The 103,986-nt window shown below is 69.0% G+C and carries 94 protein-coding genes, 2 tRNA genes, 1 pseudogene and 1 riboswitch (1 of these 98 running past the window's edge); of the genes and pseudogenes, 66 read left to right on the top strand and 31 right to left on the bottom strand.

What is annotated here, in order from left to right:
• Positions 1 to 169: 169 nt before the first annotated feature.
• From atzF to urtA, 8 genes are read right to left on the bottom strand one after another with little or no spacing between them, the layout of a single operon-like run.
• Positions 170 to 1,912 (bottom strand): allophanate hydrolase, encoded by a 1,743-nt coding sequence (gene atzF, locus AB0H42_RS07735; RefSeq protein WP_357051382.1) that lies wholly within the window; start codon positions 1,910 to 1,912, stop codon positions 170 to 172.
• Positions 1,909 to 5,565, bottom strand: a complete 3,657-nt coding sequence (uca, locus tag AB0H42_RS07730; protein WP_357051379.1) for an urea carboxylase — start codon at positions 5,563 to 5,565, stop codon at positions 1,909 to 1,911. Before uca ends, atzF begins: the two co-directional genes overlap by 4 nt.
• A 50-nt stretch (positions 5,566 to 5,615) precedes the next feature.
• On the bottom strand, positions 5,616 to 6,317 hold the full coding sequence (locus AB0H42_RS07725) for a GntR family transcriptional regulator (protein WP_357051376.1): 702 nt from the start codon (positions 6,315 to 6,317) through the stop codon (positions 5,616 to 5,618).
• A gap of 10 nt (positions 6,318 to 6,327) precedes the next feature.
• Positions 6,328 to 7,020: an urea ABC transporter ATP-binding subunit UrtE gene (gene urtE, locus AB0H42_RS07720; RefSeq protein WP_357051683.1), complete on the bottom strand. Its 693-nt coding sequence runs from the start codon at positions 7,018 to 7,020 to the stop codon at positions 6,328 to 6,330.
• A gap of 5 nt (positions 7,021 to 7,025) precedes the next feature.
• Positions 7,026 to 7,967, bottom strand: a complete 942-nt coding sequence (gene urtD, locus AB0H42_RS07715) for an urea ABC transporter ATP-binding protein UrtD (protein WP_357051373.1) — start codon at positions 7,965 to 7,967, stop codon at positions 7,026 to 7,028.
• Positions 7,964 to 9,079, bottom strand: coding sequence for an urea ABC transporter permease subunit UrtC (urtC, locus tag AB0H42_RS07710; protein ID WP_357051370.1), 1,116 nt, complete (start codon positions 9,077 to 9,079; stop codon positions 7,964 to 7,966). The genes urtD and urtC overlap by 4 nt, the downstream gene beginning before the upstream one ends.
• The gene (gene urtB / locus AB0H42_RS07705) at positions 9,076 to 9,963 is read right to left on the bottom strand and encodes an urea ABC transporter permease subunit UrtB (RefSeq protein ID WP_357051367.1); all 888 of its coding nucleotides are present in this window, start codon (positions 9,961 to 9,963) and stop codon (positions 9,076 to 9,078) included. The genes urtC and urtB overlap by 4 nt, the downstream gene beginning before the upstream one ends.
• Before the next feature lie 4 nt (positions 9,964 to 9,967).
• On the bottom strand, positions 9,968 to 11,293 hold the full coding sequence (urtA, locus tag AB0H42_RS07700; protein ID WP_357051364.1) for an urea ABC transporter substrate-binding protein: 1,326 nt from the start codon (positions 11,291 to 11,293) through the stop codon (positions 9,968 to 9,970).
• Positions 11,294 to 11,526: 233 nt separating this feature from the next.
• Here urtA and AB0H42_RS07695 point away from each other — a divergent pair, with 233 nt between their 5' ends.
• On the top strand, positions 11,527 to 12,132 hold the full coding sequence (locus AB0H42_RS07695; protein WP_357051361.1) for an ATP-dependent Clp protease proteolytic subunit: 606 nt from the start codon (positions 11,527 to 11,529) through the stop codon (positions 12,130 to 12,132).
• Positions 12,133 to 12,334: 202 nt separating this feature from the next.
• Entirely contained in the window at positions 12,335 to 12,940 is a 606-nt protein-coding gene (locus AB0H42_RS07690; protein ID WP_357051359.1) for an ATP-dependent Clp protease proteolytic subunit, read from the top strand.
• Positions 12,941 to 12,967: 27 nt separating this feature from the next.
• Here AB0H42_RS07690 and AB0H42_RS07685 read toward each other — a convergent pair whose 3' ends face one another.
• Complete coding sequence (locus AB0H42_RS07685; RefSeq protein WP_357051356.1) at positions 12,968 to 13,339, bottom strand: helix-turn-helix transcriptional regulator; 372 nt, start codon at positions 13,337 to 13,339, stop codon at positions 12,968 to 12,970.
• A 234-nt stretch (positions 13,340 to 13,573) separates the two neighbouring features.
• The gene (locus tag AB0H42_RS07680) at positions 13,574 to 13,903 is read right to left on the bottom strand and encodes a hypothetical protein (protein WP_357051353.1); all 330 of its coding nucleotides are present in this window, start codon (positions 13,901 to 13,903) and stop codon (positions 13,574 to 13,576) included.
• Between the two features lie 365 nt (positions 13,904 to 14,268).
• Between AB0H42_RS07680 and AB0H42_RS07675 the strand changes: the two genes are divergently transcribed.
• The 4 genes from AB0H42_RS07675 to AB0H42_RS07660 all read left to right on the top strand — a co-directional run bounded on the left by AB0H42_RS07675 (position 14,269) and on the right by AB0H42_RS07660 (position 18,558).
• Positions 14,269 to 14,472, top strand: a complete 204-nt coding sequence (locus AB0H42_RS07675) for a cold-shock protein (RefSeq protein WP_040693519.1) — start codon at positions 14,269 to 14,271, stop codon at positions 14,470 to 14,472.
• A gap of 588 nt (positions 14,473 to 15,060) precedes the next feature.
• The gene (serA, locus tag AB0H42_RS07670; protein WP_357051350.1) at positions 15,061 to 16,659 is read left to right on the top strand and encodes a phosphoglycerate dehydrogenase; all 1,599 of its coding nucleotides are present in this window, start codon (positions 15,061 to 15,063) and stop codon (positions 16,657 to 16,659) included.
• 182 nt (positions 16,660 to 16,841) lie between these two features.
• Positions 16,842 to 17,849, top strand: coding sequence for a 3-isopropylmalate dehydrogenase (locus AB0H42_RS07665; protein ID WP_357051347.1), 1,008 nt, complete (start codon positions 16,842 to 16,844; stop codon positions 17,847 to 17,849).
• Between the two features lie 106 nt (positions 17,850 to 17,955).
• Entirely contained in the window at positions 17,956 to 18,558 is a 603-nt protein-coding gene (locus AB0H42_RS07660; RefSeq protein WP_357051344.1) for a Uma2 family endonuclease, read from the top strand.
• 166 nt (positions 18,559 to 18,724) lie between these two features.
• On the opposite strand, the gene AB0H42_RS07655 is transcribed toward AB0H42_RS07660, so the two are convergent.
• The gene (locus AB0H42_RS07655; protein WP_357051341.1) at positions 18,725 to 19,942 is read right to left on the bottom strand and encodes an MFS transporter; all 1,218 of its coding nucleotides are present in this window, start codon (positions 19,940 to 19,942) and stop codon (positions 18,725 to 18,727) included.
• A gap of 185 nt (positions 19,943 to 20,127) precedes the next feature.
• Between AB0H42_RS07655 and AB0H42_RS07650 the strand changes: the two genes are divergently transcribed.
• From AB0H42_RS07650 to AB0H42_RS07635, 4 genes are all read left to right on the top strand, one after another.
• Positions 20,128 to 20,889 carry a fumarylacetoacetate hydrolase family protein gene (locus AB0H42_RS07650; protein WP_357051338.1) on the top strand — a complete coding sequence of 254 codons (762 nt, stop codon included), beginning with the start codon at positions 20,128 to 20,130 and terminating at the stop codon, positions 20,887 to 20,889.
• A 13-nt stretch (positions 20,890 to 20,902) separates the two neighbouring features.
• Positions 20,903 to 22,378, top strand: coding sequence for a glutamate--tRNA ligase (gene gltX, locus AB0H42_RS07645; protein ID WP_357051335.1), 1,476 nt, complete (start codon positions 20,903 to 20,905; stop codon positions 22,376 to 22,378).
• A gap of 216 nt (positions 22,379 to 22,594) precedes the next feature.
• Positions 22,595 to 22,666: transfer RNA gene (locus tag AB0H42_RS07640), tRNA-Gln, on the top strand.
• A 149-nt stretch (positions 22,667 to 22,815) separates the two neighbouring features.
• Positions 22,816 to 22,888 (top strand) — tRNA-Glu (locus AB0H42_RS07635).
• A gap of 99 nt (positions 22,889 to 22,987) precedes the next feature.
• On the opposite strand, the gene AB0H42_RS07630 is transcribed toward AB0H42_RS07635, so the two are convergent.
• Both AB0H42_RS07630 and AB0H42_RS07625 read right to left on the bottom strand, forming a co-directional pair.
• Positions 22,988 to 23,515: a PPOX class F420-dependent oxidoreductase gene (locus AB0H42_RS07630; protein ID WP_357051332.1), complete on the bottom strand. Its 528-nt coding sequence runs from the start codon at positions 23,513 to 23,515 to the stop codon at positions 22,988 to 22,990.
• A 34-nt stretch (positions 23,516 to 23,549) separates the two neighbouring features.
• Positions 23,550 to 24,251 (bottom strand): IclR family transcriptional regulator, encoded by a 702-nt coding sequence (locus AB0H42_RS07625; RefSeq protein ID WP_357051329.1) that lies wholly within the window; start codon positions 24,249 to 24,251, stop codon positions 23,550 to 23,552.
• A gap of 146 nt (positions 24,252 to 24,397) precedes the next feature.
• Here AB0H42_RS07625 and leuC point away from each other — a divergent pair, with 146 nt between their 5' ends.
• The 3 genes from leuC (at position 24,398) to AB0H42_RS07610 (ending at position 27,278) form a co-directional block, all read left to right on the top strand.
• The gene (gene leuC / locus AB0H42_RS07620; protein ID WP_357051326.1) at positions 24,398 to 25,813 is read left to right on the top strand and encodes a 3-isopropylmalate dehydratase large subunit; all 1,416 of its coding nucleotides are present in this window, start codon (positions 24,398 to 24,400) and stop codon (positions 25,811 to 25,813) included.
• Between the two features lie 49 nt (positions 25,814 to 25,862).
• Entirely contained in the window at positions 25,863 to 26,471 is a 609-nt protein-coding gene (gene leuD / locus AB0H42_RS07615) for a 3-isopropylmalate dehydratase small subunit (RefSeq protein ID WP_357051323.1), read from the top strand.
• Between the two features lie 156 nt (positions 26,472 to 26,627).
• A complete protein-coding gene (locus AB0H42_RS07610) occupies positions 26,628 to 27,278 on the top strand; it encodes an HU family DNA-binding protein (RefSeq protein ID WP_357051320.1) in 651 nt (216 codons plus the stop codon).
• A gap of 283 nt (positions 27,279 to 27,561) precedes the next feature.
• Here AB0H42_RS07610 and AB0H42_RS07605 read toward each other — a convergent pair whose 3' ends face one another.
• The 3 genes from AB0H42_RS07605 to cofC all read right to left on the bottom strand — a co-directional run bounded on the left by AB0H42_RS07605 (position 27,562) and on the right by cofC (position 31,527).
• Positions 27,562 to 28,527, bottom strand: coding sequence for a bifunctional NUDIX hydrolase/histidine phosphatase family protein (locus AB0H42_RS07605; protein ID WP_357051317.1), 966 nt, complete (start codon positions 28,525 to 28,527; stop codon positions 27,562 to 27,564).
• Positions 28,524 to 30,707, bottom strand: a complete 2,184-nt coding sequence (locus AB0H42_RS07600) for an RNA degradosome polyphosphate kinase (RefSeq protein ID WP_357051314.1) — start codon at positions 30,705 to 30,707, stop codon at positions 28,524 to 28,526. The genes AB0H42_RS07605 and AB0H42_RS07600 overlap by 4 nt, the downstream gene beginning before the upstream one ends.
• Positions 30,708 to 30,837: 130 nt before the next feature.
• Positions 30,838 to 31,527 carry a 2-phospho-L-lactate guanylyltransferase gene (cofC, locus tag AB0H42_RS07595; protein ID WP_357051312.1) on the bottom strand — a complete coding sequence of 230 codons (690 nt, stop codon included), beginning with the start codon at positions 31,525 to 31,527 and terminating at the stop codon, positions 30,838 to 30,840.
• Positions 31,528 to 31,557: 30 nt separating this feature from the next.
• Between cofC and AB0H42_RS07590 the strand changes: the two genes are divergently transcribed.
• Positions 31,558 to 32,553 (top strand): NAD(P)H-dependent glycerol-3-phosphate dehydrogenase, encoded by a 996-nt coding sequence (locus AB0H42_RS07590; RefSeq protein ID WP_357051309.1) that lies wholly within the window; start codon positions 31,558 to 31,560, stop codon positions 32,551 to 32,553.
• Between the two features lie 55 nt (positions 32,554 to 32,608).
• Positions 32,609 to 33,724 carry a D-alanine--D-alanine ligase family protein gene (locus tag AB0H42_RS07585; protein WP_357051306.1) on the top strand — a complete coding sequence of 372 codons (1,116 nt, stop codon included), beginning with the start codon at positions 32,609 to 32,611 and terminating at the stop codon, positions 33,722 to 33,724.
• 6 nt (positions 33,725 to 33,730) lie between these two features.
• Here AB0H42_RS07585 and AB0H42_RS07580 read toward each other — a convergent pair whose 3' ends face one another.
• Entirely contained in the window at positions 33,731 to 34,321 is a 591-nt protein-coding gene (locus AB0H42_RS07580; protein WP_357051303.1) for a DUF3515 domain-containing protein, read from the bottom strand.
• Positions 34,322 to 34,551: 230 nt separating this feature from the next.
• On the opposite strand from AB0H42_RS07580, the gene AB0H42_RS07575 reads away from it, so the two are divergent.
• From AB0H42_RS07575 to AB0H42_RS07560, 4 genes are read left to right on the top strand one after another with little or no spacing between them, the layout of a single operon-like run.
• Positions 34,552 to 35,583 carry a thiamine-phosphate kinase gene (locus tag AB0H42_RS07575; RefSeq protein ID WP_357051300.1) on the top strand — a complete coding sequence of 344 codons (1,032 nt, stop codon included), beginning with the start codon at positions 34,552 to 34,554 and terminating at the stop codon, positions 35,581 to 35,583.
• 11 nt (positions 35,584 to 35,594) lie between these two features.
• Positions 35,595 to 36,278, top strand: coding sequence for a uracil-DNA glycosylase (locus AB0H42_RS07570; protein WP_357051297.1), 684 nt, complete (start codon positions 35,595 to 35,597; stop codon positions 36,276 to 36,278).
• A 38-nt stretch (positions 36,279 to 36,316) separates the two neighbouring features.
• Positions 36,317 to 36,556, top strand: a complete 240-nt coding sequence (locus AB0H42_RS07565; protein WP_030521824.1) for a hypothetical protein — start codon at positions 36,317 to 36,319, stop codon at positions 36,554 to 36,556.
• A 50-nt stretch (positions 36,557 to 36,606) separates the two neighbouring features.
• Positions 36,607 to 37,470, top strand: coding sequence for an alpha/beta hydrolase (locus AB0H42_RS07560; protein ID WP_357051294.1), 864 nt, complete (start codon positions 36,607 to 36,609; stop codon positions 37,468 to 37,470).
• Between the two features lie 55 nt (positions 37,471 to 37,525).
• Here AB0H42_RS07560 and AB0H42_RS07555 read toward each other — a convergent pair whose 3' ends face one another.
• The 3 genes from AB0H42_RS07555 to rpmB all read right to left on the bottom strand — a co-directional run bounded on the left by AB0H42_RS07555 (position 37,526) and on the right by rpmB (position 39,179).
• A complete protein-coding gene (locus AB0H42_RS07555; RefSeq protein WP_357051291.1) occupies positions 37,526 to 38,311 on the bottom strand; it encodes an enoyl-CoA hydratase-related protein in 786 nt (261 codons plus the stop codon).
• A gap of 39 nt (positions 38,312 to 38,350) precedes the next feature.
• Complete coding sequence (locus AB0H42_RS07550) at positions 38,351 to 38,818, bottom strand: GNAT family N-acetyltransferase (RefSeq protein WP_357051288.1); 468 nt, start codon at positions 38,816 to 38,818, stop codon at positions 38,351 to 38,353.
• 169 nt (positions 38,819 to 38,987) lie between these two features.
• Positions 38,988 to 39,179, bottom strand: coding sequence for a 50S ribosomal protein L28 (rpmB, locus tag AB0H42_RS07545; RefSeq protein ID WP_011210730.1), 192 nt, complete (start codon positions 39,177 to 39,179; stop codon positions 38,988 to 38,990).
• A 317-nt stretch (positions 39,180 to 39,496) separates the two neighbouring features.
• On the opposite strand from rpmB, the gene AB0H42_RS07540 reads away from it, so the two are divergent.
• Positions 39,497 to 41,272 carry a DAK2 domain-containing protein gene (locus tag AB0H42_RS07540; RefSeq protein ID WP_357051285.1) on the top strand — a complete coding sequence of 592 codons (1,776 nt, stop codon included), beginning with the start codon at positions 39,497 to 39,499 and terminating at the stop codon, positions 41,270 to 41,272.
• 48 nt (positions 41,273 to 41,320) lie between these two features.
• The gene (gene recG / locus AB0H42_RS07535) at positions 41,321 to 43,579 is read left to right on the top strand and encodes an ATP-dependent DNA helicase RecG (RefSeq protein WP_357051283.1); all 2,259 of its coding nucleotides are present in this window, start codon (positions 41,321 to 41,323) and stop codon (positions 43,577 to 43,579) included.
• 270 nt (positions 43,580 to 43,849) lie between these two features.
• Here the strand turns inward: recG and metE are convergent, their stop codons facing one another.
• Complete coding sequence (metE, locus tag AB0H42_RS07530) at positions 43,850 to 46,117, bottom strand: 5-methyltetrahydropteroyltriglutamate--homocysteine S-methyltransferase (RefSeq protein WP_357051280.1); 2,268 nt, start codon at positions 46,115 to 46,117, stop codon at positions 43,850 to 43,852.
• A 147-nt stretch (positions 46,118 to 46,264) separates the two neighbouring features.
• A riboswitch (cobalamin riboswitch) is annotated at positions 46,265 to 46,470 on the bottom strand.
• Positions 46,471 to 46,765: 295 nt separating this feature from the next.
• On the opposite strand from metE, the gene AB0H42_RS07525 reads away from it, so the two are divergent.
• The 3 genes from AB0H42_RS07525 to coaD are packed head-to-tail and all read left to right on the top strand — an operon-like array spanning position 46,766 to position 51,243.
• Complete coding sequence (locus tag AB0H42_RS07525; protein WP_357051277.1) at positions 46,766 to 50,164, top strand: pyruvate carboxylase; 3,399 nt, start codon at positions 46,766 to 46,768, stop codon at positions 50,162 to 50,164.
• Positions 50,161 to 50,754 (top strand): 16S rRNA (guanine(966)-N(2))-methyltransferase RsmD, encoded by a 594-nt coding sequence (gene rsmD, locus AB0H42_RS07520; protein WP_357051274.1) that lies wholly within the window; start codon positions 50,161 to 50,163, stop codon positions 50,752 to 50,754. Before AB0H42_RS07525 ends, rsmD begins: the two co-directional genes overlap by 4 nt.
• 3 nt (positions 50,755 to 50,757) lie before the next feature.
• Positions 50,758 to 51,243, top strand: a complete 486-nt coding sequence (gene coaD / locus AB0H42_RS07515; RefSeq protein WP_357051271.1) for a pantetheine-phosphate adenylyltransferase — start codon at positions 50,758 to 50,760, stop codon at positions 51,241 to 51,243.
• Here the strand turns inward: coaD and AB0H42_RS07510 are convergent.
• Positions 51,211 to 51,786, bottom strand: a complete 576-nt coding sequence (locus AB0H42_RS07510) for a GtrA family protein (RefSeq protein WP_357051268.1) — start codon at positions 51,784 to 51,786, stop codon at positions 51,211 to 51,213. The two genes, coaD and AB0H42_RS07510, sit on opposite strands and share 33 nt — an antisense overlap.
• 224 nt (positions 51,787 to 52,010) lie before the next feature.
• Here AB0H42_RS07510 and AB0H42_RS07505 point away from each other — a divergent pair, with 224 nt between their 5' ends.
• The 12 genes from AB0H42_RS07505 to smc all read left to right on the top strand — a co-directional run bounded on the left by AB0H42_RS07505 (position 52,011) and on the right by smc (position 64,208).
• A complete protein-coding gene (locus AB0H42_RS07505; RefSeq protein WP_357051680.1) occupies positions 52,011 to 52,757 on the top strand; it encodes a DivIVA domain-containing protein in 747 nt (248 codons plus the stop codon).
• A 391-nt stretch (positions 52,758 to 53,148) separates the two neighbouring features.
• Positions 53,149 to 53,808 (top strand): DUF177 domain-containing protein, encoded by a 660-nt coding sequence (locus tag AB0H42_RS07500; protein ID WP_357051265.1) that lies wholly within the window; start codon positions 53,149 to 53,151, stop codon positions 53,806 to 53,808.
• A 2-nt stretch (positions 53,809 to 53,810) separates the two neighbouring features.
• A complete protein-coding gene (gene rpmF / locus AB0H42_RS07495) occupies positions 53,811 to 53,993 on the top strand; it encodes a 50S ribosomal protein L32 (RefSeq protein WP_357051262.1) in 183 nt (60 codons plus the stop codon).
• A gap of 14 nt (positions 53,994 to 54,007) precedes the next feature.
• On the top strand, positions 54,008 to 54,730 hold the full coding sequence (gene rnc / locus AB0H42_RS07490) for a ribonuclease III (protein WP_357051259.1): 723 nt from the start codon (positions 54,008 to 54,010) through the stop codon (positions 54,728 to 54,730).
• Entirely contained in the window at positions 54,731 to 55,618 is an 888-nt protein-coding gene (gene mutM, locus AB0H42_RS07485) for a bifunctional DNA-formamidopyrimidine glycosylase/DNA-(apurinic or apyrimidinic site) lyase (RefSeq protein WP_357051257.1), read from the top strand.
• An 82-nt stretch (positions 55,619 to 55,700) separates the two neighbouring features.
• Positions 55,701 to 56,282 carry a dihydrofolate reductase family protein gene (locus tag AB0H42_RS07480; RefSeq protein ID WP_357051254.1) on the top strand — a complete coding sequence of 194 codons (582 nt, stop codon included), beginning with the start codon at positions 55,701 to 55,703 and terminating at the stop codon, positions 56,280 to 56,282.
• A 3-nt stretch (positions 56,283 to 56,285) separates the two neighbouring features.
• Positions 56,286 to 57,350 (top strand): PHP domain-containing protein, encoded by a 1,065-nt coding sequence (locus AB0H42_RS07475; protein ID WP_357051251.1) that lies wholly within the window; start codon positions 56,286 to 56,288, stop codon positions 57,348 to 57,350.
• A 167-nt stretch (positions 57,351 to 57,517) separates the two neighbouring features.
• Positions 57,518 to 59,038, top strand: coding sequence for a substrate-binding domain-containing protein (locus AB0H42_RS07470; protein WP_357051248.1), 1,521 nt, complete (start codon positions 57,518 to 57,520; stop codon positions 59,036 to 59,038).
• A 66-nt stretch (positions 59,039 to 59,104) separates the two neighbouring features.
• Positions 59,105 to 59,590, top strand: a complete 486-nt coding sequence (locus tag AB0H42_RS07465) for an OsmC family protein (RefSeq protein WP_357051245.1) — start codon at positions 59,105 to 59,107, stop codon at positions 59,588 to 59,590.
• Positions 59,591 to 59,592: 2 nt separating this feature from the next.
• The gene (locus AB0H42_RS07460) at positions 59,593 to 59,889 is read left to right on the top strand and encodes an acylphosphatase (RefSeq protein ID WP_357051242.1); all 297 of its coding nucleotides are present in this window, start codon (positions 59,593 to 59,595) and stop codon (positions 59,887 to 59,889) included.
• A gap of 95 nt (positions 59,890 to 59,984) precedes the next feature.
• Positions 59,985 to 60,404 (top strand): DUF1707 domain-containing protein, encoded by a 420-nt coding sequence (locus tag AB0H42_RS07455; RefSeq protein ID WP_357051239.1) that lies wholly within the window; start codon positions 59,985 to 59,987, stop codon positions 60,402 to 60,404.
• A gap of 180 nt (positions 60,405 to 60,584) precedes the next feature.
• Positions 60,585 to 64,208, top strand: coding sequence for a chromosome segregation protein SMC (gene smc, locus AB0H42_RS07450; RefSeq protein ID WP_357051236.1), 3,624 nt, complete (start codon positions 60,585 to 60,587; stop codon positions 64,206 to 64,208).
• Positions 64,209 to 64,248: 40 nt separating this feature from the next.
• Here the strand turns inward: smc and AB0H42_RS07445 are convergent, their stop codons facing one another.
• Positions 64,249 to 64,638: a DUF2237 domain-containing protein gene (locus AB0H42_RS07445; RefSeq protein WP_357051233.1), complete on the bottom strand. Its 390-nt coding sequence runs from the start codon at positions 64,636 to 64,638 to the stop codon at positions 64,249 to 64,251.
• Positions 64,639 to 64,805: 167 nt separating this feature from the next.
• Here AB0H42_RS07445 and ftsY point away from each other — a divergent pair, with 167 nt between their 5' ends.
• The 6 genes from ftsY to ffh all read left to right on the top strand — a co-directional run bounded on the left by ftsY (position 64,806) and on the right by ffh (position 73,095).
• The gene (gene ftsY, locus AB0H42_RS07440) at positions 64,806 to 66,365 is read left to right on the top strand and encodes a signal recognition particle-docking protein FtsY (RefSeq protein WP_357051230.1); all 1,560 of its coding nucleotides are present in this window, start codon (positions 64,806 to 64,808) and stop codon (positions 66,363 to 66,365) included.
• A 221-nt stretch (positions 66,366 to 66,586) separates the two neighbouring features.
• Positions 66,587 to 67,891, top strand: coding sequence for an ammonium transporter (locus AB0H42_RS07435; RefSeq protein WP_356993003.1), 1,305 nt, complete (start codon positions 66,587 to 66,589; stop codon positions 67,889 to 67,891).
• Between the two features lie 5 nt (positions 67,892 to 67,896).
• Positions 67,897 to 68,235, top strand: coding sequence for a P-II family nitrogen regulator (locus tag AB0H42_RS07430; RefSeq protein ID WP_265806272.1), 339 nt, complete (start codon positions 67,897 to 67,899; stop codon positions 68,233 to 68,235).
• 178 nt (positions 68,236 to 68,413) lie between these two features.
• Positions 68,414 to 70,792: a [protein-PII] uridylyltransferase gene (locus AB0H42_RS07425; protein WP_357051677.1), complete on the top strand. Its 2,379-nt coding sequence runs from the start codon at positions 68,414 to 68,416 to the stop codon at positions 70,790 to 70,792.
• Between the two features lie 126 nt (positions 70,793 to 70,918).
• Positions 70,919 to 71,260 carry a hypothetical protein gene (locus tag AB0H42_RS07420; protein WP_081876871.1) on the top strand — a complete coding sequence of 114 codons (342 nt, stop codon included), beginning with the start codon at positions 70,919 to 70,921 and terminating at the stop codon, positions 71,258 to 71,260.
• A gap of 272 nt (positions 71,261 to 71,532) precedes the next feature.
• The gene (ffh, locus tag AB0H42_RS07415) at positions 71,533 to 73,095 is read left to right on the top strand and encodes a signal recognition particle protein (protein WP_357051226.1); all 1,563 of its coding nucleotides are present in this window, start codon (positions 71,533 to 71,535) and stop codon (positions 73,093 to 73,095) included.
• A 541-nt stretch (positions 73,096 to 73,636) separates the two neighbouring features.
• Here the strand turns inward: ffh and AB0H42_RS07410 are convergent.
• Complete coding sequence (locus AB0H42_RS07410) at positions 73,637 to 75,523, bottom strand: VWA domain-containing protein (protein ID WP_357051223.1); 1,887 nt, start codon at positions 75,521 to 75,523, stop codon at positions 73,637 to 73,639.
• 331 nt (positions 75,524 to 75,854) lie between these two features.
• Between AB0H42_RS07410 and rpsP the strand changes: the two genes are divergently transcribed.
• The 17 genes and pseudogenes from rpsP (at position 75,855) to AB0H42_RS07325 (ending at position 90,801) form a co-directional block, all read left to right on the top strand.
• Positions 75,855 to 76,295 (top strand): 30S ribosomal protein S16, encoded by a 441-nt coding sequence (gene rpsP / locus AB0H42_RS07405; protein ID WP_357051220.1) that lies wholly within the window; start codon positions 75,855 to 75,857, stop codon positions 76,293 to 76,295.
• Positions 76,295 to 76,537 carry an RNA-binding protein gene (locus AB0H42_RS07400; RefSeq protein ID WP_357051217.1) on the top strand — a complete coding sequence of 81 codons (243 nt, stop codon included), beginning with the start codon at positions 76,295 to 76,297 and terminating at the stop codon, positions 76,535 to 76,537. Before rpsP ends, AB0H42_RS07400 begins: the two co-directional genes overlap by 1 nt.
• The gene (gene rimM / locus AB0H42_RS07395; RefSeq protein ID WP_357051214.1) at positions 76,538 to 77,062 is read left to right on the top strand and encodes a ribosome maturation factor RimM; all 525 of its coding nucleotides are present in this window, start codon (positions 76,538 to 76,540) and stop codon (positions 77,060 to 77,062) included.
• A 13-nt stretch (positions 77,063 to 77,075) separates the two neighbouring features.
• Entirely contained in the window at positions 77,076 to 77,762 is a 687-nt protein-coding gene (gene trmD / locus AB0H42_RS07390) for a tRNA (guanosine(37)-N1)-methyltransferase TrmD (RefSeq protein WP_357051211.1), read from the top strand.
• 212 nt (positions 77,763 to 77,974) lie between these two features.
• Positions 77,975 to 78,245: pseudogene (locus tag AB0H42_RS07385) on the top strand (AMP-dependent synthetase); the annotation flags it as partial.
• 156 nt (positions 78,246 to 78,401) lie between these two features.
• Positions 78,402 to 80,855: a Tex family protein gene (locus tag AB0H42_RS07380; RefSeq protein WP_357051674.1), complete on the top strand. Its 2,454-nt coding sequence runs from the start codon at positions 78,402 to 78,404 to the stop codon at positions 80,853 to 80,855.
• A gap of 24 nt (positions 80,856 to 80,879) precedes the next feature.
• Positions 80,880 to 81,812, top strand: a complete 933-nt coding sequence (locus AB0H42_RS07375; RefSeq protein WP_357051208.1) for a hypothetical protein — start codon at positions 80,880 to 80,882, stop codon at positions 81,810 to 81,812.
• A gap of 121 nt (positions 81,813 to 81,933) precedes the next feature.
• Positions 81,934 to 82,275, top strand: a complete 342-nt coding sequence (gene rplS / locus AB0H42_RS07370; RefSeq protein WP_030521783.1) for a 50S ribosomal protein L19 — start codon at positions 81,934 to 81,936, stop codon at positions 82,273 to 82,275.
• A 113-nt stretch (positions 82,276 to 82,388) separates the two neighbouring features.
• A complete protein-coding gene (lepB, locus tag AB0H42_RS07365; RefSeq protein WP_357051205.1) occupies positions 82,389 to 83,171 on the top strand; it encodes a signal peptidase I in 783 nt (260 codons plus the stop codon).
• A 178-nt stretch (positions 83,172 to 83,349) separates the two neighbouring features.
• Positions 83,350 to 84,090: a ribonuclease HII gene (locus AB0H42_RS07360; protein WP_357051202.1), complete on the top strand. Its 741-nt coding sequence runs from the start codon at positions 83,350 to 83,352 to the stop codon at positions 84,088 to 84,090.
• Positions 84,091 to 84,228: 138 nt separating this feature from the next.
• Positions 84,229 to 84,534 carry a DUF2469 domain-containing protein gene (locus tag AB0H42_RS07355; protein ID WP_011210678.1) on the top strand — a complete coding sequence of 102 codons (306 nt, stop codon included), beginning with the start codon at positions 84,229 to 84,231 and terminating at the stop codon, positions 84,532 to 84,534.
• Positions 84,535 to 84,668: 134 nt separating this feature from the next.
• Positions 84,669 to 85,025: a YraN family protein gene (locus AB0H42_RS07350; protein WP_357051199.1), complete on the top strand. Its 357-nt coding sequence runs from the start codon at positions 84,669 to 84,671 to the stop codon at positions 85,023 to 85,025.
• Positions 85,025 to 86,536: a YifB family Mg chelatase-like AAA ATPase gene (locus AB0H42_RS07345; protein WP_357051196.1), complete on the top strand. Its 1,512-nt coding sequence runs from the start codon at positions 85,025 to 85,027 to the stop codon at positions 86,534 to 86,536. Before AB0H42_RS07350 ends, AB0H42_RS07345 begins: the two co-directional genes overlap by 1 nt.
• Complete coding sequence (gene dprA, locus AB0H42_RS07340; RefSeq protein ID WP_357051194.1) at positions 86,533 to 87,717, top strand: DNA-processing protein DprA; 1,185 nt, start codon at positions 86,533 to 86,535, stop codon at positions 87,715 to 87,717. The genes AB0H42_RS07345 and dprA overlap by 4 nt, the downstream gene beginning before the upstream one ends.
• A 795-nt stretch (positions 87,718 to 88,512) precedes the next feature.
• Positions 88,513 to 89,436: a tyrosine recombinase XerC gene (locus AB0H42_RS07335; protein ID WP_357051191.1), complete on the top strand. Its 924-nt coding sequence runs from the start codon at positions 88,513 to 88,515 to the stop codon at positions 89,434 to 89,436.
• 672 nt (positions 89,437 to 90,108) lie between these two features.
• Positions 90,109 to 90,468 (top strand): DUF202 domain-containing protein, encoded by a 360-nt coding sequence (locus tag AB0H42_RS07330; RefSeq protein WP_357051188.1) that lies wholly within the window; start codon positions 90,109 to 90,111, stop codon positions 90,466 to 90,468.
• Positions 90,469 to 90,477: 9 nt separating this feature from the next.
• Positions 90,478 to 90,801 (top strand): DUF202 domain-containing protein, encoded by a 324-nt coding sequence (locus AB0H42_RS07325; protein WP_357051185.1) that lies wholly within the window; start codon positions 90,478 to 90,480, stop codon positions 90,799 to 90,801.
• An 80-nt stretch (positions 90,802 to 90,881) separates the two neighbouring features.
• On the opposite strand, the gene AB0H42_RS07320 is transcribed toward AB0H42_RS07325, so the two are convergent.
• Together AB0H42_RS07320 and AB0H42_RS07315 are read right to left on the bottom strand one after the other, a co-directional pair.
• Positions 90,882 to 91,391: a M23 family metallopeptidase gene (locus tag AB0H42_RS07320; RefSeq protein ID WP_357051182.1), complete on the bottom strand. Its 510-nt coding sequence runs from the start codon at positions 91,389 to 91,391 to the stop codon at positions 90,882 to 90,884.
• 74 nt (positions 91,392 to 91,465) lie between these two features.
• The gene (locus AB0H42_RS07315; protein ID WP_357051179.1) at positions 91,466 to 92,014 is read right to left on the bottom strand and encodes a hypothetical protein; all 549 of its coding nucleotides are present in this window, start codon (positions 92,012 to 92,014) and stop codon (positions 91,466 to 91,468) included.
• Between the two features lie 1,132 nt (positions 92,015 to 93,146).
• On the opposite strand from AB0H42_RS07315, the gene rpsB reads away from it, so the two are divergent.
• The 5 genes from rpsB (at position 93,147) to AB0H42_RS07290 (ending at position 97,775) form a co-directional block, all read left to right on the top strand.
• Positions 93,147 to 93,986 (top strand): 30S ribosomal protein S2, encoded by an 840-nt coding sequence (rpsB, locus tag AB0H42_RS07310; RefSeq protein ID WP_063059661.1) that lies wholly within the window; start codon positions 93,147 to 93,149, stop codon positions 93,984 to 93,986.
• A 147-nt stretch (positions 93,987 to 94,133) separates the two neighbouring features.
• Positions 94,134 to 94,958 (top strand): translation elongation factor Ts, encoded by an 825-nt coding sequence (gene tsf / locus AB0H42_RS07305; RefSeq protein ID WP_357051176.1) that lies wholly within the window; start codon positions 94,134 to 94,136, stop codon positions 94,956 to 94,958.
• A 278-nt stretch (positions 94,959 to 95,236) separates the two neighbouring features.
• The gene (pyrH, locus tag AB0H42_RS07300) at positions 95,237 to 95,965 is read left to right on the top strand and encodes a UMP kinase (protein ID WP_030521770.1); all 729 of its coding nucleotides are present in this window, start codon (positions 95,237 to 95,239) and stop codon (positions 95,963 to 95,965) included.
• A 50-nt stretch (positions 95,966 to 96,015) separates the two neighbouring features.
• Positions 96,016 to 96,573 (top strand): ribosome recycling factor, encoded by a 558-nt coding sequence (gene frr / locus AB0H42_RS07295; protein ID WP_030521769.1) that lies wholly within the window; start codon positions 96,016 to 96,018, stop codon positions 96,571 to 96,573.
• Positions 96,574 to 96,899: 326 nt separating this feature from the next.
• Positions 96,900 to 97,775 carry a phosphatidate cytidylyltransferase gene (locus tag AB0H42_RS07290; RefSeq protein ID WP_357051671.1) on the top strand — a complete coding sequence of 292 codons (876 nt, stop codon included), beginning with the start codon at positions 96,900 to 96,902 and terminating at the stop codon, positions 97,773 to 97,775.
• Between the two features lie 2 nt (positions 97,776 to 97,777).
• Here the strand turns inward: AB0H42_RS07290 and AB0H42_RS07285 are convergent, their stop codons facing one another.
• Positions 97,778 to 98,167: a lipopolysaccharide assembly protein LapA domain-containing protein gene (locus AB0H42_RS07285; protein WP_357051173.1), complete on the bottom strand. Its 390-nt coding sequence runs from the start codon at positions 98,165 to 98,167 to the stop codon at positions 97,778 to 97,780.
• 129 nt (positions 98,168 to 98,296) lie between these two features.
• Here AB0H42_RS07285 and rlmN point away from each other — a divergent pair, with 129 nt between their 5' ends.
• Positions 98,297 to 99,406 (top strand): 23S rRNA (adenine(2503)-C(2))-methyltransferase RlmN, encoded by a 1,110-nt coding sequence (rlmN, locus tag AB0H42_RS07280; protein WP_357051170.1) that lies wholly within the window; start codon positions 98,297 to 98,299, stop codon positions 99,404 to 99,406.
• Between the two features lie 179 nt (positions 99,407 to 99,585).
• Positions 99,586 to 100,797: an L-2-hydroxyglutarate oxidase gene (lhgO, locus tag AB0H42_RS07275; protein WP_357051167.1), complete on the top strand. Its 1,212-nt coding sequence runs from the start codon at positions 99,586 to 99,588 to the stop codon at positions 100,795 to 100,797.
• Positions 100,798 to 100,914: 117 nt separating this feature from the next.
• Here the strand turns inward: lhgO and AB0H42_RS07270 are convergent, their stop codons facing one another.
• The 4 genes from AB0H42_RS07270 to dxr form a co-directional block, all read right to left on the bottom strand.
• A complete protein-coding gene (locus AB0H42_RS07270; protein ID WP_357051164.1) occupies positions 100,915 to 101,370 on the bottom strand; it encodes a hypothetical protein in 456 nt (151 codons plus the stop codon).
• A 9-nt stretch (positions 101,371 to 101,379) separates the two neighbouring features.
• Entirely contained in the window at positions 101,380 to 101,640 is a 261-nt protein-coding gene (locus AB0H42_RS07265; protein WP_357051161.1) for a hypothetical protein, read from the bottom strand.
• A gap of 191 nt (positions 101,641 to 101,831) precedes the next feature.
• Positions 101,832 to 103,034 (bottom strand): M50 family metallopeptidase, encoded by a 1,203-nt coding sequence (locus AB0H42_RS07260; protein ID WP_357051158.1) that lies wholly within the window; start codon positions 103,032 to 103,034, stop codon positions 101,832 to 101,834.
• A gap of 125 nt (positions 103,035 to 103,159) precedes the next feature.
• Positions 103,160 to 103,986: the 3' portion of a 1-deoxy-D-xylulose-5-phosphate reductoisomerase gene (dxr, locus tag AB0H42_RS07255; protein ID WP_357051155.1), read on the bottom strand. 313 nt of this gene lie beyond the right edge of the window; only the last 827 of its 1,140 coding nucleotides appear in the window; its start codon lies off the right edge, out of view — the gene reads right to left on this strand; it ends in the stop codon at positions 103,160 to 103,162.

Raw genomic sequence — 103,986 nt, 5'->3', positions numbered from 1 at the left:
CGCTGGTCATGGGCCCGGGGGGGTGGTGCCCGGCTGTCGTTTCGGAGCGCGTGGGCCCGACGCCCCCCCGGCCGTTCCTGCTTCGCAGGCTGCCCTGCAACCCTCATCGGGAACGGCCGGGTGGCGCCGTGCGGTTGGACGGGCCGCACGGGGTCTCGGGCGGGGAGTGTCAACGACCGGTGTTCAGGTAATTGCGCCACCCTCCGTATTCGGTGATATCGGTTGCGGCGCGGGCGGATTCGTAATCGCAGGCGAAGCCGGTGACCCAGCGTCCGGAATCCAGTTCCACCTTTCCCAGTGTCATCGGCGCCGGCAGATTGCTCAGGAAGGTGCCGAGGGCCGCCGGGGAGAGCCGGTACAGTTCGCCGGGCAGCGCCCGGCCGGCGGTCGCGCCGACCCGGAGCATGCCGGGTTTGGGCGGTTCGGCGGGCAGCGCGACCATGCGGTACGCCGCCGAGGTGACGACCTCGCCGAGGAATCGCGCCTTCGCCTGCTCCAGTTGGTGATGCAGGGGCAGGCCGCGCAGATGGGCGCCGACGACCAGGAGGTCGGTGCCGGTCCCGGTGAGCAGCGGGGCGGGCGTATCCAGCAGCCGGGCGGCCAGCTCGATACCCACCTGATCGGCGAACGCCGGGGTGATCAGCATGACGCCGAACGGGTCGCCCGTCGCGGTCTCCGCGCCCGGGACCGCGACGGCGGCCAGGTCGAGGAGGTTACAGAAGTTGGTGAAGGTGCCCATCCGGCTGTTGATCGCCACCGGTTCGGCGGTGACCGCGGCGATGGTCGGATGCTCGGTGGTGGTCGGCAGGAGCAGGGCGGGGTATTCGGCGAACAGGCGGCGCGCGGTGGCGGCCGCGACGGCGAGACGTCCGAGGTCGGTGACGTATTCGTGGGCGGCGGGCCGCGCCGCGCCCGCGACGATCCGCGCGACCACCGGATCGGCGCCGTCCGGTTCGCCGGCGAGGAATTCGCCCATCGCGGCGTAGCGCTGGGCGACGATCGCGCCGTCGTAGAGGAGTGTCGCGGCGTCGAGCAGTTCGCCGATATCGACCGTGGCGACCTCACCGCCGCCGGCCCGCCAGCGCGCGACGGTGGCGTCGAAGGCGGCACGGTAGGCGGGGGAGAGGGCGGACAGGTTGTGGTCGGCGGGGACCGCGAGGGTGGCCCGGGCGGGGGCGCCCAGGGGAGTGTCGGCGGGCCAGGTGCGGGAGCGGGGGTCGGCGGGGTCGGGGCCGATCATGGCGGCGGTCACCTCGGTGGCGAGGGTCAGATCACGGGCGAAGACGGTGACCGCGTCGTAGTCGGGGCAGGCGGGGGCGACACCGGTGGTGGAGACCAGGCCGAGGGTCGGTTTGACGCCCACGATTCCGTTGAGCGCGGCCGGTACCCGGCCCGACCCAGCGGTATCGGTGCCCAGCGCCGCGTCGACCATGCCGAGTGCGACGGCGACGGCCGAGCCGGAACTGCTGCCGCCGGAGACGCGGTCGGGAAACAGGGCGTTGCGGACCGCGCCGTACGGGCTGCGGGTGCCCACCAGACCGGTCGCGAACTGGTCGAGATTGGTCTTGCCGAGGACGAGCGCGCCCTGATCGATCAGCCGGGCCACAGCGGGGGCAGTGTGCTGCGGCGTCGTGCTGTAACCCGGGCAGGCGCAGGTGGTGGGGGTACCGGTGACGTCGATATTGTCCTTGACCGCGAGCAACACCCCGGCCAGCGGCAACCGCTCACCCTGCGCGAGCCGGATGTCGAGCGCGGCGGCCTCGGCCGCGACCTCCACTTCGGCGCGCAGCGTGATCCAGATTTCGGGGCGATCGTGCTCGCGGATGGTCCGGTAGGCACGGGCGACTTTGTCGGCGACGCTCACCGGCGTATCCGTCGCCGGTTCCGCTAGCGGTAGTTGCTCCATGGTCATGCCGCTCCTTTTTCGATGGCGACCAGAGGTGCGCCGGTGGTGACTTGGTCGCCTGCCGCGACGGTGATCGTGTGCACGGTGCCGGAGACCTCCGCGACCACCGGCAACTCCATCTTCATGGCCTCGAGCACGAGCAGGGTGGTGCCGGCCTCGACGTGCTCGCCCGCGGCCACCTCGACCCGCCAGACATTGGCCATCATGGGCGCCGCGACGATATGGGCGCCCTCGGGCAGGTCGAGATCCTCGGCAGGTTCGGGGTCGACGGCGAAATCGGCCCGGTTGCTCAGTTCGCCACTGGCCTCCCAGCGCCGCCGTTCGGCGGTGAACGCGGCCTGCCGGTGTTCCTCGGTGGCGGCGATATCGGTCGCGTTGTCCCGGAGAAACTCGAGATGATCGGCCATGGCGAATTCGCCGACGCTCGTGCGCATCTCGTAGCGGCCCGCCGCCATATCGGCGCGCAGGTCCAGCAGTTCCCCGGCCGCGACCGGATACCAGCTGATGCGGTCGAAGAACCGGAACAGCCACGGTTTCCCGGCCTCGAAGGGTGCCCGCTGGCGGTAACCGGACCAGATAGGGACGGTGCGGCCGATGAGCTGGTAGCCGCCGGGGGATTCCATCCCGTAGACGCAGAGGTACTTGCCGCCGATACCCACCGCGTCGGACGGGGTCCAGGTGCGGGCGGGGTTGTACTTGGTGGTCACCAGGCGGTGGCGGGGGTCGAGCGGGACGGCCAGTGGCGCGCCGAGATAGACGTCGCCCAGGCCGAGCACCATGTACTGGGCGGCGAAGACGATATCGCGCACCTCGTCGATACTGTCCAGCCCGTTGATCCGGCGGATGAACTCGATATTGGACGGCAACCAGGGAGCCTCGGCGCGGACACCGCGACCGTAGCGTTCGATGGCCTGCCCGATGGTGGGGTCGTCGAAGGACAGCGGGAGTTCGATATGGCGGCTCGGCACCCGCAGATCGGCGGTATCGGGGATATCGTCCTCGAGTTCGCCGAGCAGCCGGACCACGGTGCGCTGATCGATGACGTCGGGATCGAAGTGCAGGTGCAGCGAGCGCACCCCGGGGGTGATATCGATCAGGCCGGGGATGGACGCCTGTTCGAGGCGGTCGCTCAATGCGTGCACGCGCATCCGCAGACCCAGATCGAGCTCCCTCGGGCCGTACTCGATCAGCACGTTGTCGTCGCCGCCACGCAGGTATTTCACCTCGGGTGTGCCGCTCCCGGCGTCACGGCGGCCCAGGACGCCGTTGTCCCGCTCCCGGGACCCGAGGAGTTCGGGGGTGGGCAGGCCACGGCCACGTAGGGCGGGTGCGGAGCGGAAGGGGCCGGTGCGGTCGTCGCCGACCGGGACGAAACGTACCTGGTCACCGGGGCGCATCTGACCCAGTTTCCAGCGATGCGCGGAGATCACGGTGAGCGGGCAGGCGAAACCGCCCAGGCTGGGACCGTCGGGGCCGAGCAGGATCGGGGTGTCGCCGGAGAGATTGAGCGCGCCGACGCTGTACGGGCAGTCGTGCAGGTTCGAGGGGTGCAGGCCGGCGTCGCCGCCGTCGGTCCGCGACCAGGTCGGTTTCGGACCGGCCAGGCGCAGGCCGGTGCGGTTGGCGTGGGCCTGCACCTGCCAGGTGGCGTCGTAGAACTGGTCGATATCGGCGGGGGCGAAGTAATCGGGGGCGGGCTGGGGACCCTCGCCGACACCGACGTACCAGGTGTGGCCGAATTCGGGGCGTTCGCCGGCCGGGATCGGCGTGGGGTCCAACAGGCCGCCCGCGTCCGGTTTGAGGCCGAGGATATCGCCGGTGGCGACGGCGCGGCCGGTGATACCGCCGAACCCGCCGAGGGTGAAGGTCGCGGCGCTGCCGTGATAGTCGGGGGCGAGGATGCCGCCGCGGACCGCGAGATAGGTGCGCAGTCCCGTGTCGTAGGGCGCGCCGATATCGAGGACCGAACCGGCGGGGACGGTGACCGGCTCCCACATGGGGACCGGCTGATCATCCACGGTGACGGGGGCTTCGGCGCCGGTCACACAGACCACGGTGGTGTCGGTGCAGCGGATCCGCGGACCCAGCAGCGTTGCCTCCAGGCCGTTCTCGCCCAGCGAGTTCCCGACGGCGTGGTTGGCGAGCTGGAAGGACAGATCGTCGAAGGCGCCCGACGGCGGGATACCGACGCTCCAGAGTCCCAGGCGGCCGGGGAAGTCCTGGATGGTGGTGGAGACACCGGCGCGCAGGATCTCCAGGCGGGGGCGGATGGTGGCCAGGCTGCCGAGGGTCGCGGTGGTGTGCCGGGCGTCGAGCATGGGGGAACTGGTGGCGGCGGCGCGCAGCTGCGGCAGGTTGGTGGTGATACCGAACATGCGGGTCTCGTCGAGCGCGGCGCGCAGGCGGTGCAGGGCCTCGGGCCGGCTCCCCCCGGAGGTGATGATCTTGGCGATCAGCGGGTCGTAGTAGGGGCTGATCTCGGTACCGGTCTCGACCCAGGTCTCCACCCGGGCCGCCGCGGCGGGGATCTCGACGCCGGTGAGGGTGCCCGCGCCGGGCCGGTAATCGTTACCGGGGTCCTCGGCGTAGACGCGGGCCTCCACCGCGTATCCGGTGATCGGCGGGCCGGAATCGGGGATCTCGTCGAGGAACGCGGAGTCACCACCGGCCAGGCGCAGCATCCACTCGACGATGTCCACGCCGGTGACGGCCTCGGTGACCGGATGCTCCACCTGCAACCGGGTATTCACCTCGAGGAACGAGGCCTCTGCGCGGTCGACGTCGTAGATGAACTCGACCGTCCCGGCGGATCGATAACCGACGTCACCGAGCAGTTTCCGGCTCGATTCGAGGAGTTGTTCGCTCACGGTGTAGGGGAGGCCGGGGGCGGGCGCCTCCTCGATGACCTTCTGGTTGCGCCGCTGCAGACTGCAGTCGCGGGTGCCCAGGGATACGGCGCGACCGCGGCCGTCGCCGAAGATCTGCACCTCCACATGGCGGGCCCGGGCGACGAACCGCTCCAGATACACCGCGGAGGAGCCGAAGTTGTGCTGCGCCAGACGGATCACCCGCTGGTAGGCGTCGGTGAGTTCGCCGGGTCCCGCGCACGCGGCCATCCCGATACCGCCGCCACCCCCGGCCGCCTTGAGCATCACCGGATACCCGATCCGCTCGGCCTCCGCCAGCGCTTCGTCGAGCCCGGTGAGCAGACCGCTCCCCGCGACCAGCGGCACACCCGCCGCGGCGGCGGCCCGGCGGGCACTGTGCTTGTCGCCGAAGAGCCGCAGATGTTCGGCGGCCGGTCCCACGAACGCGATTCCCGCGGCCTCCACCTCCGCCGCGAAATCCGCGTTCTCGGAGAGGAATCCGTAGCCGGGGTGGACGGCGGTGGCGCCGGCGGACAGCGCCGCCTCGATCACCGCGTCCCCGCGCAGATACGACTCGGCGGCCGGGCCGGGGCCGAGCCGGACCGCGCGATCGGCCATCCGCACATGCCGCGAACCCTCGTCGGCATCGGAGAACACCGCGACCGTCTCGATCCCCAGCCGCCGGGCGGTACGCAGGATGCGGCAGGCGATCTCACCGCGGTTGGCGATCAGCAGGCATTCGGGCAGCGGCGTATGCAGCGGTGTATACAACTGCGGGGCGGTCTCGGTCACGGTCGATCCTCTCGGCGTGGACAGTGCGGCTACCGGAGTAGCCGGGAATATCAGGTCTTGGTCGCGCGGGCCATACGGGTCAGCTGGAGCACCTGACCGGCGCGGTCGGCCACCACGCGGCGGGACTGGTCGATATGGGCGAGGAGCTGCTCGCGGGCGCCGGTGAGATCACGGTCGAGGACGGCCTCGCCGATGGCGATGTGTTCCTCGATGGTCGCGAGCATGCGGTCGGGGGTCAGGTAGTCGAACATTCGGACGGGGCGTATCCGGGCGTTCACCGTTTTCAGGGCGTCGGTGAGGGCGTGGTTGCCGGAGGAGTCGAGCAGGACGGTGTGGAACTGTTCGTCGGCGGCCACGAAACCGGCGTCCGGGTCCGGGGGCGCGGTGCGGAAGGCGCGCCAGCGGTCGATCTCGGGTCCGAGTACGGCCCGGTCGTGGCCGAGGTCCGGATCGGCGAGGACGCGGGCGATGCCCTGGACTTCGAGGGTGATCCGCAGCTCGTAGTAGTCGCCCAGGGTGTCCAGGCGCGGCCGGTAGGGGAACAGTCCGGCGTCGTGGCGCTCCACCAGACCGTCGGCCTGCAAGCGGGCCAGCGCCTCGCGGACCGGGGTGCGCGAGACACCGTAGCGTTCGGCCAGCCGTTCTTCGCCGAGCCGCTCCTCCGGCGCCAGCGCACCGGTCATGAGTTCGTCGCGCAGCGACTTGTACACAGTGTCGCTGCGTGATTCGCGTTTGCTTCGTGGTTCGGTCACGACGCGCAGCCTAGAGAGTCATGGCGGCGCGAACGGTTTCCACCGCCCCGGCCCCGCCCTCCCCGGAAGAGGTGACCCGGCCGCTCTCCAGCACGTAGTACCGGCTCGCGGCCCGCAGCGCGAAACCGATGTGCTGTTCCACCAGCAGCACCCCGAGCCCGCCGCGGGTCACCAATTCGGTGATGGTGTTCTCGATCTCGGCGACCACCGACGGCTGGATGCCCTCGGTGGGTTCGTCGAGGATCAGCATGCGCGGTTCGGTGATCAGGGCCCGCGCGATCGCCAGCTGCTGGCGCTGCCCACCGGAGAGCAGCCCGGCCCGGCGGTCGAGCAACTCTTTCAGCGCGGGGAACAGATCCAGCTGTTCGTCGATCAATGCCCGGCCGCGTGTGCGGCCGTCGGCCACCACCCGCAGGTTCTCGGCGGTGGTGAGATGGCCGAAGCACTGCTGCCCCTGCGGGACATAGGCCAATCCGCGCTTGACCCGGGCGCTCGGCCGCAGCGTGGTGATATCGGCGCCGTCGAAACGGATGGTGCCGCGATGGGTACGCACCAAGCCGACCGCCGCGCGCAGCAGGGTGGTCTTCCCGGCGCCGTTGTGGCCCATGATCGCGGCCACACCGTCGGCCGGGACCTCTATCCCGGCCCCGTGCACGACCTCGGTGCGACCGTAACCGGCGTGGACGTCGATGAGTTCCAGCATCGCGGTCACCCTTCGTTCTCGTCGGCGGTACGCGGGGAGCGTGCGCGGTCAGGCGGGGTGACCGACCCGCGGTGACCGTTCGACGCGGGCGACGCCCCGGCGTGGTCACGCCGTGCCGCCCCCGCCGGATCCGGTTCGCCCACGCCGTCCGGCGCGGCGGCCGCCGCGGTCCCCAGATACGCCTCCTGCACGGCCGGATCCGCCTGCACCTCGGCCACCGTTCCCTCGGCGAGTACCGCGCCGCGGGCCAGCACCGTCACGGACGTGGCGAAACTGCGCATGAAGTCCATATCGTGTTCGACCACCACGACCGTGCGTTCACCGCCGATGCGGCGCAACAGATTCCCGGTCTCTTCCCGCTCCTCCTGGCTCATCCCGGCGACCGGTTCGTCCAGCAGCAGCACCGAGGCGTCCTGCACCAGGAGCATGCCGATCTCGAGCCACTGTTTCTGGCCGTGGGCCAGCGTGCCGGCGGGTTTGTCGCGCAGCGCGGTGAGACCGATGGTCTCCAGGGCCTGCTCGATCGACGCGGAAACCGCGGCCGGCCGGCGCCGCAGCATGGTCCACAGCGATCGTCCCGCGCCCGCGGCGATATCGAGGTTCTGCAGTACCGACAGTTCCTCGAACACGCTCGCGGTCTGAAAGGTACGGCCCACGCCCAGGCGGGCGATCTGGTGCACCTTCTTGCCGAGCAGTTCGACCCCGGATTTCTGCACCGAACCGGTCGCCGGGACCAGACCGGTGATGGCATCGATCATGGTGGTCTTGCCGGCGCCGTTGGGGCCGATCAGAAACCGCAGGTCACCCTGGAAGAGCGTCAGGTCCACATTCGACACCGCCTTGAACCCGTCGAATTCGACACTCAGCCCGCGGACCTCGAGGTAATCGCTGTGCATACCGGCATTACCGCCGGTCACCGGAGCTTTCACGGTGGTTGTCTCGGTCATGACACTCCTACCGGGGTAGCGGGCGCGGGGGCCGGTGTCCGAGTGGGTGGCGGATCCCCCTTCTCGTCGGTACGGCGTCTCCGCCGCAGCAGTGTCACCAGGCCCGCCAGACCGGCCGGGAAGAAACCGACCACGACGATGAACAGGACGCCCTGCGCGTACACCCAGCCGGAGGGGAAGTTCTCCGACAGGCCGGTCTGCGCCCAGGCCACCGCGATCGCGCCGAGCACCGGGCCGAGCAGGGTGGTGCGTCCGCCGATGGCGACACCGGTCAGGAACGCGATGGAGGGCACGATCCCGATATCGGCGGGGGAGATGATCCCGACGATCGGCACGAACAGCGCGCCGGCGATCCCGGCGAACAACGCCGCCACCGCGTAGGCCACTACCTTCACATTGGCCGGGTCGTAGCCGAGGAAGCGCACGCGCTCCTCCTGATCACGCACCGCGACCAGCAGTTCGCCGTACCGGCTGTACATCAGCTGCCGGGTCGCCGCGACGATCACCAGCAGGGTGGCGGCCGCGATGAAGAACAGCAGCCGCCGGTTCACCGGGTCGTTGAGTGCCAGTCCGAAAAAACTGCGGAACCGGTTGAGCCCGTTGCTCCCGCCGGTGGACTGCTGACCCACCAGTAGGATGGCGAAGGCCGCGGCCAGCGCCTGCGACAGGATCGCGAAATAGGCGCCCTTGACTCTGCGTTTGAAGACGCCCAGCCCGAGCAGCACCGCCACCAGCGGTGGCACGATCAAGATGCCCAGAATTGTCAGTACCGGCGACGCGAACGGAACCCAATAGCCGGGCAGTTCGCGAATACCGGCGATCTGCATGAAATCCGGGACATCGTCCCCGCGCAGCTGGGCATCGGAGATCTTCAGGTGCATCGCCATGATGTAGGCGCCGAGGCCGAAGAACACGCCCTGGCCGAGGGTGAGCATGCCGCCCCGGCCCCACGCCAATCCGATACCCACCGCGACGATGCCGAAGCACAGGAACTTGCCGAGCAGGTTGAGCCGGAAGTCCGAGAGCACCGCGGGCGCCACCGCGAACAGCAGCACGGCGGCGATCGCGAAGCCCGAATAGACCTTCCAGCGGGTGGTCAGGAATTCCCTCATACCAGACTCCTCGACCGGATCGTGAACAGTCCCTGCGGGCGGACCTGCAGGAAGACCACGATGGCGACGAATACGATCACCTTCGCGACCGAGGCCGTGGTGCTGTATTCGATAAACGAGTTCAACAGTCCGAGCGCCACCGCGGCCAGGACGGCGCCGCGGATCTGCCCGAGCCCGCCGATGACGACCACCAGGAAGGCGTCCACCAGATAGGTGGTGCCGGTATTGGAACTGGTGGAGCCGATCAGCGTCAGCGCCACACCCGCCACCCCGGCGAGCCCGGAGCCGATGAAGAACGTCGTGATATCGGTGCCGCGGCTGGAGATCCCGCTGGTTTCGGCGAGCTCCCGATGCTGCACCACGGCCCGGATGCGCCGGCCCATCGCGGTGTACTTCATCGTCACCGCGACGGCCGTCACGCACAGCACCGCGAGCAGCATGATGAAGATCCGTGTCCTGGGCACCACCGCGCCCAGGACCTCCACCCCGCCACCGAGCCATTCCGGGGTCACCACGCGGACCGCGGGCGCGCCGAAGATGTCCCGGGCCGCCTGCTGCAGGATCAAACCGACGCCGAAGGTCACCAGCAGGGTGTCCAGGGGTCTGTCGTACATCCGTTTGATCAGCGTCACCTCGAGGGCGACACCCATGAGACCGCCGACCAGGAATCCGATGAGCAGTGAGACGATCAGCGATACCTCGGCGTTGGCGACCAGGTACTCCTGCACCGTATAGGCGGTGTAGGAGCCGGCCATGATGAACGCGCCGTGGGCCATATTGATCACGCCCATCTGACCGAAGGTCAGCGACAGCCCCAGGGCCGCCAGCAGCAGGATGGAACCCAGGCTCAAGCCGGTGAACAGCTGCCCGACCAGTGCTTCCACGAGATCAGCCCCCGAGTCCCTCGGCCCACGAGTAGCCCGCCAGGTACGGATCCGGCTCGACGACCGCGCCGGAATCCCACACGCTGTAGATCAGGCCGTCGGGCCGGATCTCGCCGATCCGGGCGGTTTTGGTGATGTGGTTGTTCTCGCCGTCGATGGTCACCAGGCCCTCGGGACCGTCGAAGGTGACGCCGCCCGCGGCCTGCTGCACATCCGGGACCGCGAAGGACTGCGCCTTCTCCACGGTGTTCTTCCACAGGTACACCGAGACGTAGGCGGCCTCCATGGGGTCGGAGGTCGGCTTGTTCGCGCCGTACTTCGCCTTGTACGCCTTGACGAACGCGGTGTTCTGCGGGTTGTCGACGGTCTGGTAGTAGTTCCAGGCGGTCAGCTGGCCGGCGATGTGCTGCACGCCGATACCGCCGACCTCCTCCTCGGCGATCGACACCGAGACCACCGGCATATCCTGCGCGGTCAGGCCGACGTTCTTGTACTCGCGGAAGAACGCGACATTGGAGTCGCCGTTGAGGGTGTTGAACACGGCGTCGGCGTCGGCCGAGCGCACCTTGTTGACGATGGTGGAGAAATCGGTGGAGCCGAGCGGGGTGTAGTCCTCGCCTTTGATCTCGATACCGTTGGCCTCGGCGTAGGCCTTGATGATGCGGTTGGCGGTCTGCGGGAAGACGTAGTCGCTGCCGACCAGGTAGAGCGATTTCACCCCGCGGCCCTTCAGATAGTCCAGGGCGGGCACGATCTGCTGGTTGGTGGTCGCGCCGGTGTAGAAGATGTTCTTCGACGATTCCAGGCCCTCGTACTGGACCGGGTAGTACAGCAGCGCGTTGCGGTCCTCGAACACCGGCAGCATGGCCTTCCGGCTCGACGAGGTCCAGCCGCCGAATACCGCGGCCACGCAGTCGCTGCTGATCAGCTTCTCCGCTTTCTCCGCGAACACCGTGGGCTCGGAGGCGCCGTCCTCGCCGACCAACTGGATCTGCTTGCCCAGCACGCCGCCGGCGGCATTGATCTCGTCGACGGCCAGCTCGAGCGAATCCCGCACGGTGACCTCGGAGATCGCCATGGTCCCCGACAGCGAGTTCAGCGAGCCGACCTTGATACTCGGGCCCGCGGTGTCGACACAGGAGGCCGCGTTCGCGCCGGCCTGATCGGAGGCAGAGCTACCGCAGGCGGTGACCGCCAGCGCGGTCGCGCACACCGCGGCCGGCAGCGCGAGAAGGTGCCGCGCCCGCCGGCGCTGCCAACGGTTGCGGGTGCCGCGGGATACCGCACCTTTCCTGGGTTGTCCGGGTGCTTCGGTTCTGGCTGCATTCATGACCGTTCGGCCTCCACTCAGGAAAGGTCAGCCCGCTGACTAGCTTGTATTCGGCGTTGTATACAGCGACGTATACGAGGAATTACGGTAGGGAGGCTGTGTTTCGCCCACGTATCGCAGCGTGAAGCTCGAGTATCGATCGGCCGAAGGTCCCGGGCAGCGCTGCTGAGAGCAGATCTGCCCACAGCAGCGTGGTCTCCCGCTCGCCCGCCTGCTCCGGCAGCGTGGTGACCATGGCTCACGACGACAAATCCCCGCTGTTCGGCTGGCGTGCCCGCGAGCAGCTCCTGTCCCGCCGCATCCTGGTTCTCGACGGCCCACTCGACGACGACAACGGCACCCTGCTGGCGACCCAGCTGCTCACCCTCGCCGCCGAAGACGGGGACGCCGGTATCTCGCTGTGGATCCATTCGCCCGGCGGGTCGGTCCCGGCGATGCTGGCCATCCGCGACGTCATGCGGTTGATACCGAGCCCGGTATCCACCCTCGCCCTCGGATTGGCCTGCAGCGCGGGCCAGTTCCTGCTCTCCTCGGGGACCCCCGGTAAACGTTTCGCGCTACCGCACGCCCGGGTCCTGATGCACCAGGGGTCGGCCGGTATCGGTGGGTCCGCGGTGGACGTGGAGGTGCAGGCCGACGACCTGCGCTACACGGTGGAAACCGTGCTGGGCCTGATCTCGGCGGATACCGGGCAGCCCTACGAACGGGTCTATGAGGATTCCCTGCACGACCGCTGGTTCAGCGCGACCCAGGCGCAGGAATACGGCTTCATCGACCATATCGTCGGCGATTTCGCGCAGGTCGTCCCGCAGCGCCAACGGGTCGGGATCTCCGCCTGAGCGGCCGTGTCCGGCGCGGGCCACGGGCGTGATCACGGAGACGGAGCGTGCGTGCGACCACCCGACGCAGCACGAGCAGACCGCACCCAGAACGCGTGACGGCGGCGCACCGGACCCGACCGCACCGGACCCGACCGCACCGGACCCGACCGCACCGGGCGCGCAGACCCGACGACAGCCGCACCGAATACAGGGAGACCCGATGAGCACCTACACGATCCCCAATGTGATCGCCCAGCATCCGCGGGGCGAGCGGATCACCGATATCTATTCGCACCTACTCGCCGAACGCATCGTCTACCTCGGCACTCCCATCGATTCCGGGGTCGCCAACGCGCTCATCGCGCAGCTGCTGCACCTGGAATCGGAGAGCCCGGGCCAGGAGATCGACTTCTACATCAACTGCGAAGGCGGCGATCTGTCGTCGATGCTCGCGGTGTACGACACCATCCAGCACATCGGCGCCCCGGTACACACCACCTGCGTCGGTCAGGCCATCGCGGTCGGCGCCGTGCTGCTCGCCGGGGGCGCCCCCGGCCACCGGGCGATGCTCCCGCATGCCCGGGTGGTGCTGCACCAGCCCGCGGCCCGCGGCCAGGGGGCCATCCCCGACCTCATCCTGCAAGCCGACGAACTCGTGCGGATGCGGGCGGAGATCGAAACCATCCTGTCCCGGCACACCGGGCGGACCCCGGAACGGCTGCGGCACGACACCGACCGCGACCGAGTGTTCACCGCGGCGGCCGCGGTCGAATACGGGCTGGTCGATTCGGTGCTGACGCCGCGGGCCCCGGCCCCCGCCCGGTGATCGCGACCGTGCCGCATATTCGCCGGGTCAGGCCGCCCGGAGCAGCACTGTCGGTGCGATTCCCGGGCCCCGGGGCGCCACGGGGTGGCGCCGGGATCGGAGGTCGTCGGCCACCTGTTCGGTGAGCGCGCCGAGGGAGGTGCCGAGAGCACCGGCCAGCGCGGCGATCATCTCGCTGGAGGGTTCCTTGCGGCCGCGTTCCACCTCGGACAGATACTGTGGCGAAATGCCCGCGCGCTCGGCGGTTTCCGCGAGCGTTTCGCGTTTCTCGTTGCGCAGCACGCGGAGTCGCCCGCCGAGGACCTCACGCCACAGCGGCTCGGGCCGGTCCGCGGGCTGCCGGGGCGGCCGCTCGGCGCGTCCACCGGGAATCGCCTGGAGTCTGCGAGGCTCGGTCATGGACAGAGCCTAGAACCCGGGTCCATGAGCACGGGCGGATTACGCTATGGGCGTACATCCGGACCGGCTCGGGGGGGACCCATGCCCGGAGTTGTTCGCGCGGAGAAACGGTTCTCGCGGTGCGCGCCGGCGGGTTCGGTGCGCGGACCGCGCGGCGCGGTGCCGGCATCGTGCGCCGGGACCCGCCGGATTCGGCCGGAGATGCGGGCCCGCGCACGCGGACCCGCATCGAGGTCAGCTGCTGCCGAAGAGGCCGCGCAGCAGATGGCGGGCCCAGCCCGCCGGGTTCTGCCAGCCGCGGTCCCGGTGCCGGTCGTGGTTCCAGTGGTCGTCGCGGTCGCGGTCCCAGTGGCGGTCACGATCGCGGTCGCGGTCCCAGTGGCGGTCGCGGTCGCGATCACCGTGGCGGTCGCGATCCACCTGGGTGTAGCCCGGGGCCGGGGCCGCCGGGTCGGCCACCGCGGGCGCCGCGAGGCCGGCCAGCGGAAGCAGGGTGATGGCACCCGCGACGGCGATCCGGGCGGTGGCCCGGCGGGTCGCGGATACTCGGTTCGTGCGGAACACGTCGAATCCTCTCGTACTGTGTCCTCCGGCGCAGCGGAAGTCACCGGCCGGAGGACGTTGAACCTTCACCCTCGCGCAATGGTCACGAAAGTCACAGACCTTCCGCGGATCCGATCGAGAAATCATCCCCGGGTACTACGGGGAATCCCGGGGCCCCGCGTCGACCGGGCGATGAGCGCGTCATCCGTGCGCGGGATCGCCCCGTCGGAGCGTGACGGCGGTCGCTCTTGGGCACCGCGTTCTTCCTCGCGATGAAAAATTTTCGAGGTGGAGGAACTTTTCCGAACGTGGCATCGTTGTCAGAGAGATCAGGCGGATCGACCGTGGTCCGTCTGGCTCGCAACAGAAAGTATGAAGTAAGTAACATGGCTCAAGGCAGCGTGAAGTGGTTCAACAGCGAAAAGGGCTTCGGCTTTATCGCGCAAGACGGGGGCGGACCTGACGTCTTCGTGCATTACTCGGCAGTGTCGGGAAGCGGTTTCCGATCCCTCGAAGAGGGTCAGCGCGTGGAGTTCGAGATCGGGCAGGGCCAGAAGGGTCCGCAGGCTCAGGACGTCCGCGCCATCTGAGTGGTGTGACGAAGCAGCGAGGCCCCGTACCGCAAGGTACGGGGCCTCGCTCCGTTTCCCGAGGCGTATCGCGGTCTCGACCGACCGCGGGTTATGGAATTTCCCGTTGGCCCGGCTCGGGTCCGCCGGTCATCGTTTCGCCGGTCGGCCGATACACCCCGAACGAAGAATTGACGCGTGATCGCCCGTAGCCGCCCGGTGTGAAAATCTGACAATTCGAATCGGTCCGTCCCGGAACGGAAATTCGGACCGCCCGGACTTTCGGCCGAACGCCACTCCCGGAGGTCTTTCTCGACTCCCGACCTGTGGTCCGAACGATTCCGAAACCTATCCTCGGACCGAGCGGGGTACCCACGGCGGTTTCCGCTTACGTCGCGGCCGCCCGCGCCGGGCGAATGTGCCCGCGCCGGTTCCACCACGACCTCGGCCCGGGCGCGCGGCGACCGTGTGCGTGATTCAGCCCACCCGGCCGGCCGGGTAGGCGCAGGTCGGCCGTTACCGATAGCAGGGGGCGGGACATGGCCGGATCGGTCCGAACTAAGCTTGGCCCCGTCAACTGGCCGTCCCCACATCCAGGAGTACCCCACTGTGAGCCAAGCAGGCCGTCCTGTAGTTCTGATCGCCGACAAGCTCGCCCAGTCGACCGTCGATGCGCTCGGTGACGGTGTCGAGGTCCGCTGGGTCGACGGCCCGGATCGGCCCGCACTGCTGGCCGCGGTGCCCGAGGCCGATGCGCTGCTCGTCCGCTCCGCGACCACCGTCGACGCCGAAGTCCTCGAAGCCGGTAAGAACCTGCAGATCGTCGCCCGGGCCGGAGTCGGCCTGGACAACGTCGATGTTCCCGCCGCCACCGAGCGCGGCGTGATGGTCGTCAACGCGCCCACCTCCAATATCCACACGGCCGCCGAGCACGCCGTCACCCTGTTGTTGAGCGCCGCCCGCCAGATCCCGGCCGCCGACGCCACCCTGCGCGAGCGCACCTGGAAGCGCAGCAGCTTCAACGGCGTGGAGATCTTCGGCAAAACCGTCGGTGTGCTCGGCCTGGGGCGGATCGGGCAGCTGTTCGCGGCGCGCCTCGCCGCCTTCGAAACCAAGATCGTCGCCTACGACCCCTACGTCTCCCCGGCGCGCGCCGCCCAGCTCGGCATCGAACTGCTGAGTCTCGACGAGGTACTCGAACGGGCCGACCTCATCTCGATCCACCTGCCGAAGACCCCGGAGACCAAGGGCCTGCTCGGTAAGGACGCGCTCGCCAAGACCAAGAAGGGCGTCATCATCGTCAACGCCGCGCGCGGCGGCCTGGTGGACGAGGCCGCGCTCGCCGAGGCGATCACCTCCGGACATGTCCGGGCCGCCGGTATCGACGTTTACGAGACCGAGCCCTGCACCGACAGCCCGCTGTTCGCACTGCCCCAGGTTGTGGTGACCCCGCACCTGGGCGCCTCCACCAGCGAGGCGCAGGACCGGGCCGGCACCGATGTTGCCAAGTCGGTGCTGCTGGCCCTGGCCGGCGAGTTCGTGCCGGGCGCGGTCAATGTCACCGGCGGCACCGTGGGCGACGATGTCGCCCCCTGGCTGGACCTGGTGCGCAAGCAGGGTGCCCTGCTCGGTGCGCTCGCCGACGAACTGCCGGTGAGCCTCGAGGTGCAGGTGCGCGGTGAACTGGCCGCCTCCGAGGTGGAGGTGCTGCAGCTCGCGGCGCTGCGCGGGGTGTTCTCCGCCCATGTCGACGATCAGGTCACCTTCGTCAACGCTCCGGCGCTGGCCGAGGCCCGCGGGATCAGCGCCGAGGTGACCACCGCGACCGAAAGCCCCAGCCACCGCAGCCTGGTGGATCTGCGCGCGGTGTTCGGCGACGGCCGCACCATCAATGTCGCGGGTGCGCTGACCGAGCCGCAGCAGGTCGAGAAGATCGTCAACATCAACGGCCGCAACTACGATATGCGCGCCGAGGGCATCAACCTGGCCGTCCTCAACTACGAGGACAAGCCGGGCGCGCTGGGCAAGGTCGGCACCGCGCTGGGCACCGCCGAGATCGATATCCTGGCCGCGCAGCTCACCCAGGACGCCAACAAAGAAGGCGCCACCGTCATGCTGCGGGTCAACAAGGAGGTGCCCGAAGCGGTGCGTTCCGAGATCGCCGCCGCGGTCGGTGCCGCCAAGGTCACCCTGGTCGACCTGTTCTGAGTTGTGCCGTGCACGCTGCCGCCCGGGCCGGTGGGCGGCGTGCGCCGACGGGTACGCACCCGCCCCGGGCCGCGCGGTCCGGGGCGGGCCGCACCCGGCCACCGTCCCGGTGACAGACCTACCCGGCCCGGCAGCCGCGTCCCGCCCTGTTCGCGGCCTCGTTCGTAGAAAGCGTGGTTGTCATGAAACTCGCCGTGATCCCCGGTGACGGTATCGGACCGGAAGTCGTCACCGAGGCACTCAAAGTGCTCGATGTGGTGCTGCCCGGGGTCGAACGGACTCACTACGACCTGGGCGCCAAGCGCTACCACGCCACCGGGGAGATCCTGCCCGAATCGGTGCTGCCGGAACTGAAACAGCACGACGCGATCCTGCTCGGCGCCATCGGTGACCCGTCGGTGCCCAGCGGCATCCTGGAACGCGGTCTGCTGTTGCGCACCCGTTTCGCCCTCGATCACCATGTGAACCTGCGCCCCTCCAAGCTGTACCCGGGCGTCGGCAGCCCGCTGGCGGGCACCCCGGATATCGACTTCGTGGTGGTCCGGGAAGGCACCGAGGGCCCGTACACCGGCACGGGGGGCGCGATCCGGGTGGATACGCCGCACGAGGTCGCCACCGAGGTCAGCACCAACACCCGGTTCGGTGTCGAACGGGTGGTCCGCTACGCCTTCGCCAAGGCGCAGGCCCGGCGCAAGCAGCTCACCCTGGTACACAAGACGAATGTGCTCGCCTTCGCCGGATCGCTGTGGCAGCGCACGGTGGACGAAGTCGGCGCCGAATTCGGCGATGTCGAGGTGGCCTACCAGCACATCGACGCCGCCACCATCCATATGGTGAACGATCCGGGCCGCTTCGACGTGATCGTCACCGACAACCTGTTCGGCGATATCATCACCGACCTCGCCGCCGCCGTCAGCGGCGGTATCGGCCTGGCCGCCAGCGGCAATATCGACGCCACCGGCACCAACCCGAGCATGTTCGAGCCGGTGCACGGCAGCGCCCCCGATATCGCCGGCCAGTCCAAGGCCGACCCGACCGCGGCCATCCTCTCGGTCTCGCTGCTGCTCGAGCACAAGGGCGAGACCGCGGCCGCGGCCCGTATCCAGGACGCGGTGGCCAAGGATCTGTCCGGTCGCACCGGCACCGCGTCGACCACCGAGATCGGCGACCGAATCGCCGCCGCTCTCTGACCTCGCGGGCCCCGGATTTCCGTGCGCGAAATCGGGTTGCGTGTCCGATACCATCGGGGATACCTGGGCGTATCCCCGATGGACGGCCCGAGCACTTGGAGGCAGCATGACCGCGTGGCACGCCACCAGTGATGTCGGCTTCGGCCCGTACACAGTGCTGGATCTCTACGATCTGCCGGAGGACGGCAAGGGTTTCGAACTCGAAGACGGGTGGTTGGTCGAGGTGGCAGCGGGGGCGCGGCACAACTTCATCGGGTGGTCGCTGGCCGGCCGAATCCGGACAGCCGCGGAAAGCGCCGACATATTCGTCTGTGACGGCGGCGAGTGGGAGGTCAGCACGCCGTCGGGCGTCCGTAAGCCCGATGTGTTCGTCGTTCCGAAAGCAGTGGCGCGAGCCGCGATTGTCGACGAATCGCCGAAACTGATCCCGGGTACCGACATCCTGCTGGCCATCGAGGTGGTGTCACCGGGTAGCGGTAGCGAACGCACCGACCGAGTGCGCAAGGTCCGCGAGTACGCGGCGCTGGGAATTGCGGAGTACTGGATCGTCGAACATCAGCCGCATATACGGATTCATCGAGGCGCCCTCGACGGTGCCTCCTATCGGTGGGACCCGCCGGTGGCGGAAGGCACCGAGTTCATCGCCGAGATCGAGGCCGACGCGAGAATTCGCGTGGCGCTCGATCCGGCGGTGCTCATCGATATCTGAAGATAGTCATCCGTTCGTCCGGCCCGGCCGGGCCACCGGATGAACCAGCGGCGCGACTATCCATGTGGTGGTCGGCGCGGCTGTACTCATCGAGACCCGACCGGCTGTCCGTTGAGCAGCCGGTCCGGTCGAGGGAGTTGTCGGCGGTGACGGATTCGGCTCCAGATTACTCGAGGGGCTTTTCCGACGCCACCGGGACCAGTGGGATCGCTACGGCCGCCAGGGCCGCTGCCGCCAGGTAAACCGCCGGGAAACCGGTCGCGGTGATGAGTGCGCCGAAGACCGGGGGCACCGCGGCGACGGTCAGGTTCTGGCCGGTGTTCTGGATGCCCAGCCCGCGCCCGCTCCAGAACGGCCCGGCGCGTTCGGCGATGGCGGTGAAGGCCAAGCCGTTGTCGGATACCGTGACCACCGAGGCGACGACGAGCAGTGGGATGGCGGCCCACCACCAGTGCGTCCAGGAGGTCAGCGCCAGCAGGGCCATGGTGGCGACCGCGGCGATCGCGACCTGGCGCAGCGGCCCCATTCGGCTGCCGACCCGGTCCGACCACGCACCGGCGCCGATCCGGCCCAGCGCGCCCAGGATCTGGGTGCCGGTGACCAGCGCGCCGGCCGCCGCCAGCGACCAGCCGAGGTCGCGGTGCAGCCACAGCAGCGCGAAGGTCCAGACGGTGGCCTGGGGGACGACCAGCAAAATCGATACGCCGTGGATACGCCACAGCGTGCTGCTGCCCCGGTAGGGATTGGCGCCGGTCGTCCGGGCCCGTGGCGGCCGGGGTGGGTCGATGATGCCCAGCAGGCAGCACACGGCGGCCAGTCCGGCCAGTAACGCGGGCACGCCGAGCGCGGGCGCGACACCGAAGCGGTCGGCGACCAGTGGCACGGACATCGCCGCGATCCCGACGCCCAGCGGCTGGCCGGTCTGCCGGATTCCCATGGCCAGGCCGCGGCGGTCGGGCGGGAACCAGCCGACGATCACCCGGCCGCTGGCGCCGTTGGTGCTGGCGGCGCCGATCCCGCCGAGGAACAGCAGCACTCCGAGGGTGGGGTAGCCGGTGGTGAAGGTGGCGGCCGCGCCGGCCGCGCACATGATCACCGGCCCGGCGACCAAGGCGATCCGTTCGCCGACCCGGTCGACCAGATAACCCCAGGCGATGAGGGCGCAGCACAGACCGACGGTGGGCATGGCCACCAGCAGGCCGGCGGTGGGCAGCGGCATGCCCCCGGCGGTCAGCGCGGGGAGCAGGAACGGCACCCCGTGCACGAAGATCGCGCTGGATACCTGGGCGAAGACCCCGAAGGTGAGCATGAGCCAGCGGTGGGCGGGAGAGATCTGCCTACCGGACGCGGCGATCGGGAGGGCCGCCGAAGGACTATGCGCCATGGTTCCCCTTCTCGGAACGAGAATATCTCAATATATGAGAGTGAATTCTCAATCTTTGAACTTACGACGGTCACGGTACACGTCCGGACCCCGGATCCCGCAAGTAGTGCACGGTTCTCGCCGCCGGGCGGACCGACCGGTCGGGTGCATTCGGGCTGGTGAACCCGGCTGGATAGACTTCGGTCATGCGTCTAGGTCGAGTTGCCAGCCCCGACGGGGTCGCGTTCGTCGCCATCGAAGGCGAAACAGCCAAGGAAATCGCCGAACACCCGTTCGGTACCCCGACGTTCACCGGCCGCAGCTGGCCGCTGGCCGATATCCGTCTGCTCGCTCCGATCCTGGCCAGCAAGGTGATCTGCGTCGGCAAGAACTACGCGTCCCATGCTGCCGAGATGGGTGGTGAGGCGCCGGCCGAACCGGTGATCTTCATGAAGCCGAATACGTCCATCATCGGCCCCGGTATCCCGATCATCGTGCCGCCCAGCTCGTCCCGCGTCGACTACGAGGGTGAACTCGCCGTGGTCATCGGCCGACCCTGCAAAGACGTTCCCGCGGCCCGGGCCAAGGACGTCATCCTGGGCTATACCGTCGCCAACGATGTGACCGCCCGTGACCAGCAGGCCCAGGACGGTCAGTGGACCCGGGCCAAGGGCTACGACACCTTCTGCCCGCTGGGGCCGTGGATCGAAACCGAACTCGATCCCGCGGATCTCGAGATCACCACCGAACTCGACGGTGAAGTACGCCAACGTAGTACCACATCGCTACTGTTGCATGATATTCCGGATATCATCGAATGGGTCACCCGGGTGATGACCCTGCTCCCCGGTGACGTCATCCTCACCGGAACTCCCGAAGGTGTCGGCCCGATGAAAGACGGTCAAACGGTGTCGGTCACCGTCTCCGGTATCGGCACGCTGACCAATCCCGTTGCCGCAAAACGCTGAACGAAAGAGGGACATGACAAACGTACGGGTCCGTTTCTGCCCGTCACCCACCGGGACACCGCATGTCGGGCTCATCCGCACGGCGCTGTTCAACTGGGCCTATGCCCGCCATCAGGGCGGCACGTTCGTCTTCCGTATCGAAGACACCGATGCCGCACGGGATTCCGAAGAGTCCTATCAGGCGCTGCTGGACGCGTTGCGCTGGCTCGGACTCGATTGGGACGAAGGTCCGGAAATCGGCGGGCCCTATGCGCCCTACCGGCAGTCGCAGCGGCGCGAAATCCACCGCGATGTGGTGCAAAAACTCCTCGACGCCGGCGAGGCGTACGAATCTTTTTCCACGCCAGAAGAAGTCGAGGCGCGCCACCGGGCGGCCGGGCGTGACCCGAAACTCGGCTACGACAATTTCGACCGCGACCTCACGGCCGAGCGGATCGCCGAATACAAGGCCGCCGGCCGGGGCGCGGTGGTCCGGTTGCGCATGCCCGATACCGACCTCACCTGGCACGATCTGGTACGCGGAGAAACCACCTTCAAAGCGGGTTCGGTGCCGGATTACGCACTCACCCGCGGCACCGGCGATCCACTCTATACGCTGGTCAACCCGGTCGACGACGCCACCATGCGGATAACCCACGTCCTGCGCGGCGAAGACCTGCTCTCCTCCACGCCGCGCCAGCTCGCGCTCTATGCCGCGCTGCAGCGCATCGGGGTCGCCGATTCCACTCCCGAATTCGGTCATCTGCCGTTCGTGATGGGGCAGGGGAACAAGAAACTGTCCAAGCGCGACCCGGAGTCCGACCTCTTCCTCCACCGCGATCGGGGATTCATTCCCGAAGGGCTCCTCAATTACCTCGCGCTCCTCGGCTGGAGCATCGCCGACGACCACGATGTCTTCTCCATGAACGAGATGGTCGCGGCCTTCGATATATCGAAAGTGAATTCGAACCCGGCCCGCTTCGATCAGAAGAAGGCCGATGCGATCAATGCCGAGCACATCCGTTTGCTGGAGCCGGCCGATTTTGCCGGACGGTTGCGCACTTTTTTCACGGACCGCGGATATATCGGTGCCGGAATAGACGAGAAGGTTTTTGCCGCCGCCGCCGATCTGGTGCAGACGCGCATTGTCGTGCTCGATGACGCATGGGGCCTCTTGCGATTCCTTCTCGCGCCTTCCGACGAGTTCGGTATCGACCCCGCCGCGGGCAAGAAGAATTTGGGACCGGACGCCGTTCCGGTATTGGACGCCGCAATTTCCGCACTCGAACCGCTGACCGCCTGGACCGCTTCCGAGATCGAGGACGCGCTGAAAGTCGCGCTGATCGACGGAATGGAATTGAAACCGCGGAAGGCGTTCGCGCCGGTGCGGGTATCGGTCACCGGATCACATATCAGTCCGCCGCTGTACGAATCCATGGAACTGCTGGGCCGCGAGCTCACCATGCAGCGACTGCGCGCGGGCCGCGAATGGACACCGCCCGCCGACTGAGCGCCGGCGCGACGACGCCGTCCCCGGCCCCACCGGGGACGGCGTCCGTCCCGCCCCGGCCCGCGCCCTGTGGGCCGCGCCGCGGCACCGTTACACACCTGATGTGTCGGCGTGACCAGGCGATTTGTAGTTTCCCCGGAGCAGTTTGGTACTCTCTTTCTCGGCCGGAACGACGGTGCCACCGCAGCCAGCGGTGAAGCCGAAAGCCCAGGTCATTGGGGTATGGTGTAATTGGCAACACAGCTGATTCTGGTTCAGCCATTCTAGGTTCGAGTCCTGGTACCCCAGCGGAGATCGCTCTCAGCTTCATCGTCCAGATGCGGTGCGGAACGAATTATCCAGGCGATTTGGTCGCCGCCGCCCGGTCGGTTACGCTGATCGAGCTTCGGATCGAGAGATCCGCGATCCACTCCAGCCGGGAGTTGATCACAAGTCCTGGCCCCGTCGTCTAGCGGCCTAGGACGCCGCCCTCTCAAGGCGGTAGCGCGGGTTCAAATCCCGTCGGGGCTACTCACTGCGAGGCCCATGCTCATGGAGAGCATGGGCCTTTGCTGATTCACGGGCCGGACGAGCGCCGGGTGCTGCCGACCGGACAGCACCCGGGGTCGATCAGTCGTCCAGGGCGTTGGCGGTGGAGCCGGCCAGGGGCATGGCGGGCAGGCCCAGTTTGCGGTGGTCCCAGCTGCGGATGCGGTCGGGGACGATGCGGACCGCGACGCGCTTGTTCAGCATGCCTTCGACGTATTCGCGCATATCGTCGGTGTACGGGCCGGTGTAGCGCTCCCAGACGCTGACCCCGACGGCGAACAGTTTCTCCGGGTCGTCGATGATCTCGGCGTGGCCCTCGACGGAGACGCCGCGCAGGGTGTCGTAGGTTTTCCCGGCCTCGATCATGCAGGTGACCGTGGGGTTGCGGCGCAGGTTGACGGCCTTCTGGGATTTGCCCTTGGTCTCGAACCACAGTTCGGGTATCGCGCCGGGCCGCTCCGGATCGGCGATCAGCGCGTACCACATGGCGGTGAGGTGCGGTTTACCCTCCGCACCCAGGCTTGCCAGGGTGGCGACGCGACTGCGGGTGAGGAAATCGGTGATCTCGGTATCGGTCATCACGATCTGTGACCGTTGGTTCACTCCCATCAGGCCACCATAAGTGACGGCAGCTGCCCGCCGCTCAGAGTCGGCGGTGCAGCGCATCGGCGGCCGCGACCAGGTCCGCCGCCCAGCGAGCCCCCGGTCGGCGGCCCATTCGATCGATCGGGCCCGATACCGAGACCGCGGCGACGACCGCGCCCTGCTGATCGCGCACCGGCGCCGAAACGCTGGCCACCCCGGCCGCGCGCTCGCCGGCGCTCTGGGCCCAGCCGCGTTTGCGTACCTCGGCGAGCGTGCGTTCGGTGAACATGGCGTCACCGAGGACAGTGCGCTGCAGTTCGGGATCGGTCCAGGCGAGGAGTACTTTGGCCGCGGATCCCGCGGTCAGCGGGAGGCGGGAGCCGATCGGCACGGTGTCGCGCAGCCCGGCGGGGGGTTCGAGGGCGGCGACGCAGACCCGTTCGTTGCCCTCCCGGCAGTACAGCTGCACACTTTCGCCGGTGATCTCCCGCAGCCGGGGCAGGATCGAGCCCGCGGCCTCGAGTAGCGGGTCGGCGGCGCCGGCGGCGAGTTCGGCCAGGGCGGGGCCGGGGCGCCAGGAGCCGTTTCCGTCCCGGGCGAGCAGCCGGTGCGTTTCCAGGCCGACCGCGAGCCGGTGCGCGGTCGCGCGGGGCAGGCCGGTGCGCTCGCACAGCTCGTTGAGACCGCAGGGCCGCTCGGCGACCGCATACAACACTGCCACCGCTTTGTCCAGGACGCCGATACCGCTATGCTGTCTCATACAACGATATTAGCGTCCTGCATTCTGAGATGCCATTACGAACAGCCCAGGTGGCGTCCTGGAAGGGGTCGCATGATTCCAGCTAGCGCGTATCCGGTGCCGGGCAGGTCCGGGCCGGATGCCGAGCCCGAAAGGTGATCGCAACAATGCCACGTACGCTGGCCGAGAAGGTATGGGAACAGCACGTCGTCGCCCGCGGTGAGGGAGAGGGTGAGGCGCGCGAACCCGATCTCATCTACATCGATCTGCATCTGGTGCACGAGGTGACCAGCCCGCAGGCCTTCGACGGTCTCCGGGCCGCCGGTCGCCCGGTGCGCCGGCCCGATCTCACCATCGCGACCGAGGACCACAATGTCCCGACCATCGATATCGACAAACCCATCGCCGACCCGGTCTCGCGGACCCAGGTGGACACGCTGCGCCGTAACTGTGCGGAATTCGGCGTCCGGCTGCACTCGATGGGCGACCGGGAACAGGGCATCGTCCACGTCGTCGGACCACAGCTGGGGCTGACCCAGCCCGGCACCACCGTGGTCTGCGGGGACAGCCACACCTCCACCCACGGTGCCTTCGGCGCGCTGGCCATGGGAATCGGCACCAGCGAAGTCGAGCATGTGCTGGCCACGCAGACTCTTTCGCTGCGGCCGTTCAAGACAATGGCGATCACCGTCGACGGCGTACTGCCGCCGGGGGTCACCAGTAAAGACCTGATTCTCGCGGTGATCGCCGAAATCGGTACCGGCGGCGGCCAGGGCTATGTGCTCGAGTATCGCGGTGCGGCCATTCGCAATATGTCGATGGAAGCGCGGATGACCGTCTGCAATATGTCCATCGAAGCCGGTGCCCGGGCCGGAATGATCGCCCCGGACGAAACCACCTACGAGTTCTTGAAAGGCCGTCCGCACGCCCCGCAGGGCGCGGACTGGGATGCCGCGGTGGAGGCATGGGAGGCGCTGAAGACCGACGAGGACGCGGTTTTCGATCGGGAGGTGCACATCGACGCGAGCGCGCTCACCCCGTTCGTCACCTGGGGCACCAACCCGGGGCAGGGGCTGCCGCTGGGCGCGAATGTGCCCGATCCGGCGCAGATCGCCGATGAGACCGCGCGTGAGTCCGCGGAGAAGGCGCTGCGCTATATGGATTTGACCCCGGGTATGCCGCTGCGCGAGGTCTCGGTGGACACCGTGTTCGTCGGATCCTGCACCAACGGCCGGATCGAGGATCTGCGGGCCGTGGCGGAGGTGCTGCAGGGCCGCAAGGTGGCCGAGGGCGTGCGAATGCTGGTGGTACCGGGCTCGATGCGGGTGCGGGAACAGGCCGAGGCGGAGGGGCTGGGCGAGATCTTCACCGCGGCCGGGGCCGAATGGCGGCAGGCCGGATGCTCGATGTGCCTGGGGATGAACCCCGATCAGCTCGCCCCGGGCCAGCGCTGCGCGTCCACCTCGAACCGGAACTTCGAGGGCCGGCAGGGCAAAGGCGGGCGTACCCACCTGGTGTCGCCGCTGGTGGCCGCCGCGACCGCGGTCCGCGGCATGCTGTCGGCGCCCGCGGACCTCAACTGAGCCCGTCTTATATCGAAACCCACTGATAGCCGAAACAGGGAGAAATACGATGGAAGCCTTCACCGTGCACAAGGGGATCGGTGTTCCGCTGCGCCGGTCCAATGTCGACACCGACCAGATCATCCCGGCCGTCTATCTGAAGCGCGTCACTCGTACGGGATTCGAAGACGGCTTGTTCGCCGCCTGGCGCGGTGACGAGGACTTCATTCTGAACACCGAGCCGTACAAGCACGGCAGCGTCCTGGTGGCCGGACCGGATTTCGGGACCGGATCTTCCCGTGAGCACGCTGTCTGGGCGCTCATGGACTATGGCTTTCGGGTAGTTATCTCTTCACGTTTCGCCGACATCTTCCGTGGTAATGCGGGTAAGGGCGGTCTGCTGGCGGCACGAATGTCACAGAATGATGTCGAAATGCTCTGGAAGTTGCTCGAGGAACAGCCCGGACTGGAATTGGTTGTGGACCTCGCGGCGCGCACGGTGGCCGCAGGAACCATCGTGTTGCCGTTCGATATTGACGACTACACCAGGTGGCGCCTGTTGGAGGGTTTGGACGACATCGGCCTGACGCTGCGGCGTAGCGATGTGATCGCCGAGTTCGAAAAGACAAGGCCGGCTTGGAAACCAAAGACCCTGCCCGAACCTATTTCGCAGGCGTAATGTTCTCGGCCTCTTAGCGGCCCCCCAGATGTCGTGGTAGCTGTGCGTGTGCTAGACCACATGAATTTTGGCGTGGCACATAGACTCTTGCCCAATGTGGGTTTACCGTGGTACCTAGTCGGTCCGACGACGGGCCATTAGTCTGCGGAGGATTCAATGAACAAGGCGGAACTGATCGACGTTCTGACCGAAAAGTTGGGTACTGACAGGCGCACGGCCACCGCGGCAGTCGAGCATGTGGTCGACACCATCGTGCGCGCGGTACACAAAGGGCAGAGCGTCACCATCACCGGTTTCGGTGTGTTCGAACAGCGTAAGCGGGCAGCCCGGGTGGCGCGGAATCCGCGTACCGGGGAAACCGTCAAGGTGAAGCCCACTTCGGTGCCGGCGTTCCGGCCCGGCGCCCAGTTCAAGGCGGTTATCGCGGGTAAACAGAAGCTCGCGGCGACCGGTCCCGCGGTGAAACGCGGTGTCAATGCTCCTGTGGCGGCCAAGAAATCCACAGCGAAGAAGACAACGGCGAAGAAAACCACCGCCAAGAAGGCCGCGACGAAGGCGCCCGCCAAAACAACGGCACGGAAGACGGCCACCAAGGCGCCGGCCAAGAGCACCGCCGCCAAGAAGACGGCCACCAAGACCGCGGCCCGCAAGACGGCGGCGAAGAAGACGCCCGCCAAGGCCACGGCCACGGCCACCAAGAAGGCCACCGCCAAGAAGACCACCACGGCCGCCAAGTCCACGGCCAAGAAGTCGGCCACCGCGAAGCGGACCCCGGCCAAGAAGACGACAGCCAAAAGGGCTCGCTGACCCGCAGCCCAGGCGTGCCGGCGCCGCACTGATTCCAGCCGGGGTCCCACCGGATCCCGTATGCCCGGCCCGCCCATGCGGCTCCGCCGCACTGTTCGACTCCGCCGGAGCCCGGGTGCGTGCTCGCACCCGCGGACGGCACGAGACCCCGCGATCGGTTCTCGTCAGCGAGTCACCGGGTGTGATGACTCGGGGACTCGCAGATCCACACAACCGGAACGCCGGACGGACGAGCCCCCGGGCAACCCCCGGGGGCGTAGCCGTCTCTTGTGCCCGGCGCGTCCTATGCGGTGACCGCGGGCGCGGTATCGACCGCCAGCGATCGGTCGAGATGATCGGCGGCCACCAGCCGCTCACCCGAGAACGACAACACCCAGACCGACCCCTTACGGGTCCGCACGGGCGACAACCGCATCCCGTTCTGCGCCGCCCACCAGCGGACCAGGTCCGGAATGGTGTCGCCCTGACTGCACAGCACCCGGACACGCTGCGTCGAGACCAGCGACCGGATCCGGTCCCGGGCCTTGTCCGGATCGGCGGCATAGCCGATATCGCCCAGCAGCGGTTCGATCTCCACCTCGACGCCGAGTTCCTCGGCCAGCGGCGCCACCGTCTGCACACAGCGCAGCGGTTCGGCCGAATAGATGTCCTGCGCGCCGAACGCCAGTAGATTCGGGACCAGCGCCAGCGACTGCCGATAGCCGGCCGATTCCAGCGGGCGCTGTTCGTCGGAACCCTTGTAGCGGTCGCGTCGCCCGGCCTTGGCGTGGCGCACCAGCAGCACGGTATGTGTATCGGCGGGTAACCGGGTGAACGCCCGTACGATCTGGCGGTCCATCGGATACGACAGTTCCGACATCACCGTGTCCAGCGCACACCAGGTCAGTTCGTCGACCTCGCTGTTGGCGCTGAATTCCCCGTCGACGACCTCCGCGGCCCAATAGTCGACCCGTTTCATCTTGCGATGCCCGGTGATCGGATAGGTCACTTTGCCGAGATAGCGGCCCAGCCGGGGCCGCAATCCGGTTTCCTCCTCGGTCTCCCGGAACGCCGCCAGGACCGGCGACTCACCGGGATCGAGTTTGCCCTTGGGCAACGACCAGTCCTGGTATTTGGGGCGCCGGATGACCGCGATCTCGATACCGCCCGCGGAACCGGGTGCGTGCCGCCACAACACGGTGCCCGCCGCATGGATATTGGGTGCTGTCCGGGGATCCGGGTAGGTCGGTGGAGTATGTGTGCCGTTCACTGCTGATCCGGACGGCGTAGCCGCATGAGTGCCACCTGGTGATCGCGGACTTCGATACCGTCACCGTCGGCACCGGCCCGGCCGGGGCTGGATTTCCAGTTGCCGTCGGAGTCCAGGATCCAGCAGCGGGTCATCGGGTGCAGGGCGGATTCGAAGATCCCGTCGAGCCGCTCGCACAGCTTGGGATCCTTCACCTGGGCCATGACCTCCACCCGGCGGTCCAGATTGCGATGCATCATATCGGCGCTGCCGATCCAGAATTCGTTCTGTGCCCGGAAGTTGAGGATCCGGGAATGCTCGAGTACGCGGCCCAGAATGGAGCGCACCTCGATGTTCTCGCTCATTCCTGGGACCCCCGCCCGCAGGCCGCAGATACTGCGCACCACGATGCGTACCGGCACCCCCGCCTGGGAGGCGCGGTAGAGCGCGTCGATGATCTGCTCGTCGACCAGCGCATTGGCCTTCAACCGGATGCCGGCCTCGGCACCGGAGCCGGCAAGTTCTATCTCCCGTTCGATCCGGGCGATGATCCCGGCCCGGATACCGTTCGGGGCCACCAGCAGATTGCGGTAATCGGATTTACGGGAGTAGCCGGTGAGCGAATTGAACAGATCGGTGAGATCGGCACCAATTTCGGGTGCCGCGGTGAGCAATCCGACATCCTCGTACAGGCGGGCGGTCTTGGGGTTGTAGTTCCCGGTACCGATATGGCAGTAGCGGCGGATGGTGGAACCCTCGCGGCGCACCACCAGGCAGGTTTTGCAGTGGGTCTTCAGCCCGACCAGACCGTAGACCACGTGCACGCCCGCCTGTTCCAGCGTGCGCGCCCATTTGATGTTGGCCTGCTCGTCGAACCGGGCCTTGATCTCCACCAGCGCCACCACCTGTTTGCCCGCCTCGGCGGCATCGATGAGGGCGTTCACGATCGGGGAGTCGCCGGAGGTCCGGTACAGGGTCTGTTTGATCGCCAGCACCTGCGGATCGGCGGCGGCCTGTTCGATGAAACGCTGCACACTCGTGGAGAACGAATCGTAGGGGTGGTGCACCAGCACATCGCCCTCGCGCAGCGCCTGGAACACATTGCGCGGTGTTTCCCGTTCGCCGAACGCGGGCGGCGTCGCGGGCACATAGGGGGCGTCCTTGAGGTTCGGGCGGTCCACCCCGTACACCTGCCACAGGCAGGACAGATCCAGCAGTCCGGGGACCTGGATGACATCGGCGGGATCGACCTCGAGCTCGCGCAGCAGCAGATCGAGCATGTGCTCGGTCATATCGTCGGAGACCTCGAGCCGGACCGGGGACCCGAAGCGGCGGCGCGCGAGTTCCCGCTCCAGCGCCTGCAGCAGGTCCTCGTCGCGGTCCTCGTCGACTTCGAAATCGGCGTTGCGGGTGATCCGGAACGAATGGTGCTCCACCACGGTCATACCGGGGAACAATTGATCCAGATGGGCCGCGATGAGCGCTTCCATCGGGAGGAAGGCGGCGATGCCGCCGCCGCTGGGTCCCGGCCGGCGAACCCGGACGAAACGGTCCACATTGTCGGGGACCTTCACCCGGGCGAAATGCTCGCCGCCGGTGCTCTCGTCCTGGACGGTCACCGCGAGATTGAGGCTCAGGCCGCTGATGTAGGGGAAGGGGTGGGCCGGGTCGACGGCCAGCGGGGTCAGTACGGGGAAGACCTGTTCCTGGAAATAGGCCGACAGTCGTACCCGTTCGGCGTCGTCGAGATCGGCCCAGTCGATAATCGCGATGCCCTCTTCGGTGAGCGCGGGCAGTACTTCGGTGAGGAAGACCTCGGCGTGCCGGACCGCGAGATCCTGACTTCGCACGGCGATGAGAGCCAGTTGTTCGTTCGGCGTGCGGCCGTCGGCGGACCGGACCGAAAGCCCCGTTTCGGCGCGGCGTTTGAGACCGGCGACGCGGACCATATAGAACTCGTCGAGGTTCGAGGCGAAGATCGCCAGGAATTTCGCGCGTTCCAGCAACGGCAGCGAACTGTCCTCGGCCAGCGCCAGGACTCGGGCGTTGAAATCCAGCCAGCCCAACTCCCGGTTCAGGTAGCGATCGGCCGGCAAACGGGGTGCGTTCCCGACGGCGGGGATCTGGGTGGCGGCCGGAGGCGGGGTCGGGAGCACCTGTTGCTGCTTGATGGTTTCCGTATCGCTCACACCTACGATCATTCCCTACGAACAGGCGACCATGCATATGGCGTAGATGACTGTTATCTCGAGTTCACGCGGTGGCGGCTGCCCGTTGGTGCGGTCGAGTGGCTCCCGGCCACCGGCCGCGTGGTTCGGAGCGAAGGCGGAGTTACGCCTGACACACCTGGGTGACCGCTTCCCGGACGGGAGCCGGCCAGCCGAGTTCGGCGAGCAGCGCGGCGGTATCGGGGCCCGTCCCCAGTGCCCGCACCGCCGCCAGATCGTCGGCGGTATCGACATCGTGGCGCAGGCCGGGCCAGTCCCCGTGCAGCCGGACCGCGCCGTCGTCCCGGTGGTGGCGCGCCGAATCCCGCCCGAACCTGGGCCGCAGCGCGGTACCGGCCGGAGCCAGCAGCGCCGCGGTACCGGTGCCCGCGTGGTCGGCCACGAATGCGCGGAAGCCGCGGGCGGTCGCCAGGACCGCGGACAATTCCGGCGTGCGCAGGGCCGGCAGGTCGGCCTGCAGGGCCAGCACGGGCACGTCGCCGTGCCGGGCGCGCAGCGCGGCCGCCGCGGTGGACAGGGCGGTGTTGAGAGGATCGGAGTCGGTGGCGGCGCTGCGGGGTTCGGGATGGACGGTCGCACCGAGCGCGCGGGTCGCGCGGGAGACCACGGGATCGGGGGTGACCACGGTGATCGAGGCGATCTCCGGGGCCGCCGCGGCCGCACGCACGGTATCGGTCAGCATGGCCAGGACCAGGCGGGACCGCTGAGCCGGGGCCAGGACCCCGGCCAGCCGGCTCTTGGCGCTGTCCAGGGTTTTCACCGCGATGACGGCGTGCACGGTGTGCGGGCACATGGCCCCATCCTGTCATGGCATATTGGGCTGATGACGAGGGCGGCGGTACTGGGTGCGGGATCGTGGGGCACGGCATTCGGGAAGGTGTTGGCCGAGGCGGGAACCGAGGTGACCATCTGGGCCCGCCGGCCCGAAGTCGCCGAGGCGCTTGCCACCGACCACCGCAACCCCTATTACCTGCCGGGAGTGCAGTTGCCGCCCGTCGCGGCGACCGACGACTACGCGCGGGCACTCGACGACGCCGAAATCGTGGTCCTCGCGGTGCCGTCGCAATCCCTGCGCGCGAATCTGAAGGTCTGGGCACCGGCCATCGGCCCCGACGCCACGCTGCTGAGTCTGGCCAAAGGAATCGAGAACGGCACTCTACTGCGGATGAGCGAGGTGATCGCCGAGGTCAGCGGTGCCGCGCCGGACCGGATCGCGGTGCTGTCCGGGCCCAACCTGGCCAAGGAGATCGCCGCCGGGCAGCCGGCGGCCACGGTGATCGGCTGTGCCGATGCCGAACGAGCGGCCGCGGTGCAGCGCGCCTGCGTGACCGGTTACTTCCGGCCCTACACCAACACCGATGTGATCGGCTGCGAACTCGGCGGTGCCTGCAAGAATGTCATCGCTCTGGCCTGCGGGATCGCCTCGGGCATGGGTTTCGGCGACAACTCCCTCGCCGGGCTGATGACCCGGGGGCTGGCCGAGATCATCCGGCTCGGTGTGGCACTGGGCGCCGAACCGGTAACCCTGGCCGGGCTGGCCGGAGTCGGGGACCTCATCGCGACCTGTACCTCGCCGCTGTCCCGGAACCGCTCGTTCGGGCAGGTTCTCGGCAGCGGCGGGTCCATGCAGGCCGCGCAGGAGGCGACGCACGGCCAGGTCGCCGAAGGGGTGAAATCGTGCACATCGGTGCGCGCACTGGCCGCGGCGAAGAATGTGGAGATGCCACTCACCGAGGCTGTGCACCAGGTGTGCCACGAAGGACTGGCGGTGCAGACGGCATTGGAGAAGCTGCTGGGCAGGCAGATAAAACCCGAATAGCCACACCGGTGGTGCGGCACGGTTGGGGGAGGCCCCGGCAGGGTACGGTTCGGTCATGAACCGGATCAGGGTGGCCGTAGTCTTCGGCGGACGCAGCAACGAGCACACGGTGTCGTGTGTGTCGGCCGGTGCTGTGCTGCGGAACCTCGATCCGGCACGTTTCGACGCGGTGCCGATCGGGATCACCCCGGAGGGCACCTGGGTGCTGGCCGGCGGTGACGCCGCCGAACTCGGCCGGCACGACCGGACCCTGCCCTCGGTCACCGGCGGCGGCCGGGAACTGATGCTGGCCGCGGACCCGAGCCGGGCCGGGACACTGGTCGCGCTGGACGATCCGCACACCGTGCTCGAAGCCATCGATGTGGTGTTCCCGGTACTGCACGGCGCGTTCGGCGAGGACGGCACCGTGCAGGGCATGCTCGAAATGGCCGGTATCCCCTACGTGGGACCCGGGGTGCTGGCGAGTGCGGCCGGTATGGACAAGGAGTTCACCAAGAAACTGCTCGCCGCCGATGGCCTGCCGGTCGGTGTGCAGGTGGTGTTGCGACCGGGCACCGCCACCGTCACCCCCGCGGAGCGGCAGCGGCTGGGATTGCCGGTGTTCGTGAAACCCGCGCGCGGCGGTTCCTCGATCGGGATCACCAAGGTCACCGAGTGGGCCGATCTCGATGCCGCGATCGCCGCCGCGCGCGCCCACGACCCGAAGGTGATCGTGGAAGCGGGCGTCGTGGGCCGCGAGGTCGAATGCGGGGTGCTGGAATTTCCGGACGGCCGGGTGGAAGCCAGTGTGCTCGCCGAGATCAAGATGCCCGAGGATCTTGCCGATGCCGACGCCGGGGAGAAACCCGGTCCCGCCTTCTACGATTTCGACACCAAATATCTGGATGACGTCTGTGAATTCGACGTTCCGGCCAAACTCGACGACGAGGTGTCCGACCAGGTCCGCGAGATCGCGGTGCGCGCCTTCCGTGCGCTGGACTGCCAGGGCTTGGCCCGCGTCGACTTCTTCGTCACCGAGGACGGCCCGGTGATCAACGAGATCAACACCATGCCCGGGTTCACGCCGATCTCGATGTATCCGCGGATGTGGGACGAGACCGGGGTCGGTTACGGAAAATTGCTGACCACACTCGTGGAAACGGCCCTCGCCCGCGGTACCGGGCTGCGCTGACCACGCTCAGTTCGGCAGTTCGCCCGGGTCGATCGGGTGGGCCGGCAGTTGCGCGGTGACGGTATCCGATACCGCCTGCAGGGGTGTCGGGCCGGACCCGTCGGGAACTGTGAGGGCGAGATAGGTTTCGCGGTCCACCGCGAACCAGGTGGCCGTGGCGGCCGCGTCGTCGCGGATTTCGAACCACTGTACGTCGTTGACCACCTGTAACGGGGACGCCCGGTTGAACTCCAGGGGGCGGTCGAGTCCGCAGCGCAGCACGATCGGTTCGCCGCCGTCGGGCAGCTGCCAGGCCGTCGTCGCCGGCGGCACCGGTTCGACGAGGGTGGCGCGGGTGTACTCGCCGAGGTCGGCGGGCAGTGCGGGCAGCAGGGTGGCGCAGGCGGGACCGTCGGCCGCGGGCGCCGGAACCGGACCCAGCGCCAGCGGTTCGCGTTCGACCGGCGTGCGCGCGGCGATGAACGCCGCCACCACCACACCGATCAGCAGGGCGATCGGCAGCGCGACCGCGGTCGCGATGAGCGCGGGCGAATACCCGGTGCGCTCGCCGCCGTTGTCCGGGGTATCGGTGTCCTCGTCCGGCGATGTCCCCGGCATCCTCGGCGATCCTTTCGTCAGCGCGTACGCGGTGGGCGGGGCGCATGCCGGGGGTCCCGGCCGCCGCGCCTGGTCACCGGGCACAGGGTACCGTCGTGCGGGGAGCGCCGGAGTATCGGCCGGGCGCGCGGGATCGGGGATCCGCGGTGTCCGGGGTACGGCAGGCGGTGTTCCGCCGGTGGACACACGGCCCCGTTGTCGGGCCGGCGAGGCGGCGGCCGACGCCGCCGGTGGCAGCAGCGAGTGAGGAAGGGCCCACGATCAGTACAGGACCGACGGTGCGCGAGGTGGGCGAATTCGCCCTCATCGCCCGGATCAACGCGGGCCGGGAACAGGGGCCCGCCGTGCAGCTGGGCCCCGGTGACGACGCGGCGGTGCTGGCGGCGGCGCGCGGGCGCTATGTGGTGAGCACGGATATGTTGATCGAGGACCGGCATTTCCGGCTGGACTGGTCGACGGCCGAGGACATAGGCCGTAAGGCGATCGCCCAGAACGCCGCCGATATCTATGCGATGGGCGCCGAACCCGTCGGCTACGTGGTGGGCCTCGGGGTACCGGAACGGACCCCGGTGGATTTCGTGACCGGACTCGCGGACGGGTTCTGGGCGGAGGCGGCACGGGCGGGGGGCTCGATCGCCGGTGGGGATATCGTGCGCAGCCCGCAGGTGGTGATTTCGGTGACGGCCTTCGGTGACCCGTTGGGCGAAGAACCGGTGACCCGATCCGGTGCGCGGCCCGGCGGGCTCCTCGCGATCGCCGGACGGCCGGGCTGGTCGGCGGCCGGTTACGCCCTACTCGCGGGCGGGCACTCACCGGAGTCCGGTGCGGGCGCGGCCACGGCTGTCGCCGCGCACCGTGCCCCGCGACCCGCCTACGACCTCGTCCGTGCCGCCGTGACCGGCGCACACCCGCCGGTGGCGCTCACCGATATCTCCGACGGGCTGCTCGCCGATATCGGGCACCTGGCCGAATCCTCGGGAGTCGCGATCGATGTGCGTTCGGCGGCATTCCGCGATACCGAGCTCGCGGAATGCGCCGGTTTACTGGAAGCCGATGCGCGGCAATGGATTCTGACCGGAGGCGAGGATCATGTGTTCGCCGGGGTTTGGCCGGCCGGTTCACCGCCGCCCCCCGGATGGACCGTCATCGGCGATATCGAGGCCGGTCACGGGGTGACCGTGGACGGTGCGCGCTACCGCGGCCGGCAGGGCTGGGAAGCGTTCTCCGGGACGGACTCGGCGAATGTCGGCCACTCACGATAGGTTGTGCGGTCATGAGCACGAAACCACTCGTGGAAATCATCGATCCGGGCTGGGCGAAGGCACTGGATCCGGTCGCCGACCGTATTGCGGAGATGGGCGAATTCCTGCGTGCCGAGAACGCCGCGGGCCGCGGGTATCTCCCCGCCGGAGAGAATGTGCTGCGTGCTTTCCAGGAGCCGTTCGAAAATGTCCGGGTGCTGATCGTCGGCCAGGACCCCTACCCGACTCCGGGCCACCCGATGGGACTGAGCTTCTCGGTGGCGCCCGATGTTTCGCCGGTACCCCGCAGCCTGGCCAACATCTTCGCCGAATACACCAAGGACCTGGGCCATCCGACGCCGAGTTGCGGCGACCTGAGCCCCTGGTCACGCCAGGGTGTGCTGATGCTGAACCGGGTTCTGACGGTGACTCCCGGCAAACCGGCCTCTCACCGCGGCAAAGGCTGGGAGAAGGTCACCGAGCAGGCGATCAGCGCGCTGGTGGCGCGCGACGAACCGCTGGTGGCCGTGCTGTGGGGGCGGGACGCTGCCTCGCTGAAGCCGGCGCTGGCCGCCGCGGAAGTGCCCAGTATCGAATCCGCGCACCCGTCACCGCTGTCGGCGTCGCGTGGGTTTTTCGGCTCGCGTCCGTTCTCCCGGGTCAACGAACTGCTGGACGAACTCGGCGCCGAGCCGGTGGACTGGCGCCTGCCCTGAGCGGGCGTCGAACGAGAAACAAGATTGAGGAGCACACCATGAAACTGCGCGGCATCACTGCCTCGCTCGCGTTGGGCGCCGCCCTGACGGGGGCGGCCGGAGCGACGGCCGGAGCGGCCCCGCTGACTCTGGAACCGATGAGTCCGGCGACCGAGCCCGCGGCCCCGATCGCCGAGGATTTCACCTCGACCGGCTCGTCCACGATCTCGGCCTCGGTGAACGCCAAGGGCGCCTGCCTCTTCCAGCGGACCCTGAGCGCCATGGACCTGGACTGCTGATTCGTCCGTTCGTACGGCGTAACGCCCGCTTATTTGCGATGCTGAAAATCGTGAGTAATGCGAACAATCTGCTCGATCCCGTCCGGCTGCGGTTACGCGGCGGGGGCGGGATCGAGCTAGTTGCGGACCAGTACGGCCCGTCGGACGGCCCGGCCGTGCTCTTCCTGCACGGCGGCGGTCAGACCCGGCATTCCTGGAAACAAACCGGGGCGCAGCTCGGCGCGGCGGGGATCCGGGCGGTGACGCTGGACGCGCGCGGCCACGGTGACAGCCAATGGGCACTCGATCGTGACTACCGCTACGAGGCCATGGTCGGGGATGTACTCGCGGTTCTGGAACAACTGGGCGGTGGACCCGTGGCGGTGGTCGGCGCCAGTATGGGCGGGATCACCGGGCTGCTGGCCACGGCGGCCCCGGGCGGCGACGCGATCGGCGCGTTGGTCCTGGTGGATATCGTCACCCGGCCCGAGCCCGAAGGCGTCAATCGCGTGCTCACCTTCCTGAGCAGGAACCCCGACGGATTCGCCACCCTCGACGAGGCCGCAGATGCCGTGGCCGACTATCTTCCACACCGGCCCCGGCCCAAATCCACTGCGGGACTACTGCGTAACCTGCGTAAACGCGACGGCCGCTGGTACTGGCACTGGGATCCGGGCATTCTCGGCGACAAAGCCGCCGACCCCGACGAGATGGCCCGCACACTCGAGGGCGCGGCACGGGCACTCGATATTCCGGTGCTGCTGGTGCGGGGATTGCAATCGGATGTGGTGAGCGCCGCGGGCGCCGCGGAATTCCTGGAGCTGGTGCCACACGCCGAGCTGGTCGAGATCGGCAATGCCGCCCATACCGCCGCCGGCGACGACAACGACGCGTTCACCGAGGCGGTCGCGACATTCGTCACACGGTCTCGCTGACCGGGACCGGCCGCGGGCGGCGCGACGCGGTCCCGCGCCGCCGGGCCGGGGACGGTCAGCTCAGCCCGGAATAGTCCGGGGCGCGCTTGGCGAGGAACGCGTCCACACCTTCGCGGCCGGTCGGACTGCCCGCGGCCGCTCCTATCGCATCGCGTTCGGCGTCCAGCTGCTCGCCGAGGGTCGCGGTGGCCGACCGGCCGAGCAGTGTCCGGATCGAGGCGTAGCTCGCGCGCGGTCCGCGCGCCAGGGTGCGAGCCAGTTCGCGGGCGTCGTCGCGGACCGCCTCGTCGCTGTCGGCGATACGCGCCAGAATCCCGAGGCGCTGGGCCTCCGCAGCGTCGAGTACGGCGTCGGTCAGCAGGATCTCGCGGGCTTTGGCCGCACCTACCAGCCGGGGCAGCGTCCACGACATACCGCCGTCGGGGCTCAATCCGACCCCCGGATACGCGGGACGAATCCGGGTGCCCGGGCCACCGATCGCGATATCGGCCGCACAGACCAGGCTCATTCCGGCGCCCGCCGCCCAGCCGTGCACCGCGGCGACGACCGGAACCGGGGCGCTGTCCAGCGCCCGGACGAAAACGTGCAGGGTGTCGGCGAGCTGGTACAGGTGTGCGGAACGGTCCTGCGCCGCCGCGAAATCGCGCACATCACCACCGGCGCAGAAGTTCGGCCCCGCACCGACGAGTAGCACCGCGCCCACATCGGATCCGGATTCGTTCAGGGCGGTGGTTCCCGCGGTGACTCCGGCGAAATCCAGGGAGGTGCCCTTGGCCGCAGTGGACAGGGTGATCTCCAGGACGCCGTCCTCGATGCGGACGTACTCGGCTTCGGTGCTCATGGCCGCGACACTACCGAGCGGGCGGACCGGACGATATCGCTACCTACGTACCATCCGGATCTCGGTGGCCATGGCGAAGCGTTCGGCCCGGGCGGTGCCGTCCGGCACGAATCCGTATTTGGTGTAGAAAGCGCGGGCCCGCGGATTGCGTTCGAAAACCCACAGCGAACACGATCGGTCCGGTTCGAGCACCGCGCGGATCAACGCGTGCGCGAGCCCGGTGCCATACCACCGGGCGCGGACGTACATGGCCTGCAGTTCGCGTTCGGCGACCGCGGGTTCGTCGCGGGGCGGGCCGTACTGGGTGAATCCGGCGATCTCGGTGCCCGCCTCGGCGACCAGGAGCTGCCCGGAATGGTTCCGGGCGATCCGCTCCAAGTTCGCGGCGCGGCGATCGACATCGAAGGCGTCCAGGACGTGGTCGGGGACAAGACCTCGGTAGGCCTCACGCCAGCAGGCGATATTGCACTCCGCCAAGGCCCGGGCGTGTGCGGGCTCGACGGGCACGAGGTTCCAGGGCCCGGGCGCGGCATCCGGGGCCTTGCCGGTCGGATGCTCGGTCGTCTGGTGCTCCTCGGATCGGATACCGATACGACCTCGCCCCGGTCCTACACGGAGCCGGGACGAGGTCGTCGACAGAACTGAGGGTTGCGGGTGAAACCGGGTTGCCCGGTGCTCAGCCGCGGACCACCTTGCCCGCCTTCAGGCAGGAGGTGCATACGTTCATCCGGCGGGTGTTACCCGGGGCGACCTGCGCCCGCACGGTCTGGATATTCGGGTTCCAGCGACGGTTGGTGCGCCGGTGCGAATGCGAGACCGATTTACCGAAGCCGGGGCCTTTGGCGCAGACGTCGCAGACGGCAGCCATAGTCGCGAACTCCTTCATGTCATCATGGGGGACCTGCCACCGGTACAGCGGTCGATCCTGATCAATGTCGTCATGCCCGCCGACGAGCATCGGCGGATTCGATGACCATCGGACAGCGCCGACCGATAACGGCCGCGCCAGGCAACCCCGCAAGGGTAGCCCGACCCGCTGCGATCCACCAAACCGGGGTTGATCCATCAATCCGGAGCTTACCCGGCGAACCCACGCGCGGCGCCTTATACGCGGCCCGTCCCGGGTCGCGGTGTCGGGAGCGGCCGCTAACCTGGCGTTCGACTTATGCGACGACGAGGAACGAGGTGACGGTGCCCGAAACCCGGCAGGTGCGCGGCGAGGGTTCGCCGGCCACCGGATCCGCGGATGGCGGGCTGGGCGGGGCCGAACTTCTGGCCTGGGGCCATCTCAGTGTGGCCGCGCTCGAACAGCGGCGCGCGGAGATCGATGCGCTCAATGTCTTTCCGGTACCGGATTCCGATACCGGGACCAACCTCCTGGCGACCATGCGCGCCGCCGTCGCGGAAGCGCAGCGCCTGCCGTCGGGCACCGACGGGGAGCGGGGCCGGTCGGCCGCTCATCCGGTGGCCGCGGCACTGGCCCGGGGCGCGACCGCCGGGGCCCGGGGTAACTCCGGCATCATCGTGTCCCAGGTACTGCGGGGTATCGCGGACGCGACGGTGGACACCGGGTTGACCGAACAGACCTATCGGGCCGCATTGGCGCGGGCGGCCGCACTGGTCCGGGGGAGCCTGAGCGATCCGGTGGAGGGCACCATTCTCACGGTTCTCGACCGGGCGGGGGCCGCGGCGCACCGCTGCACCGAGCCCGGGCTGGCGGCGGTGGTGCGGGCCGGCGCCGACGCGGCGGCGCGGGCGCTGGCGGACACCCGCGACCAGTTGGCGGTGCTGCGCGACGCCGGGGTGGTGGACGCCGGTGCGCGCGGGTTGCTGGTACTGCTGGACGGGCTGGTCACCGTGGTGACCGGCGAAACCCCCGTGCGGGCCGAGTATCGGGCCGCCGAGCTCCGCATGCCGTCGGCCCGGCCCGAATCGGCGCAGCGCTACGAGGTGATGTACCGGATCGACGGGGCTCGCGCCGATCTCGCCGCCGAACTGCGTTCCCGGCTCGCCGCCCTGGGGGATTCGGTGGTGGTGGCCGCCGACGGCGCCGGCGGCTGGTCGGCACATGTGCACTGCGCGGACGCGGGTGCGGCGGTGGAGGCCGGGCTCGCCGTGGGCCGCCCGGTCGCAATCCGGATCGAGCACCTGATCGAGGACTCCGAACACGGGGACGGCGGGACCGCCGGGCACGGCGGCCCGCGCGCCGATGGCGCCGTGGTCACAGAGGTGCGCGAAGCTGCGAACAGCAGGCAGGTGCACGACCGGGCCGCCCGGCGGATCAGCGGACGCCTCGGTGAACCCGCCGATCGGGGAGTACTGGCCGTCGCGTCCGGTGCCGGCGCCGCGGCACTCTTCGAGGCGGGGGGTGCGGTGGTGCTGAACGCCGAGCAGACGCTGGAATCGGCGGTACTGCTCGCCGCCATCCGGCAGCTCCCGCATCGGGAAGTGCTGGTACTTCCCAATGGTGCGCTACCGGCCCACGAGCTGGTGGCGGTCGGCGCGGCGGCGCGCGATGCGCACCGGGACGTGCTGCTGCTGCCGAGCGCCAGCCTGGTGCAGGGCCTCGCGGCCCTGGCGGTGCACGATCGTGCCCGGATCGCCGTGGACGATGCCTTCACCATGTCCGAGGCGGCCGCGAGCACCCGCTGGGGTGCGTTGCGCCGCGCCCGCGGACGGGCGCTCACCATGGTCGGGACGTGCGCGCCCGGCGACGGGCTCGGCCTGGTGGGCCACGATGTGGTGGTGATCGACCGGGATACCCGGGCCGCGGGACAGACCCTGCTGGACCGGATGCTCGGGCTGGGCGGCGAACTGGTGACCCTGCTGGTCGGTGCGGACGCGCCGGACGGGCTCGCCGGCGACCTCGCGGGGCATATCGGTGCTGAATTCCCCGGTGTGGAGGTCACGGTGTATGCCGGAGGCCAGCAGGGCGATCTGATACAGATCGGTGTGGAATGAGTATCCGCCGGACCCGCCGCCGCGGGCCGTGGGGACAGGAGTAGCGCGATGGCGACACTGAGCGACCGGCTCGACCATCTGCTCGGCGCGAAGGCCGCCGCAACGCTGGCGGACGCGTTCGATATGGACACCGTGGAAGATCTGCTGCGTCACTACCCACTGCGCTACGCCACCCAGGGGCAGCCGCTCACCGAGGAGGCGCCGGAGGACGGGGCGCACATCACCGTGATCGGCCGGGTCACCAAGGCGGATCTGCGGCCGATGCGGCAGCGGCGCGGGTCGCTGCTGAAGGTGGTGCTCGATACCGGCGGCGGGCGCGGCGTGGATGTCACGTTCTTCAACGGTGACAAGGTGAAATACGCTGTCCGCCCGGGTGTCCGGGCGATGATGTCGGGCACGGTCAACTACTGGCGGCCCGGTCAGTGGAATCTCAGCCATCCGGGATATCTGATCCTGCCGGAGGCCGATGACGAGGCGTCGACCCTGACCACCGTGCGCGGCGGGGGTGACCTGCGCGGGATCGCGCAGAGTGCGAAGGGCGCGGGCGGGGTGGACATGTCCTTCTTCGATCGTGAGTTCATCCCGGTCTATCCGGCGACGGCGAAGGTGCAGAGCTGGGAGATTTTGGCCTGTGTCCGGCAGGTTCTCGACCAGCTCGACCCGCTCGCCGATCCGTTGCCCGCCGAGGTGCGCGACGAACGGGAACTGATGCCGGTGGGCGATGCGCTGCGCCTGATCCACCTGCCCGAAAGCACCTCCGATATCGAACGCGCCCGGGAACGGCTGCGTTTCGACGAGGCACTGGCACTGCAACTGGTCCTCGCCGAACGGCGGCACGAGGTGGCGGGCCGCACCGCCCGGGCCTGTCCGCTGCGCGGGGACGGAATCGTCGCCGCCTTCGAGGAGCGGTTGCCGTTCGAACTCACCGAGGGACAGCGCGGGGTCATCGGCGAGATCTCGGCGGATCTGTCCCGGGAGCAACCAATGCACCGGTTGCTGCAGGGCGAGGTGGGCTCGGGTAAGACCATCGTCGCGCTGCACGCCATGCTGCAGGTGATCGATGCGGGTCAGCAGTGCGCGCTGCTCGCGCCCACCGAGGTGCTCGCGGCCCAGCACTATCGGTCGCTGTGCGCGATGCTGGGCGATCTCGGGCAGGCGGGGGAGCTGGGCGCGGCCGATACCGCCACCCGGGTGACGCTGGTGACCGGTTCCATGCCGGCCGCGACGAAACGAGCCGCCCTCCTCGCCGCGGTGACCGGGGACGCGGGCATCGTGATCGGTACCCACGCCTTGATCCAGGACGCGGTCGAATTCTTCGATCTGGGCCTGGTGGTGGTGGACGAACAGCACCGGTTCGGGGTGGAGCAGCGCGACGCGCTGCGGGCCAAGGCGAAATCGGGTTTCTCCCCGCATCTGCTGGTGATGACCGCGACCCCGATTCCGCGCACCATCGCCATGACCACCCTGGGCGACCTGGAGACCTCCACGCTCACTCAGCTGCCCCGCGGGCGTTCGCCGATCCAGTCGAAGGTGGTACCGCGCCGGATGCATCCCAACTGGGTGGACCGGGCCTGGGAGCGGATCACCGAGGAGGTCGGCGCGGGCCGGCAGGCCTATGTCGTGTGCTCGCGGATCGGTGACGACGAGGACGGTTCCGGGGCGCGGGGCAAGAAAGCCCCGGAGAAGGAGGCCCCGTCCACCCAGGCCGTGGTGGACGTCTTCGACCGCCTGCGCACCGGACCGCTCGCGCGACTGCGGATCGGGCTGCTGCACGGACGGCTGCCGACGGATGAGAAAGACCAGGTGATGCGCGACTTCAATGCCGGCGATATCGACGTGCTGGTCTGTACGACGGTGGTCGAGGTGGGCGTGGACGTGCCGAACGCGACCGTGATGGTGATCGTGGACGCCGACCGGTTCGGCGTGAGCCAGCTGCATCAGCTCCGCGGCCGGATCGGGCGCGGAGCGCATCCCGGGTTGTGCCTGCTGATCACCGATGCCGCGCCCGGAGGTCCGGCGATGGCCAGGCTGGAGGCCGTCGCTGCCACCACCGACGGATTCGAACTCTCGGTCCTCGATCTGCGGCAGCGGCGCGAGGGCGATGTGCTCGGTGCGGCGCAGTCGGGAACCACCCGGTCGTTGCGCCTGCTATCGCTGCTCGACGATCTCGAGGTCATCACCGCCGCCCAGGAATTGGCCCGCGCTGTGGTGGAGCAGGATCCCGGGCTGACCCGGCATCCCGGGCTGGCGGCGATGATGCACGCCGCCGTCGATTCCGAACGCCTGGAGTACCTGGCCAAATCGTGATCGGGATGCACGGGAACCGTGCCGGGACCCTCGGCGTCAAACCTGGCAACGGAATCGCCGAGGGGAGAGGTTGGCGTCATGGAGGAAAGACAGGGGTGCCGGGCGGTACGGCGGGGTCCGTCCGCGCCGTCCCGGATCAGGCCGGTGCTGCGGGTGGCGCAGGCCTGCCCGCACTGTGTGGTCCGGCGGACGAAGCGCCGGGAACCCGGGACAGGGGAGCTGGAGGGCTGAACGGCCCGGGCCGCGCGCGAGGCGGCCCGGGCCGGGAATTCAGCGGACGTCGCGGGCGGCGGCCACCATATTGCGCAGAGATGCCTCCACCTCGGCCGGGCCGCGGGTCTTCAGGCCACAATCGGGATTGACCCAGAGACGTTCGGCCGGAACCGCTGCCAGGGCGGCGCGCAGGGACGCGGTGATCTCCTCGACGCCGGGCACCCGGGGCGAGTGGATATCGTAGACGCCCGGTCCCACCCCGGCGGTGAAGCCCGAGGCGGTCAGATCGTCCAGTACCTCCATTCGCGAGCGGGCGGCCTCGATGGACGTGACATCGGCGTCCAGCCCGGCAATGGCGTCGATCACCTCGCCGAACTCCGAATAGCACAGATGGGTGTGGATCTGGACGGAGTCGGCCACCCCGGAGGTCGCCAGCCGGAACGCGTGCACCGACCAGTCCAGGTACGCCTGTTGATCGGCTTCGCGCAGCGGGAGCAGTTCCCGCAGCGCGGGCTCGTCGACCTGGACGATCCGGATACCGGCGTTCTGCAGATCCACCATCTCGTCCCGGATCGCCAGGGCCACCTGCCGGGCCGAATCCGGCAGCGGCTGGTCGTCACGGACGAAGGACCAGGCCAGGATGGTGACCGGGCCGGTAAGCATGCCCTTGACCGGTTTGTCGGTGAGCGACTGCGCGTAGGTGATCCAGTCCACCGTCATCGCGGCCGGGCGGAAGACGTCACCGAACAGGATGGGCGGGCGCACGCATCGGGTGCCGTAGGACTGCACCCAGCCCAGATCGGTCGCCGCGAATCCGTCCAGCTGTTCGGCGAAGTACTGCACCATATCGTTGCGTTCCGGTTCGCCGTGCACGAGGACATCGAGCCCGAGTTTCTCCTGCAGCGCGATGACCTCGCCGATCTCCGCCCGCATCCGCCGCACGTACTCGGCCCGGTCGATCTCTCCGGACCGCAGCGCCGCCCGGGCCAGCCGGATGGCCGAGGTCTGCGGGTAGGAGCCGATGGTGGTGGTCGGCAGCGACGGCAGGTGCAGGCGCTCCCGCTGGAGGGTCCGGCGCTGTTCGGCCGGAGCCCGCCGCGCGGCGTCCGGGCCCAGGGCGGCCAGTCGCGCCCGCACCTGGGTGTTGCCGATCCGTGGATCGGCGCGGCGGCTCGCCGCGGCGGCACGGGCGGTTTCCAATTCCGCGGTGACCGCCTCGGTGCCGGAGTGCAATCCCGTCGCCAGCACGCGCACCTCGGCGGTTTTCTCGGTGCCGAAGGCGAGCCAGGAGCGCAGCGCGTCGTCGAGCCGCGTCTCCACCGCCAGCGAGTACGGGATGTGCAGCAGCGAGCACGAGATGGAGACGGCCAGGGCCCGCACGCTGCCCAGCAGGGTGGCCAGCGTCGACAGCGCGTCGTCGAGGTCGGTGCGCCAGACATTGCGGCCGTCGACCACACCCGCGACCAGCAGTTTGCGCGACAGCGCGGGGACTGCCGCCACCGCGGCGACATCGGTACCCGCGACCAGATCGAGGGCAATACCTTCGACATCGGTGGCGGCCAGTGCTTCCAGTGCGGCGCCCGGATGCCCGAAATAGGTGGCCACCAGCACCGCCGGCCGCTGCGCCGCCGTGGTGAGTTCGGTATAGACCCGGCGGACCGTCGCCAGTTCCGCCGGGGTGAGATCGGTGACCAGCGCGGGCTCGTCGAGTTGTACCCAGCCCGCGCCCGCGTCGGCGAGCAGCCGCAGCAACTCCCGGTACAGCGGGACTAGTTCGTCGATCCGGTCCAGCGCCGCGCCGCCGGTGGTCTTGGCCAGTTTCAGGAAGGTGACCGGTCCGATGACCACGGGCCGGGCCGGCACTCCGAGCTCGATCGCTTCGGCCACCTGCGCCAGCAGGTCTTCCGGATGGAGACCGAAGGTGGTGTCCGGACCGAGTTCGGGCACCAGGTAGTGGTAGTTGGTGTCGAACCACTTGGTCATCTCCAGCGGTTCCACCGCCTCGGTTCCGCGTGCGGCGGCGAAGTAGCGGTCCAGCCGATCCGTGATCCCGGCCACCCGGGCGGGCAGGGCACCGAGGAGGACGGCGGTGTCGAGCATCTGGTCGTAGTAGGAGAAGGTGCCGACGGGGATCGAATCCAGGCCGGCGGCGGCCAGTTCTGCGTACTGGTCCCGGCGCAGCGCGCGGCCGGTCTCGTGCAGCTGCGCCGCGTCGATCCGGCCCGCCCAGTAGGACTCGGTCGCGCGTTTCAGTTCCCGGCGGGGCCCCACCCGGGGGAGTCCGAGAACCGTTGCGGTGAACGGGTGGTGCGAAATAACAGTCACGGTGTGCTCCAGTGCTGAAGTTCGACGGACGTCGCCCTTCCCGGGCGCACAACACCGATGAGACCCCGAACGACCCGTCCGTGCGGTCGGGTCGGATGTCAGCACTGGTGGCGGCGCCCGCTCCACGAGGCGACGGCCACCGGATACGGCGTATCCGGTACAACCGGCAGGTCTTCGGACTCGCGGGCACCGGCCTGTCGGCCGACCTACTGGCCGTCGCTTCCCAGGCGTGCTGCCCAGTGCTGATGACGGCGGTCGTTCCTGCTCACCGCTGCGGGACAGTTCCGGATTTCCACCGGATTCCCTCTCACCCGCGTGGTGCGGGCTTCGGCGCCGGGGGCGGACGTTCGGGGCTCCTCGTCGTCCGGCCGGCGGACCAGCTGCGGGTCCACCATAACGCGGACGCACCGAGCCCGCCCGCGGCGGCTCGAACAGCGTCCGGCTTCGCACATCTTCGCAAGAGGCCCGGACTGCTCGGATAGCCGGGAAATGGCCGCAGCGGATGATACGCACAGGCCGGGATCGTGGGCGGTGAGATATGACGGTGCGGTGAACAGGACTTCGCAGCGTTGCCATACGTACTTGTGAAGATTTTGCGAAGTGGACTTCGCTGTCGCCCCTGGGTGTGGCGCCGGGTACGTTGGTTCAATGTTCTCGAAAGTCTTGGTTGCCAACCGCGGCGAAATCGCCATCCGAGCCTTCCGCGCGGCGTACGAGCTCGGTGTCGGAACGGTTGCCGTCTTCCCGCACGAGGACCGCAATTCGGTCCACCGCCTGAAGGCGGACGAGGCATACGAGATCGGCGAGGAAGGTCATCCGGTCCGCGCCTACCTCTCGGTCGACGCCATCATCGAGGCAGCGAAGACCGCGGGCGCCGACGCGATCTACCCCGGCTACGGGTTCCTGTCGGAGAATCCCGATCTGGCCGCCGCGTGCGCCCGGGAGGGCATCACCTTCATCGGACCGTCGGCCGAGGTTCTCGAATTGGCGGGCAACAAGGCCCGCGCGATCGCCGCGGCGCGGGAGGCCGGGCTGCCGGTCCTGGATTCGAGCGCGCCCTCGGCCGATGTGGCGGAGTTGCTGGCGGCCGCGGAATCCATGGAATTCCCGGTATTCGTCAAGGCTGTCGCCGGTGGTGGCGGGCGCGGTATGCGCCGGGTGGCCGAGCGGTCCGGGCTGCGGGAAGCGATCGAGGCCGCCTCGCGCGAGGCGGAATCGGCGTTCGGCGATCCGACGGTGTTCCTGGAACAGGCCGTGGTGAACCCACGGCATATCGAGGTACAGATCCTGGCCGACAGCCAGGGCAATGTGATGCACCTGTTCGAGCGGGACTGTTCGCTGCAGCGGCGGCACCAGAAGGTGATCGAGCTGGCCCCCGCCCCGAATCTGGATCCGGCATTGCGGGACCGGATCTGCGCGGACGCGGTGGCCTTCGCCCGGCAGATCGGGTACAGCTGTGCGGGCACGGTGGAGTTCCTGCTCGACGAACGCGGCGAACATGTGTTCATCGAGATGAATCCGCGGATCCAGGTGGAACATACGGTGACCGAGGAGATCACCGATGTGGATCTGGTGCAGTCGCAGTTGCGGATCGCGGCCGGGGAGAGCCTCACCGACCTGGGACTGAGCCAGGACACGGTGACCATCCGCGGTGCGGCGCTGCAGTGCCGGATCACCACCGAGGACCCGGCCAACGGATTCCGTCCCGATACCGGTCGAATCACCGCCTATCGCACCCCCGGCGGCGCCGGTATCCGCCTCGACGGCGGCGCGAACCTGGGCGCGGAGATCGGCGCCTACTTCGATTCCATGCTGGTCAAGCTCACCTGCCGCGGCCGGGACTTCCCGGTGGCGGTGGCGCGGGCCCGGCGGGCGCTGATGGAATTCCGGATCCGCGGTGTCACGACCAATATCCCGTTCCTGCTCGCGGTACTCGGCGACGACGATTTCACCGCGGGCCGTATCACCACCTCGTTCATCGACGAGCGCCCGGAACTGCTGGCCACCCGCGAACCCGCCGACCGCGGCACCAAGATCCTGAACTACCTGGCCGATGTCACGGTGAACAAACCGCACGGCGCCCGGCCGACCGCGGTGTACCCGCACGACAAACTGCCTGCGATCGACCTGTCGGTGCCGCCGCCGGCCGGTTCGCGGCAGAGACTGCTGACGCTGGGCCCGGAAGGATTCGCCCGCGCGCTGCGCGAACAGAAGGCCGTCGGGGTCACCGACACCACCTTCCGCGACGCGCACCAGTCGCTGCTGGCGACCAGGGTACGCACCAACGGCCTGCTCGATGTGGCCGGGCATGTGGCGCGACTGACCCCGGAACTGCTGTCCATCGAGGCATGGGGCGGGGCGACCTACGATGTGGCGCTGCGGTTCCTCTACGAGGACCCGTGGGAGCGGCTGGCCGCGCTGCGCGAGGCGATTCCCAACATCTGCCTGCAGATGCTGCTGCGCGGCCGCAACACCGTCGGCTACACCCCGTATCCGGAGCGGGTGACCCGGGCATTCGTGGCCGAGGCCACCGAGACCGGTATCGATATCTTCCGGATCTTCGACGCCCTGAACAATGTGGACCAGATGCGCCCGGCCATCGACGCGGTGCGGGAAACCGGTACCGCGATCGCGGAGGTCGCGCTGTCCTACACCGGTGATCTCACCGACCCGGACGAGAAGCTCTACACCCTCGATTACTACCTCAAACTGGCCGAGCAGATCGTGGACGCGGGCGCACACGTGCTGGCGATCAAGGATATGGCCGGACTGTTGCGCGCGCCCGCCGCGGCGAAACTGGTGACCGCGCTGCGCAGCAATTTCGATCTGCCGGTCCATGTGCACACCCACGACACCCCGGGTGGGCAGCTGGCCACCTATCTCGCCGCCTGGCAGGCCGGTGCCGACGCCGTCGACGGTGCCTCGGCCGCTATGGCCGGCACCACCAGCCAGCCCGCGCTCTCGGCGATCGTGGCCGCCGCCGCGCACAGCGAATACGACACCGGGCTGAACCTGCGCAATGTCTGCGATCTGGAGCCGTACTGGGAGGCGCTGCGCAAGGTGTACGCGCCGTTCGAATCCGGCCTGCCGGCGCCCACCGGGCGCGTCTACACCCACGAAATCCCCGGCGGGCAGTTGTCGAATCTGCGCCAGCAGGCCATCGCCCTGGGGCTGGGCGATCGGTTCGAGGAGGTCGAGGCGAAGTACGCGGCCGCGGACCGGTTGCTGGGCCGGCTGATCAAGGTCACACCGTCCTCCAAGGTGGTCGGTGACCTGGCGCTGTCGCTGGTCGGCTCCGGTATCGATATCGAGCATTTCGCCGCCGATCCGGGACGTTACGACATCCCCGATTCGGTGATCGGTTTCCTGCGTGGCGAACTCGGCACACCGGCCGGCGGCTGGCCCGAGCCGTTCCGGGAGAAGGCGCTCGCCGGCCGTGGCGCGGCCAAACCCGAATCCGAGCTGTCCGAGGCGGACGAAGCGGGTCTGTCCGGTACCTCCGATGAGCGCCGCGCGACCCTGAACCGGCTGCTGTTCCCCGGCCCGACCGCGGAATTCCTGGCGCACCGGGAGAAATACGGCGATACCACCGGACTGTCGGCCAATCAGTTCTTCTACGGCCTGCGGCACGGCGAGGAACACCGGGTGCAGCTCGAGAAGGGCGTCATCCTGCTCATCGGGCTGGAGGCGATCTCCGAACCCGACGAACGCGGGATGCGCACGGTCATGTGCATCCTCAACGGGCAATTGCGTCCGGTATCCGTGCGGGATCGTTCCATTGCCAGTGAGATCCCGGCCGCGGAGAAGGCCGACAAGAACAATCCGCATCACATCGCGGCGCCCTTCGCCGGTGTCGTGACGCTGACCGTGGCCGAAGGCGAAACGGTCGCCTCGGGCGACACCGTCGGCACCATCGAGGCCATGAAGATGGAGGCCGCCATCACCGCACCGCGCGGCGGTGTGGTGGGCCGGGTGGCGATCGCACAGGTGCAGCAGGTCGAAGGCGGTGATCTGCTGGTCGAGCTGGGCGAGCGCGAATCCGAATGACCCGGATCGTCGCCGGGATCGCGGGTGGGCGACGCCTGAAGGTGCCGCCGGCCGGGACCCGGCCCACCTCGGACCGGGTACGCGAGGCCGTGTTCTCCTCGATCGAGGCGTGGATGGACCTCGCGGGCGCCCGGGTACTGGACCTCTACGCCGGCTCGGGCGCGCTCGGGCTGGAGGCGCTGTCGCGCGGCGCCGCCGCCGCGCTGCTGGTCGAATCCGACCGGCGGGCGGCCGGGGTGCTGCGCGGCAATATCGCCGAGCTGGGCCTGGGCGGTGCGCAGGTGCGGATCGGGACGGTGACGCAGGTGCTCGCCCACGGTGGTGCGGGCGCTTTCGATCTGGTGTTCGCCGATCCGCCCTACGAGCTGCCGACCGCGGCCGTCGAGGGCGATCTCACCGCGCTCGCCGCGCACGGGTGGCTCGCCGAGGACGCATTACTGCTGGTGGAACGCTCCGCTCGGTCGGCCGAGATCGCTTGGCCCGCAGGCTTCGAGGGTCGCGCCGCGCGGCGCTACGGGGAGACCCGGATCGAGGCGGCGGTGTACGTCGGCGCGACCCCGGCGGACCCGGGCGAACCTGCTAGCGTCTGATCCATGGCAGGAGCTTTGTGCCCGGGATCCTTCGATCCGGTGACCAACGGCCACCTCGATGTGTTCCGGCGGGTCGCCGAGCAGTTCGACGAGGTCGTCATCACAGTGATGATCAACAAGAAGAAGCAGGGCATGTTCTCGATCGACGAGCGGATCGAGATGCTGCGGGACGCCACCGCGGACCTGCCGGGCGTGCGGGTCGCCTCCTGGGACGGTCTGCTGGTCGATTTCGCCCGGGAGCAGGGCATCACCGCCATCGTCAAGGGTCTGCGCGACGCCGGTGATTTCGGCTACGAACTCCAGATGGCCCAGATGAACAAGAAGCTCTCCGGCGTCGACACCTTCTTCATCGCGACCAACCCCACCTTCAGCTACCTGTCCAGCTCCCTTGTCAAGGAAGTGGCGGCCTTCGGCGGCGATGTCAGCGATATGCTGCCGCCGCTGGTACACAAACGACTACTCGACCGGCTGGCCGAGCGGGCGGGTTGATCCGGACCGCTGCGCGGTCGTTTCCCGGGCCCGCCGCAGCGGCCGGAACACCAGACCGCGCAACGCCAGGAACCGCAGACCTCCCACCGCGGCGCTGATCGCCAGCACGGCCGCCGCCTGGGTGAGTTCGTTCAGTGTCGGAGCCAGGACCTCCAGCGCGGCGAGGGCCGCGGTGCTGATACCCAGCCCCAGCAGCGCCAGGCCGCCGCCTTCCCATTGTGCGGTGAACCAGCCGACCCGCTCGGCGGCGTGGAAGGTGAGCCTGCGGTGCAGTTCGTTGGCCAGGACGGTGCTCACCACCGAGCCGGCCACATTTGCCGGCAGGGTCCCGGCGCCGGTCAGGGTCAGGAAGAGCAAGACATACGAAATATTGCTCAATCCACCGACCAGTGCGAAACGAATCAACTGAGGGAACGCACGGTCACCGCGCAGATACTGCAAGAGGCGCTGCTGCCAGGCGGCGGGGGCGAACGGTTCCGGCCAATCGATATCCAGATCCCCGGTGGTCAGTGCCGCGGACGTAGGCAACTGCAGGATGGTCATGGGCGGTTCCGATCGGGCAAGGGACAGGCAGCCCCTCCGCGCCGCGGTTGGGCTCCCTAAGAATTTAACACCAAGCGGAGGGTGGGTCTCCAGTTGATTGTGTGACTCTGCAGATATCGGGCAGAACGGCGACACACCGAAAGTAGGTTCGGCGCATCCACCGGCCCGGGGCACACTGGGAACGGCGTGATGTGTCGCCGATCGTCAGCAGGAGGACAGTGAGCATGTACCGGGTATTCGAGGCGCTCGACGAACTGGTCGCCATAGTCGAGGAGGCGCGGGGTATCCCCGCGACGCGCAACTGCATCGTGCCGCGTCCGGAAACGCTCGATCTGCTCGACGATGTGCGGGACGCGTTGCCCACCGAGATCGACGACGCCCAGGATGTGCTCGATCACCGGGACAAGATCATCGACGACGCCCGGGGGCTCGCGGAGGACACCATCCGGTCCGCGGACGAACAGGCCGCCGGCACGGTGGCCGACGCCCGCGCCGAAGCCGACCGGATCCTCGCCGAGGCCAAGGCGCACGCCGATCGGATGGTCGCCGAGGCCACCGCGCACGCCGACCGGATGGTCGATACGGCCACCGCCGAGGCCGAACGCCTGATCACCGATGCCAAGGCCGAATACGAGGCGGTCACCGGCCGGGCGCGCGCCGAGGCCGAACGGACCGTCGAGGCCGGCCAGGCCTCCTATGACCGCTCGGTCGCCGACGGCCAGGCCGAACAGCGCCGGCTCGTGGAGGACACCGAGGTGGTCCGGGCCGCGCACGCCGAATCGGCGCGCATCATCGACACCGCCCATGCCGACGCCGACCGGATGCGCGCCGACTGCGACCACTACGTCGACACCAAACTCGCCGAGTTCGAGGACACCCTCGGCAGTGCGCTGCGCACCGTCGGCCGGGGCCGCCAGCAGTTGCGCAACGGGGCGGGCGTCCCCGACTACGCCGCGGAGTTCCGGCGGTAATCGCGGCCCCGCCTCCGTCGGGGCGGGCCGAGCCCCGGCCACGAAAGCCGAGGAATCCCCGGCCACGAAAGCCGAGGAATGCGGAGTAGACAGATGGCCGAGAGGTTTCCGGATTCGGACGTCCCCGCCGACGCAACCCGTATGCGTCGAGTTCTGCGAGACACCTCCAAGGGGTGAGGCCCGTCTCGCCGTTTCGGCCTCGAAGCGCATGCGACGCAGGCGCGAGTCCCGAGGCCGACCCGGCGAGACATGAGGGGCCTCGACCCCGCACGCGCCGGCGTGCCATGAACACAGTTTTGCGGGGTCGGCCGGTTCGCCGTACTGTGGTGTGGTTGCTCGCCGATTCCGGCGCAAAACCAACAGCCCCGACCCACCCAGTGGAGTGTTTGCGATGCCTGCCGATACCACCGCGCGCTCGCGTTCCGGTGCATCTCGTGCACACGGCGCGGGTTTCGTGCTGGATGTCCGCAGCCTCGGTCGCGCCCCGGGCTCGATGCGCGAACTGCGGCGGACGGTCACCATCACCGAACGACTCGGACTCGATCTCGTCGGCGTACCCGTCGGCGCGGAGGTCGAGCTGGATCTGCGGTTGCAGTCGGTGTCCGAGGGGGTGCTCGTCACCGGGGCCCTCGACGCGCCGGTGACCGGTGAGTGCTCGCGGTGCCTCGAATCGTTCACCGATACGGTGCGGTTGTCGCTGACCGAGCTGTTCGCCTACCCGGATAGTGCCACCGACCAGACCTCTTCCGAGGACGAGGTCTACCGGATGCGCGACGATCTCATCGACCTGGAACCCCTGGTAGTGGACCAGCTGGGCCTGGAGTTGCCGCTGCAGCCGCTGTGCTCGCCGGACTGCGCGGGCCTGTGCCCGGAGTGCGGCGTGCGGATGGCGATTGCGGGATCCGATCACGGGCATGAGATACTTGATCCCCGCTGGGCCGGGCTGGCGAATTTCGCCTCCGGATCGCCCGGCAGCGGCAGCCCCGACGAGGGTGCGGCCACCGGAGATCATTCCACCGAGACAGCACGTCACAGTACAGAGGAGAATTAGTCGTGGCCGTTCCCAAGCGCCGGATGTCCCGTTCCAACACCCGGTCGCGGCGCAGCCAGTGGAAGGCCGCCGCTCCCACTCTGATCACCTGCCCGAACCGGGCGTGTGGTCAGAAGACCCCGCCGCATATCGCGTGCCCCTCCTGCGGTACTTACAAGGGCCGCCAGGTCATTTCCGCCGTCTGACCCCCGGTCGACCGTTGACCGCGGGTAAAGACGAACCCGGTGAACCGGGTGATCATTCGGGCCTGCTCGCCGCCCTGGGCGTCGAGGTGGCTCCGGAGTTGTTGCGACTGGCGCTGACCCATCGCTCGTACGCGTACGAGAACGGCGGCCTGCCGACCAATGAGCGGCTCGAGTTCCTCGGGGACTCCGTGCTCGGTCTGAGCATCACCGAACGGCTCTACCACGAGCATCCGGAGAAATCCGAGGGTGAGCTGGCCAAGCTGCGCGCGAGTGTGGTGAACATGCACGCGCTCGCCGAGGTGGCGCGCAACCTGGGTGAGGGTGGTCTGGGCGCGCATCTGCTGCTCGGCAAAGGTGAGGAACTCACCGGCGGCCGGGACAAGCCCAGCATCCTCGCCGACGGTATGGAATCGCTGCTCGGTGCCGTCCACCTCGAGCACGGCATCGACGTGGCCCGTGAGGTCGTGCTGCGGCTGTTCGCCGACCTGCTGGAACGCGGCCCGCGGATGGGTGCGGGGCTGGACTTCAAGACCAGCCTGCAGGAGTTGACCGCCGAACGCGGTCTCGGTGTACCCGGCTACGAGATCACGTCCACCGGCCCCGACCACGACAAGGAATTCACCGCGACCACCGTGATCGCCGGGGATGCCTACGGTCAGGGAGTCGGCCGGTCGAAGAAAGAAGCCGAGCAGAAGGCGGCGGGCGCGGCCTACCGAGCATTGACCGGCGAATCCTGAATGCCCGAACTTCCCGAGGTGGAGGTCGTACGCCGCGGCCTCACCGAACATCTGTGCGGGCGGACCGTCGAATCGGTCATTGTCACTCACCCGCGGTCGGTGCGCCGGCACGAGCCGGGCGCCGCCGATATGGCGGCCCGGATCACCGGGCTCACGGTGGCCGCGGCGCAGCGGCGCGGGAAGTATCTGTGGCTCACCTTCGACGAATACGGCGGTGGGTCTGCTGATACCGCGTTGGTCGTGCATCTCGGTATGAGCGGGCAGATGCTGGTACAGCCCGCCGGCGCCCCGGTGGAGAAGCACGCCCATATCCGGGCGACCCTCGACGACGGGCGCGAGTTGCGCTTCGTCGACCAGCGCACCTTCGGCGGCTGGGTGCTGGCACCGCTGGTGGAGGTGGACGGCGATCTGCTGCCCGACCTGCTCGCGCATATCGCCCGCGACCCGCTGGACCCCCGGTTCGACGCCGAGCGGGTGGTCGGTGTGCTGCGGACCAAGAACACCGAGATCAAACGGGTGCTGCTGGATCAGGCCGTGATCTCCGGGATCGGCAACATCTACGCCGACGAGGCCTTGTGGCGGGCGAGGGTGCACGGCGGCCGGATCGCCTCGGCGCTCACCCGTCCGGTATTGCGCACCCTGCTCGCCGAGGCCCGCGCGGTGATGACCGACGCGCTCGCCGCCGGCGGTACCTCCTTCGACGCCCTGTATGTGAATGTGAACGGCGAATCCGGCTACTTCGAGCGCGCCCTGGCGGTGTACGGGCGCGGCGACCGGCCGTGCCCGCGCTGCGGGGCGGTGATCGTGCGGGAGAAGTTCATGAACCGCTCGTCCTATTCCTGTCCGCGCTGTCAGCCGCCACCACGCGGGCGGCGCATTTCTTCCTGACGACCCTCTCGCGCCGGGCCCGGCGGCGGGCTACGGTGGGCCTCGGCAAGATCACCGACCCGGTCCGGCTGGGAGGCAGGCCATGCGCAAGCTCACGTACTACGTCGCCGCCACCATCGATGGGTTCATCGCCACCGAGGACGGCTCGGTGGATTTTTTCCCGGTCGGCGGCGATCACGGCCCCGCCATCACCGCGCAGTATCCGGAAACGCTGCCGTCGCGGGTGCGCGAATCGCTGGGTATCACCAAGCGCAACGAGAACTTCGACACCGTGATCATGGGTCGCAGGACACACGATTTCGGAGTCCGTACCGGCACCGCGAACCCGTACGCGCATCTACGGCAGTTCGTGGTGTCCACAACGCTCACCACCCCGCCGGACCCGGCGGTGGCGCTGATCGGCGCCGATCCGGTCGCCGCGGTCGCCGGACTCAAACGCGAGCGGGGTCTGGGGATCTGGTTGTGCGGTGGCGGTGAACTGGCCCGGGCGCTGCTGCCGGAGATAGATCAGGTCTTTCTGAAGCTGTATCCGATCGTGCTGGGCCGCGGGCGGCCGCTGTTCGGCACCGGCCCGCAACTGCCGGATCCGGCGTGTTTCCGGGTGATCACCAGTCAGGTCTTCGAGGACGGTGTCGCCTTCGTGAAGTACGGCCGGGTGGGGTAGGCGGTGGCGAGCGAGTCGCAGGGGTCGGAGCAGGCCGGACCGCCCGTTCCGGCGCCCGTTGCGGCCCTGCGCGAGATCGGGTTCTGGCTCGAACGCGACCGGGCACAGACGCACCGGGTGAAGGCCTACCGCCGGGCCGCCGATATTCTCGCCGGCCTCGACGATGCCGCGGCCGATCGGCACCGCCGGAACCACAGCTGGCAGGAACTGGCGGGGATCGGCCCCAAAACCGCCGCGGTGATCGAGGAGGCGGACGCCGGGACGGTGCCCCGCTATCTGGCCGAACTGCGCGCCGCCGCGAAACCGATCGGTGCCGAAGGCGCGCCGCTGCGGCACCTGCTGCGCGGTGATCTGCACACCCATTCGGACTGGTCCGACGGCGGCAGCCCGATCGCCGAGATGATGGGCGCTGCGGCCGCGATCGGGCACGAGTACTGCGCCCTCACCGACCATTCGCCGCGGCTCACCGTGGCCAACGGGCTTTCGGCCGACCGGCTGCGGCGGCAGCTGGACGTGGTGGCCGCACTCAACGCGGAATCGGCACCGCTGCGGGTACTGACCGGGATCGAGGTCGATATCCTCGACGACGGCTCGCTCGATCAGGACGCCGATCTGCTCGCCGAACTCGATATCGTCGTCGCCAGTGTGCATTCGCGGTTGCGCGATGACCGCGACACCATGACCCGGCGGATGGTGTACGCGGTGGCGAATCCGAATGTCGATGTGCTCGGCCACTGCACCGGCCGGTTGGTCGAGGGCGGGCGCGGAACCCGGCCGGAATCGGATTTCGACGCCCGGATCGTGTTCGAGGCCTGCCGCCGCTACGGTACGGCGGTCGAGATCAACAGCCGTCCCGAGCGGCGGGACCCGCCGTCGCGGCTGATCCGGCTCGCCGTGGAGATGGGTTGCGAGTTCTCCATCGACACCGACGCGCACGCACCGGGCCAGCTGGACTGGCAGGGTTACGGCTGCGCCCGCGCGGTGGCCGCCGAGGTGCCGCCGGAGCGGATCGTGAACACCCGCCCGGTGGACGAACTGCTGGAGTGGACCCGTACTCCCGGGCGGTGACCGGCACGTGGGGTGGGCCTGTCGCGGCCGAACGAGGTGATCACCTCGGTGCGTCGGTGGTGACCGCGTGGTGAACGCCTGCCGAACACTTGACGTGCTCGGCAGGTTTCGGTTTCCGGTGCCCAAAGATGGTGGGAACTGTGTCGATTCGGGGGATGGTAGCGCTGGTGAGCGAACTGTTGCTCAATCTCGTTCTGCCGCTGGCCGGTATCGCGATACCGGTGGGCGCGTTCCTGTGGGAATTCGTGCTCGTCGGCCGGAAACGGCTCGGGTGGCGGGTGCAGATGGACACCCCGGTCACCGGGGAGGCCGAATCCGGGCACGCGGGAGCGCTGCGGCAACTCCGGCAGACCTCCGACGGCACCGAGCGCAATCTGCAGGACCTGTCGGTGGTGCTGGTGCGGATCGAGAACAACGGCGCCACCACCATCGACGCCGCGGATTATGTGACCGCGCAGAACAATCAGGCCGGTCTGCACCTGCAGTTCCCGGACCGCAAGGTGATCGGGATGGCGGTCACCGAGTTGAGCAATCCGGGCCTGGCCGTCTGTTTCGAACCCGATTCGGGCTTCGGGCACCGGCAACTCGAGCAGGGTATCGGCGTGATCGACCTGCCCAAGGTCCCGCTGAACCGCAACGATCACTACAAGATCCTGGCCACTCTGGAGCGCACTTCGGGGCACGGCCCCTACCTCGACCCGGTCATGCAGGGTGTGGTGACCGGTGGGGGTATCGCCAGGACCAAGGGCCGCACCGGGGTTTCGCTGCTGATGGTGGCGCTCACCGGATTCCTCGTCCTGGTCATCGCGGCGATGACCGTCCTCGATATCGCCGCACCCGAGCCCGCGCCGCTGGGCTGCGCGACCGGTGAGCTGACCGTGGTCGGTTCCACCGCCTTCGAGCCCGTGATCCGGGAGGCGGCCCGCCTCTACGAGCAGACATGTCCCGGGGCCGGTTTCGCCTTCGGCTTCGAGGGCAGCGAGCGCGGTATGGCCCGGCTCGAGGACGAGGCCGGTGGCCACGGCGGGCTGCTCGCGATCGGTGACGCACCCAGGGGCGCGGACTATCCGGCTCTGGTGCAGCGGCCGCTGGCGGTTTCGCTGTTCTCGGTGGTCGTGCATCCGAGCGCGGGGGTGCGGGATCTGACGGCCGGGCAGATCCGCGACCTGTTCCAGGGGCGGGTGTCGAACTGGCGGGAGGTGGGCGGCGCCGATCAGCCGGTACGCGTCGTCAACCGCTATGCCGGCTCGGGCTCGCGCTGGACCTTCGAATCCCGCCTGCTCGATTCCGCGCAACCGCCCGAACCCGGAGTGACCTGCCGCGAACTGCGGCGAGGTGCTGCTCCGGGACGCTGCCAGACGCTCTACACCGACGATATGCTCGCCGCGGTCGCCGCCACAACCGGTGCGATCGGTTACAGCGAATCCGCCGATGCCGCCGACACGCCGGGGGTGGTCGGGGTGACGATCGACGGCCGGCGCGCCACCCGCGACGAGGTCGCCGCGGGCGGCTATCCGTTCTGGGGAGTGGAGTACGCGTTCGGCCACGGTGATTTCGCGCCGGGTTCGCTGGGCGCCGGTTTCCTGCGGTTTCTCGTCGGTGAGGCGGGTCAGGACGTGATCCGGTCCTACGGCAATCTGCCGTGCGCCGATGTCGCCGATCCCGCGCTGTGCCACCCGCGTGCCTGACGATGCCCGCTGATCGGCCGAGGACGGGTGCGCGGTGCGGCGACGGCGGATGGCAGGATCGCGAGCATGGTTGACAACACCTCTGCGGCGTCCGCCCCGGCAGCGGGCGATACGGCGCCCGCAGCACAGGCCGGGCCGACCACCCTGTGGGTGGAACGGACGGGTACCCGCCGCTACACCGGTCACAGTTCGCGCGGCGCCGAGGTGCTCATCGGTTCCGAGGGGGTACCCGGCGTGTTCACCCCCGGCGAGCTGCTGAAGATCGCGCTGGCGGCCTGCTCGGGGATGAGCTCGGATTTCCCGCTGTCACGGCGGCTCGGTGACGACTACGACGCCACCATCCGGGTGTCCGGTGCCGCCGACCGCGAGAACGAGGTGTACCCGCAGCTCGACGAGGTCTTCGAGCTCGATCTCAGTGAGCTCGACGCGGCGGCCCGGGACCGGTTGCTGGTGACGGTGCAGCGGGCCATCGACAAGGTCTGCACGGTCGGCCGCACGCTGAAGGCCGGCAGCAAGGTGACGCTGTCGTTCGATATCGACACGGTCGACTGATCGTGGCCGCGGCGACGGAGGGAACCGACCCGGTGCGGTTGAGCGCCTGGGTGCACGGATACGTGCAGGGTGTGGGCTTCCGGTGGTGGACGCGGGCGCGGGCGCTGGAGCTCGGCCTCTCCGGGCATGCCACGAATGCCGCCGACGGCCGGGTGCATGTGGTGGCGGAGGGTCCGCGCGCCGCGGCCGACCGGTTGCTGGCGTTGTTGCGGTCGGGGGGAACGCCCGGCCGGGTGGATCTGGTGGTCGAGTCGTGGGAGCCGCCGCGGGGCGGGCTGGAAGGTTTCGCCGAACGGTAGGCCGGGGGACCGCTCCCCCTTGACATAACACAGTGGAAGGTGCACTCTTGGTGCATCCATTGTGGAATGTGGTCCGACCTGTAAGGGGAGCGGTTATGGAGATCACGACGGGTACCCGTGCCTCGGACGCCGAACGCGATCGAATCGTGCGCGAGCTGAGCCGTCATCTCGGTGACGGCCGCATCGACCTGGCCGAATACGATCAGCGGGTCGCGCAGGTGTACCGCACGACCACCCGCGCGGAACTCACCGACGTCCTCGCGGACCTGCCCACCCCGGCGCCGGCGCGTGCGGCGGCACCGCGCTCGCGATTCCCGATCTGGCAGCGGATCGAGGCCACCGCGTGGCTCACGGTCAGCGTGCTGGTACTGGTGATCTGGGGCGCGATCTCGCTGGGTGTCGGTGAGGTCACCTATTTTTGGCCCCTGTGGGTCATCGGTCCTTGGGGCGCGGTGCTGGCAGTGCGGGCGGCAACCGGTATCGAGAGCGGCCACCGCCATCGCCGGAAGATATAACGCCCGGTAGCCTTCCTGACATCCGGCCGGCGGGCACGCCCGGCCGCGGTCGCCGGTGTACCCGGCAACCGATCGGCCACGGCCGGTGCGCCGGTCGGTGACACGGCGCCGCAGGCCTATACCATGGCTGATCGGCCTGGGCGAGGCGGACAGTCACGGAGGCGGAAAGGGTCGTCGGCGTTGCATCTGAAGAGCTTGACGTTGAAGGGTTTCAAGTCCTTCGCATCCGCGACGACCTTGCGCTTCGAACCCGGGATCACCTGTGTGGTGGGGCCCAACGGCTCCGGTAAATCCAATGTCGTCGATGCGCTCACCTGGGTGATGGGCGAACAGGGCGCCAAGGCGCTGCGCGGCGGGAAGATGCAGGATGTCATCTTCGCCGGTACCTCCGGGCGGGCCCCGCTGGGCCGCGCCGAGGTCACGCTGACCATCGACAATTCCGACGGCGCCCTGCCCATCGACTACGCCGAGGTCTCCATCACCCGCCGCATGTTCCGCGACGGCGCCGGCGAATACGAGATCAACGGCAACTCCTGCCGGCTCATGGATGTGCAGGAACTGCTCAGCGACTCCGGTATCGGCCGGGAAATGCACGTCATCGTCGGGCAGGGCCAGCTCTCGGCGATTCTCGAATCGCGCCCCGAGGACCGGCGTGCCTTCATCGAGGAAGCCGCCGGTGTGCTCAAACACCGGAAACGCAAGGAAAAGGCCGTTCGCAAACTGGATGCGATGCAGGCCAACCTGGCCCGGCTCACCGACCTCACCACCGAACTCCGCCGCCAGCTCAAACCGCTGGGCCGGCAGGCCGAGGTCGCCCGCCGGGCGCAGACGGTGCAGGCGGATCTGCGGGACGCCCGGTTGCGGCTGGCCGCCGACGATCTGGTCAACCGGCGCACCGAACTGGAGAGCCAGCAGAGCAAAGAGGCCTACGCGCGGGAACAGCAGATCACCGTGCGCGGCGAACTCGATGCCGCGAATGCCGCGCTCGCCCAGCAGGAATACCAGCTCTCCCGGCTCACTCCCGGCGCCGAGGCCGCCGGACAGTTGTGGTTCCAGCTCTCCGCGCTCTCCGAACGGGTCAACGCGACCATCCGGATCGCCGGTGATCGCGCCCGGCACCTCGATACGGCCGCTCCCGCGAACACCGGCCGCGACCCCGATCAGCTCGAGGCCGAAGCCGACCGGGTGGAGGCCGAGGAAGCCGAACTGCGTGAGGCCGTCGAGATGGCCAACGAAACGCTGGAAGCCGCGCGGGAGAGCCTGGGCGACCGCGAGCATGCCGCCAAGGCCGCCGAACAGGCGCATCTGGCCGCGGTACGGGCCATCGCCGACCGGCGCGAGGGGCTGGTGCGGTTGTCGGGCCAGGTCGAAAATCTGCGCACCCGCGCCCAATCGATCGACGCCGAGATCGTGCGGTTGTCCACCGCCCTCACCGAGGCCCGGGCGCGGGGTACCGCGGCGCGGTCGGAATTCGACGCGGTGCAGGACGAACTGGCCGAGCTGGACGCCGGCGAGGCCGGGCTCGACGCCCAGCACGAGCACGCCGTGGAGGCGCTCGGACTGGCCGACCGCCGGGTCACCGAACTGCGCGCCGAGGACCGGGAGGCCGGTCGGCTGGTGGCCTCGCTGACCGCGCGGATCGAAGCGCTCGGCATGAACCTGGCCAGCCGCGACGGTGCGGCCTGGCTCACCGAGAACCATCCGGCCGGACTGCTGGGCCCGCTGTCGGGGCAGTTGCGGGTACACACCGGGTACGAGTCCGCGGTCGCGGCGGTACTGGGGCCGGTGGCCGAAGCGGTGGTGGCCGATACCGGGGAGACGGCCCTCAGCGCACTACGGGCGCTGGGGAAGGCCGACGGTGGGCGGGCCGCACTGGTGTACGAGGGGCCGGCGGCGGCGGATCTCGACGAACCGGCACTGCCCGGGGCGGCACGCTGGTTGCTGGATGTGGTGGACTGCCCGGGACCGGTCCGCGCGGCCGTGGTGGCGCTGACCCGCCGGGTCGCGGTGGTCGACGATCTGGATGCGGCGTCCGGGCTGCTGAGTGCGCGCCCGGAACTGCGGGTGGTCACCCGGGAGGGCGATCTGGCCGGGACCGGATGGCTGGTCGGCGGTTCGGACCGATCACCGAGCCGGTTGGAGATCCAGGCGAGTATCGATGCCGCCGAGGCCGATCTCGTCGCCGCCCGCCGGCACGCCGAAGAATTGGAGGCGAGCCTGGCCGGGGCGCTGGAGGAACAGGCCGACCGCAAAGACGCGGTCGACCACGCCCTGCTGGCCCTGCACGAATCCGATCAGGCCCTCAATGCCGTCTACGAGCGGCTCGGCCGGCTCGGTGCGGCCGTTCGCGCGGCCGACGCCGAATCCGGGCGGCTGACCGGCCAGCGCGCCGACGCCGAGACCGCACACGAGAAAGCCGTCGGCGAGCTGGCCGAACTCGAGGACCGGCTGCGGCACGCCGAGCGCGAACAGGCCGATACCGACAGCGATGCCGCCGGCGCCGCCGGAACCGAGGCCGCCGCACTGGCCCGGGAGGAGGCCGCCGCCGCGCTCGCCGAAGCCCGGGCCATGGAGGTGGAGGCGCGGCTGGCGGTGCGTACGGCCGAGGAGCGTGCCGAATCGGTCCGCGGTAAGGCGGATTCGCTGCGCCGAACCGCCCGTGCCGAACGTGAGGCGCGGGCCCGGGCCGAACGGGCGCAGGCCGCCCGGCGTCAGGCCGCCGGGGTCGCCGCCGCGGTCGCCGAATCCGGTGCTGATCTGGCGGCTCAACTCGAGAAAGTGGTGGCGGCCGCCGCCGCACGCCGCGACGAACTGGTCCGGCGGCGTACCGAATGCGCCACCGAGGTGGACCGGATCAAAGAGCGGGTACGGGCCCTGAACGCCCAGCTCGAACAGCTCACCGACGCGGTCCACCGGGACGAGGTGGCCAAAGCGCAGGCGGCGTTGCGGATCGAACAGCTGGAAGCCACCATCGCCGAACAGTTCGGGATCGCGCTCGACGATCTCATCGCCGAATACGGTCCCGCGGTCGCCCTGCCGCCCAGCGAACTGGAGATGCGGGAATACGAGCAGGCCAAGGAACGCGGTGAGCAGGTCAGCGCGCCGGCGCCGATGCCGTTCGACCGCGCCTCGCAGGAACGGCGCGCCAAACGCGCCGAAAAGGATCTGACCACCCTCGGCAAGGTCAACCCGCTGGCCCTCGAGGAGTTCGCGGCGCTCGAGGAGCGCTACAACTTCCTGGCCACCCAGCTCGAGGACGTCAAGAAGGCCCGCCAGGATCTGCTGGACGTGGTGGCCGAGGTCGACGCGCGGATCCTGCAGGTCTTCACCGACGCCTACGCCGATGTGGAACGGGAGTTCGTCCAGGTCTTCGCCGCGCTGTTCCCCGGCGGCGACGGCCGGCTGCTGCTCACCGATCCCACCGATATGCTCACCACCGGTATCGAAGTGGAGGCGCGGCCGCCCGGGAAGAAGGTCAAGCGGTTGTCGCTGCTGTCCGGCGGGGAGAAATCACTGACCGCCGTGGCGCTGCTGGTCGCCATCTTCCGCGCCCGGCCCTCGCCGTTCTATGTGATGGACGAGGTGGAGGCAGCGCTCGACGACACCAACCTGCGCCGGCTCATCGGACTGTTCGAGCAGTTGCGGGAGAAGAGCCAGCTGATCGTCATCACCCACCAGAAGCCGACCATGGAGATCGCCGATGCGCTCTACGGCGTGAGCATGCGCGGTGACGGCATCACCCAGGTCATCTCGCAGCGACTGCGCGGGCACGATCTCGCGGCGGCCGGTAGCGCGGCGGAGTAACCGCCGCGCCCGGCCACCGGCCGTGGGCCCGCGCCGGTGTTCAGAGCAGATCGCTGACATCGTCGGGTACGTCGACCGCGTATTTGCGCAGTATTTCCATAGCGATCACTTCCAGGGCATTCTCATGGGTCGCCGCCAGCACCACCGGTGCGGCGACACCGTCCTCATGCGCGTGTAACCAGCGCACCGCCACGACACACCATCTGTCCCCCGGCTGGAGCCCGGGGAAATTGTTCGCCGGACGAGGCGTGCTCAGATCGTTTCCGATGGACGCCTGATGCTCGAGGAACTCTGCTGTGACGACCGTGCACACGGTATGGCTGCCCAGGTCCTCCGGGCCGGTGCTGCAGCAGCCGTCCCGGTAGAACCCGGTCAGAGGATCGGTGCCGCACTCTTGTAGCGGACCCCCAAGCACGTTTCGATCGGTCACATCGCCGATCCTATTGGCCTGTCGCGAGAAGTTCCGCAGGACAAGAAATCTCACCGGCCGTGTTCGCGGGGCTGAGCTGGGGATGTGCCGGGTGTGCGGCAGCGGGTGCGGACCGCCGCCGCGCGGGCCGGGCCGGGTAACCTACCGCTCGGTACCGCTCTGGAAGGATGGTCGGCGTGAGTGCGCAAGCCTGGATTCTGATCGCAGTGATCGCCGCCGTACTGCTGGTCGCGCTCGTGGCCGGTTTCGTCCGGTACAAGCGCGGCCGGATTTCGCTGACAGCGCCGGCGGAGAAGGAAGAGCTGACCGACCGGTCGGGCGGGTATCAGGCGGCGAGTGGATTCTCGTTCAGCCAGGGCGGCCGGGGTGCCACCGCCGCTCCCGCACCGCCGGGGTCGAGCCCCGCGGAACCGGCGGCTCCGAGTCCCACTGAGCGGACCGATCTGGAGGGTCAGCCGCATATCGGCGACGACGCCGCCGTCCCGCGGGACGCTCCGCGCCGCGGGATCACCGATGTACCGCTGCCCGAGGCCGATACCGTCGACACCGCGACGACCGGCACGGAATCCGCCGCGGCCACCGACGGCACCGATACCGTCTCGCCCGAGACGACGGAGACGCCCGCCACCGCACCGGCGGACACCGGGAGCACCGGACCGGTGGCCGAGACCGGTACCGGGCCCGCGACCCCGGACACCGCCGCGGAGGAGCAGGTCGCCGCACCCACCGAGGCGGGTGCGGAGTCTGCGGTGGTGGCTCCCGATACCGCCGCCGGAGCCCATCTGGTCCCGGAGGTCGAGGAGATCGCGCCGACCTCGGGTCGGCTGACCCGGCTGCGCGGCCGGTTGTCCCGGTCGCAGAACGCGGTCGGCAAGAGTCTGCTGGGGCTGCTCGGCGGTGGCGACCTGGACGAGGATTCTTGGGAAGAGGTCGAGGACACGCTGGTGATGGCCGATATCGGTACCGCGGTCACCACCGTCATCGTGGAACGGCTGCGCGAGGAGATGGCCGCCCGCAGTGTCCGCACCGCCGAGGACGCGCGGTCGGTCCTGCGTGAGGTGCTGATCGAATCGCTGCGGCCGGAACTGGACCGTTCGGTGCGCGCGTTGCCGCACGCCGATCATCCGTCGATCCTGCTCGTGGTCGGGGTGAACGGCACCGGGAAGACGACCACCACCGGCAAACTCGCCCGGGTGCTGGTCGCCGACGGACGCCGGGTGCTGCTCGGGGCCGCGGACACCTTCCGCGCCGCGGCGGCCGATCAGTTGCAGACCTGGGGCGAGCGGGTCGGCGCGGATACCGTGCGCGGCCGCGAGGGCGCCGACCCGGCCGCCGTCGCCTTCGACGCCGTCTCCACCGGTATCGACGCCGGTGTGGACGTGGTCCTGGTCGATACCGCGGGCCGATTGCACACCAAGACCGGGCTCATGGACGAATTGGGCAAGGTCAAACGCGTCGTCGAGAAGAAGGCCTCGGTGGACGAGGTGCTGCTCGTACTCGACGCGACGGTGGGCCAGAACGGTCTCGCGCAGGCCCGTATCTTCGCGGAAGTGGTGGATATCAGCGGTGTTGTCCTGACCAAGCTGGACGGCACCGCCAAGGGCGGAATCGTCTTCCAGATCCAGCACGAACTGGGCGTACCGGTCAAACTGGTGGGCCTGGGCGAGGGCGCCGACGATCTGGCGCCGTTCGAACCCTCCGCCTTCGTCGACGCACTCCTCGGCTAGTTGTCCTGCCCACGAAGGTGAGCTGGATCCGGCTGCTTCCGGCGTGTCGCACAGCGGCCCGGAAACCTCCGCACAGCGTGCGCAACATACCCGAAACATTGGGACGTGATCCATTCACCTAGGTGAAACACCTGGGCGTCACGGATGAAACACCGAGTGAGCACCCTTCAGTAGCAGGCCCGATGTCGCGTGAGCGGCGGGCCAGAGGATGAGGGAGGAAACTGGTGGAAACCGTGATCGGCGCGCCCAACGCCGGCGACACCGCATGGATACTGACGAGCGCTGCGCTCGTCCTGTTGATGACACCCGGGCTGGCGTTCTTCTACGGCGGCATGGTCCGCGGCAAGAACGTGCTCAACATGATCATGATGAGCATCAGCGCGATGGGCGTGGTCACCGTGCTCTGGGTGCTGTACGGCTTCTCGGTCGCATTCGGCACCGACAAAGGCGGACTACTCGGGGACCCCGGGCAGTTCTTCGGCCTGAAGACCCTGATCGCCGGATTCGGCGACGAATCGGCGGGTGTCCCGCTGATCGGGACCATCCCCGCGACGGTCTTCGTCGCGTTCCAGGCGATGTTCGCGATCATCACCGTGGCGCTCATCTCCGGTGCGGTGGCCGACCGCCTGAAGTTCAGTGCCTGGCTGGTCTTCGCCGCCATCTGGGCCACCGTGGTGTATTTCCCGGTCGCGCATTGGGTCTGGGGCGGCGGCTGGATCATGGAGAAGGTCGAGGCCATCGACTTCGCCGGTGGTACCGCCGTACACATCAACTCCGGTGCCGCGGCGCTCGCGCTGGCCATCGTGGTCGGTAAGCGCGCGGGCTGGCCGAAAACTCCCTTCCGTCCGCACAACCTGCCCTTCGTCATGCTCGGTGCCGCGCTGCTGTGGTTCGGCTGGTTCGGCTTCAACGCCGGTTCCGCGGCGGCCGCCGACGGTGTCGCCGGTGCCACCTTCGTCACCACGCTGGTCGCCACCGCCGCCGCGATGATCGGCTGGCTGGTGGTGGAGAAGATCCGCGACGGCAAGCCGACCTCGCTGGGCGCCGCCTCCGGTATCGTCGCCGGCCTGGTGGCCATCACGCCCTCCTGCTCCTCGGTGAACGTCCTCGGCGCGCTGGCCATCGGCGTCATCGCGGGTGTGGTCTGCGCCCTGGCGGTAAGCCTGAAGTTCAAGTTCGGGTACGACGATTCACTCGACGTCGTGGGTATCCACATGGTCGGCGGTATCCTCGGCACGGTGCTGATCGGCTTGTTCGCCGCGCCCGAGGCGCCCGCCGGTGCGGAAGGCCTGTTCTACGGTGGTGATCTCGAGCTGCTGGGCCGGCAGGCCCTCGGCGCGGTCGCGGTTCTGGTGTACTCCTTCGTGATCGCTCTGGTGATCGCGTACGCGATCAAGTTCACCATCGGCCTGCGCGCCGACGCCGAAGCGGAGTCCAACGGTATGGACGATTCCGAACACGCGGAGACGGCATACGATTTCGCTGCACTGGGTGGAACCGCACGTTCGGCCGTCAAGGAGGCATGAATCCCATGAAATTGATCACCGCAATCGTCAAACCGTTCACGCTCGAAGACGTCAAAACCGGCCTGGAGCAGGCGGGCGTATTCGGTATGACCGTGAGCGAGGTCCAGGGATACGGACGGCAGAAGGGTCACACCGAGGTCTACCGCGGTGCCGAGTACTCGGTGGATTTCGTGCCGAAGGTGCGGGTCGAGGTCGTGGTCGACGACGCCACGGTGGACCGGGTCGTGGATCTGATCATCGAGGCGTCGCGTACCGGCAAGATCGGCGACGGCAAGGTCTGGGTCACCCCGGTCGAAACGATCGTCCGGGTCCGGACCGGGGAACGCGGCACCGACGCGCTATAGACCGCTGCGCGCATCGAGCGCGCCGGCGGGTGCACGACGACAACGCGGCCCCGCTCCCACCGATTACCGGTCGGGGCGGGGTCGCCTGCGTGAACGGGTGGTGGTTTCGTTGGCAGACAACCGGCAGGGTCGGGAGCCCGGGCGAACCGGAAAAGCGGCCGCACTGTCGCACGGGGCCGTGGACCTGGTGCGGGCCCGGGATCAACTGCTGGCCGGCGGCGCGCCGCGCCATCCGCGGCTGGACGCCGAATCGCTGCGCGCGGCCCTGGTCGATCTGTACGAACTGTGGCTCACCAGCAAGGGCGCCGAAGTGGGGATAACGCCGGACAGCGGGCTGGCGATCATGGCCGTGGGCGGGCTCGGCCGCCGGGAGATGCTGCCGTACTCCGATCTGGATCTGGTCTTGTTACACGAGGATATGGACCCGAAACGGGTCGCCGAGATCGCCGACCGGCTCTGGTATCCGCTGTGGGACGCGCATATCAAACTCGACCACAGTGTGCGCACCGTCCCTCATGCCCTGAAGGTGGCCTCCGATGATTTGGTGGCCGCGCTCGGCATGCTCGATGCCCGCCACATCGTGGGCGACTCCGATCTCAGCGACCGGGTCGTCGCGGGGATCCGCAAGGACTGGCGCAGCGGAATACGGGGTCGTTTCGACGAACTGGTCGCCGGGGTCCGCGCGCGCTGGGAACGCAGTGGTCAGGTCGCCCACCGCAGCGAGCCGGATCTGAAGAACGGGCGCGGCGGACTACGCGATATCCAGCTGCTGGACGCGCTCGCGATCGCCCAGCTCACCGACGCCATGCCCGGGTTGGGCCCGGACGCGCCCGGTGGTGGTCTCTCCCAGGCCCATCGGCGGCTCCTGGATGTGCGCACCGAACTGCACCGGGTCGCGGGCCGCGCCCGCGACCAGTTGCGCGCCCAGGACGCCGACGAGATCGGGGCCGCGCTGCGTATCGGGGACCGATTCGATCTGGCCCGCACGCTCAGCGACGCGGCGCGCACCGTCGGATATTCGGTCGATGTGGGACTGCGCACCGCGGGTAACGCGCTACCGCGCCGCGGTCTGGCCCGGTTGCGCCGGATGCCGGTGCGGCGGCCGCTGGACGAGGGCGTGGTCGAACACGCCGGAGAAGTGGTGCTGGCCAGGGATGCCCGGCCCCAGCGTGACCCGGGGCTGGTGCTGCGGGTGGCCGCGGCGTCCGCACAGACCGGGCTGCCGATGTCGGCGACGACCCTGAACCGCCTGTCCGAGGACGCTCCGGAGCTGCGGGAACCGTGGCCCAAGGACGCCCTGAACGATCTGCTGGTACTGCTCGGCGCGGGCCGGGGCGTGATCGACGCGGTGGAAGCACTGGACCGGACCGGTCTCTGGGGCAGGCTGCTGCCGGAATGGGGTGCGGTCCGGGATCTGCCGCCGCGTGACGCGCTGCACGTGTGGACGGTGGACCGGCACTCGGTGGAGACGGTGGCCTACGCGAGCGCGCTGAGTACCCGGGTGGCCCGGCCCGATCTGCTGGCACTCGGTGCGCTGCTGCACGATATCGGCAAGGGCCGCGTGGAGGACCACTGTGCGGTGGGTGCCGACCTGGCGACCCATATCGGTCGCCGGTTGGGCCTGTGGCCCTCGGATGTGGAAATCCTCAGCGCCATGGTCCGCCACCATCTGCTGCTGCCCGATGTCGCCACACATCGGGATATCGACGACCCGGACACCGTGCGGTACGTGGTCGACGTGCTGGACAACGATCCGCGGCGGCTCGAACTACTGCACGCGTTGGCCGAGGCCGATTCGCTGGCCACCGGCCCGGGCGTATGGGGCGAGTGGAAGGCCACCCTGATCGGGGAACTGGTCCGGCGCTGCCGCACCGTGATGGCGGGGGAGACCCTGCCCGAACCCGAACCCATCCCCGAGGAGTTGCTGGTCCGCGCCGCCGCCGGCGGTGTGCACGTCGAATTGACGCCGGGCGAGGGGAAATACACCCATATCGCCACCGTGATCGCCCCGGACACCCCTGGACTGCTCTCGAATACCGCGGGCGTACTGGCCCTGCATTCGCTGCGGGTGCTCTCGGCGTCGGTCGGCGGGGCGGGGGATTCGGCGATCAACACCTTCGTGGTGACACCGATTTTCGGCGGTCCGCCGGACGCGGGCCTGCTGCGGCAGGAGATCAAACGGGCCGCGGCCGGGGAGCTGGATGTGCGGGCGGCGCTGGACGCGCGGGAACGAGAGACCCTCGGGGCCGCGCGCCGAGCCCAGGCCGAGCCCCGGCTGCTGTGGGCGGAGACCGCGACACCCGGACAGCTGATCCTGCAGTTGCGGGCCGAGGACCGAATCGGGTTGCTCTGCCGGTTGGCCGCGGTACTGGCGGGTGCGGGCGCCGATGTGCGCTGGGCGAAGGTCGTGACGATGGGCTCGTTCGTGGTGGACGTGTTCTGCGTGGATCTGGGGCAACGATCCGGCCCCGACCGGCGCGCGGAGCTCGAATCGGCGATCCTGACGGTGGTTCCGCGACCGGCTTCGCGCACACCCCCGGAGCCCGAGCAGAACTAGCGTTCGAGACGAAGGTCACCGTTGCGCGTCGATTGCTCACCGTTTGCCAGCGAGTTGCCGATGGTGGGTGATCGGGCCCCTAACATTCGGGTGGTCAGCTGTCGCGCTCATGAGGGGAGCAGGTCGGTGGCAATCCAAGTGGTGACCTCGTCGATCATGACCAGCGATATGACACCGCACATCGCCCGATGTGTAGGTGACGCCTACTGGGTGGTGTCCTGGTTGCCGGGGCGCACGCTCACCGAGCCACAGGCGATGGCCGCGATGAATGTGGCCGCCGCTGTAGCGACCAACGGGCTACCGCCCGACGACGACTGGTCGCGGCTGGACAGCCTCTCCCGCGAACTCGGCCTCACCGGGCGCGAGGCGGCCTATCTGGTCGCTGTGGAACAGCACGACTACCGCCGGGGGTTCTCCACCGAGTACATCGGCGACGCCTCCGGCGCCGCCGGGTCGGGGCCCTCGTAACCCCCGTCCGACACTCCGCCGCTCGATCGCTGCGCTCCTTCGCTCCAGAACCGGGGCGGGCCCCGACCGCGGAGGCCGGCCATCCGGGGCGTGGCCGAGGTGTGTGCGGACGGGCGCCATGGCCGGCCTCCGGGACGGCTGCCCGGCGAGGATCTCCGGTGATGTGTGCGAGCAGTCCGGTGCGGGCCGCGGCCCCGCCGGGCCGCCCGCTACTCTGGGACGCCCATTACCCTGGGACTCAGTGACGTCACTCGAGATCAGGAGCGCGCCAGGTGTTCGAATCCCTATCCGACCGGTTGACCGGTGCCCTGAAGGACCTTCGCGGTAAGGGACGCCTGTCGCCGGCCGATATCGACGCCACCTGCCGGGAGATCCGCTTGGCGCTGCTGGAGGCCGATGTCGCGCTGCCCGTGGTCCGCGGTTTCGTCGCCCGGATCAAGGAGCGGGCCAAGGGCGCGGAGGTCTCGGCCGCGCTGAACCCGGCCCAGCAGGTCGTCAAGATCGTCAACGAGGAACTCGTCGGGATCCTCGGTGGCGAGACCCGGCGCCTGACGCTGGCCAAGACCCCGCCGACGGTGATCATGCTGGCCGGCCTCCAGGGTGCCGGTAAGACCACGCTCGCCGGCAAGCTCGCCAAATGGCTGCGCGACCAGGGACATCAGCCGCTGCTGGTGGCCTGTGATCTGCAGCGCCCGGGCGCGGTGACCCAGTTGCAGGTGGTCGGCGAACGCGCCGGTGTGCCGGTGTTCGCGCCGCACCCCGGCACCTCGATCGGTGGCGGCGAGAACGCCCTCGGGGTCACCGCGGCCGATCCGGTCGCGGTGGCCGAATCGGGTATCGGCGAGGCGCGCGCCAAACAGTACGACGTCGTGATCGTCGACACCGCCGGCCGGCTCGGTATCGACGCCGAACTCATGGCACAGGCCGCCGGTATCCGCGACGCGGTGAAACCCGACGAGACCCTGTTCGTCCTCGACGCCATGATCGGCCAGGACGCGGTCTCCACCGCCGAGGCCTTCCGTGACGGGGTCGGCTTCACCGGTGTGGTCCTCACCAAACTCGACGGCGACGCCCGCGGTGGCGCGGCGCTGAGCGTGCGCAATGTCACCGGCGCGCCGATCATGTTCGCGTCCACCGGCGAGAAACTCGAGGATTTCGACGTCTTCCATCCCGACCGGATGGCCAGCCGCATCCTCGGTATGGGCGATGTGCTCACCCTTATCGAACAGGCCGAACAGGTCTACGACGCGCAGCAGGCCGAGGAGGCGGCGCGCAAGATCGGCAGCGGCGAGCTCACCCTCGAGGATTTCCTCGACCAGATGCTCGCCATCCGCAAGATGGGGCCCATCGGCAATCTGCTCGGGATGCTGCCGGGCGCCGGCCAGATGAAGGACGTACTGGCCCAGGTCGACGATAAACAGCTCGACCGGGTCCAGGCGATCATCCGCGGTATGACCCCCGCCGAGCGGGAGAACCCGAAGATCATCAACGCCTCCCGCCGGCTGCGTATCGCCAACGGGTCGGGAGTCCAGGTCTCCGATGTCAACCAACTGGTCGACCGGTTCTTCGAGGCCCGCAAGATGATGACGATGATGGGCCGGCAGATGGGAATGCCCGGCGCCAACCGTCGTAACAAGAAGCAGAAGGGCAAGAAGGGGAAGAAGGGCGGGCGCGGGCCCACCCAGCCGAAGATGCGCGGCGGTTTCCCCGGTATGCCGGGCCTGCCCGGCGGCGGCGGTATGCCGGATCTGTCCAATATGCCGCCCGGCCTGGATCAACTGCCCCCGGGGCTGGAGAACTTCGATATCTCCAAGTTCAAGTTCCCGGACAAGTGAGCTGTGTTTTTTTGGCGCCGCCTGCGGCGGCGCGGGGTTGAGGCCTCCTTGGTCTCGCCGTTTCGGCCTCGAGACTCGAGCCTTCGGCTCATGCGATGTGCGGTGGGCCGTCCAGAGAGTGCGGCCAATTGAACACCTTCGGCCAAGGGACGAGACGGGCCTCAACCCTTTGAGGTGTCTCGTAAAACTCGACGCATGGGGTTGCGTCGGGATTTGATGTTCGGGGCTCTTGGTTGCGTCGGGATTCGATGCTCCGAGTCCGAGTCCGAGTCCGAGTCCGAGTCCGAGTCCGAGTCCGAGTCCGAGTCCGAGTCCGAGTCCGAGTCCGAGTCCGAGTCCGAGTCCGAGCCCGAGCCCGAGCCCGAGCCCGAGCCCGAGCCCGAGAGCTGGACCGAGACCCAGAGCGGGACCGAGACCCAGAGCGGGACCGGGACCCAGAGCGGGACCGGGACCGGGACCGGGACGGACCGGGGTTGGGGGCGGGACCGGGGAGCGGGGCACAGCGGGCGGGTGCGCATCGGCTGTGCCCCGACGAGTTCGGTCAGCGCCTCCTGCGGCGGCTGAGCAGGAAGGCGATCGTCGCCGCCGAGATCACCAGCACCGCGCCGCCGACGGCCACCCACACCAGCGGCGATACGCCGTCGGCCGCTGTGTCGGCCGCGGCGGCGGGATACGGCGCGCCGGCTTGCTGCGGGTCTGTGCCGAAGGTGCCCGTACTCGCGGAATCGCCGGCGTAGCGCGGCCCCGGCTCGGGCTCGCCGGTGACATCCACCTCCAGCTCGACCGGTACCGGCGCGACCTGGGCCCGCTCGCCGTGCGCGGGGCTCAGCTTCACCGCGATGTAGTACCAGCCCGCCACCGCTTGGTCGTGCATCGTGTGATCGGCAGCCTCCCGGTTCAGGAACCTGATCGGTGTGGTGGCCAGTGCCGGGTCGTTGCTCGGCAGGATGTTCTCGGTCCCGGTGTAGGCGGCGAAATCGGAATCGAGTTCCGCCCGGTACGGGTTGTAGAGCGTGGTGGCGATATTCGAGACATAGTCGATGCCGCGCTCGGGGGTCGCGGCGAACCGCACCCGGTATGCCAGCCCCTGGCCCCACTCCAGTTTCACCCGGTAGAAGACGAATTCGCCGCGTTGCAGGGTATCGGTGTACCGGCCGGAACCGGGCAGGGCGGCCGCGATATTGAACGAGCCCCCGCCGATCGCCGGGACGGCCACCCCGTCCGGTGCGGCGAATTCCACCGCTTCCGGATCCGGTGCGGGTCCCGGATCGGCGATCGCGGGCTCCACACCGACCAGTAATTCCACCGGCAGCTGCGCCGGAGCGTTGTCGGCGACATGAGCCCATTCCAGGGCGAAATAGTAGCGCCCGCCGCCCCGGCACCGGTCGGTGCTCGGACTGCCGGTGTCGGGTTCGGCCGCGCCTGTCCACGCGCTGCCGACGGTCAGCGCCACACCGTCGGTGGAGCGGGTGGCCAGCTCGTTCTCGTAGACATGGCAGTCTTCGCCGTCGGTGCCGTACACCCGAAGGTCGAGGCGGTTGTTCGCGAACACGGCGTCGCCGCCGCGCGGGAAGGACACGGTGGCGCTGAAATAGGCCGTCGCGTCGTCGGGCACGTCCACCGCGTAGTAGCGCGGCGCGCGCTGCCCGAGTACATCCAGGTACTGGCCCGCGGCGGCCACCGGCGCGTCCCGGTAGCCCGCGGTGCCCGCGAGCGGGCTGCCGGTGGGTGCGTAGGTGCGCAGAGCGGTGGCGCTGACGCGCGGAAGCACCTGTGCCAAGGTTCTCCCGTCCACGGCATCGGTATAGGTGCCGCCGGTGGCCTGGGCGATACAGGTCAGCTGGGCGCGTGACGGATCGTCGACACCGAAGCCGATGGCGTGCACCACGATCTCGGCGCCCTGGGCGGACAATTCGCGCGCGACCTCACACGGGTCCGGCGGGGCGCAGGTGTCCAGTCCGTCGGAGACCAGCACGATCGAACGCGGACCCCCCTGGGGCAGGGCCGCGGCGGCGGTCCGCAAGGAGATCCCGATCGGGGTGTAGCCGCTGGGCACGATCCGGTCCGCGGCGCCGGTCAGCGCGGGCCTGTCGAGGGTTTCCGCCGGATGCAGCACCTGGACGTCGCGGCAGCCGGCGTCCTTCTCCGCGTCCGCGGATCCCGTGGATGTGCCGTACACGGTCAAACCGACCTTCGCCGTCGCGGGTGCCGCGGTCACGAACGACCGCACCGCGTTCTTCGCCGCGTCCATCTTGGTGCCGCCGCCGGGGTCGGGCGCCGCCATGGAGCCCGAGGCGTCCAGGACCAGCATGGTCGGCGCGTACTCCGGCTGCTGCGGTGACTGCTGGGCCAGGGCCGGAACCGAGACCGGAACCAGGCCGATCACCCCCGCCGCGGCCGCGGCCAGAAATCTGTTCGAGAATGACACGTGGTCGGTACTCCCATTCGACTCGGCCGCGTCCTGGCCGGATACGGCCGGTCGGACGCTACTCAGACGACTGACCAGTTGCCAACCGGCGGGTCCCCGCCGACGGGACGACACCGCCCCGGCGCCCACCGCCCGCGAGCTCGCGTACCCGGGCGGTTTCCGGGCCGGCCGCGGCGTCTGGCAGAATGAATGACCGTCCTTCTGGACAGTGTCAGCCCGTCTCCGGTCACGTACCGCGCGGCGGTCACACACTTCATTCGCAAAACCGGGCTCGCGAGACCGCGTGAGTCGCTGAATTGCGCCGTGACCACTATGAAAGGCAGATCAGCAGATGGCTGTTCGCATCAAGCTCACCCGTATGGGCAAGATCCGCAACCCGCAGTACCGCGTCGTCGTCGCGGACGCCCGCACCCGTCGTGACGGCCGGGCCATCGAGTCCATCGGCAAGTACCACCCCAAGGAAGAGCCCTCGCTGATCGAGATCGACTCGGAGCGGGCGCAGTACTGGCTGGGCGTCGGCGCGCAGCCGACCGAACCGGTGCAGCGGCTCCTGGAGATCACCGGCGACTGGCAGAAGTTCAAGGGCCTGCCGGGCGCCGAGGGCACCCTGAAGGTCGCCGCGCCCAAGCCGTCCAAGCTGGACCTCTTCAACGCCGCGCTGGCCGCCGCCGACAACGAGCCGGCCGCTGAAGCCGTCACCCCGAAGAAGAAGGCCAAGAAGGACAAGGAAGAGGGCGCCGAGGCGACCGAGTCCGCCGAGGCCGCCGAGTAATGAGCGTCGTCGTCGCCGATGCCGTGGAACATCTGGTTCGCGGTATCGTCGCCAATCCCGATAACGTCCGCGTCGAGCTGATCACCGGTCGCCGCGGGCGCACCGTCGAGGTGCACGTCCACCCCGACGACCTGGGTAAGGTCATCGGCCGGGGTGGCCGCACCGCGACCGCCCTGCGCACCCTCGTCGCCGGTATCGGCGGCCGGGGTATCCGGGTCGACGTGGTCGACACCGACCAGTAGATGGAACTCGTCGTGGGCCGGGTCGCCCGCTCGCACGGTGTGCGGGGCGAACTGGTGGTCGAGGTGCGCACCGACGAACCGGAGGCGCGGTTCGCGCCCGGCGCGGTGCTGCACGGGCGCGCGGCGCGTTCCGCTCAGGTGCGTGACTTCACCGTGGAGTCGGCCCGGGAACATTCGGGCCGGCTCCTGGTGAATCTGGCGGGTGTCACCGACCGGTCCGCCGCCGACGCCCTGCGCGGCACGCTGTTCCTGGTGGACAGCGAGGAACTCGGGCCGTCGGAGGACCCGGACGAGTTCTACGATCACGAACTCGAGGGCCTGCGCGTACAACTCACCGACGGGACCGAAGTCGGCACCGTCACCGAGGTGCTGCATTCGGCAGCCGGTGAACTGCTCTCGATCCGCGCCGCCGCGGACGGGCGGGAGATCCTGGTCCCTTTCGTCACCGCCATCGTGCCGACGGTGTCGATCGCCGACGCGCTGATCGTGATCGACCCGCCCGAAGGCCTACTGGATCCGGAATGAGGTGGCCGGCGTCATGAGGATCGACGTGGTCACCATCTTCCCGGAATACCTGGACCCGTTGCGTACCGCGCTGCTGGGCAAGGCCATCGACAAGGGTGTCGTATCGGTGGCTGTGCACGATCTGCGGCGCTGGACCCACGATGTGCACAAATCCGTCGACGATTCGCCCTACGGCGGCGGGCCCGGCATGGTGATGAAACCCGTCGTCTGGGGGGACGCCCTCGACGCGGTGTGCCCGGACGACGCCCTGCTCGTGGTTCCCACACCCGCCGGCGTTCCCTTCACCCAGGAGACCGCGCAGCGGTGGGCCGGAGAAGAGCACCTGGTGTTCGCCTGCGGCCGCTACGAGGGTATCGATCAGCGGGTGTTCGACGACGCGGCCCGCCGGGTCCGTGTCGAAGAGGTCAGTATCGGGGACTACGTACTGATCGGCGGCGAGGCCGCGGTCTTGGTGATGACCGAGGCGGTGGTCCGGTTGATCCCCGGCGTACTCGGCAATCAGCAGTCGCACGAACAGGATTCGTTCTCCGACGGGTTGCTCGAGGGCCCCGGTTACACCCGCCCGGTGAGCTGGCGGGGACTCGAGGTCCCGCCGATCCTGCTGTCCGGAGACCATGCCCGTATCGCGGCCTGGCGCCGGGAGCAGTCGCTGATCCGCACGCGGGAACGGCGACCGGATCTGCTGCCCGATACGGACTGAGCCGCGCTACCCGGGTGGGGTCACGGTGGCGATACGGAACGGGTGTGCCACAGCGCTGCACCACCGAGCGGGTCGAGCAGGAACCGGACGGCAATGCGAAACCGGCGGAGTACCGGGGCGGCCCGGCCATTCCGCGGCAGGCGCCGAGTCGACGGGCTGGTCTGCACAGTCAGGAAATGATGCCGAGGCGGCGGGCGGTGGCCACAGCCTCGCTGGTGCTGCACGACGAGGTCGCCGAGGCCGCCGTCGTCGGACTCCCCGACGAGTTGCGCGGCGAAGTGCTCGAGGCGTTCGTGGTGCTGCGCGGTGATACCGCCGGCTCCCCGGAACTGGAAGCGCAGCTGCAGACACTGGTGAAGCAGAAGTTCGCCGCGCACGCCTGCCTACCCGCGCCGGGTGCATTTCGTCGCCACGCTGCCCAAGACCCCCAGTGGCAAGGTGCAGCGGTTCCTGTTGCGGCAGCAGGGGCGCGCCGCCGGATGACCGTGCCCGCTGTGCTCGCCCCGGGGGCAGCCGGGGCCGGGCGCGGCCCGGCTGTCGTCGGGCGAATGTAGTGTGCGGGTGGTGACGACAGTGCCGCAGACCTCGGATCCCGAGACCATCCCCACCGACTCGCTTGCAAACCCCGGTACCGGCCCGGTGGTGTCCGGCTCCGTCAGCCGGCGCATCGCCGATGAGCTCTCGGTGCGCGAGAACCAGGTCCGGGCTGCCGTCGAGCTACTGGACGCCGGGTCGACGGTGCCGTTCGTCGCCCGGTACCGCAAGGAGGTCACCGGCGGTCTGGACGACGCCCAGCTGCGTACGCTCGAGGAACGCCTGCACTATCTGCGCGAACTCGACGAGCGCCGGGCCACGATCATCGAATCCATTGGCGGCCAGGGCAAACTCGACGAGGCACTGCACCGGCAGCTGCTGCTCGCCGAGACCAAGGCCCGGCTCGAGGACATCTACCTGCCCTATAAGCCCAAGCGCCGTACCAAGGCTCAGATCGCGCGCGAGGCCGGGCACGAACCCGTTGCCGACGCGCTGCTCGGGAACCCGGACACCGATCCGGCCGGTTACTCCGCCGAACAACTCGAGGGCGCACGCGCCATCCTCGTCGAGCGGTTCGCCGAAGACGCCGATCTGGTGGGCGAACTCCGCGAACTCATGTGGAACCGGGGCCGTCTCACCGCCACGGTACGTCCCGGTAAGGAAGAGGCCGGGGCGAAATTCGCCGACTACTTCGAATTCGGCGAGGAATTCGCAAGCCTGCCCTCGCATCGCATCCTGGCGCTGCTGCGCGGGGAGAAGGAGGAGGTGCTCAGCCTCCACCTCGACCCCGAACCCGCCGATTCCGAGCTCGCACCCGGCGAACGCAGCACCTATGAGGCGCGGATCGCCCAGCGGTTCTCGATCGCCGAGGCCGGTCGCGCCGCCGACGGCTGGCTGCTCGACACCGTGCGCTGGGCCTGGCGGACCAAACTCCAGGTGAGTCTGGGTATCGACACCCGGATGCGGTTGCGGCAGGCCGCCGAACGCGATGCGGTGGATGTCTTCGCCGCCAACCTGCGCGATCTCCTGCTGGCCGCGCCGGCCGGCACCCGCACCACCATGGGCCTGGATCCGGGCTACCGCACCGGAGTCAAGGTCGCCGTGGTCGACGGCACCGGCAAGGTTCTCGCGACCGAGGTCGTGTACCCGCACAAACCGCAGAACCAGACCGAGAAATCGCTGGCGGTCCTCGGCGCCCTGGTGGCGCGGTTCGGCGTCGAACTCATCGCCATCGGCAACGGCACGGCCTCCCGGGAAACCGACGCGCTGGCCGCGCAACTCATCGAACGGATCCCGGAGAACAAACCGACCAAGATCGTGGTGTCCGAGGCCGGTGCGTCGGTGTATTCCGCCTCGGCCTACGCCACCCAGGAACTGCCCGATATGGACGTCTCGTTGCGCGGCGCGGTCTCCATCGCGCGCCGGTTGCAGGACCCGCTGGCCGAACTGGTCAAGATCGAGCCGAAATCGATCGGTGTCGGCCAGTACCAGCACGATGTCTCGGAAACCCTGCTGGCCCGGTCGCTGGGCGCGGTGGTGGAGGACGCGGTGAACGCGGTCGGCGTCGATGTGAACACCGCCTCGGTGCCGCTGCTGGCGCGGGTCTCCGGGGTCACCGGCTCGGTGGCCGAGAGCATTGTGGCGCACCGCGATCAGAACGGTCCCTTCCGCAGCCGCACCGCCCTGCTCGACGTCCCGCGGCTGGGTCCCAAGGCGTTCGAACAGTGCGCGGGCTTCCTGCGGATCCGGGGCGGTGACGATCCGCTCGACACCTCCGCTGTGCACCCGGAGGCCTATCCGGTGGTGCGCCGGATCCTCGATTCCACCGGTACCGGAATCGCCGAGGTCATCGGTAACGGCGCGGTCCTGCGTACGCTGCGCCCGGCCGATTTCATCGATGAGAAATTCGGTGTCCCCACGGTGACCGACATCATCGGCGAACTCGAGAAGCCCGGCCGCGATCCGCGCCCCGAATTCAAAACCGCGGAATTCGCGGCGGGAATCGAGAAGGTCGCCGATCTGGAGCCGGGCATGGTGCTGGAGGGTGTCGTCACCAATGTCGCCGCGTTCGGTGCCTTCGTCGACGTCGGTGTGCACCAGGACGGTCTGGTCCATGTCTCGGCGATGTCGCGGAATTTCGTGCGCGACCCGCGTGAGGTGGTGAAATCCGGTGATGTGGTCAAGGTGAAGGTGCTCGAGGTCGATGTCGCGCGCCAGCGCATCGGGTTGTCGCTGCGGCTCGACGACGAGCCCGGGGCGGGTAAGCCCGAACGCGGTCAGGGCCCCGGCGACCGCGGCCGCGGCCAGGGTGGCCGCGACGGCGGCGCCCGGACCGGTGGCCGCGACGGCGGTGGCCGCGACGGGGGCGCCCGGGGCCAAGGCCGTAACGAGAAGAACCGCGGCGCGCAGGGCAACGGTCAGAATGCCGGTGGCCGCGGTGGCGGTAACGGTGGCGGTCAGGGACGCAATCGCGGGCAGGGCCGGGACGGCCGGCGCGATAATGCACCGGCGAACGGTGCCATGGCCGACGCGCTGCGCCGGGCGGGTTTCGGGAAGTGACCACGAGCTGAATCGGGGGCCGGTATGCGGCAGTGGCTGTCCGAGGACGTGATCGCCGCGGGCCGGCTCCCGCTGCTCTGCTTTCTGTTCGGTTTCATCACCGGGTTCCTGGTGATCCGGGTCAGCGTCCGGCTCATCCGGGCCCGGGTGCGCTGGTGGCCCGGCAACCTGAAGTCCGGCGGTGTGCACATCCACCACATGGTGTTCGGCGTGGTGCTGGTGCTGATCTCCGGTATCGGGATGATCGCCGGAGCCGCGGGGAACAGCACCGGCACGGCGTCGGTCCTGGCGGCCACCTTCGGGGTCGGCGCCGCGCTCGTACTCGACGAATTCGCGCTGCTGTACTACCTGCGCGATGTGTACTGGGAAGAACAGGGTCGGACCTCGGTGGACGCGGTGTTCGTCGCCCTCGCGGTCACCGGCCTGCTGCTGCTGGGTTTCCATCCGCTGTGGTTGCTGGAGATCAACGGTGTGCGACACCAGCCCGGCCTCGGCACGCGGCTGCTCGTCGCCGGATTCGCGGTGGTGAACCTGGCGCTGGCCGCCGTGGTCATCGCCAAGGGCAAGATCTGGACCGGGCTGTTCGGCATGTTCTTCCTGCCGTTGCTGGTCGTGGGCGCGCTGCGGCTCAGCCGGCCGGGAGCCCCGTGGGCGCGCTGGCGGTACGGCAGCAGGCGGCGGCTCAGGTACCGCGCCATCGTGCGGGAACGCCGGTACCGGCGCCCGGTGATACGGGCCAAGATCTTCGTCCAGGACCTGATTGCCGGCAGTCCGGATGTCGATCACGCGCGGTCGGCGGCCGAGGTGGAACTGACGCGTACGGTGGTACCGGCGCCGCCCCCACCGCCGCGGCAGCATCCGCTGCTGCAAGATCTGCACCTGTGGCCGCCCGATCGGGGCGGCGACGCCGAGGAAGCGGAGGCCCCGGCCGGGCCGGTTTCCGAAAGCGACCGCTGATCTGGCACAATGCACAGGTTGCCCTGGGCATGACCCGGGCGCATCCACATTCGGAGCACGAACCGGTCGAGCTTTCGCGCCGCCAGGTTCCTCTGTTCGCGCGACCATCAGAAGGATGATCATGAACACCCTTGATTTCGTCGACGAGAGCTCGCTGCGCAGCGACGTCCCCGACTTCCGTCCGGGCGACACCCTCAATGTGCACGTGAAGGTCATCGAGGGCTCCAAGGAACGTATCCAGGTCTTCAAGGGCGTCGTCATCCGGCGCCAGGGCGGCGGTATCCGCGAGACCTTCACCGTGCGTAAGGTGTCGTTCGGTGTCGGTGTGGAGCGCACCTTCCCGGTGCACAGCCCCACCATCGATCACATCGATGTGGTGACCCGCGGTGATGTCCGCCGGGCCAAGCTGTACTACCTGCGGGAGCTGCGCGGTAAGGCCGCCAAGATCAAGGAAAAGCGCTGACCCGTCGCTGACCGCCGACACCCGTGTGCCGCGCCGCACCACGGTGACCTCGGCGAACGGCATATGTAGCCCGGTGCCACGAATCCGTTGTGGCACCGGGCTACGCTGTTCGCGTGGCAGATGAGAGTTGGTCGGTTTCGGGATCCGATTCCAGGAGCGAACCGCCGAGAAGGCGTCGTGCGCGAAAGCAGGTCAAAGCGAAGCGGCAGCGGCCGTTCTGGCAGGAACTCCCCATCCTGCTGGTCATCGCGGCGATCATCGCCGCCCTCATGGTCACCTTCGTCGGCCGCCCCTATGTCATTCCGTCCCAATCCATGGAACCCACCCTGCACGGGTGCACCGGCTGCACCGGCGACCGGATCTACGTGCAGAAGGTGAGCTACTACTGGAGCGACCCGAAGCCCGGGGACGTGGTCGTATTCGTCGGCCCGCCGTCCTGGAACGACCACTATGTCTCGATCCGTTCCGACAATCCCGCCGTGCGCGGTATCCAGAACTTCTTCGCCTTCTTCGGCCTGGTCCCGCCCGATGAGAACGACCTGGTGAAACGCGTGATCGCGGTCGGCGGCCAGACCGTGGAGTGCTGCGACGAACAAGGCCGGGTCATGGTGGACGGGAAACCCCTGGACGAGCCCTACGTCGCCGACGACTACCCATGGGTCGCGGGCCAGCAGAACGCCGCCTATCCGGTGGGCCGGGTCTTCGGGCCGGTACTGGTACCGCCGGGCCATCTGTGGGTGATGGGCGACAACCGCAACGAGTCGCGCGATTCCCGCGCGCATATCGGCGACGACCTCCAGGGCACGGTGCCCATCGAGAATGTCCGCGGCAAGGCCGTCTTCAAGATCTGGCCGCCCGGCCGGATCGGTCCGGTGACATCGCAGAATCCGCAGTAGGCGCGAGGTTTCCGCGGTCGCTCCGCGGGGAGCGCCGCGCGATCCGGGCAGTAGCGGCGCCGATCACCTTGCCGGACAAGCCGTTCGACCGGGCCGGGACCGGACCTACCGGTACCGCGCCCGATCCGGTGCGCGATAATCGGGCCGTGGTTCCCGATCATCTGTCGCGAGGTGGCCAGTGACACGTAGTAACCGTGCCGCCGGGCGAGGCAACAGCTGGCCGCCGCGGGTGGTGGTCCGCAAGGCCGCGGGCCTGCGGACACTCGATTCGGCGCTGATACGCAGTGGTCTGGGGCCGGTCGCGGGCGTCGACGAGGCGGGTCGCGGTCCGAGCGCCGGGCCACTGGTGGTCGCCGCGTGCGTACTCGCGCCGAAGGCGTCCGCGGCGCTCGCCGGGCTCAACGACTCCAAGAAGCTGACCGAGGCGGCCCGTGAGACGCTGTTTCCGGTGATCAAGAAGTTGGCGCTGGCCTGGAAGGTGGTAGTGATCCCCGCCGCGGAGATCGATGCCATCGGAATCCACGTCGCGAATATCGAGGGCATGCGCCGGGCGGTGGCCGGGCTGGACTGCTCGCCGGGCTATGTGCTCACCGACGGATTCCGGGTGCCGGGGCTGGCGGTACCGTCGCTGCCGGTGATCGGCGGCGACGCCAGCGCCGCCTGTATCGCGGCGGCGAGTGTGCTGGCGAAGGTCACGCGCGACCGGATGATGGTCGAGCTCGACCGGCGCCGGCCGGGCTACGGATTCGCCGAGCACAAGGGTTACAACACCACGCAGCATCTCGAAGCGCTGCGCCGGCTCGGTCCCTGTCCGGAACATCGGCGGTCGTGGCGCACAGTGCGCGAATGCGGCGCGCCGATACCCGCGGCGGCCGAATCACTGGCGCTCGCGACTGCGGAGGCCGGCGGCGCCGCCTGACCGGGGGCCGCGCGGCCGCGCCCGGCCCGCCGCACGGCGCGGCGACGGTGTGCAGTCCGGCCCACGGTGACATGCCCGGGCGCGATGAGCGATGATGTGAGCAGACGCAAGGCGGCGAGAAGGAGGACGTTCCACCAGATGAGTGCCGAGGACCTCGAGAAATACGAAACCGAGATGGAGCTCTCGCTCTACCGGGAGTACAAGGACATCGTCGGTCAGTTCTCGTACGTGGTGGAAACCGAACGCCGCTTCTATCTGGCCAACTCGGTGGAGCTACGACCGCAGAACGCCGACGGCGAGGTGTACTTCGAAGTACGGATGAGCGATGCATGGGTCTGGGATATGTACCGGCCCGCGCGCTTCGTCAAACACGTCCGGGTGATCACGTTCAAGGACGTGAACATCGAAGAGCTGGAGAAGCCGGACCTGCGGCTACCCGAATGAGCCGCCGCGGCCGGTGAGTTCCTCCGGGTCGTACCCCGGAGGAACTTGTCCACAGGCCACGGGTTGTCCACAGACCACTTGTTTGCGCAGGTCGGTGCGGTGGGATCGGTGCGCCGGTGGCAGATGCTGGGCACGTGGGACACAACACGGCGCTCGGCGCCCAAGGGGAGGAACTGGCGGCCAGATACCTGCAGGCCGCCGGTATGGAGATCGTCTGCCGTAACTGGCGGTGCCGGTACGGCGAACTGGACCTGGTGGTCCGCGACGCGGGAGTGACCGCCTTCGTCGAGGTGAAGACCAGGTCCGGGCTCGGAGACGGGACACCGGCCGAGGCCGTCACCTACGCCAAACGGCAGCGGATCCGCCGCTTGGCGCTGCTCTGGCTCACCGAACAGGACGGCCCCTGGCAGCGGATCCGTTTCGATGTCGTCTCCATCGTGCTCCCGCGGACCGCCGAGCCCGTGATCGAGTACCTGCGGGCGGTGTTCTGATGCCGCTGGGCAGGGCCTGCTCGATCGCGGTGCGTGGGATCGACGGCCAGGTCGTCGAGATCGAGGCCGATATCGGTCAGGGGCTGCCGTCGGTGCATCTGGTGGGTCTGCCCGACGCATCGCTTCAGGAATCCCGGGACCGGGTCCGGGCAGCCGTCGCCAATACCGGCGAGAAATGGCCGGATGGCCGGGTGATTCTGGCCCTGTCGCCGGCGACGCTGCCGAAGGTGGGCTCGGTCTACGATCTCGCGCTGGCCGTCGCGGTCCTGCACGCGGCCGATATCGTGCCCTCCGAGCGGCTCACGGGCACCGTGCTGCTGGGCGAACTCGCCCTCGACGGGCGGTTGCGCCGGGTCCGGGGCGTCCTGCCCGCCGTGCTCGCGGCACGCCGGGCCGGTCGCAAGACGGTGGTGGTCCCCGAGGCGGCCCTGCCGGAAGCGGGGCTCGTTGCCGGAATCCGGGTGCTGGGCGCACCGACACTGCGCGCCGCCATCGACTGGTTACGGGGCGAAGGCGGCCTGGAGGAGTCACCGGGAGTGCTCCCACCACCCTCGAGCGTCCCGAGCGGAGATCTGCGGGATGTCGCCGGACAGCACGAAGCGCGCTGGGCGCTGGAGGTCGCCGCGGCCGGTGGGCACCATCTGCTGCTCACCGGAGCCCCCGGGATCGGGAAGACCATGCTGGCCCAGCGCCTGCCCGGAGTGCTGCCGCCGCTGTCGGAGGACGAGGCGCTCGAGGTCACCGCCGTCCATTCGGTCGCCGGCACGCTCTCCGACGAACAGCCGCTGATCACCAGCCCGCCGTTCGTCGCCCCGCACCATTCGACCTCGGTGAGTGCCATGGTGGGCGGTGGTTCGGGGTCGGCGCGGCCCGGTGCGGTGAGCCGCGCACACCGCGGGGTGCTGTTCCTGGACGAATGCGCCGAGATCGGTGCCAAGGTGCTCGAGGCGATGCGGACACCGCTGGAGGAGGGCGAGGTACGGATCGCGCGGCGCGACGGGGTGGCCCGCTATCCGGCGCGATTCCAGCTCGTACTCGCCGCCAACCCCTGCCCTTGCGCCCCGGCCCGCGATGTGGACTGCATCTGTGCCCCGCTCGCCCGGCGCCGGTACCTCGGCAAACTGTCCGGTCCCCTGATGGACCGCATCGATATCTGGTTGCAGATGCATCCGATATCGGGTGCCGGTCTGGCGGCGGCGGAATCGGAGGACAGCGCGACCGTGCGCGGCCGGGTGATCGCCGCCCGCGCCGCCGCCGTCGCCCGGTGGCGCGACGAGGGATGGCGTACCAACGCCGAGGTCCCGGGGTACGCCCTGCGCCGACGGTTTCCCCTACCCGCGGAGACGACGGCTCCGGTCGAGGCGGCGCTGCGACTGGGCCGGATCTCGGCGCGGGGCGCCGACCGGGCGCTGCGGGTCGCGTGGACCGTCTGCGATCTGCGCGGCGGCGAGATGCCCACCGCACACGATGTGATGCAGGCTCTCGACTTCCGGCAGCGGAGTCCACAGTGAACGCGGCCGGAATCGGCTCGCCGGCCCGCCGGGGGACCGTCGGCGAGCAGGAAGAACGGCAGCTCGCCTGGGCGTATCTGTCCCGAGTGGTTCTCGGGCCGTGCCCGGCGCTCACGGCCCTGATCGACTCGGTCGGGGTATGCGAGGCGGCGCGGGCGGTCCGGGAACGCGCGCTTCCGCCGGTGCTGCGCGCCGCGACCGAGCGGCGGCGGGAACTGGACACGGCCGCGCGGGATCTGGAGGTCATCCGCGCCGGTGGCGGGCGGCTCGTCACCCCCGACGATCCCGAATGGCCGGCCTGGCGGATGCTGGGTCTGGGTCAGCTCACCCCGGGCCGCGACCCGGACGGTGCGGTGCCGCTGGTGTTCTGGGTCCGGGGCGGCCGGGATCTCGGCGAACTCACCGAGCGCGCGGTGGCGGTGGTGGGCGCTCGGTGCAGCACCGGATACGGCGACCGGGTGACCGGTGAGATCGCGGGAGAACTGGCCGTCCGCGGATGGACGGTCGTATCCGGCGCCGCCTTCGGTGTCGACGGTACGGCGCACCGGGCCGCGCTCGCGGTCGGCGGCGCCACCATCGCCGTGCTGGCCTGCGGCGCCGACCGGCCCTACCCCGCCCAGCACGACCGCCTCATCGCCCGGATCGCCGAAACCGGTCTGGTGGTCAGTGAATACCCGCCGGGTACGGTCGCGCGCAAACACCACTTCCTGGCCCGGAATCGGCTGATCGCCGCCCTGGCCGACGGTGTGCTGGTGGTCGAGGCCGGATTGCGCAGTGGCGCCCGCAACACGGTGAAATGGGCCCGCCGGATCGGTCGTCCCGCGCTAGCGGTGCCGGGATCGGTGAATTCGGCGGCCTCCGCGGGTTGCCACCGGATGATCCGCGACGGGGAAGCGACCCTCGTCACCGGTCCGGAGGACGTACTCGCCGATATCGCGCCCCTGCACCTACCGCTGACCACCGGTTCGGCCGGTACCGACCATCTCAGCGATACCGAGGCCCGCGTGCTGGCGGCCCTACCCGCTACCGGCGGCCGGTGGCCGCACGATATCGCAGCAGCGACCGGGATCGCGGCGGCCGAGGTCCGCGCGGCACTCGTCGCGCTCGACCTGGCGGGAGTGGCCGGTCGCGGCGAGGTGGGCTGGTACCGGCCGGCCCGGGCAGTGGAGAGCGACGGGTGAACACCTCGTTCGAGCGACGTTCTCGAGCGCTGTACGCGGGGCTGTAGGTAGTGCCACCCGCTGTGGTTCCGGGCCGGGGCCCTGCATCCATCTCGTCCTGTCGCCGGGCGACAGCCTCGCCGGGATGCGAACTCGCCAGGGCGCCGATATCAGGTGTTTCGATTGCGGCCCGATGAATTCGTCGACCACTGGCATGGCTGGTACGACTGGCGCGCAGCCGACCGAAGCCGAGATCAACAGCGCAACTACCCGCCGTCGGCCGGCGGATCCACCGCTGCCACGGATACCACCCCGACGCACGCGGCGAGTTCGGCGCGCTGAGGCGGGGCGAATCTCCATCGGGCATCTCCAGCAGAACCTCATCGCGCGTCGCCGCTGCCACGGGAGGGAGCAGGGGACGGTGCTTCCGCTTCGCCTGCGGAGCGGAAGCACATCGGGAGGTGGCCGTCGAGCCGGGGGCCGGCATCCGCTCGACTGCGGTCGATACGCGATCGGAGCCGGCCGCTGTCGGCGAAGTCGAGCCGGTGCCGGACCCGCGTGTGCGCCACACCAGCAGTCAGTGGTGGCCGACCGGAACGAGACGGCCGGGGTGGCGTCCGAATGCGGTCAGGGCGGTGTGTGCATGGGATCGGCGTCGGTGGGTGCGAATGCATGTGCAGCCGGCGCGGTCCGGTGGGTGCGGCCGCGGTCGCGAGGCGTGGCTTCGCCGGTTGTGCGTGGCGGATGTGTACGAGCTGCCAACGGATATCGGCGCGTGGGCTTGCGGTTCGAAGGCGATCGGACGACGGTGGGACGGTGCGTGAGTTGCCCGAGGATCTGGAGGCGCTGCTGACCGAATACGGGCGGCATCTGCGGCTCGGTCGCAACCGGTCGGCACATACGGTGCGCGCCTACCTCGGCGATATCCGGTCGCTGTTGGCGCATCTGGTCGACCATGCCGCCGACGCCTCGGTGCGTGAACTGGACCTGCCGGCCATGCGCGCGTGGCTGGCAGCGCACGCGGAGCGCGGCGCGGCCCGCACCAGTATGGCTCGGCGGGCGTCGGCTGCGCGGGCGTTCACCGCCTGGCTGACCCGGACCGGCCGGCTGACCGTGGATCCCGGGCTCCGGCTCGCCGCGCCCAAGGCCCACCGCAGCCTGCCCGCCGTCCTCGGTCAAGAGCAGGCGGGCCGGGTGATGAACGCCGCGGAATCGGGTGCCGCACAGCACGATCCGATGGCGCTGCGGGATCGGCTCATCGTCGAACTGCTGTACGCCACCGGAATCCGTGTCGGCGAACTGTGCGGACTCGATATCGACGATATCGATCGGGAACGACGGCTGGTACGTGTCCTGGGCAAGGGCAACCGGGAGCGATCGGCACCGTTCGGCGGCCCCGCCGATCACGCGGTGGGTGAATGGCTGCGCTACGGGCGGCCCGTCCTGGCCACACCAGATTCCGGCCGCGCGCTGCTCCTGGGCCGACGGGGCCGGCGCCTCGATCAGCGGCAGGCCCGGACAGTGGTGCACGCGGTGGTGTCCGCTGTCCCGGGCACCGCCGACCTGGGACCACACGGCCTCCGCCATACGGCGGCCACGCACCTGCTGGAAGGCGGCGCGGATCTGCGGGTGGTACAGGAACTGCTGGGTCACGCCAGCCTCGCGACCACGCAGCTCTACACCCACGTCTCCATCGACCGTCTGCGAAAAGCCCACGACCAGGCCCACCCCCGCGCCTGAACCGCTGTTGGTGGGGCGGGGATTCCGTGACCGGGCACATCCGCCGCTTGGGCTGCTGTGGTGGGTCGGGAATTCGATGACCGGGCACATTCCCCCGCTCGGGCAGCCGTCGGTGGGCCGGGATTTCCATTGGTCGAACGCCGCCGGGTGCCGCCCGTCTGCCCGGCTCCTCGTATCGCTGACTCCTACAACGGTTTGGGCGATCCACCGACTTCCTCGTTCTGCGCTGCCTCGGAAGATCCGGATTTCCCGACCGCCGACCTCGCGCCGGCCCCGCGGGAATTCGGGTTCGGGGACGATATCGCCGTGTGTGCCCGACGCTGGGAGAACCGGACCGGGCTCGAAGTCGCGGTGACACCTGGCTTCGCCGCGGCCTCAGTGTTGACCTCAGCGGCACCGCCGCACTGCCCTCGAAGGGCGACGACCGGCCGGTCGGCCTCGAACTCAGGGGGTACCTTCGATCGGCGCGCTCGGTGGGTGAACGGTCCGGCCCGCATACCGGCCTCGTTGCCGACCACGAGCCGGCCGGGAGTCGATCCGGCGGCCCCTCTACGACCCGGTGGCTGGATTCGCCGCGGTACGGCGCTTACGCTGTCCAGCGGAGCCGCCCTACCGCGGCCGACCGGCATTTCGGGAGGTGAGCGTGCAGACCACGACCGGCACGGTCGCCCGATGAGTGCCGCGCGAGAGGACACAGACCGCGCGGGGGAACCGGTCGACTACCGGTTCACGCTCGCCAACGAACGGACCTTCCTGGCCTGGATCCGCACCGCGCTCGGGTTGCTGGCCGGTGGGGTCGCGGTGCACGCGGTGGTGCAGGAACAGTGGAATGTCGATTTCCGTACCGCGTTGGCCGTCAGCTGTCTGCTGCTGTCGGTGGTCCTCGCGGTCGGGGCGTATGTGCACTGGCGGCGGGTTCGCGACGCGATGGAGGAAGGGCGGCCGCTGCCGGGCACGGTGCTGGTGCCGGTGCTGGCCGCCGGGACCGCGTTCGTGGCGGTTCTCGCCTGCGTAGCCGTACTGCTGCACTGAGGACGGGACGTGACCGAATCGACCGAGACCCGGCTCGCCGCGGAGCGGACGGCGCTGTCGTGGCGGCGCACCTGTCTGGGGTGTCTGGTGGTCGATCTCCTGCTCCTACGTCTCGTGCTCGAGGAGGGGTGGGATCCGGCCGCGCTCCTGCCGGGTATCGCCTGTCTCGTCCTGCTGTCGGTCGCCGCCCTGGGCTACCGGCGCAGTCGCCGGCTTCGCGTCGGCCCGGCCGGCGCCGCGTCGGCCACCATCGGCTCGGTCACCCTCGCCATGGCGGTTGTCGCACTGGTCATCGTCGGTTACGTGATGGTGCATCCCGGCCCGCCCGGCTGAGGAATACGATGGCCGGTCCCGGTGTCGGCGCACCGGAGCCGCCACATTCGGTCTGGTCTTCCGCCGATCGACTCGGCCGCTCATCCGTCGGCCGGGGGTATGCCGTGCTCCACCGGCTTCAGCCTGATCGGCGTCCTCCGCAGCAGTCCGAGCGGGTCGAGGTATTCGCGGGACGCGTGCGCGGTGCTCTCCCGGCGCAGGCCCCAGTGCAGGCAGGCCGGCACCGGGCACCCGGCGTGGCCCGTGGCCAGTTCACCGATCCGCGCGCCCCGGGTGACCCGGCGGCCCACCGGGACCTCGGCCTCCACCGGTTCGTACGTGGTCCGCAACCCACCGTCGTGCAGTATCGCCACCACCGGTTTGCCCGCCACCTTCCCGGCGAAGACCACGACGCCCGGCCCGGCCGTGTAGACCGCCTGACCGGGCGCCCCGGCCAGGTCCACCCCGCGATGGCCCGGCAGCCAGTCGTGGTCCGGCGGGTCGAACGGCCGGGCGACCACCGGGCGCGGGCGCAGCGGCCAGTCGAACCCGGTCTCCGGGGCCGCCGCCGCGGAACCGGAGGACAGCAGGGCGGCGACCGCGAGGACCACCCCCGCGATCCCCAGGCCCGCCCTGCCGGACCGAGCGGGCCCCCGCGGTGCGCTGGGTCCGGCTGCGCTGGGTCTTACCGCCCGCGGTCGGGGCATGGACATGCTTCCGGTACCGGTCGTGGTGCGAGCCGGATAAGTTCGTGCACCAGATCTTTCAGCAGGGGGAGAACCCGGCACAGCGCGCCCGAACCGGTGGCCGAGCCCGAATTCGAGCCCGTCCCGCAGCCACCGGCCCGGCTCGACCCGGCCGGTGACCGGTGGGCCACCTCGTTCGACTGCCCGGCATCCGGTTCGGCGGGCAGGGTTTCCTCACTGAGGGGCAGGCCGGGCGGGGCATCGATGGGCGTGGCAGTCGAGGAAACCGCGGTCGATTCCGGGCCGCCGGTGCCGACTGCTCCGATAGCAGCCGCGTCCGGGCCGGAAACTGCAGCGGTGAGCGAGAAGTCGCTTCCCTGCAACGACGTAGGAATTCCGCCCGCCTGCAGGGTGATCCAGCCGGTATTCGCCAGGCCGGTACCGGTCGTCGTCGGGTCACCCGCGGAGCCGCGGTGCGCGACCGCGGTGGCATCGCCCGAATGCGCGGCGGCCGTGGGGCCCGGACCGAGCGGAACCGCGAGGAACACCGTGGTGAGCGCGGCGCCGATCAGGCCGGCCGGTCTCCGGCGCCGGCCCGTGGGTCCGCGGCGGCTCGATCGATGCCGTGGCGTGCCGGAACTGGACAGGTGACGGCCGTCCGCGTCGGGCCGGCGGACCGGGTTCCGCCCGGGAGAACGCCGGAGGTGGCGGTCCGGCGTGTGCCGTGCCGGTGCGTCCCCGGGAAACGGTGTCGAGCGAGGTCGGATCGTGGGAAAGCGGGTCGTGCGTATCGGGGCGGTCCGCTGCGACCCGCGCGCACCGTCGAGCTGTTCCGCGCCGGTCTCGGTGTGGCCGCTCGGGCGGGATTCGGCCGGCCGCTGGGCCATCCTTCGCTCGTACCGCCTGGCCCGGCGGGCCAGATCACTCGGTCCCGGGGCCGGGGGCGCCCCGGACGCCGCGCGCTCTCCGGCGGGGGCGTGGGGCGACGCCCGGTGCCGACCGGCGGTCCGTCCGGGCTGGCGATCTCTCCGTGCGTCGGAGTCGTCCATCGAGACCGTGGCCGTGCCGCGTGCTCGACCGGTGCATCGCCCGGCACCGCGGCCGTGGTAGATGTCCCGGCGCGTGGTGCATCGTGGCCATGCCGGTAGGGGCCGGGTCGGGTGGTCGGCCGCGGTCGCCGGTTTGTCGCGGCGCGCGATATGGGGCCAGCTCCGCGGCGCGGGCGGGAGGTCCGGGTCCATCGCGGTCGCTCCGATGGTCTCGGTGGCAGTGGTTGTACAGGTCATATGCTCAGCCTGCTCGGGCTGTGAGCTGCGCGGAACCCGCAATTCCGGCACCTGTGGACAACTCACCTTCTGTGAACAACCAATGTTCCACACCGACGTCCGGCTCGCGTGGTCCGCGAGCGATACGACCGGGCGATTTCCGGTTCGCGCAGCCCACGCCGTAAACTGTCCAAGCGGTCTGTGTTCGCACCGACCGACTTCGCGCACCACCGTGCTTGTTCATCGCGCTGCCCCACCGAGTTCCTGCCGGAACCGGGGAAGGCCGGCGTATTCCGGAACAGGGGATGTCTCGGCTGGTCCCGATCACCGATCGGGTCCGAGCGTCTTGTGGTGCCAGGGCAGCAGGCCGCCGGCCCGCTGCGTCAACCGGCAACGAAAGAGAGATACGAGAGCCATGGCTGTCGTAACAATGAAGCAGCTGCTCGACAGCGGCGCGCATTTCGGGCACCAGACCCGTCGCTGGAACCCGAAGATGAAGCGGTTCATCTTCACCGACCGCAACGGCATCTACATCATCGATCTGCAGCAGACGCTGACCTACATCGACAAAGCCTACGAATTCGTCAAGGAGACGGTCGCCCACGGCGGCACCGTTCTGTTCGTCGGCACCAAGAAGCAGGCGCAGGAGTCCATCGCGGCCGAGGCCACCCGGGTCGGGATGCCCTATGTGAATCAGCGCTGGCTCGGCGGCATGCTCACCAACTTCTCCACTGTGCACAAGCGCCTGCAGCGTCTCAAGGAACTCGAGGCGATGGAGCAGACCGGTGGTTTCGAGGGTCGCACCAAGAAGGAAATCCTCATGCTCACGCGTGAGATGAACAAGCTGGACCGCACCCTCGGCGGTATCCGGGATATGCAGAAGGTGCCGTCGGCCATCTGGGTCGTCGACACCAACAAAGAGCACATCGCCGTCGGCGAGGCGCGCAAGCTGAACATCCCGGTCATCGCGATCCTGGACACCAACTGCGATCCCGACCTGGTCGACTACCCGATCCCGGGTAACGACGACGCGATCCGTTCGGCCGCGCTGCTCACCAAGGTCGTCGCTTCCGCGGTGGCCGAGGGCGTGCAGGCCCGTGCCGGCCGTTCCGGCGGCGACGACAAGCCCGAGGCGAGCGCCGCCGAGCCGTTGCCGGAGTGGGAGCAGGAGCTCCTGGCGCAGGCCACCCCGAGCACCGAGGCCCCGGCGGAAGCTCCGGCCGAGGCGCCCGCGGAGACTCCGGCCGACGCCTGAGTCGTCACCTCGCGTTCGGCGGCCGCTCACCGGCCGGTGCCATGGTGAGCGCCGCCGGACCGCACTTCCCACAGTGGTGGTCACGGCTCGCCGAGTCGTGACCACCACTGCCCGGTACCAGACTTTCTCGAAGGAGGCTCGCCCCCGATGGCGAACTACACCGCCGCTGACGTGAAGCGGCTGCGGGAGCTCACCGGCTCCGGAATGATGGATTGTAAGAACGCGCTGGTCGAGACCGAGGGCGATTTCGACAAGGCCGTCGAGCTGCTGCGCATCAAGGGCGCGAAAGATGTCGGTAAGCGCGCCGAGCGCACCACCGCGGAAGGCCTGGTCATCGCCAAGGACGGCGTGATGGTCGAGATCAATTCCGAAACCGACTTCGTCGCCAAGAACGCGGAGTTCCAGGCGCTGGCCGATAAGATCGCCGCCGCCGCCGCGGCCGCGAAGCCCGCCGATGTGGACGCGCTCAAGGCCGTGCCCCTCGACGGCCAGACCGTCGACGAGGCCCTGCAGGCGCTGGCCGCCAAGATCGGCGAGAAGCTGGAGCTGCGTCGCGTCATCTCCTTGGACGGCCCGGTCGCCACCTACCTGCACAAGCGTGCGTCGGATCTGCCGCCGGCCGTCGGCGTGCTGGTCGAGTACACCGGTTCCGGTGAGGCCGCCGCCGAAGCCGCCCGTGGGGCGGCCATGCAGGTCGCCGCGCTCAAGGCAAAGTACGTCACCCGCGACGAGGTTCCCGCCGATATCGTCGAGAACGAGCGTCGCATCGCCGAGCAGACCGCCCGCGAAGAGGGTAAGCCGGAGGCCGCGCTCCCGAAGATCACCGAGGGCCGCGTCAACGGCTTCTTCAAGGACGTCGTCCTGCTGGAGCAGCCATCGGTCACCGACAACAAGAAGACCGTCAAGGCGCTGCTGGACGAGGCCGGCGTCACGGTCACCAGGTTCGCTCGCTTCGAGGTCGGCCAGGCCTGAGCCGATCCTCGACTCCGGAGGAAACCCCCGTCGCGGTGGACGCGGCGGGGGTTTCGTTCTGAGATCGGCCGCCCAGGGGCCCGAGTACCGGAGGCCGTGGGCGGGTAGGGCAGGATAGAAGCCGCTTTCCGTTGGTGCCGCGCCCGCTGTGCCATTCGCGCTCGGGTCGGCCCGGCCGGGGCAGCGGGTGGCCCCGGACCTCGGCGGCCACCACGTTCGCCGACACCATGAGCACGACCGACCGTGAACACACCGATTGCCGAAGGAGACGCCAGCCGATGACGTACCCGGGGACCGACCGCCCAGGATATCGCCGGGTACTGCTGAAACTCGGTGGTGAGATGTTCGGCGGCGGCGCGGTGGGGCTGGATCCCGACGTGGTGGAGACCGTGGCGGAGCAGATCGCCGAGATCGTCGGCTCCGGCGTCCAGGTCGCGGTCGTCATCGGCGGCGGCAACTTCTTCCGTGGCGCCGAACTCGAGGAACGCGGTATGGAGCGGGCGCGGTCCGATTACATGGGCATGCTCGGGACCGTGATGAACAGTCTGGCGCTGCAGGACTTCCTCCAGCAGCAGGGTGTGGATACCCGGGTGCAGACCGCCATCACCATGGGCCAGGTCGCCGAGCCCTACCTGCCGCTGCGCGCCAAGCGGCATCTGGAGAAGGGGCGCGTCGTGATCTTCGGCGCCGGTATGGGAATGCCGTACTTCTCCACCGACACCACCGCCGCGCAGCGCGCGCTGGAGATCGGTGCGGAGGTGGTACTCATGGCCAAGGCGGTCGACGGTGTGTTCAACGCCGATCCGCGGCTGGATCCCGACGCCACCATGTACCACGAGATCACCCATAAGGAAGTGATCGAACGCGATCTGAAGGTCGCCGACGCGACGGCGTTCAGTTTGTGCATGGACAACCAGATGCCGATGCTGGTGTTCAATTTGTTGACCAAGGGCAATATCGCCCGAGCGGTGGCCGGTGAGAAGATCGGCACATTGGTTCGATCCTGATACCGCGGGCCCGCGGGTCATGACGATGACGACGCAGTGGAGGAACGGTCGTGATTGAAGAAGCGCTCTTCGACGCCGAGGAGAAGATGGAGAAGGCCGTCTCGGTGGCGAAGGACGATCTCGGCAGAATCCGTACCGGGCGCGCGAATCCGGGGATGTTCGCCCGGGTCGTGGTCGACTATTACGGAGCGCCGACCCCGATCACCCAGATGTCGAGTATTACCGTTCCGGAGCCGCGGATGGTGGTGGTCAAACCCTACGAGCAGGCCCAGCTGGGTCCGATCGAAACCGCGATCCGCAACTCCGACCTGGGCGTGAACCCGACCAACAACGGTGACATCCTGCGGATCAGCATTCCGCAGCTCACCGAGGAGCGCCGCCGGGAGCTGGTCAAACAGGCCAAGCAGAAGGGCGAGGACGCCAAGGTCGCGATCCGCAATGTGCGCCGCAAGGCCATGGAGGAGCTGGGCCGGATCCAGAAGGACGGCGAAGCCGGCGAGGACGAGGTCGGGCGCGCCGAGAAGGAACTGGACAAGACCACTGCCAGATACGTCGGCCAGATCGACGAACTGGTGAAGCACAAGGAATCCGAATTGCTCGAGGTCTGAGCGGTGCCCGGGCGGTGAGCCCGTCGTCTCCGCGGTGGTACCTTGCGCAGGCGCGCCGGTCGTGCCGGCCCGGCGCGCAGGACGTCCGAGAGCGGCACGAGCGGTAGGTGCCGCGCGGAATGCGGTGTTCGTAGCGAACGGGCACCGGACCGGCGGTCACCCGGCCCCCTGGCCGGTGAACTGCCGCACAATGGGAAACAGCGGAGCGAGCGTCGCCCGCGACGGGTGGGAACGAACGGAACGACGACGAGTTGAGCGACGGGACAATCGTGGCCGAGAAAGCCGCCGCGACCGGTGCGGCCCGACCGCAGCCGCCGGCCGAGGGCATATCCGAACCGACACCGGCACCGACCGGAGCCTCCAGCGGCGCCGAGCGCCGGGGGTCGCGCGCCGGCCGGAACTTACCCGCGGCCCTGGCGGTCGGCACGACCCTCGGGGTGTTGTGCATCGCCGTCCTGCTGTTCGTGCCCAAGGTGTTCATCGGCGTCGCCGGGGTCGCGGTCGGTATCGCCACCTGGGAGGTCGCCAAGCGGCTGCGGGAAGCCGATGTGCTGGTACCGCGCATTCCGTTGATCGTCGGCGGTCAGGCGGTGTTCTGGCTGGGCTGGCCGTTCGGTCCGGGCGGGGTGACCGGGGCGTTCGCGGCGACGGCGCTGGTTTGCATGGTCTGGCGATTGTTCGACCACGGTCTGCGCACCGCCCCGCGCAATTTCCTGCGCGATACCGCCATCACGGTGTTCACCCTGGCGTGGATCCCGCTGCTGGCCTCGTTCGCGGTGCTGCTCCTGCTCGAGGAGCCGGACGGCAATCTGCGGGTGCTGACCTTCATGATCCTGGTGGTGTGCTCCGATGTCGGCGGTTATGTCGCCGGGGTGCTGTTCGGCCGCCATCCCATGGTGCCGTCGATCAGCCCGAAGAAGTCCTGGGAGGGTTTTTGCGGTTCGCTGATCTTCGCGATCATCGGCGGCCTGCTCACGGTTACCCTGCTCCTCGAAGCCAATTCCATGATCGGTGTGGTGCTCGGTATCGGCCTGGTCGTCGTGGCGACGCTGGGAGATCTGGTCGAATCGCAGATCAAACGCGAGCTGGGCATCAAGGATATGGGCACTATGCTGCCCGGGCACGGCGGCATCATGGACCGGCTCGATTCGATGCTGCCCTCGGCGTTCGTGTCGTGGCTGGTGCTCAGCACTCTCCTCTAAGGTCAGTCGCGGTGCACGGCCCGGCGCAGCTGCACGATGCGGACCCCGCCCACCAGCGCCATCACCAGGGCTCCGGCGATCACCGACAGCAGGATCGTCACGCCCAGCGGTAGCGAGAAGTTCCAGAAGAGCATCTCGACCTCGGTGCTCTCCGAATTCTGCAGGATGAAGATCAGCAGGACGATACCGAGCAGCGCCGCCACGATCAGCGCGACCCAGGCATTGCCCACCCGGGACTTCTCCACCTCCTTGTGTCGATGGGTGTCGACCGCCGGTCTGCGGCCGGTAGCATCGGGTGCGGGTTTCCCTCCGGTGGGTGCGCCCGGGAGGGTCGCGGGTGGCTCTTTCGGTAGCGCGTGGGTCTCGGGTGTCGGTTCGTCAGAAGTCGCCATATATCGATGATTCCCGACAGCTATCGACTGCGCACGGATTTCCGGCCCGCCGGTCGATATCGGCCCGGCTCCCGTCGCGGGATGGCTCGGCACGGGTCACATTCACCGAGATGACACACTGGTAGGACTATGATCGCCTCTTTGCCCCTGGTTTTCGACGCACCGCGCCGTGGGATGCCGCCGCGCCATCTGGCCGACCTCGACGCCGACGGCCGCCGTGCCGCGATGGCCGAGCTGGGTCTGCCGACGTTCCGCGCCGACCAGATCGCGCGCCAGTACTACGGGCGGTTGCAGGCCGATCCGGCGGATATGACCGATCTACCGGCCGCGGTCCGGGAAAAAGTGGCGGAGGCGTTGTTCCCGCCGCTGCTCACACCGGTCCGGCAGATCGCCTGTGACGCCGGGGAGACCCGGAAGACGCTGTGGCGTGCCGGGGACGGGACCCTGTTGGAAAGCGTGCTCATGCGTTACCCGGATCGGGCCACGCTGTGCATCTCCAGCCAGGCCGGCTGCGGTATGGCCTGTCCCTTCTGCGCGACCGGGCAGGGCGGGCTGAACCGCAACCTCTCGACCGCGGAGATCGTCGATCAGGTCCGCGCCGCCGCGGCCGATCTACGCGACGGAGCCGTCTCCGGCGGGCCCGGACGGCTGTCGAACATCGTGTTCATGGGGATGGGTGAGCCGCTGGCCAACTACAAGCGGGTGGTGAACGCGGTACGCCGCATCACCTCGCCCGCCCCGGACGGTCTCGGTATCTCCCAGCGCAATGTGGTGGTGTCCACGGTGGGTCTGGCCCCGGCGATCCGGAAACTCGCCGACGAGGACCTCTCGGTGACGCTCGCGGTGTCCCTGCACACCCCCGACGACGAACTGCGCGACACCCTGGTTCCGGTGAACAACCGCTGCCCGATTTCGGAAGTGCTCGACGCTGCGCGCTACTACGCGGACAAATCCGGCCGGCGGGTATCCATCGAGTACGCGCTGATCCGGGATATCAACGACCAGCCCTGGCGTGCGGAAATGCTGGGCCAGAAACTGCACAAGGCGCTGGGCTCCCGGGTGCACGTCAATGTCATCCCGCTGAACCCCACTCCCGGCAGCGAATGGGACGCCAGTCCCAAGCCGGTGGAGCGGGAGTTCGTGCGCCGGGTCGAGGCCCAGGGTGTGCCGTGCACGGTCCGCGACACCCGTGGTCAGGAGATCGCCGCGGCCTGTGGCCAGCTGGCGGCGGAGGGCTGACCTCCCGGGCGTACGAGAGCGCTTCGCCGTAGAGCGCTCCGGCGGCCGCGCTTCTCGGTGGCCCGACATCACCCGACCTGAAATGATGCCTGCGTGAGTGCCCTTTCGATGCGCTCGAACAGTCATAGGTGCCGGAAATGGACCGGGTACAGCCGCACATGATGTAAGGGAACCGATACATGGGTGAGCAGGTCGTCGCGATCGTCGGGGCCGGGATCGTGGGGCTGGCGATCGGGCGGGAACTCGCCCGTCGGCGTCCCGACGACCGAATCGTGGTGTTGGAGAAGGAAGATCGCGTAGCGGCGCACCAGACCGGCCACAACTCCGGGGTAGTGCATGCCGGGATCTACTATCAACCCGGAAGTTTGAAGGCGGTGCTGTGCGCCCGCGGGCGGTCCCTGCTGCGCGAGTACTGCGCCGAACGGAACCTGCCCTACGACGAATGCGGCAAACTCGTCGTCGCGGTGGACGACGACGAGATGCCCCGGCTCGAGGCCCTGCAGGCTCGGGCAGGTGACAACGCGGTCCCCGGGCTGAGACGGGTGGACCGGGCGGAGATCGGCGATATCGAACCGTTCGCCGAGGGAATCGCGGCACTGTATTCGCCGCGGACCGCCATCACCGATTTCCGCCGGATCGCAGAAGCCTTCGCCGCGGATTTGATGGAATCCGGTGGCGAGGTGCGGTTGTCGTCCGCGGTGGACGGGATCGTCCCGGCCGCAACAGGAATCGACATCACCACGGGCGACGAGGTGCTACGCGCGAATCGGGTGATCGTGTGCGCGGGCTTGCACGCCGATACGGTGGCCGGGCTGGCGGGCGCCGACCCCGGCCCGCGGATCGTGCCGTTCCGCGGCGAATACATGAATGTGGTCGCCGAGAAGGCGGATATGGTGCGCGGGCTGGTGTATCCGGTACCGGATCCGCGGTACCCGTTTCTGGGGGTGCATTTCACGCGGCGGGTCTCCGGGACGGTGGAGGTCGGCCCCAACGCGGTACTCGCGTTTGCCCGGGAAGGCTATCGGCGCGGGGACTTCTCGATGCGCGACCTCGCGGAGACCGTGCGCTGGCCGGGGTTCCGCCGGATGGCGCGGCAGCACTGGCGGACCGGGATCGAGGAGATGTACGGCTCGCTGTCGGTGGCCGCGTACATGCGCAGGGCGCAGCGCTACATTCCGGCCATCGGTGCCGCGGATGTGGTGCGGGGCGGCACCGGGGTCCGGGCCCAGGCCCTCGATGCCGACGGCAGTCTCGTCGACGATTTCCGGATCGACCGGCTCGGCCCGGTGACGGCTGTTCGCAACGCCCCGTCACCCGCGGCGACCTCCTCGCTCGCGATCGCCGAATACGTTGTGGATGTCATCGAGGGCAAGGACACCAGAGCGCGTTAGGAAGTGGCCCGCAGATATGTGCGGGTCTTCACCACCTCCGAACGGTCGAAATGATTCCCGCAAACGACCGTCTCGGCCCACCCGATCGCGATGCCCGGGGGCGATCTCGCGATACGTCTACCGCCGTTCGATCATTCTCCGGAAGTCGCCGGCGTGGGGCCCGGCGAGTTCGTAGGTGACCGTGGCCGGGGATGCCGGGCCCGGTTCGTCCGGTGTCGGCCCGGGCACCCAGTTCAGCATCAGCTCGCGGTACCGATCGAAGGTCAACGGTTCGGTCTCGCCTCGTAGATCGCTGTGCAGGATGCCGTGGTCCAGTGGCCTCGTCTGCCCGTCCGAGCCGGTGCACATGATGCGTGAGCTACCCGGACGGCGGCTGTAATCAGCCCCGGCGGGGCGTGGCCACCACAGTGGCGCAACGTCGTCATGGGTGATCAGCGCAGCGTGCACATCGTCTAATCCGATCCGACGGCGACCGTGGGAGGCGGCGATCTCCGCCGCCTCCCGGAGCAGGACGACCACAGCGGGGGCGACCCCGTCGACCGTTACGCGACAGTCGTCGTGTTCGTTCGTCATGGCGTGAGCCTAGACCTCCAGGCCGACGCAGGTCACCGGCCAGGGCGCGTCCCCGATCGACGTGACATGGGGACCGAATACCTGCATCCCGTCGTACACCGGGTCGTTGCGGCACGTGCAGACCGCTCGGGAAGGCTCGTTCGGGTCGAGCACGATATCGACGAATCCGCCATGGGATTCACATTGTTCCGGTGTGACCGCGGCCGCCGAACCCGTGGCCGACAGTATCCCGGCGACTGCGGTGAACGTGATGATTGCGAACCGAGACATGAAGTGGCGCATTGATTTTCCCCTCCCATTGCGCGATCCACCCATTGTAGGTCGCCGGACGCCTACTTACCCACCGCATTATCCGACCCACGAGTCGGCCCGCTGGGTTTCGCAGCCGCACCCGGTCTGTGCCGCGAAGGGGTCACGAACCGTGTTGCCGCCTCGCCGGCCGTGTCGTCACCCGTGCGCGATCAGGGAAAGAGCTGGATGGGATTGATGATGTCGGCAGCGAGGGTGAGCAGCATGTAGGCGCCACCGACGACGACCGCGACATAGGTGAGCGGGAGCAGTTTCAGGTAGTCCACCGGGGCGCCGGGGGCCAGCCCCTTCCAACCGCGGATGGTGTTGCGGATCTTCTCGTAGAGCACCACCGCGATATGGCCACCGTCCAGCGGCAGCAGCGGCAGGATATTGAACGCGCCCAGGAAGAAGTTCAAGCTGGCCAGGATGAGGATGAAGGCGTTCCAGTAACCGCGTTCGGCGGTTTCGCCACCGATCTTGCTGGCGCCGTACACACTGACCGGGGTCTCCCGGTCGCGTTCGCCTCCGGTGACCGCATCCCACAGCGAGGCCACCTTGGCCGGCATCTGCGCCAGCGACTGGAAGGTGCGGATGAACATCTCGCCGGTGAAAGCGGCCGACGCGGGAATCGCGCCGAGGACGCTGTACTGGACCGGTTCGTAGAACTCCTGGCCGACACCGACGACGCTCACTTCGCGGCCGGGGCCGCCGTCCCGGGGGTAGCGCATGGCCTGCTCCGGGACGACCTCGAGGGCCAGCGTCTGCCCGTCGCGGTCGACGGTGTAGGTGAACGGTCCGTTCTGCTGCTGGGTGCGGGTCTGGAACTCCTCCCAGGTGTCCACGCTCTCGTCGTTGATCGCGGTGACCACATCGCCTCGTTGGAGGCCGGCGCGCTGGGCGGGGCCGGGGCCGGTACAGGTGCCGAGGGTGCGGTCGGGGTGCTGCGGCGCGACGCAGCTCATATCGCCGATCGTGGTCTCCGGCGGCTGGTTGAGGTTCGGCAGACCCCAGCCGACCGCCAGCACGACGATCAGGAGGAAGCCGAGCAGGAAATTCATCCCGATACCGCCGGACATCACCACGAGGCGTTTCCAGGTGGCCTGCCGGTACATGGCCCGGTCGACCTCTTCGGGTTCCAGTTCGTCGAGCGCGGTCATTCCGGCGATATCGCAGAACCCACCGAGTGGCAGCCATTTGACGCCGTATTCGGTTTCGCCGCGCCGGAAGGAGAACATCTTCGGGCCGAATCCGATGAAGTACCGGCGCACTTTCATGCCGGTGGCCTGAGCGGTCCACATGTGCCCGCATTCGTGCAGCGCGATCGAAATCGTGATGCCGAGGGCGAACAGCACGAACCCCAACACGAACAACATGTGGTCTACAGCCCTCCTGCGGTGCGCAGATCATTACTCGCGGCCCGCACAGAGACCGGAGCGGCCGCGAGCACGTGTCCACAGTAACCGCCCGCGTGCGGTGCCTCGACCATCCGCGACATCGGTTACCGCTGTACGAGGGTACGGGCACGGTCGCGTGCCCACTCGTCGGCCGCGAGTACCTCGGCGAGTTCGGTGGGTTCGGCACGCCACCGGTCGGCGTCGCGCACCGCCTGCGCCACGGTGCGCACGATCTCCGGGAAGCGGATCCGGCCGTCCAGGAAGGCCCGCACCGCGACCTCGTTGGCGGCGTTGTACACGGCGGTGACGCAGCCGCCCGCGGTACCGGCTTCCCGGGCCAATTCCACGGCTGGGAACACGGCGTTGTCCACGGGTTCGAAGGTCCAGGTGGCGGCGGTGCCGAAATCACACGGTGTAGCGGCCCCCGGTACGCGATCCGGCCAGCCCAGCGCCAGGGCGATCGGCAGCTTCATATCGGGCGGGCTGGCCTGGGCGAGGGTGGAGCCGTCGGTGAAGGTGACCATGGAGTGCACGATCGATTGCGGATGCACGGTGACTTCGATGCGGTCGTAGGGGATACCGAAGAGCAGATGCGTTTCGATCAGTTCCAGGCCCTTGTTGACCAGGGAGGCCGAGTTCAGGGTGTTCATCGGACCCATGGACCAGGTCGGATGGGTTTTCGCCTCGGCGGGGTTCACCCCGTCCAGCATTTCGGTGGTCCAGCCGCGGAACGGCCCACCGGACGCGGTCAGAACCAGGGTGGCGACCTCGTCGGCCCGTCCGCCGCGCAGACACTGGGCCAGCGCCGAATGCTCCGAATCGACCGGTACCAGCTGGCCCGGACGCGCCGCCCGGGTGACCAGCGATCCACCCGCCACCAGCGACTCCTTGTTCGCCAGCGCCAGTGTCGCTCCGCTTTCCAGCGCGGCCA

This window comes from Nocardia sp. NPDC050799 (assembly GCF_040654015.1).
Lineage (GTDB): Bacteria > Actinomycetota > Actinomycetes > Mycobacteriales > Mycobacteriaceae > Nocardia.
This window is presented reverse-complemented; position numbering and strand designations above follow the sequence as displayed.

What these genes read in the sequence shown, in the direction of transcription:
- atzF (WP_357051382.1), bottom strand. Translation starts at nt 1,912, where the DNA reads ATGACCATGGAGCAACTACCGCTAGCGGAACCGGCGACGGATACGCCG.
- urtE (WP_357051683.1), bottom strand. Translation starts at nt 7,020, where the DNA reads ATGCTGGAACTCATCGACGTCCACGCCGGTTACGGTCGCACCGAGGTC.
- urtD (WP_357051373.1), bottom strand. Translation starts at nt 7,967, where the DNA reads ATGACCGAGACAACCACCGTGAAAGCTCCGGTGACCGGCGGTAATGCC.
- urtC (WP_357051370.1), bottom strand. Translation starts at nt 9,079, where the DNA reads ATGAGGGAATTCCTGACCACCCGCTGGAAGGTCTATTCGGGCTTCGCG.
- urtA (WP_357051364.1), bottom strand. Translation starts at nt 11,293, where the DNA reads ATGAATGCAGCCAGAACCGAAGCACCCGGACAACCCAGGAAAGGTGCG.
- AB0H42_RS07695 (WP_357051361.1), top strand. Translation starts at nt 11,527, where the DNA reads ATGGCTCACGACGACAAATCCCCGCTGTTCGGCTGGCGTGCCCGCGAG.
- AB0H42_RS07690 (WP_357051359.1), top strand. Translation starts at nt 12,335, where the DNA reads ATGAGCACCTACACGATCCCCAATGTGATCGCCCAGCATCCGCGGGGC.
- AB0H42_RS07685 (WP_357051356.1), bottom strand. Translation starts at nt 13,339, where the DNA reads ATGACCGAGCCTCGCAGACTCCAGGCGATTCCCGGTGGACGCGCCGAG.
- AB0H42_RS07675 (WP_040693519.1), top strand. Translation starts at nt 14,269, where the DNA reads ATGGCTCAAGGCAGCGTGAAGTGGTTCAACAGCGAAAAGGGCTTCGGC.
- AB0H42_RS07665 (WP_357051347.1), top strand. Translation starts at nt 16,842, where the DNA reads ATGAAACTCGCCGTGATCCCCGGTGACGGTATCGGACCGGAAGTCGTC.
- AB0H42_RS07660 (WP_357051344.1), top strand. Translation starts at nt 17,956, where the DNA reads ATGACCGCGTGGCACGCCACCAGTGATGTCGGCTTCGGCCCGTACACA.
- AB0H42_RS07655 (WP_357051341.1), bottom strand. Translation starts at nt 19,942, where the DNA reads ATGGCGCATAGTCCTTCGGCGGCCCTCCCGATCGCCGCGTCCGGTAGG.
- AB0H42_RS07650 (WP_357051338.1), top strand. Translation starts at nt 20,128, where the DNA reads ATGCGTCTAGGTCGAGTTGCCAGCCCCGACGGGGTCGCGTTCGTCGCC.
- gltX (WP_357051335.1), top strand. Translation starts at nt 20,903, where the DNA reads ATGACAAACGTACGGGTCCGTTTCTGCCCGTCACCCACCGGGACACCG.
- AB0H42_RS07630 (WP_357051332.1), bottom strand. Translation starts at nt 23,515, where the DNA reads ATGGGAGTGAACCAACGGTCACAGATCGTGATGACCGATACCGAGATC.
- AB0H42_RS07625 (WP_357051329.1), bottom strand. Translation starts at nt 24,251, where the DNA reads ATGAGACAGCATAGCGGTATCGGCGTCCTGGACAAAGCGGTGGCAGTG.
- leuC (WP_357051326.1), top strand. Translation starts at nt 24,398, where the DNA reads ATGCCACGTACGCTGGCCGAGAAGGTATGGGAACAGCACGTCGTCGCC.
- leuD (WP_357051323.1), top strand. Translation starts at nt 25,863, where the DNA reads ATGGAAGCCTTCACCGTGCACAAGGGGATCGGTGTTCCGCTGCGCCGG.
- AB0H42_RS07610 (WP_357051320.1), top strand. Translation starts at nt 26,628, where the DNA reads ATGAACAAGGCGGAACTGATCGACGTTCTGACCGAAAAGTTGGGTACT.
- AB0H42_RS07600 (WP_357051314.1), bottom strand. Translation starts at nt 30,707, where the DNA reads ATGATCGTAGGTGTGAGCGATACGGAAACCATCAAGCAGCAACAGGTG.
- cofC (WP_357051312.1), bottom strand. Translation starts at nt 31,527, where the DNA reads ATGTGCCCGCACACCGTGCACGCCGTCATCGCGGTGAAAACCCTGGAC.
- AB0H42_RS07590 (WP_357051309.1), top strand. Translation starts at nt 31,558, where the DNA reads ATGACGAGGGCGGCGGTACTGGGTGCGGGATCGTGGGGCACGGCATTC.
- AB0H42_RS07585 (WP_357051306.1), top strand. Translation starts at nt 32,609, where the DNA reads ATGAACCGGATCAGGGTGGCCGTAGTCTTCGGCGGACGCAGCAACGAG.
- AB0H42_RS07580 (WP_357051303.1), bottom strand. Translation starts at nt 34,321, where the DNA reads ATGCCGGGGACATCGCCGGACGAGGACACCGATACCCCGGACAACGGC.
- AB0H42_RS07570 (WP_357051297.1), top strand. Translation starts at nt 35,595, where the DNA reads ATGAGCACGAAACCACTCGTGGAAATCATCGATCCGGGCTGGGCGAAG.
- AB0H42_RS07565 (WP_030521824.1), top strand. Translation starts at nt 36,317, where the DNA reads ATGAAACTGCGCGGCATCACTGCCTCGCTCGCGTTGGGCGCCGCCCTG.
- AB0H42_RS07555 (WP_357051291.1), bottom strand. Translation starts at nt 38,311, where the DNA reads ATGAGCACCGAAGCCGAGTACGTCCGCATCGAGGACGGCGTCCTGGAG.
- rpmB (WP_011210730.1), bottom strand. Translation starts at nt 39,179, where the DNA reads ATGGCTGCCGTCTGCGACGTCTGCGCCAAAGGCCCCGGCTTCGGTAAA.
- recG (WP_357051283.1), top strand. Translation starts at nt 41,321, where the DNA reads ATGGCGACACTGAGCGACCGGCTCGACCATCTGCTCGGCGCGAAGGCC.
- AB0H42_RS07525 (WP_357051277.1), top strand. Translation starts at nt 46,766, where the DNA reads ATGTTCTCGAAAGTCTTGGTTGCCAACCGCGGCGAAATCGCCATCCGA.
- rsmD (WP_357051274.1), top strand. Translation starts at nt 50,161, where the DNA reads ATGACCCGGATCGTCGCCGGGATCGCGGGTGGGCGACGCCTGAAGGTG.
- coaD (WP_357051271.1), top strand. Translation starts at nt 50,758, where the DNA reads ATGGCAGGAGCTTTGTGCCCGGGATCCTTCGATCCGGTGACCAACGGC.
- AB0H42_RS07510 (WP_357051268.1), bottom strand. Translation starts at nt 51,786, where the DNA reads ATGACCATCCTGCAGTTGCCTACGTCCGCGGCACTGACCACCGGGGAT.
- AB0H42_RS07505 (WP_357051680.1), top strand. Translation starts at nt 52,011, where the DNA reads ATGTACCGGGTATTCGAGGCGCTCGACGAACTGGTCGCCATAGTCGAG.
- AB0H42_RS07500 (WP_357051265.1), top strand. Translation starts at nt 53,149, where the DNA reads ATGCCTGCCGATACCACCGCGCGCTCGCGTTCCGGTGCATCTCGTGCA.
- mutM (WP_357051257.1), top strand. Translation starts at nt 54,731, where the DNA reads ATGCCCGAACTTCCCGAGGTGGAGGTCGTACGCCGCGGCCTCACCGAA.
- AB0H42_RS07480 (WP_357051254.1), top strand. Translation starts at nt 55,701, where the DNA reads ATGCGCAAGCTCACGTACTACGTCGCCGCCACCATCGATGGGTTCATC.
- AB0H42_RS07465 (WP_357051245.1), top strand. Translation starts at nt 59,105, where the DNA reads ATGGTTGACAACACCTCTGCGGCGTCCGCCCCGGCAGCGGGCGATACG.
- AB0H42_RS07455 (WP_357051239.1), top strand. Translation starts at nt 59,985, where the DNA reads ATGGAGATCACGACGGGTACCCGTGCCTCGGACGCCGAACGCGATCGA.
- ftsY (WP_357051230.1), top strand. Translation starts at nt 64,806, where the DNA reads ATGGTCGGCGTGAGTGCGCAAGCCTGGATTCTGATCGCAGTGATCGCC.
- AB0H42_RS07430 (WP_265806272.1), top strand. Translation starts at nt 67,897, where the DNA reads ATGAAATTGATCACCGCAATCGTCAAACCGTTCACGCTCGAAGACGTC.
- rpsP (WP_357051220.1), top strand. Translation starts at nt 75,855, where the DNA reads ATGGCTGTTCGCATCAAGCTCACCCGTATGGGCAAGATCCGCAACCCG.
- AB0H42_RS07400 (WP_357051217.1), top strand. Translation starts at nt 76,295, where the DNA reads ATGAGCGTCGTCGTCGCCGATGCCGTGGAACATCTGGTTCGCGGTATC.
- rimM (WP_357051214.1), top strand. Translation starts at nt 76,538, where the DNA reads ATGGAACTCGTCGTGGGCCGGGTCGCCCGCTCGCACGGTGTGCGGGGC.
- trmD (WP_357051211.1), top strand. Translation starts at nt 77,076, where the DNA reads ATGAGGATCGACGTGGTCACCATCTTCCCGGAATACCTGGACCCGTTG.
- AB0H42_RS07375 (WP_357051208.1), top strand. Translation starts at nt 80,880, where the DNA reads ATGCGGCAGTGGCTGTCCGAGGACGTGATCGCCGCGGGCCGGCTCCCG.
- rplS (WP_030521783.1), top strand. Translation starts at nt 81,934, where the DNA reads ATGAACACCCTTGATTTCGTCGACGAGAGCTCGCTGCGCAGCGACGTC.
- AB0H42_RS07355 (WP_011210678.1), top strand. Translation starts at nt 84,229, where the DNA reads ATGAGTGCCGAGGACCTCGAGAAATACGAAACCGAGATGGAGCTCTCG.
- AB0H42_RS07345 (WP_357051196.1), top strand. Translation starts at nt 85,025, where the DNA reads ATGCCGCTGGGCAGGGCCTGCTCGATCGCGGTGCGTGGGATCGACGGC.
- AB0H42_RS07330 (WP_357051188.1), top strand. Translation starts at nt 90,109, where the DNA reads ATGAGTGCCGCGCGAGAGGACACAGACCGCGCGGGGGAACCGGTCGAC.
- rpsB (WP_063059661.1), top strand. Translation starts at nt 93,147, where the DNA reads ATGGCTGTCGTAACAATGAAGCAGCTGCTCGACAGCGGCGCGCATTTC.
- tsf (WP_357051176.1), top strand. Translation starts at nt 94,134, where the DNA reads ATGGCGAACTACACCGCCGCTGACGTGAAGCGGCTGCGGGAGCTCACC.
- pyrH (WP_030521770.1), top strand. Translation starts at nt 95,237, where the DNA reads ATGACGTACCCGGGGACCGACCGCCCAGGATATCGCCGGGTACTGCTG.
- AB0H42_RS07285 (WP_357051173.1), bottom strand. Translation starts at nt 98,167, where the DNA reads ATGGCGACTTCTGACGAACCGACACCCGAGACCCACGCGCTACCGAAA.
- rlmN (WP_357051170.1), top strand. Translation starts at nt 98,297, where the DNA reads ATGATCGCCTCTTTGCCCCTGGTTTTCGACGCACCGCGCCGTGGGATG.
- lhgO (WP_357051167.1), top strand. Translation starts at nt 99,586, where the DNA reads ATGGGTGAGCAGGTCGTCGCGATCGTCGGGGCCGGGATCGTGGGGCTG.
- AB0H42_RS07270 (WP_357051164.1), bottom strand. Translation starts at nt 101,370, where the DNA reads ATGACGAACGAACACGACGACTGTCGCGTAACGGTCGACGGGGTCGCC.
- AB0H42_RS07265 (WP_357051161.1), bottom strand. Translation starts at nt 101,640, where the DNA reads ATGTCTCGGTTCGCAATCATCACGTTCACCGCAGTCGCCGGGATACTG.
- AB0H42_RS07260 (WP_357051158.1), bottom strand. Translation starts at nt 103,034, where the DNA reads ATGTTGTTCGTGTTGGGGTTCGTGCTGTTCGCCCTCGGCATCACGATT.